The sequence below is a fragment of the Sphingobacterium micropteri genome (assembly GCF_014692515.1).
Lineage (GTDB): Bacteria > Bacteroidota > Bacteroidia > Sphingobacteriales > Sphingobacteriaceae > Sphingobacterium > Sphingobacterium micropteri.
Map to the genome: position 1 here is coordinate 1 of NZ_JACOIK010000007.1, position 115,343 is coordinate 115,343.

Consider the following 115,343-nt stretch of genomic DNA (forward strand, 5'->3'; position numbering starts at 1 on the left):
AAAAATTACATCGAAATGCTGTATGAAAGAATCATTGTGTAACTTTGCTTTAGCAAAAAATAGAATAACAGTAAATATTATCAAGAACTAACCGATAAAGCTGTCAAGTTTTTTTAGGAAGGTACAGCGGAAATGTGTAGAGTCAGCTATACCTATCACTGACCCTAACGGAAATGTAACGTCGGCGGACGGAAGTATCGTGACGTTGGGCGGAAGTGTTACGTCGTCGTCCGCCGACACCACTTCGTTGCCCTTCTTGATGAAACTTCCGGCCATCTTGTTCGCATCGGTGTACGGGATGATCATTCCGGTGCCCAACATGTATATGTTGCCGTATGTCCTGAACATTTCGGTGCACAGAAGTTGCTTCCCCGCGTACGGCGACATTCGCAAGAAGCACAAAAGTATTCTATCGATGCATGGAAGAATAGCTTCCCTGCACACGGGAACAAGCGGGAAGACCATCTTTATCACTTCCCCGGACGGATTGGTCACATTTCGGTGCGACAACATTGTGCCGTTGTCCGACGAACCGTTCGAGTAGTCCGACGACATGACATCGGCGTATGGAGAAACGGCAAAAAGGTGATTCACCGTGTCTTTGTACATGTACATGTGAATGCCTGCACGGTACATTTCTGTTTTGTACAAGAACAAAGCCAGCATGTCACGTGAGTTATGGACCGTGTTCCGTGACTTTGCGGTCAACTACAAGGACATCGTCGTTCACGCACGTGACATCTTTGACAAGTACCGTGCAGTCATCGACCATTCAAAGGACATCGTCGCTATGTCAGGCAACAAGTACGTTTTGACACGGAACAAAGCCGACAACTACAGTGACTTAATGATTAGGTCACTGTACATAGCCGATAAGTAAACGCACAACGACACGATGTACATGCACAACGGTACGATGTACATGTACAAAATGCGGATTTTATCGTTTACCATTGACGCTAACATATAAAAATAACGGCACATTGTCACGGTAATATTACTGAAAATGAGGCTATTTCGTCAATTATCCGTAGCTGTAAGGAAAAAATAAATTGATCAAATTCGTAACTTTACTGTATATAAACCTAGCTATATACTTATGATTAGAAACTACTTTTGTATACTGGTTACGTTATTGGCATCGGCAATCGTCACGGGCCAAGACCGGCACAATCCTACCACTCAAAATTACCTCAGAATGAGATGGACAACGGTTGCGACCGGAATGCCGTCAGCCTGGTATAACACCGATGAAGCTAAGCGGGTCGCAGAAAACGTATTGGTCAGTCAAAAGGATATCGGTGGCTGGGTAAAAAACCAACCCTATCACCATGTCTTTTCCGACTCCCTTAGAACTTATTATAAAAGTACTAAAAACGATGTCGGAGGTACGTTTGATAACGGTTCTACCATCAGTGAGTTAAGATTTTTGGCCAAAGTATATACGCATTTTAAAGACGAAAGGTACAAAGAAGCCTTTAATAAAGGGTTGAATTACATTTTTTCGGCCCAATACGATAATGGCGGTTGGCCTCAGTTCTATCCCATCAGAGATGCTGGAGAGGAGATACGTACGGACAGAACCGTACCTTATTCCATGCATATCACCTATAACGATAACGCCATGGTGAACATCATGAACTTTCTCAAAGATATCTATGCTGATGTTCCGGAATTTGTCCCCCTAAAAATTGCCCCGAATACAAAAGACAAAGCACGCAAAGCGTTCGATAAGGGTGTAGAGTGCATGCTTAAAACACAGATCAGCGTCAATTCTAAACCGACGGTATGGTGTGCACAGCATCATTACAAAACACTTGCTCCGGTGAAAGCCCGGTCTTACGAGCTGGAGTCTTTTAGCGGATCAGAGTCCGTGGGTATTGTCGCGTTGCTTATGGATATAGATCATCCTTCTCCAGCCGTTATCGCCGCAATCGACGGTGCGTGCACTTGGTTCGAGCAGAATAAGATTGAAGGAATACGCGTGGAACGGCAGATGGATTCGCATGGCAACCGTAATACCGTTGTAGTCGCCGACAGGGAGGCACCGCCGATATGGGCCCGATTCTACGATTTGGAAACCGCTAAGCCCTATTTTTGTGATCGCGACGGTATAAAGAAGTATGCGCTGGACGAAATTGGAGCGGAGCGCCGCAATGGCTACAGTTGGTATACGAATGCGCCGCAACGCGTGCTCGACGCGCAGTCTGAATGGCAGAAAAAATTGCCAGAATGATATGGATGATACCTGTTCCTAGAGCCATCACCCTACTGGCTTTTTAACGTTAATTTTTTATCGTGGTTTGTTTTTGAGGATTTTCATTGTTTTGTTTCTGTGTAATCTCTTCTACTAAACTGTTCAGATACACTTCTAGGTTTGTATATCCAGTTTTGCTCCATGTTACGGTATTGCCGTCGGAGGCATCATTCGGATTCAATTGGTTTGAATTTTCCCACCAATCGGGCATACCATCGCCGTCGGAATCTTTCAGAAACTCGGGGTCAACACGACTGTCGCTCAAATCGGGCCACGCGCTTGCTGCACCTGAAGGCTTGATATCATCGGGAACGTCTATGAGTCCGGGATAATTTTTAGCATCTGAAGAAATGCTACCGAAGTAAGTCGCTGTTCCGTTTTTCGTTTCTTCAACGATTCGTGTATCAATGATGTCGCGCTGTTTTGAACATCCTGCATGTTGCAAAACTAAATGATACGCTTCCTGAGCCGTATGGGTGGTAACAACCTCCGTTTCCAACGGTTTGGAAAGGCGCATCTCTTTTTTCACCTGTTCCGTAAACGTGTTATCATTTTTATTGTCAATCTGTTCGTAGATCCCTTTTGGCCAATTATTTCTTGTTGTTTCCTTATCCCCTTCCACCACATTTCCGTCTACATAAAAACGCCCCCAAACATGTTCCATAGGTTTCCATCCGTTGGGTTGACCGTTTTTTCCGGTCACATATTCGGAAGTACGGACGCCGATAGCAGCAATACGGTAGCGGACACGACTGTTCTTCGGCGTTGCAGGACCGGGCTTGTAATAATTGTTTACAATGTTCACGTGCATTCCTTCCCCACCGTAACATCCGGCTCCCGCCCAGTTATAAAACACGTTGTTGCGCATATCCACATATTCGCGTTCCTGCGTCGAAACATGAGGGCCCAAACGCGGCATGCGGCTTTCGTGATGCGCCATTAGATTATGATGAAAGGAAGACCGGTGTCCGCCGACAATGGCTCCATAACCATGTTTTCCCTTAGCATGTCCGGCTGTACGAAGGCTTTCCGAAATCAGGCACCATTGTACCGTTACGTTTTCGCCGCCGTAGAAAGTACAGGTTTCATCAACCGACCAGCTGATGGAACAATGGTCGATGATGATATTTCGGTTTTTTGAACCTCCTAATCCGTCCGGCTCGCCATCCCCTTCATTACCCACGCGAAAACGCATGTAACGAATAATTACATTATCTGCGTTAACGGATACCGGATAGCGCGCAATGCAGATCCCCTGCCCGGGCGCAGTTTGTCCGGCAATGGTCAAGTTGCCGTCAACGATAGGCAACCGGCTGTTCAGGAAAATAGTTCCGGCCACATCAAATACCACCGTACGCGTGCCCTTCTGAGAGACCGCATGGCGGAATGTACCCGGCTCGTCGCCATCTTCCAGTGTGGTTACATGATATACTTTCCCCCCACGTCCACCGGTAGCGTAGCGTCCAAAACCCTCGGCTCCCGGAAAAGCCAGAATCTTATACTGTGCAGATCCGGAAAGAGCAAAAAAAACAGACAGTAGGAAAATAAAAGACACCTTTATCATAAATAGATTTTTTAACAAAGATAGGATTGCAAAGAAAAGGCAAGTACCAAAAATTGATAAAAGAATACTAAAAATTGATAAAGTAGGGTGACCTCAACATGATTTTACGTCTTATTCAAAGATCCCATCCAAAAAAGTGATCGTATAATCCATCATCGGTTGAAACCAAGGCTCAAAAAACCAATAAGGATGAGGCGTGTCGGGAAATTCTCGTACCTCCCAATAGATACCATACTGATCGAGCTTTTTGATCATATCGTCTCGTCCCGCATGAAATCTTGGAATGGAGCTATTCAAAAATATAATCGGTGTCGAATTTCTGGAAACGTGGTTTAAAGGGGCCGCCGATTCCCAGTTTGTTGGATTCTGCTCGTAGGTGCCATCCAACCAATTGGATGCGGCCTTGCCTTCCGACGACTCCGGGTGCCGGAACGCCAACGTTCCGTCAATATTCACAACAGCTTGGACATCGGATAGCTGCTCGGCATTTCCTCTCCCCTGTCCCTCAAAGTCAGGATTTTTATTCGTGACACCCAATAGGCTAGCCAATTGTCCACCGGCCGACGTTCCCAAACTGGCTATGCGTTCCGTATCCAACTGGATTTTATCCGCATTGGCGCGCATCCATCGGATAGCCGATTTGAGATCGTATACCGCCTCCGGATATTTGGCTTCTAAAGACAAGCGATATTCTACCGCAACGGCAACATATCCTTTAGCAGCTAACGCGTTGCCAATAGTATGCATTTGGGATTTATCGCCCGACTGCCACCCTCCTCCATGGATCAGCAGTACACCCGGATAGCGCTTCGAGGTATCTCCTTCGGGATAAAATACATCTAAAAACAACGGTCTATCCCCGACCCTATCATATTCTTGATCTAAATACGATGCAACCTGATTTTTAACCTCCGCAATACGGATATAAGGTCTGTATTTCCGTTCCTTCAGGTATGTGCCATGCAAAGTGAAGGAAGTGTCTCTGGGAATTGGCGTTTGAGCGTATCCCGACACTACCGTGCCGATTAAAAGCAATAGGATGAATATTTTCATATTCTCTACCTATCTAATAAAACACTTGTCATGATGAAGGGTCCTATGGCCTTCGGGTCATTATCTCGGATCGGCTCGGAAATATAATATTCAAAACTTCCGTCTCTATAATTCTTTTCGCCTCCCAATCCTGCTACGGAACAACAATCGGTGATAGATAGGGAACCATCTGCTTCCGTCTTCACAAACCGTTTTAGATACTGGTCATAAGCTTGTTCCCCTTTCTTCAAATAACGTTTGTCCAAATAGCCTTTTTGGGCGCCTTTGATCCACGTATAAATAAACATAATCGATCCCGTCGATTCCAGATAATTCCCTTCCCTATCTCCTAAGTTGGTGACTTGGTACCACATGCCTGTTTCGGGATCCCTATATTTTTCAATCGAAGCTGACAGTTCTTGTAGGATATCTATGATTGCTGGCCGATCTTTATGATCTTCGGGTAAAAAATCTAAAACATCAACAATGGCCATCATATACCAGCCTATGCTGCGTGACCAAAAGTTTGGGGAAAGCCCGGTTTTGGGGTCTGCCCAACGCTGCTGTTTGCTTTCATCCCATCCATGGAAATACAAGCCGGTTTGCGGGTCGTACAAATACTTCCGGACGTCTATAATCTGCAAAGCAACATCATCAAATAGCGCTGTTTCGTTATTTTCTTGTGCATATTGCGCGAGAAATGGTCCCGCCATATATAGTCCATCCAACCATACTTGATGTGGATAAACTTTCTTGTGCCAAAAGCTTCCATCCTTTGTGCGGGGATGGGTGCGCATCTGTTCGCGTTGCAGATCCAGAGCTATTTTAAACCGTTCCTCTTTGGTTTTTGTCAAAATCGGGAAGAGAATTTTGCCGGTATTGACGCGGTCTATGTTATATTCCAACGGTTTATATGTCTTGATCGTTCCGTCAGCATTCACCATCGTGTCTGCGTAATCATACACATAATCATAATATTTTGCATTGCCCGTCTTATCATAAACTTGTAATATAGACTGCATCACCAGGCCGTGGCAATAGTTCCATTTCAACGTTTTTGAAAAATCAAGCATCCACGCCTCTGGATTACGTTTCATGTCAGAATCGGCCATCTGAACATAGTTTTTTTGCCCAAAAGTTTGTATGGTGAGAAAAACAGAAAATAGCAATATGGTTAACTTCTTCATCTAAACGAGGTTTATATTTATATTCGGTTTATTAACGCTTTTACAACAATAAGTATTTGATAAGTAAATACATAGAAAATGGCATAAAAAAACAGTGCAAACGTTGCCGGCAACGTTTGCACTGTTTTTCATCATTTATTCTTAATAAGAACTAGCTAGCGCTATCGCGTAAAGCTTTAATCTTATCGTGAGAGACGCGAATCTGTGCTGCTTGGTCGAGGATAGTTTCTAACGCCTGCCCGCTGACCTCCCCGCTATCCATTACCTTCTTATAGGCAGCTTTAATAGCATCCTCGCCGCGTTCTGCTTCTTCCAGAATACTCTTCCGATCTTTACCACCGAATAGGGCTTTCACATCGATCCAAGCGCGATGGATAGCTCCTGCTACGCTTTCGTCATCCTCATCTACTTCTGCCCCGTGTTGTTCCGCTAGTGCCGTAAGTTCCTGAGAAAAACGCTCACTTTCTGCTGCCGCTGCTGTAAAAATGACCTGAAGATCTGCATTTATAGGCTCCAAATCTTCTAGTGCTTTTCTAAATCCTAACGTACGGTCGTTATTGATCTCTATTAAATTTTTTAAGTGCTTTATCTCTTTCATAACATTTTTGTTTTGTGACTATATGATATGAACGCTTTAACAGGATAATAGTTTCTGAAAATACGTGTTGCATTTTTTTGACAAGAAATTGATGCTAATACAACCCTTCTACCAGACTATTGAAATACATCTCGATATTATCGTACACCTGGCTTAAATCTCTCCCGTTCGCATTGGGTGTATTCGGATCCAGTTTATTGGCAGTTTCCCACACATCGGGCATACCATCTCCATCGGTATCCACTAAAGGTGTCGTTTGTACCAAAGTTGGCCAGCCGCCGACATCCGTTTGAGAGTCAATAATACCCGGAAAACCCGTTTTTGACCCGTTATACGTCACGGTTCCGTTTCTCACCTCACTCACAACACGTAAATCTACTGCATCACGTTTATAGGACGCGCCTGCTTTTTCCAACACCTGTTCAAAAGCTTGTTCTGCTGTATGCTGTACGTTCAGCTGCTCAAAAGGAAACGGTGTCGTTCTCTGTGCTTGTGCAGCGGAGATACCAGCATCAAAATCGACTCCACCAGCCCAATTATTCAGGGTAACACCGCCATTACCGAATACATAATTGCCCTCAATAAAGAATACACCATGTCCCGGGCTGTAGCTCGCGTCCTTTTCTTTGGATACCTGCATAATGCGTTTGTTCTTGCTCGACGGCGTCGCCGGCCCTGCTTTGTAATAATTATTCACCAGGTTATACTCTCCGTTCTCCCCTCCGTAGGCCGAGTTATCACGCCAATTGTAGATTACATTATTTCGGTAATCAACTTTGTCGGCCCCTACCGGGCTTAATCCTCCTGTACCCGGGCGGTTCCCGCCGTCAAAGCGCGGGTTTCGGCTATTATGGTGGGCGAGCAGATTATGATGGAAAGAAGCTTGATGACCACCCCATATTCCACCGTAACCATGATCGTCTTTCTCGTGAAACGATTTGTTTAAGCTTTCTGCCAAGATACACCACTGCATTGTAAAATCCTTATTGGCATAGAAAGAGGAGCATTCGTCAATAGACCAGCTCATGGAACAGTGATCGATGACAATATTTTTCTGATAGCGTCCCCACAGCGCATCCTGTTCATTCTGGGTCAAATCTCCCATCCGGAAACGTAAAAATCGGAGGATAACATTGTCTGCGGTAATGGCCATCTCATGGTCTTGGATACAAATCCCGTCGCCGGGAGCGGTCTGTCCGGCAATAGTGATATCACCGTTTTTGATTTGCAAACGGCTTTTCAATTTGATATTGCCCGATACCTCGAACACAATAATCCGTTTACCTGATTGATTTATCGCATCACGTAAACTGCCAACACCGGCATCGTTGAGATTGGTCACTTTGATAACTTTGCCGCCGCGCCCACCGGTTGTCATCTTGCCATACCCCTCCGCACCAGGAAAAGCCACAACTGGCTCTATCTGTTCCGGCGGCGGGGTTTCTTCCTCTTCTTTTGTTATTACTGGTTCTTCCACTTCGAGTGTATCTTTTCCACAACTTGAAGTTGCCCACAGTAGACATATTCCAATCCAAGGAAATACGATGTCTTTTATTCGAAGGGCTATATTGTTTCTCATCTGTATACTATTATAGTTTATCCCAACCGTCTATTTCTGTTGGTGAGATGATCAGATTGATGTATATTTTAAAAGAGCCGCATCAATCGGTGATGCGGCTCTCTCAATCTTCTATCGGTTAACGCCATCTAGCAGCGCCGATTCCGTTTAGTTTCAAATCTAGGTTATTGACTGTGAAGTCGCCTTGTTCTGGATTTGTAAACTCAGGGTTTAGTGACGTATAATTTCCAGTATCGTTTTTAGCGTTTGACACTGAACTTGCTGTGAAATTCGGTGCATTATGGTAATTATTGCCCGAAAGTTCCGTAATATTGGTCGCACTTTGATTTGCATAGTAACCTTCACTCGCAACGATCAAATTCTTTGTGAATGATATACTGTTATTCGCCAGCCGGATATACAGGTATCTTTTCCCATTATTATTAATCGTGTTGTAGAAGGTGTTTTGGGTAATCGTAATTTTACTTTCCACGGAACCAAAGTTGTCGGAACCACCAGCGTCCATCCGGAACAAATCGCGTGCAGCTGCACTATTATAAACGGTATTATCCACAAAGATAAATTCGTCGGCAATACCTTTTCGGAAATCTATAAAATCCCCCTCATTGCACTCAATATCATGAATGAGGTTATTTGTAAACGTAACAGATGGTATCCTCGCCTTTTTATTTACATAAAATATGCCTTTCACATACTTTTTCACTTCACAATTCTGCATCAAGAAAGCACCATATGGGCTGTCAAGATCTTCATTGTAAACGACAGTCTGATCCGATCCTCCTCCTGTGCCATCGAGAGATAAGTCTCGAAGCGTTAACGCCGCATTTTTCGTAACACGGAAGATAGCGCCTTGAATAACCGGCTTTTTGTGCGGCTTATATCCCCGAACGGATATGTTTTTATTGATCTCTATCTTGTCATTGATTACATACGTACCTGGCTCTATGGCGAATACCGATCCATCGGCTGCAGCAGCGATCATTGCCGCAAGATTGTCACCTGCAGCGACTTTAGTTACGCCCTCTCCGCCGAGTAGCGTCGTAAAATTAAGTTCGCCTCGTCGTTTGTTGCCGTTCATCAGTGTGGCCGTGTAGGTCACATCACTTGATAATCCGGTAATCGTGGTCGCTCCGGCAGCAACATCTGCAGATGTTACCACATGTTCGATGTCTCCTGGCATCAGTACCACACTAGTGGCTACCTCGCCAGCTGGCCAGTTAAGGGTAGCCGACTCTTCGGTTAGTGTTTCTGGATCAAATTCCGTAAAAATTTGCTCTATCCCCGTTTCGAAGGTTGTGGTAATCCACTTGGAGTTTTTCAGATCCTCTCCCACTGCCCCGACGCGTACACTGAAAATTGTTTCTCCGAAAAGCCCCTCAATCGTATAGGGAAGCTCGTCAAATGTCACTCCTTCAATCGATTTGGTCGCTGTACCAGAAAACTCAGGATTATCAAATATTTCAATAACGTAGGAGTCAGCATTACTTACGCGTCTCCAATTCAACCGAACATTTGTACGATTTACTACCTGAGCAGTCAACTCCGTTGGCGACAATGCCTGATCGAGGTTCAACTCTGTTATTTCCTCCAAAAGGTTTTCGCTACAAGATGAAAAGCTCAGCCCCACAATCATTGCGGAAAACCATATTATATATTTACATTTCATGATTTCAACGTCTTAAAGGTTAATTTAAATGATCGTTATTCAATAAGCCGTTGGAGTTTTCAATAAAAAACTGCCATATCGGCCAATATTGCTGCTTGTTCGGATCTTTACCGGGATAAACCAATGCGTCCCATAAGGTATTTGCATCACTGCTACCCACCATCGTCCATGTTTTGCTCTCTGCATAATTCAATGCAGCGCCCGCGGCATCTGTATCACCAAAATTCAACCCATAAATGGTAATGGTTTCGTCATCTTCATTGGTTTGGTAATAAATTTTCTCAGGAAGGTTCGCATATTTTCCTGTCCGGTTTTCCAGTTGCTCCAGTTTTTCTTTAGCTTCCGCCAGTTTGGTACCGAGTAAGTTCCAACGGATGAGATCTCCTTTACGCAACATCTCTCCTGTAAACTCTAGAGCTCGTTGGTCTACAATAGCATTAAAGAATGCTGTTTTCGACGCTGTTGCTTCTGCCAATAGGCTTTCTGCTTTTGCGGCATTTGTTGGAAACGCCCGATTCAGTATCATTTCCAAATAAGGCGCTGCAGCTTGTGGTCCATCTAGTTCGTTAATAGCCTCTGCTGCCATCAGCACTACATCCGCATAACGCATATACATCCAGTTTAAACCGTCGTCATTGGTAGAGGTAACACGTCGCCCCATCCATTCGTATCGATACTTACCAAAATATAAACGTCCTAATGAAGAAGGTACCTGAAATGCCCCGGCATCGGCCACATCACCTGCACGATCCCACTCATAAGGAACAATGGATACGAAACGTCGCGCATCGTCCTCATCAAATTCGTACAGCATAATTGGATTTGGTCCTACGGTACCTCCACGGTTTTGTCCAGTATATTGACTCGTCTTTAAATGTCTGACACCTAAATCAAAAATGACACGGCCCCTTCCTTCACTAAAAGGAATTTCCCACATCGACTCGCCACCCGCGGCTAGATTTTCTTGATTAAAACGACGGAAGACTTCCTCAAATCCCAATAATCGCTGTGTGTTACTATTAATAATATCTAAACATTCCTGTTTGACAATCGCATACATTTTTTCTTTGGAAAGGTCTGGATCTTGACTCAACCGAACGGTGCCATCCAACCGCTGTGCATATCCCCCTGCGGCTAATGCGAGACGAGCACGTAACCCCTTGGCAAATGCCTTACTTGCATGTTCCACAGAAGATGTTTTAGAAGATTCGTTAGGCCAAGGCAATAAGTTCGCCGCTTCATCTAAGTCCGCCAACAGCTGTTTATAGATTGTATCCCGATCTGCCCGCGGCAAATACGTTGTCTCGGTGTTAATAGGTTCAAAACGTGCCGGCACATCGCCCCAGCCCTTAATCAAATCGCTATATAGCACAGCCCGGAGCACCAGCACCTCACCTAATACCTGTGCCATTTGTGCATCTGTCTCCACATTTCCGTAGGTCCGCAAGCCACGTATTGCCATATTTGCCCGCTCGATACCTTCATAGAACTTGGCATAGGCATTATTGTCCGTGTTCATCTGTCCATTATCAAAAGTGGTATTATAATTTCCCAACCTGGACTTATCGTCGTCTATGGCTTTCAGGGAATTATGAATTTCCACATCGGTATTTGTACCATAATAAACCAAATAACGCCCACGATAGGAGTTCGTCTCACCAAAGGATTGGAGTATTCCCGGAATAACACCTTCCGCCAAGCTCGGTGACGAAAAAATAACCGATTCATCTAGGGAAGATTTTGTCGGTGCTTCCAATATATCTTTACAAGCTGACACCGATAAAACCGTTGCTGCTAGTACTGCTATGTTTATAATTCGCTTCATCTCTTTCAAATTAAAAATTCACATTCAAACCAAACACAAAGGATCTGCTTTTCGGATATGCCGAATAATCCACACCGGGTGTAAGCTGTGTTCTCCGCCGTGTTGAAACTTCAGGGTCAAAGCCACTATAATTGGTAAACAATAAAAGGTTGTAGCCTGATGCATATATCCGCAGATTCTGCATTTTTAGTTTCGAAGAAATAGCTTGGGGTAGCGTGTAGCCTATGGTTGCAGTCGAAAGCCGTAAAAACGAACCATCTTCCACCGCCCAGTCGGTAAAGGTGAATGAGCGTGTATAAGGCGACCACATGGTGGTATTCGCATTCATCGCTTCCAGTTCTGCGGGATCGTTACTGATCGTACCATCCGGACGGAGGTTCGTCCAACGCGATCCGCTTGCTACTTCACCAATCATATTACGAGAGTTGTATTGACTGGTTGATGTATACTCAATCTTATTGGCATTATAGATGTCATTACCATAACTCCAAGTAAAATACGTCGCCAGATCAAAGTTGTAGATACGGGACGTGATTGAAAAACCACCAGTATGGAGTGCGTTTGCATTTCCAATGATAGTCCTATCCGCGACGCTGATTTTTCCATCGCCATCTACATCTTTTATTTTCATAGAACCCGGACGAATCAAACCAATTAGCTCTCTTCCATCGGTTACGCCTTCTTTTAAAACCCATTGATTGGAAGTTGCATCATAGCCTTCAAAATCAGACACCTCATAGCGTCCCCCGCTTTGATAACCGTACATCTGCCCAATCGGCGCGCCAACTTCTACCATATAATCCGTCCCAATAGCCGTGGACGCCCATCCAGATGTACCTGGAATATTTTCAATCGAACCCAAGCTTAATACCTTATTGCGGTTAAAGGCAATATTTGCATTCACCGATAGATCGAAATTAGTTTTCCGAACGATCCCACCATTCAACGTAAACTCAAGCCCCTTGTTTTGGGTATCGCCCAAATTACGGTATTGTATATCGTAACCTGTTCCCGCTACCGGAAAGGCGATTAACAAGTCCTTCGTTTTGTTAAGATACGCATCGATCGTTCCGCTCAAACGACCATTCCATAAGGTAAAGTCTAAACCGATATTTCGGGTCACGGTTGTTTCCCATTTCAGATCGGGGTTTGCCATCGTTTTCGAAGCCGCCCAGTAGTTATCGTAATCATTTACCCAGTTCGTTGTCGAGTTATTAAACGTTTGCACGAGTAAACCAGATGGAATACGGTTATTTCCTGCGGTTCCGTAACTGGCGCGAAGTTTCATGTCCGTCAACCAGGTTTTAGCTTCGGACAGGAATTCCTCGTCGGATAGACGCCAAGCACCAGATACAGAAGGGAAATAGCCCCAACGATTTTGCGAGGAGAATTTCGACGAACCGTCTGCACGGAAAGTTGCACTCAACAAGTATTTCCCTCTGAAATCATAGTTCGCACGACCAAAGAAAGATAACAGCTTATCATCGGGAGCAAAGTTGTTATCTACCGAATTCGGAACGCCTTGCGTTGTCAATTTCCGCGCATCGTCAAAAGAGAAAGATTCGGGAAAATTATGGATCGCGTTCGTCAACACCTGATTTTCGGTAAATAAATACTCTTGCCCGACCATTACATTTAACTTATGGTCTTCGCCTATCATATCGTCCAAGGTATAGGTTGCCGTATTCGTATTCCGCCATCCATTGCGGTTTGTGTTGGCCAATATCAACGCAGGCTTATCCTGATAGTCTGCCGCCGGAACGTTGCGCACATAATAGGTCGTTCCGCCATAAAACCGATCTTGATCGTTCCGATAATTATCATAACCAAACTCGGAGCGTAAACGGAGGTTTGGCAATACCTGATAGGAGAGAGCTGCATTTAAGTTAACCGTTTTCCGGCGGTAATATTGATCGTTGTCGGAAATGGATACAATCGGACTGTATAGATTAAAGTCGTCGTCTGTTTCGGTCGTTGTTGTTAGACCTGCTACCGGAAACGGTGGATATAACATCGCGTACTTCAATCGGGAATCGGCCGAAGAGACTTCGTTCTGCTCGTTCATCCCGCCACCGTTAACCTGTGTATCTGAATAACGTGCGCCAATATCCAAGGTTAAACCATCATACAACTTATGATTCAGTTTAAAATTGGCATTGTGCCGCTGGAAGTCCGACATCTGCATAATCGCCCGGTCTTTTACAAAGCTATGGCTCACGCTAAACCGAGTCTTTTCTCCGCCACCACTAAGGTTTAGATTCTGATTATAGGTCGTTCCCGTTCTTCCAAATATAATCTCCTGCCAATCATTCGGCTCGACATCCGCATAAAGGTCGATATCCTGATAGTTTCCAAAATATTGGGTGTAGCTTTCAGGTTTATTAGCCAAAAGTGAATGTTCATATTGCCAGGTAACATAATCTAGCGGAGACAACACATCAAGTTTGTTGGCCAAATTCCGCGAACCGGTAAACGCATTGAAGCTGATCGCAGTTTTGCCCGTTTTGCCACCTTTGGTAGTAACGAGAATAACGCCGTTTGCCCCCCGAGCACCATATATTGCTGTGGAGGAAGCGTCTTTTAGAATGTCGATCGACTCGATATCCTGCGGTGCAATATCTGCAATAGAGCTAACGGGGAAACCATCGACAATATACAACGGCGAGTTGTCTTGTGTGATCGAGCCTCCGCCACGCACCCGGACGGTCAGTTCTGCATCCGGAGATCCCTCTGTTGTATTGATGTTCAAGCCAGCGACGCGCCCTTGGATAGCTTCTAAAGCCGAGGAAACAGGAGCTGCTGTAATCGTTTTCGCATCTACGGAGGCGACCGCTCCAGTCAAATCCTTTCGCCTTACGGCACCATAACCGATAACGACTACTTCATCTAAGCCCGCGGCATCGGCTTGCATCGTAACGGAAATCTTGGTATTTCCTTGAATAGCCTGTTCCTGCTCCAAATACCCTATAGAGGTAAATACGAGTACATTAGTTGCAGACGGAACGGCGATCGTATAATAGCCGTTTGCGTCTGTACTTGTTTGTTGATTCATGCCTTTCACTTTTACCGTTACTCCTGGCATCGGTTTTCTGTCTTCGTCATACACCGTACCGGTAATATTACGCTCCTGTGCAAAAGCAGCGTTAACGAAGAAAAGCATCAGCATTAAAGCTTTAAATATCCTCATGATAATGAATTAATAAATGATTAAATTGGTTGCATAAATTATAAGAACGATAATCTCTCTTAGATTATAATACTTTGCGTTTTTATGGATTTTAAACAGATTCAATTGGTCTAAACATGAGTCTAACTTATGTTTATATCTTGTTAGCGTTAATATCCTATTACAATTATAATGTAATACAGTTAGTAAAAGGCAATAAATAGAAAGAAAAACCACGCAAACGTTGCCGGCAACGTTTGCAGGACAGTGCAGGACAGCTGTTCGTCACAATTTTTTGTTAAAACAACTAATTTAAAGTAGCCGGTAGATGTAACGCTACCGGCTTAAATAACTCCTTAAAACATATTGAAGAATACCCCCATGCTTAAAGTATTCTACATCGATATCCGAATCGAGGCGTGCCCTGGCATCAAACTCGATGGCCTCACCCGATGCTTTTAACGCACGAACTTTTACCATCTTAAATGGTTTCAAATCACTAGCCATTCCAGTTATACTGATCTCTTCTTCTCCTGTCAAGCCCAACGAGTGTGCGCTTTGTCCGTCGGGAAATTCTATGGGAAGTATACCCATTCCCACCAAGTTGCTCCGATGGATTCGCTCGAAACTTTCGGCAATGACAGCACGGATGCCCAATAAGCTCGAGCCCTTTGCTGCCCAATCTCGTGAGGAACCACTTCCATAATCCTTCCCGGCCAAAACCACCAATGGCGTCCCGTCGGCTTTATATTTCATGGCGGTATCGTATACTGTTAACGTCTCTTTGGTCGGAAAATATACCGAATAACCGCCTTCTCGCTCGGTAATCTTATTTCGGATGCGGACGTTGGCAAACGTTCCCCGCATCATGACTTCATGGTTTCCGCGACGCGAACCATATGAATTAAAATCTTTCCGATCGATTCCCCGACTTAAAAGATATTTTCCGGCCGCACTTTCTTCATTAAACGAACCCGCGGGCGAGATGTGGTCTGTAGTTACGGAATCACCTAAATATAGGAGAACCCGTGCACCTTGAATTTCTGTAAGAGCCAAAGGTTCTGCCGGTAGGTTTTTAAAGAAAGGAACTTCCCGGATATACGTGGATTCCTTATCCCAAACGAATTCTTTGCCTTCGGGTGCTTCCAGTTTTTTCCATTCTTCATCCCCATCAAAAATAACATCGTACACCTCTTTAAAATCCTCTTTCTGCATGGCTTTTTTGATCGTCTCGTTGATTTCTGCCTGCGTAGGCCATATATCCTTTAAATAAATCGGATTTCCATTAGGGTCGTAGGATAGGGGATCTTCCATCAGGTTGACATCCACACGACCGATAAGCGCGTAGGCCACGACCAACATCGGCGACATTAAAAAGTTCATTTTTACTTGAGGGTGTACCCGGGCTTCGAAATTCCTGTTTCCAGAAAGCACCGAGGCAACAACCATTTCACTGTTGTCGATCGCCTCGGCAATATGCGGCGGCAGTGGCCCGCTGTTGCCGATGCAGGATGTACAACCATAGCCGACCGTATGGAACCGCAACGCTTCTAGATCGGTGGATAAACCAGAGCGTTCCAGATATTTCGTAACGACCTTAGAACCTGGAGCTAGGCTTGTTTTCACCCATGACCGTGTGCGAAGCCCTTTTTCTACGGCTTTCTTAGCCACCAAACCGGCACCTATCATGACGCTGGGGTTAGACGTATTTGTACAGCTGGTGATGGCAGCGATTACGATGCTACCATCACTTAACCGGTATTCACCATTTTTCAATTTAATTTTTACACTTCGTAAATCGGCGGTGTTTGCCGCCAAAGTTTCTTTATGCTCTTCGGTTGCCTCTTGAACAAACTGGGTACCAGACCCACCTTCGTTTAACCAAGCATGTTCTCGGCGATCATCAAATGCGACGTAGTTCCGTTTGAAATCTTGATCGAGAACGGTTCGAAAAGTGGAATCTAGTTCTTTGACGAGTATTTTGTCTTGCGGTCTCTTGGGGCCTGCCACGGTTGGTTCTAAGGTGCCGAGATCCAGTTCGACGATTCTTGAATATTCGATCTCTTCCTTGCCCGTCCGCCATAACATATTCTCCTGGCAATATTTCTTTACCAAATCGATTTGCTCTGCCGACCGGTTCGTACGCGCCATGTAATCGAGTGTCTGGTCGTCGATAGGAAAGTACGTCACCGTACAGCCGAATTCGGGAGACATATTTGATATCGTTGCCCGATCGGTTACGGTCAGTTTATCCAAGCCATCGCCGAATACCTCGACAAATTTACCGACCACGCCGGTATCTCTTAATATCTTGGTTATGGACAATACCATATCGGTAGCGGTACAGCCTGCCGGAATTTCGCCAGTGAGTTTAAGTCCAATAACTTGTGGGCACGTAAAATATACGGGCTGTCCCAGCATCGCTGCTTCCGCTTCTATACCGCCTACACCCCAGCCGAGCACACCGATACCATTGACCATGGGGGTGTGTGAGTCGGTTCCGACCAACGTATCTGGGAACGCCCAACCCTCTCGCTCTACAACGCCTTTAGCCAAATACTCGAGATTGACCTGATGGCAGATACCCATTCCGGGCGGAACGACCGTCAGGTTGGCCAACCCCTGTTGTGCCCATTTTAGTAACTGATATCTTTCGGCATTCCGCTCATATTCTAATTTTACGTTTTCCTGATAAGAATAGTCTGTTCCGAAATAATCTACTTGCACCGAATGATCAATGACTAGGTCGACCGGGATAGCCGGATTAATCTTCGCGCCATCTCCTCCTTTTCTTACAAATTCGGCTCGGATGGACGTGATATCAACAACCGCCGGTACTCCTGTAAAGTCTTGCATCAACACCCGCGCCGGCTTAAAAGGAATATCTTTATCTGTGCCGGCGGCATCCCAGTTCATAAGCGTGTTCAGATGATCATCCGTAACTGCAAAACCGTCGTGATTCCGCAAAACATTTTCCAGCAAAATCCGAATAGAGAATGGAAGTCTATGGATATTTTTGCCACTTTCTTGAAGCTTTTTAAGTGAGGCTATTTTCTGTGTCATGATTTATGGGTTATTTCTCTCTTATGGGATAAAACCCAATATAACAAATATTGTTTAGATCTTACTCCTTTCTTTTGTAGCGCAATGGCGTCTGCCCATAATACTTTTTAAATACCCTGCTAAAATAATTGGGGTCGCTATACCCACAATGGTAAGCAACCTCGTTAATGGGCATATCATTTTCGAGCATAATAATAGCTTTTTTAAGACGGTACTCATTTAAAAGCTCGGTTGCATTTTTATCCAGAACCCGTTTAAGGTTTAAATGTAGGGATGTTCTGCTTGTATTCAATTCATTTGCAATATCTTCAATAGTTAGTGTTGGATTAGCAAATTCCTTTTCGAGGATCTCACTTAGTCTTGACAAAAACTCCTGATCTTTGTTGTTACTCGGGAGTGTGTCGTCTTTAAAAGCGCCTAAACTAATAACATGTTCCCGCAACTTAACCCTTGATTTAACCATGTTATTGACCAACAATTCCAGTTCTTTCAGATTAAATGGTTTACTTACATAAGCATCAGCACCCACATCTAATCCATCAATTTTAATATTTTCTATACTGCTATCTGAAAGCAGAATTATGGGAATATAGTTGAATCTTTCGTCGCTTTTCAACCAATTACAAAGTTCAATCCCATCCATTTTAGGCATTTTCACATCACTTATAATAATATCAGGAGGTATTTTATTAATTTTCTTTATCGCGAGCAATCCGTTTGATGCGTTTACTACTTCGTAATGACGAGAAAAATGCTTCGATAAAAATGTCATTAACTCTCTGTTATCCTCTACGATAAGTAATGTATATTTCGTTTTTGCATCTTTGCTTATTGATGCCTCATCCAATAGCTTTTCTTGTTTAATAAGCACAGTCTTTTCCGGGAGTTCGGCGATCTGGTCGATTTTTGGAACATGATCCAGGCGTATGAGAACAGGCATCGTTATTTTTATGGAGGTTCCCTTATCTTGTACACTTTTAACATGAATTTCTCCGTTAAGATACTTTACAAGGCTGTCAACAAGGGCAAGCCCAATACCGCTGCTTTCCGCATCTGTTTTATTAGTTCCCGATTTATAAAAAGGGTTAAAAATATTTTTAAGTTCTGTTGTGGACATACCTCGTCCGGTATCATTTACACGTATGGTAACTAATTGCTGAGCATCGTTTCGCTCACCAAAATCAAGGGCGACGTCAATACTGCCTGTTAATGTATTTTTCATCGCGTTAGAAAGAATATTGAACAATATCTTCTCCATTTTATCTTGATCAAAGTAGCATTCCAACGATGGTTTAGTGGAAACGAAGGTTAAATCAATGTTCTTTTTAACAGCTATTGGTTCGAAATGATAAGTGGCTTTTCTAATAAAGTCAACCACATCTGATTTTGAAAGATTAATAGACGCATGGTCGGATTCTATTTTTCTAAACTCCATCAACTGCTGGATAAGTTTAAATAGGATAGAAGCATTGCTTTTGACCGTAGATAATTCGGTACTTTTTTTAAAATCTGAACTTGTATTCTCCAGAAATTTATCAATGGACGCCAGGATGAGGGTTAGCGGTGTTTTAAATTCATGCGAAATAAAGGTGAAAAAGTTAAGTCGATGCTGGGTCAGCTCCTTCATTTTTTCCTTTTCAACGCGTTCCAGTTGGATCTCTAATTTTTTATGGTCAAGAAATTTAACAAACTTCGTATACATCCATATTACAGCCACAACCAATAAGAAGTATACAAAATAGGCGAAATGGCTCCGATAGAATGGAGGGGCTACATAAATTTCCATCGTCCTTTCTGCACTACGGGCAAGACCAGCGGCGTTTAAAGCTTTAATGTGAAATACATAGTTTCCCGGCGACAAATTCGTATAGGTAACACTATTTTTGTTTCCCACATGGTTCCATTTATCTTCAAACCCTTCTAGGTAATACGCATAGTCAGTGCTACCCGGATTAGCATAATTTATGGCTGCGTAACTTATGGTAAATACATTTTGATCATAGGCCAGTTTTATTCTTTTGGTATCGTTTATCTGATTTTTTAGGATGGCGGATTCCTGCGGAACGATACTTTTATTAAACAACTGAAAGTCGGTAAACATGAGCGGCAGTGATGCATGATTATTCTCTACTGTCGAGGGATCGAAAAAGCACAAGCCATTTATACTTCCAAAATACAACATGTCGTCACTACTTTTTAAATAGGATTTAAAATTAAACTGATTGGATGGCAATCCATGTTTACTATCGTAATTTGTGAATGTGTTGGTCTTCGGATCTAGCCTGGAAATTCCACGATTTGTCGTAAGCCAAATAATACCCTCCTTGTCCTCCAATATTCCATATACGTTGTTGTTCGGCAAACCGTCTTCAATTGTATAACTTCTAAATTCATTTTGTTCCGGATTATAAAGACATACACCTCCATCTAGCGTGCCGAACCATAACTGTTGTTTACGGTCTTGGTAAACACTGATAATTTGGTTGCTTAACAAGCTAGGGTTATCACCAGTGGCCGTATAATTTCTTAAGCTATCGGTAACTGGATCATATTTATAAATTCCATTATATCGGGTGCAAAACCACACATAGCCGTTTTTATCTTCGATAATATCATAAATAAATAAATCTCCCATAATTTGGGGTTTAAATAGTTTGAATAATTTAGACTGGTAATCAAAAATATTCAAACCGTATTGCGTACCTACCCACAATATACCTCTAGAGTCTCTGTAAATAGCATATACACCATTGTTAGACAATGACTGGATATTTTCTTTCTTTGAAGTATAAACTGTTGTCGTGTTTTTCTTTGTATCAAATTGATGTAAACCGCCTAAAAATGTACCTACCCAGATATTTCCATAACCATCATCATGAATAGCGTGAACATTATTTGTTGTCAAATAAAATGGAGAACTATTCTTATTTATATACTGAAAAGATTCATTCAGGATATCATAGATTGTAATACCACCATCTTCTGTGCCTATCCACATTCGTTTTTCATCGTCTTCCATCAATTGGCTGATAGCTTTTCCAGATAGTCCTTTCTTTTTGTCATTAGCTCTTATACTTTTAAAACCATAAGAACTGGAAGGCATATAATTTACTCCCCCAAAATAAGTTCCTATCCATAAAGAACCATCTTTAGCGAGATAGGTAGAATAAATAGCATTATCGTTCAGCTTTTCGGAATCGTTAGCGAAAGATTGATGAAAGCTTTCAGAATATCCAGTCTTTATATTGTAGATATATAAGCCTTCCTCTGTACCAATATATAGAATATCCTGATCTCCAGATACCGATCTGACTGTATTGTTTTCAGGAGTTTCTATTACAGTGAATTTTAGTTTAGAAAAGCGTTGATCTATCCTATCGTACATCAAAAGCCCTTTGTTTGTGGCAACCCAGATATTCCCCTCTTTATCTTTATAGAGATCGAAAATATCATTCACATTAGCAAATTCAGACAAGGAAGCCGTGTCAAATATTTTCTTTACGTTCCCTTCTCCATCAATTATTCTTAACGAATTTCCTATTGCTAATAAAAGGCTATCATCAGAAATAGCACACATTGTCTTTAGATAGCTTTTCCTGTCGCTTATACGCTTGGATTCGTTACCTGATAATTTATAAACTCCGTCCGATGTACCAATATATAGATGATCATTTTGCAGAAGAAGAAACAACACATTAAGTTGATAAGGAAAGGCACTACTCCTTTCAAGGTTATCTGTTTTGGAATTATAAATATAAAGCCCATTATCTGTTCCGACATATAATAAAGATTTATAACTACAAAGCGAACTTATTTTATTGGTAGAACCTCCGATTTTAGAACTTGATATATAATAATTTTTAACTTGGTAACTATCATACCGGTTGAGGCCTTCCCGGGTACCAAACCACATAAACCCATTTTCATCCTGCGTAATGGCATAAACGGTATTATGAGACAATCCATGGTTAGAGGTAATTTTTCTAAATTGGATATCCTGACCAAATACACGGTCAGCAATACAAAGCAGCAAAAAAACAATAAGGCTAGCGTACTTCATCGTTTTATCAATTAGTTTAGGCTAATTTCTAAATTAAAATCCGTAATCCTAGATATCGTATATGTGAACAGCATATTTATAAACAACAATCCTCAATATTTTAACCTGTGTGCTATTCGCAAAAATATTTTTCTGCTAACATTGCTTCTGTAAACTATTATAAATCACATGAAAACAATAATTCTTAAGGTATCAAGTATACTGCTTTTCGTATGCACCATAATAGGATCTGCTTTTGCTCAATCTAAGGCTACAGCAAAAAGACCTAATATTATTATCATCTTAGCGGACGATTTAGGTTATTCTGATTTAGGTTGTTATGGTGGGGAAATTAACACCCCCAATCTGGATTGGCTGGCTAGCCGAGGTGTTCGGTCCACAAGCTTCTACAATGCGAGCAGATGTTGCCCCACAAGGGCTTCTTTGCTTACCGGTCTATACCCGCACACTGCCGGAATAGGGAACATGACTACTGATCAAAAGGCTCCTGGTTATAGAGGGCAACTCACCCCCAATACGGTCACTATCGCACAAGTTTTAAAGGATGTAGGATATCAAACCGGCATGGTGGGAAAATGGCATGTATCGGAAACCAAACCTTTTCCAGACAACGAACAACAATTACAATGGTTAGATCATCAAATTCAAGATAAAGCATTTGCGGATACCTTGTCTTACCCCACGCACAGAGGTTTTCAGAAATATTACGGAAATATATGGGGTGTAGTTGACTTTTTTGACCCTTTTGCCTTAGTCAACGGTACTACCCCGGTAAAAAATGTTCCGGCCGACTTTTATTATACGAATGCCCTTGGCGATTCTGCTGTAGCCTATATCGATTATTTCACAAAAAATAAAGATCCTTTTTTTATGTATGTAGCCTTTACCGCTCCACATTGGCCGCTCCAAGCATTGGAAAAAGATATTCAAAAGTACGAAGATGCCTATAAAAAAGGGTGGGAACATATTAGAACACAGCGGTATCAGAAAATGATTAAACTGGGAATGATAAATCCCAAACAGGTACCGTTATCTGATTTTATGCATGATGGAAAAACCTGGGAAAACAATCCGGATTCCATTTGGGATGCCCGAGCCATGGCTGTACATGCTGCCATGGTGGATTGCTTGGATCAAAACGTCGGAAAACTTATCGACCAATTAAAAAAAACTGGTGAGCTGGAAAACACCTTCATTATGTTTCTTTCAGACAACGGAGCCAGCCCCGAACGGCCGGAAGAATTTGGTCCCGGATACGATCGGTCAGGGACAACCAGAAATGGAGAAAAAGTTAGCTTCTCTGTAAATAAAGATGTATTGCCTGGGTCGCAAACAACACATATGGGTATTGGCCAACAATGGGCAAATGCTATCAATACACCTTTCCGGTATTGGAAAGCGAAGGAGTACGAGGGCGGAATAAATACACCATTTATTGCGTATTGGCCACAAGGAATCAACGGCACAAATAAATTTAATCGAGTTCCTGCCCATATCATCGATTTGATGGCGACCTGTATTGAGGTTTCCGGTGCATCCTATCCACAAACTTCTGACGGCAATACGATTACACCTTCACCTGGAAAGAGTTTAATACCCGTTTTAAACGGAAAGATAACCAAACAGCTTCATGATGAACTTTTTTGGGAACATAATGGTGCTGCAGCGCTTCGACAGGGTGACTGGAAAATTGTTAGGCTAGGGGGGAAGACTGATTGGGAGTTATACAACTTGGCTGTAGACCGCACAGAGACAAATAATCTGGCTAAGAAATTCCCCGACCGGGTAAGTCAAATGAAAGAAAAGTGGCATCAATTAGCAAACCAGTATCAGGTGTTTCCAAAGCCTGTGGCCAGGTAACGCGAATCGGCTGTGTAGCTCTTTTGTTGCCGAAAACCCTTTTAAGCTAGGTGATATCCTTAAAAGGTTTTTACTATACCTTTAAAAAAACCGGAACTTGAACTTAAATCATTTTTATATGAAACTTCTTTTAATATTATTAAACGTATGCATTGCGATGTCCAGCTGTAATAAACCGGACTATGGTTCTCCTCAAACTACACCTCCAGATGATGAAAATAACGAATCCATTACACCTTTAACCGGACTTGTTGGTCTAAATGACGCTTCCCGGGTTATAAAATCGGGAACTAATTATTTCTGGTATTCTACAGACGGTGGTATTAAGATGAGATGGACGAATAACCCTATATCAGGTAAGTGGTATACCGGATCAGATGTGTTTCCTACCCGCCCAGACTTCTGGTCTAATTATAGCCCGATAAATGCCGCTTGGGCTCCAGATATTATTTATGACCCCGCTTCTGCAGAGTTCCGTATGTATTATTGTGTATCTAGCATGGGTAGTCGAAAATCTGCTATTGCTTTGGCGACCAATAAGACGCTAGACCCCAATGCTCCAAATTATAAATGGGAAGATAAGGGAATTGTAATCTCTACCACCGAGAGCTCTACTTACAATGCGTTGGATCCTTGCCCTATATTAGCGCCAAATGGCGAATGGTATTTATGTTTTGGATCGCATTGGACAGGAATTAAACTCATGCGATTGGGTGCGGATGGTAAAGCACATCCAACGGAAACGACAATTTCTAATTTGGCCAGAAAAGAGCCTGTAGCCAATAGTGCAATTGAGGCAGGCGCAATATATCCGGGTGTGAAAAACGGAGAGCAAGGTTATTGGTTATATGTAAATTGGGGAACAGGTCTTGGTCATGAACAAAATGCAACCTACGAAGTACGTGTAGGATGGTCTACCAATATTAGAGGCCCTTACTTGGATAAAGACGGAAAAGATATGTATAATGGTGGTGGTTCCGCTTTTACGACAAGCAAACAAACATTCAGCGCAGATAATAGCACGCGTATAGGAAGAGGCCATATTGGCATTATTAAAGGACATGCATTGGATGGCGTTCATACGGATTGGATCTCCTATTCATACTGGTTGGAAAACCCTCCTTCAGGTGAGAGCGGCAAGCGATTCGGGTTACAAAGATTATTGACAGGAGCAGATGGTTGGCCTGAAGCAGGAGAGATCTTTAAGTAATCAGCTTAGCGCTTTAATATTACCATATATAAACCAAATTCAGATTTTTTTTCTACGATAACTTATTTGCCTGGGTCGCTAATCTTTGCCCCAGGCGAATGAGAATAACAGATTAAATTCTGCAGCACAATAAGATTTATTATAAACTAAATTAAAACGAATATGAATCAATTAATTACCCAACATCCTGGTATGAAGTTAAAGTACCTGATAATGGCTCTGCTTATTCTTTTAGGAGGAGCTTTACAGGCACAACAAGAGAATATTACAGGAAAAATTTCCGACAGTGCCGGCAAACCTCTTGCGAACGTGAGCGTATTGGTTAAAAATGCTACAAATGGCACCAGGACTGACGCTAACGGAAACTATAGTTTAAATGTCAATTCTTCTCTTGATGTTTTAGTTTTCCAACATGTAGGTTTTAGCACTAAAGAAATTGCTTTAGATGGAAGAACAATTATTAACGTAGTATTAGAGGCAGAAAACGAGTCACTAGAAGAAGTTGTTGTCGTTGGCTATGGGGCTGTGCGAAAAAGTGATTTAACAGGCTCTGTATCTTCCATTAAAGCGGAAGATTTAACTGCAGGAACAAACATTAACGTGCAACAGGCATTGCAAGGAAGGGTTCCGGGAGTACAGATTTACCAGAAAAGCGGCGAACCTGGAGCTGCAATGAGTGTGCAAATAAGGGGGATTACATCCATTACGGGAAATAACGCACCCTTATATGTTATAGATGGTATGCCGGTTAATGACGCTTCTGCGATTGGTTCAGCCAGCCCAACTGGTGCTGCCAACAACCCAAATAACAGATCCCCTTTAAGTTCCATAAACCCTGCAGATATAGCTTCTATAGAAATCTTAAAAGATGCTTCAGCTACGGCAATATATGGTTCAAGAGGGGCTAATGGTGTTGTTTTAATTACGACAAAACAGGGCTCAGCTGGTAAAATCAACGTTAATTATAATGCTACATATGGTAAGCAGACCGTTGCCAATACACAGCGTTTTATGACCGGAGATGAATATACTACCGTAATAAATCAAATTATTATGGATGGAAATTTAAGCGGAGACCCTGGGTCTTATCCCCCTGTTACGGGGGCAAATTATAATACAGACTGGCAATCATTATTGTTAAAAGATGCCCCTATACAATCTCATGACCTGTCTTTTAATGGTGGGGAAGGTAATACAAAATACTATATTTCTGCGGGTTATTTTGATCAGGAAGGGATCATGTTAAACTCGGGAACTACCCGATATAATGCACGAGTTAATCTGGAGACCAGTGTAACATCTAAATACAGTGTGGGTATAAACCTTACCACAGCTTATAGTAGGGATAAATACAATGCAAATGGTTTGGGGCTTAATGATAATGCGAGTGCATTATATATGGCCCAAAATTATGATCCCACTTCACCTGCATTAAGTGCCGACGGTTCTGTTTACCGATCTCCTTTAATGAGCCCTATGGATAATCCCTTAGCCGTTATCGATGGCCAGTACTCAGTTGGTGACACCTACCGTACATTCGGTAACATATATGCTGAATATTTCTTTATCCCGTCGTTGTCTGCGAAGGTAAAAGTGGGTGCCGATTTAAATGACTCAAAAAGATCTTTTTGGATAGATCCTTCTACCTTGATAGGGGCGGGTTATGGTGGCTATGCCGATGTAAGAAATGGTAAAAGAGGTTACTATCTGATGGAAGGTACCGTAAATTATAACAAAGACTTAGGGATACACCGAATAAACGCTGTTGCGGGGGCAACCTATGAGCGCTATACATCCAGTACTTTAGTTGCAAATGGAAGAGGTTATAGTTTACCAGATTTAACTTATTATGCGATAGGTTCTGGGAACCCTACATTGAATGGAATTTCTAGTGGCGTACAGGAAAATATTTTATTATCGTATTTAGGACGAGTAAACTATTCTCTTTTAGATAAATATTTGTTTACATTTTCCTTCAGAGCAGATGGATCCGCAAGATTTGGCCCCGAAAACAGGTTTGGTTATTTCCCTTCTGCAGCACTAGGTTGGAAACTAAAGCAAGAGGATTTCTTGAAAGACGTAAACTTTATTAGTGATTTAAAATTAAGAGCAAGTTACGGGGCAATTGGAAATCAACCAAATACCAATTACCTTTATTTTTCAACATACTCGGGTGGAAGAAATGTTATTTTTGATGGACAAAGAATAAGTACCATCGCTCCAACCCGCAGCCCCAACCCTTTCCTGCAATGGGAGTCTGCACAACAAGTTGACATAGGTTTGGATTTTGGATTTTTAAATTCCAGAATTACAGGTAGTATAGATTATTATAATAGAAGAACTTCTAATCTTTTATACAACAATCCTCAGCCACTGAGTACCGGTTTCGGGACAAGAACAGAAAATATTGGAAGTATGCGAAATTCCGGCGTTGAATTTTCAATAAACGGGGTTATTGTTGACGGCAGCGATTTTAAATTTGATGCTAATTTCAACATTACAACTTTGAAGAACAGAATTTTAAGTCTAATATCTGACAGTGAAGTTATTGGCGGAGGTCCGGGTAATATCGGAGAATATAACATATTAAAACCAGGCATATCCATGGGGTCGTTTTATGGATATGTGATAGATGGTGTATGGCAAGCTGGGGATGATTTCTCTACCGCCCAACCGGGGGTAAGACCAGGGGACTTAAAATATCGTGATTTCGATAATAATAACATTATAAATACGGAGGACAGAATTGTTCTGGGTAATTCTCTTCCAGACTTTTTTTATGGTTTCAACACTAATTTTAGTTACAAAAATTTATCGCTGGCGATATTTGTAGAAGGTTCTCAGGGCGCTATGATGTTAAATAGTAGCTTAGCGGACTCCTATTATCCCGTAGACTTTAGAAGGAATAAATTAGCCGAATTATATTTAAACAGATGGACGCCAGATAACCCAAGCAACGAATATCCTTCGTTTATCCCTGGAGATGTTCAAGGATCGAGACAAATCAACAATAAAACAGTAGAGGATGCATCTTATTTGAGGCTTCAATCCGTTAGATTAGGGTATAAAATACCACTGCCAAAAAATAAGTTTATCAGCAATGCAACGGTTTTTGTCACTGGTCAAAACTTGTATACTTTAACGAATTACTCTGGTGTTGATCCCGCTGCAAATGCGATAGGCAGTGATATTTTAAGGGTTGATTATAACTCCTATCCATTAACCAGAACGTTTACCGGAGGAATTAATGTCCAATTTTAATTTAAATATTAAACAACATGAAAAATACGTATAAATATATATGTTTGGTAGCTATGCTAATAGGTTTTACGTCTTGCGAAAAACTGCTTGAAGTAACTCCTAATTCAGAATTTTCACCAGGTAACATCCTTACTACAGAAGAGGGAATTAAATCTTTATTGTTTTCGGCCTATGCCCATCAGCAAACGCAAACGGGGTCAAAACTTACTATTAACACTTCGGAAGTCTGTACTGATATGGCCTTTAATTCTGGTGGTGCAGAAAACGCAACACTTCTGCCTATCATTAATTTTACCTGGAATTCGGATTTAATAACTTTCCGAGAAGATGTATGGGCGCCTAACTACAGATCGATAAGGGATGCTAACGACGTCGTTGAAAATATAGATGATGTAAACACATCTGATGAAAAAAAGAAACTATATAAGGCAGAAGCACGTGTACTAAGGGCCTATGCCTACACGGTACTGTATAGCTGGTTTGGCCGTGTACCATTAAGAATATCTAATTCCCAACCAGGAGATCTGGCCAGAGCTACAGATGAGGAAATGAGGACATTTATAGAGACAGAAATTACAGAATCTATTGCCGACTTACCTGATCCTGGGCAGGAAGAAGCTTATGGAAGAATTAATAAAGGAAATGCGTCTGGTATACTGGCAAAATTTTATCTCAATACAAAACAGTGGCAAAAAGCTGCGGATGCAGCGCTAGCTGTTATAAACTTTAACTATTATACAACCACCCAATATGAATTCAAAGATCTCTTTAAAATAGAGAATGAGCTAAATAACAGGGAGATGTTGTTTGTGCTGCCATGCATAAATGAAACAGGAGGGTTTGGTAATTGGTATATGGCGGGGGCTCTGCCGTCGGGTTTCAAAAGTACACCGCAAATTCCGGAGTTTGTTTATGTTGGTTCCATGGCCAATTTTGCTACACAATACCGCTTAAGGACAGCTTTTGTAAACAGTATGGCTCCAAACGATAAAAGGCGTTCATTAATATGTACGAGCTATATCAACAATAACAATGTGACAGTAAATATATTGAATGATGACAACGCCAGAAGTTTTAAATATTGGGATAACACTACTGTAGGAAACAACGGCGGAAGTGATGTTCCTCTTCTTCGATATGCTGATATCTTATTGACCAGAGCAGAAGCTTTGAATGAATTATCCACAACTCCTCCAACAGAATGTTTTACACTTATTAACCAAGTTAGAACACGAGCAGGATTAGAAGGTCTAACCATAGCAAATACGCCCTCTAAAGAAGATTTCAGAGATGCCATTTTTAGAGAGAGAGGCTGGGAGTTTATTTCTGAAGGTAAACGTCGTGAAGATTTAATTCGTCAAGGTACATTTTTATCTTCCGCTATAGCCAGAGGTGTATCTCCGGATCTGGCAACACCAGATAAATTGCTTTTTCCAATCCCGCAAATAGAAGTTGAGGCTAATAAACTGTTAGACCCAAGCAATTAATGATGTAGCGAAGACAATTACAAGTGTATAAACTTTAAATGAAGTAATAAATATGGAAAAAATACTCAATTTTAGGTCTTTTGTATGGATTATCCTTGCTCTTTTTACGCTTAACCAGATATCCTGTAAGGACGACACTTCACCACCGCAAGAGCAAAAACAGGCGATACAATTGAACAAAACGACAAGCGCACTTGCTATAGGGGAAGAGTTGGTCTTAATTCCAACATTTACACCCTCCGTAACAAACCCTGAATCCTATAAATGGAATGTTGACAACGCAGAGGTTGTAGCAATCACCATAAACAGTGATCACTCCGCTACGGTTGTTGGAAAGTCGCAAGGTGAAAGCAGAGTTTCCATCACGTCTCTACAAGGTGTTATACTTGCTAGCTGTATCATCAATGTAACTGGTGAAACTATAGAAAATCCAGACGATGGGGTAGTAAAGATATTAACTATAGGCAATAGTTTTTCAGAAGACGCCGTAGAATATTACCTGTACGGCCTTGCGAAAGCGGCAGGTAAAAATATTGTCATTGGCAATCTATTCATCGGTGGTGCTACCCTCGATCAACACGTACAGAACGCCGCGAACAACTCTGCTGCTTATGCCTATAGAAAGATAGAAGAGAATGGTAATAAGGAAGATACACCGAATACAACTATTGCAACGGCTTTGGCTGATGAAGATTGGGACTATATCAGTTTTCAACAAGCAAGCCCAAACTCCGGCCAATATAACACCTTTGTAACTCCGCTACCCGCCTTATATAACTATGTAAAAGGAAAAGCGACAAATCCACATGTAAAGTATATCCTACATCAAACCTGGGCCTACGCACAAAATTCTACACACGCGGGCTTTGCCAACTATAATAAGGATCAGGAAATCATGCATACGGCTATAGTAGATGCTTACAATCGTGCAACAGATCTGATTGACACGGAGCTAATCGTTCCGGCTGGAACAGCCATTCAAAATGGACGGACAAGTATTATTGGCGACAACTTCTGCAGGGATGGCTATCATCTTGACTTGAATATAGGAAGATATACGGCTTCCTGTACGTGGTTTGAAGCTATCTTTGGGGAAACTGTCATCGGAAATAGCTATAAGCCTACTGCTCTCACTGATTATGAAACCGAAATTGCACAACATGCGGCACATAGGGCAGTGGTAAAACCCAATGCTGTGACAGCTATGCAAGATTATCAGGGCGGTGGTTCCGGCATCCTTACTAATCCGGTATTCGTTAATTTTGGTAAGGATACATCCTCACCTCAGTGGAATAGTGTAACAGGACACATGGAGGGCACATCCATTCCAAATCTTAAAGACGATGAAGGAAATTATACAGGAATTTCCTTGACCATTACAGAACGCTTCAATGATATAAATCGGAACGGCCCTGCTACAACGTCAACAGATTTTGACATGCCCGCGGGAGTATCGTCCGATTCTTACTATGGCAATCCTAAAAAGGTCTTTAACAATGCGACTATATTACAAAGTGCCGTGAAGTTAGTTGGCCTGGACAAGACGAAGAAATACAATTTCTGCTTCTTCGCTTCCCGGATTGATACAAAAGTTAATGAAAATAGACAAACTAAATATATCGTCAAAGGACAAAATGAAGATATGGTCTTGCTTAATGCAATGAATAACACATCAAACTCAGTTTGTGCAAATAATATTCAGCCGAACGCGAATGGAGAAATAATGATCACTGTCACTGCTGGGGAGCAGAATAATAATGTGAACGGTTTTTATTATATCACCGCATTACGATTGTCACCATCAATAAATTAGGCTATACTGTTGGAGCTGTCTCCTAGGTTTATAAAAATGTAGTGGACTCTCTCTTTATGTAATTGACACGCAAATAATAAATATCCTTCACAGAAAACATTTATGTACAAGAACACTTTATTTGAAATTCAAAAATTCATCAGTTTATTATTGATTTTTATTGCTGTTTCATGTGGTTTAACGCAAGACAAATCCCCGTCAACGCAAATTTTTAGTGATCCAGTCGCTCCAATAGGAGATTCCTCTCTTACCATTCCTGCGGCTGTTAGACCTATTTTAGATGTATGGATGAGAGACACCTATGTAACTTACGGACCCGATGGGTACTATTATCTTACAGGAACTACTGCAACTCCCAATAGAGTCTTCCCAGGTCAAATACACTGTTGGGATTATAACGATGGTTTATACTTATGGAGGTCCAAAGATCTTAAAAACTGGGAATCAAGAGGTCTAATCTGGTCTTTTGATAAAGATGCAGCTCCTTGGCAAAAAAAAGGAACGCCCATTGAACCTGGTGAAAAATCTCCTAATGGAGATCCATTAGACTCCCTGTATAGAGCTGTTTGGGCACCAGAATTACATTATATAAAAAGTCAAAAAAAATGGTTGTTAATCGCGTGTCTAAATGGGAACAATGGTTCGTTCGTTTTGGAAAGCTTATCCGGTAAACCTGAAGGACCGTATAAAAACATAAAGGGAAACGAAACCAAGGCCATATTTGATAATATAGACCTTAGCGTTTTTGAAGATACAGATGGTGAAGTTTATCTAATCGGGCACAATCATTACATAGCCAAGATGAAAAAGGATTTGAGTGATATTGCAGAACCCTTTAGAGCTTTTAAGGAAAAGCCATATGAATCTGAACCATATATAGAAGGCGTCTGGTTAGATAAACATAAAGATAAATATCTGCTATTACAGACTGTATGGTCGGTTTCTCATGCAGATAGTACATATTCTTATATAAGGAACAACAAAAAGAGTGATAAGCTGTATAGTTACGATGTGGTGATCGCTGAATCGGATCATATTTATGGGCCTTATGGCCCTCGTTATCCGGCTATTTTACAGGGTGGGCATAATAATTTATTTAAAGACGAAAACGATAACTGGTGGTCCACCACATTTTTTAATCCCAGAGGTGTAATGGGAACAAAATTTACGGTAACCTGCCGCCCCGCTATTGTGCCTTTAAAATGGGAAAACGACAAGTTAATGCCAGATACAAAAGTGGCAAATGATTTTTATTCGACTTTAAATATTAAATAAAAACTTTATGAAACGAGCGTATTTCATTTGCTTATTCTTTGTTCTGGCTTTATTCTTTTCTTGTTCAACGACTAGACCTGTGAAAAAACCGAATATCTTGATTATTTATGTGGACGATTTAGGTTACGGAGATTTAAGCTGTTACGGCGCAAAAGCTGTGAGAACACCGCACATTGATGAACTGGCGAATAATGGGCTACTTTTTACGGATGCGCATTCATCTGCATCAACCTGTACACCTTCTAGATACTCCTTGCTAACCGGTAGTTACGCCTTCAGAAATAACGCGGCTATATTACCCGGGGATGCGCCTTTAATTATTGATCCAGAAACGGTTACTATTGCCGATATGTTAAAAAAAGCTGGCTATGCAACAGGCGTAATTGGCAAATGGCATTTAGGTTTAGGGAACGGAGAGCCTAATTGGAACATAGAAATCAAACCGGGACCAAAAGAAATTGGCTTTGATTATAGCTTTCTTATTCCAGCCACGGCAGACAGGGTACCTACCGTATTTGTAGAAAACCAACGTGTCGTAAACTTAGAAAAAGAAAATCCTATAGAAGTTAGTTATGACCACAAAATCGGTACACTCCCAACGGGTTTGGAACATCCTGAACAGCTAAAAATGAAAGCTGATACACAGCACAGCGGTACGATAATTAACGGAATTAGTAGAATAGGATTTATGAGTGGGGGTAGTAGCGCCCATTGGAAAGACGAAGAATTTGCCACGGTTTTGTCCCAAAAAGCTAAGGCGTTTATTACAAAACATAAAGATAAGCCATTTTTTATGTATTACTCGTTACCTAGCATTCATGTTCCAAGATCTCCAAATGCAAAGTTTGTAGGAGCCACGGAAATGGGACCTAGAGGTGATGATATCGTACAAATGGATTGGATGGTAGGTGAGATAATGAAAAATCTTCGTGAATTAGGCATCGATAAAAATACATTGGTCATATTTAGTAGTGATAACGGTCCTGTACTTGATGATGGTTACGCCGATAATGCGGTGGAATTAATAGGAGAGCATCAACCTTCAGGTATATATAGAGGGGGCAAGTATAGCGCCTACGAAGGAGGTACGCGTATGCCCACCATTACTTATTGGCCAGATGTAATCAAACCTGGACGAAGTGATGCGTTATTTAACCAAGTAGATTTATTTGCTTCCTTAGCGACATTAACGGGTCAGCAAGTGGACAATAAAAATGCTCCCGACAGTAAGGACATGTCTCAAGTATTAATTGGGAATTCTAGTGATGGAAGAAAAAGTATGCTTCAGGAATCTTTTACGATGTCTATAAGATCTGGAACGTGGAAATATATAGAGCCTTTATCAAAAGAAGTACCTGACTGGCTAGCAAATAAAACCATCGAAACAGGTCTAAGTAGCGCTCCGCAACTTTACAATCTTAAAGAAGACCGGGAAGAAATGAATGATCTTTCTGCAAAGTACCCCGAAAAGGTTAAAGAGCTGGCAAAGGAGCTAAATAGAATAAAAGGCATGTAAACACCATTACATAATTATAAATCAATAATAAAAAACAAGTTATGAAAAGAATTATAACATTAGTATTATTTGTGAACGCGATAGTACTCGGATACGCACAAACGACGTTTAAGACCGTGTGGAACACCAGCAAGTTATCAGGAACTTATACCGGATCAAGTAATAGGACGATAAAGCTTCCTGTAGCGGGAGGAACTTACGAAGGTAACTGGATTAAAGTAGAAGAACCAACAACAAATGGAACCTTTACCAGTTCTAGTCTAACAAATAATATAATCACCGTTCCTTCCGAAGGAACTTACGAAGTAACTATATCTAATGTAGGTGCAGGGTTTTATTGGCAAATAGGGTCGGCACCGGCGGAAACAGATCGTAGGAAGCTAATGGAAATAAAGCAGTGGGGCGACCTCTGGACTTGGGATAAAACACATATGTTTTATGATTGCTTAAATCTTGAGGTGACTGCCATGGATGTTCCAACATTAGCGGGAAATATAAGCTATATGTTTCGAGATTGTATACACTTAACAGGAAATACAAGTTTTAATACCTGGGATGTATCAAACGTTACGAATATGGCCGCGATGTTTTATGGTGCTAAGGTGTTTAATCAACCATTAAATAACTGGAATACAGGAGCTGTACAAAACATGTCAGACATGTTTCGGGGTACAGAAACATTTAATCAGCCCATAGGAAATTGGAATACAGAAAACGTGACAACCATGACAAATATGTTTGAAACTTCAAAAGCATTTAACCAACCGTTAAATGCTTGGAATGTGTCAAACGTAACGAATTTAAATGGTATGCTTTTTAACAGCGTATTCAACAATGCTAGTTTGGGCGGCTGGACATTAAAAGAAGGGGTTACACTCAGTGCTTTTTTGGGGTCAAACAATGATATAGGAATGGATTGTGTGAATTTTAGCAATACCTTGAAAGGTTGGGCAGAAAATAATAACACACCACAGGGGTTAGTGCTAGGAGCTGCACAAAGAACTTACGGAGATCAAGCGTCTTACAATAAATTAAGGACAGAAAAAAATTGGACGATTAATAACGCTAATTATGATATAACTTGTGACCAAACCCCTGTTGTAGCTTTTGCAGATATAAGCGCAAGTATTGTTAATGGCGATTTATTGATAAAGTGGAAAACGGAAAGTGAAAGAAATAGTGACCATTTTTTAGTTCAACTCTCTAATGATGGTGAAACCTGGCATGAAGTGGCTTCTGTAGCAAGCAAAGCAAAAAATGGTGATTCTAATGAAGTTTTGGAATATCAGCATATTCTTAAACTCAATTCATTACAATTAGCTGGTATATCAGTATTTATTGTTTTATTGTTAGCAATATTATTGTTTAATCGCAGAAATCGTATTTTTATAGCGATGCTATGTGTAGGCATCTTTTTATCAACAAGTTGCACTAAAAAAGCTTTGATGACTCAAGAGATTGAAAGTGAAGTTTTATACATTAAAATAACGCAGATAGATAAAGAAGGTAAAGCAAATAGTGACAGCGACGTCATATCGGTAAAAAGATAATGTTTATTATAACAGAAGCTAATACCACGTAATATGTTAAATATGAATTTGCTTCAGAAAAGTTTATTTTTATTGTTAATGATAGGGTCGCTTTGTAATATGTCATTAAAGGCACAGCAAGGAAAGGAGGATAAACGACCAAACATTGTATTGATTATGGCCGATGATTTAGGATATTCTGATCTTGGTTGTTATGGTGGAGAAATAGAAACTCCAAATCTAGACAGGCTTGCCCAAGAAGGCCTCCGATATAAGCAATTTTACAATGCGGCGAGATGTTGCCCTACAAGGGCGTCTTTGTTAACAGGGCTTTACCCTCATCAAGCAGGAATGGGGTGGATGGCTGCTGCGGATTTAGGTACCCCCGCGTACCAAGGAAATCTCAACGACAATTCGGTAACCATTGCCGAAGTATTGAAAGCTGCTGGGTACGGTACTTACATGACAGGTAAATGGCATGTGACAAATGAACGCAAAATAGACGGGATGGTAATTGATAACTGGCCAAAGCAAAGAGGATTTGACCATTATTTTGGAATTATCCCGGGAGGTGCTAATTATTTCACACCCGTAATTTATACCGACAATCACCGATATAAAGCCCCTGATAATTTTTTCCTGACAGATGCTATTAGTGATTCCACAGTGAAATATATTCATCAACATTTCAATAAAAATGCGGATAGCCCCATGTTTATGTATGTTGCTTATACCGCTCCCCATTGGCCGTTGCATGCTTTGCAAAACGACATAGATAAATACAAAGAGTTTTATAAAGTAGGATGGGATACCGTTCGCAAAAACCGTTTCGAAAAACAACAGCAGATAGGCTTATTTTCCAGTTATACGACCCTCTCTCCGAGAGATACGGTGATAAAAGACTGGAATAGTTTATCAAATGAAAAGAAAAACGAAATGGCAATGCGCATGGCTATTTATGCGGCACAAATTGATAATATGGATCAAGGAGTTGGACGCATTCTAGAGGCGTTAAAAGCAGAAAACCAATTAGACAACACGTTAATATTTTTCTTAAGTGATAATGGCGCCTGTGCCGAATTCATAAGTAGCGGAAAGCGAAAAGAGGTGGATGGGAAAGAGGATACGTTTGAAAGTTATCGCGTAAATTGGGCAAATGTCAGTAGTACACCTTTCAGAGAATATAAACATTATACAAATGAAGGAGGCATCGCTACTCCATTAATAATTCATTGGCCAAAAGGTATTGATGAAAATCTTTATAATTCTTTTGTAACAAATTATGGTCACATCAGTGATATTATGGCAACTTGTGTGGACGTTTCGCAAACAAGCTATCCTGTCACATATAAAGGAAAAAATATCCATTCTCTAGTCGGGAAAAGTTTAAAACCTCATTTTAATGGAAATAACAACAATCGGGGAAAGATATTTTGGGAACATGAAGCCAACATTGCCGTACGCGACGAAAAATGGAAATTAGTGACGAAAACGCGACAAGACGCTCAATTGGATGAAAAAAACCTGTCTCTGTATGATATGGATATGGACCCTACAGAAATGAACAATTTATCTGCCAGATATCCGGATAAAGTAAAAGAAATGTACCATGAATGGATAAATTGGGGAAATGAGATTGGAGTTTTTCCATTAGATACACGAAATTACAATGTTAGGGCACAGCTTTATAGAAGAAAGATAAATGGCAATTTTGATGATAATTTAGGTGGATGGGAGATTAGAAAAACAGAGGGCGTACAGGCTACAGTTTCTATAGATACTACATACAAACTCACAGGCAAGAAGTCGGCATTTATTCAGATGGAAGAGTCCGTCGATAAATCTTCTGCATTTACTATGTTCTGGAGTTTCCAGGCGAAAAAAGGCGAACAGTTTGATATAAAGATTAATTCTGTAGCTAGCCGTGAAACCGTTGTTTTTATTCGATTAGAAAATTCTGATCCCAAAAAAGAGCTTAAAAAAATGATGGATAGTGAACTAGTCGCTTCCACTAGATCCGGAAAAAATTCTTTTCGTTCTATAAAATTACCTCGGGATGGTAGCTACCGCTTGTCGATAGATATGGGGATGCTTAAAGGGGGAGACAAACTCTGGATTGATGATGTAGAAATTTTAGCTGTAAAATAATAGTATAATATATCGTTTATTATACGTAACCCGCAGCATATAAAAAATAGGCACTAAACCAAAAGATTTAGTGCCTATTTTCCATCTTTAGTAGCCCCGAGCAGAATCGAACTGCTATCAAATGTTTAGGAAACATCTATTCTATCCGTTGAACTACGGGGCCAATACTAATGGGTACAAAAATAACTTTTTTTTCCAACTTAAACCATAACCATTAGTTATATAAACAATATTTGCTTTATAGATTTTGACGATGTCATATAAAGATTTTTGATGTTTTATTGACAATAAAAACCCCTACTTTTGTACTGCAAAAAGAAAGAACAAAATAAATATAATTATTATGAGTTTTACAGGTAAAAATTTTCCAAACATTTCAGTTGACGCAATTGATTATTTAGGTGACAACTTTACTATCAACGTATTTGAAAAAGCAAAAGCAGAAAACAAAAAAGTATTGTTGTTTTGGTATCCAAAAGATTTCACTTTTGTATGTCCTACAGAACTACATGCTTTTCAAGAGGCTGCTGAAGAGTTTGCAAAAAGAAATACCATCTTAATCGGCGCTTCTTGTGACTCTGCAGAAGTTCACTTTGCTTGGTTAAATACAGCAAAAGACAACGGCGGTATCGAAGGTGTGGAATATCCACTTATTGCGGATACTAACCGCAACTTATCAAGTGTATTGGGTATTTTAGAGATGAAAGAAGTAGAACACCCTGAATACGGGACGCTGGTAGAAGGTTCTGCTGTTTCATACCGTGCGACTTATCTTATCGACGAGACCGGTAAAGTATTCCATGAATCTGTAAACGATATGCCATTAGGCCGTAACGTGAAAGAATACATCCGTTTGATCGATGCATATACACATGTCCAGAAACACGGAGAAGTTTGTCCTGCCAACTGGGAAGAGGGTAAAGATGCTATGAACGCTACACGTGAAGGCGTTGCTACTTACCTATCTGCAAACTAGTTATACAGTATTCGAAAAAAGACTGAAAGGAGAGGTTCTCTCTCCTTTCATAAAATCAAATTTTATGTTACAGGAATTAGAAAAAGACGCTCTACAAGAAATTGTAGACAACAACGATACCGTAGTGGTACAATTTTCGGCATCTTGGTGTGGAAACTGCCGCATCATGAAACCTAAGTTCAAAAAACTAGCGTCGGAAAACGATAATGTTTCCTTCGTAATTGTTGATGCGGAGAAGTTTCCGGAGTCCAGAAAACTTGCCAATGTAAATAATTTACCAACTTTTGCATCTTACAAAAACGGAAAACTGGTAAATCAAGTACAAACAAATAAAATTGACGGTTTAATAGATTTATTAAATGAAATTACCAGTAATTAAGCATCTTATCGAGTTTATAGAACAGAACGACGCAGATTTCGTGTTGGAAACTATCGAAACATTGGAGGCGTTAACGGAAGTTCCCTCTCTCAAAGATGAGGAACTTGATGTGATCGGTGAATTGATTTCCAATATGTATGGAGCGGTAGAAGTTGACAAGCTAATAAAAGAAGGAACCCCTAAAAAAGAAGCATTGAACGGCTTTATGCAAAGAGTGCTTGGTTCTATCGACAAATAAACAAAAGACACCGCTGTTTATAACTTTGCTTATGTGGAAAAGTTTTTCGCCATTAAGGGGGCTATTTTTATTTATTAATCCTATTTTTACTTGTACCATATAAGGTTACTATTTTAAAACTATCGACTGTTCCGTTTGTTTTTTAAAATCCGTTGGACGAATTGGAAGTTTTAGACAAAAAGATTTTTAATTGTTGGTAAAAGGAATCAGAAAATATCTGGTTCCTTTTATTTTTTCCTATTTTTAGGCATTATGAGACGACTTATTATCTGCATTTTTCTGGCACATCTTTTCACGGCTCACTTTTCTTTTGCACAATCTACCTATTCCAGTAGTTCCGCGGATATACAGTTGCAAATGGAACGACTAAATGTCTTAGGTTCTGTACTTTATTTTGCTGCACACCCCGACGATGAGAATACGAAATTAATATCCTACCTCGCTTCTGAACGCAACGTGCGAACCACTTATCTCTCGTTGACGCGCGGTGATGGCGGACAAAACTTAATCGGGACCGAACAAGGAATTGAACTGGGGTTAATACGGACTCAGGAACTCCTTCAGGCGCGTAAAGTGGATGGGGGAGAGCAGTATTTTTCTTCCGCGTTCGATTTCGGTTTTTCTAAAACTTATGACGAAACCTTTAAATTTTGGCAAAAACAAGAAGTATTACGAGAAGCGGTATGGCTTATCCGAAAGTTACAACCGGATGTGATTATTACACGTTTTCCGCCGGATGAACGTGGTGGGCATGGCCACCACCAAGCTTCTGCCATACTTGCACACGAAGCCTTTGTAGCAGCCGGCGATCCTAAAATGTTTCCCGAACAGCTAAACGAATTACAACCTTGGCAGGCTAAACGCTTACTCTGGAATACCGCCAGTTTTATGCGTCTTCAAGGAGATGATTCAAATCGACTTCGCATTGATATTGGTCAATACAACCCTTTATTAGGCAAGTCCTATGGTGAATTGTCCGCCATCAGCCGTTCACAACACAAAAGCCAAGGCTTTGGTTCAGCAAGTACCAATGGTGTATCACTCGAAACATTTGAAAATGTAGCGGGCACGAAGGCAACGGAAGATCTGTTCGACGACATTGATCTATCTTGGAACCGTATCCCTCATAGCGAATCTATTCAATTGTCCATCCAAAAACTCCTATCATCTTTTAACGCCAATAAGCCGCAGCTTTCTATTCCTCAACTCGCCACCATATGGCATGAAATCCAAAAATTGGAAGATAGTTACTGGAAGGAAAGAAAGAGCAAAGAGGTAGAAAATATTATGCTTGCTTGTGCAGGGATAAAAGTCGAAAGCCTTACACCTCGATTACGTTTAGTAGAGGGGCAGCCGATAGCTTTTCAAACAGAAATCGTCGTTCGCAATCCCGATGTCCACGTGGAACTTTTACATATAAACGAAAATAAAATTGGACAAACGCTCCCTACAAACGAAGTAATAGCCTTCGAGCATATTCTTCCACCAACAACCATCACCCAGCCGTATTGGTTGCGCAAACCCCACACACAAGGTAAATTTGATGTTGATCCAAAGCATTTTGGTTATCCTATGAGCCCCGATTTACCTGCCGCTCATATTTATTTCAACGTAGCGGGAGTTCCTATTCATATACAAACACCGTTACAATATCGCTATGTTGATCCGGTAAGGGGAGAGGTACACGAATATGTGGAAGTTGCACCGGTCGTTACGGCCTCCATAGAAGTCAATAACCTGCTTATTCCAAAAGGTGAACAGAAAACCTTAACGGTTACATTTCAAAGGCACGGTGAAATAGACAAAGATATACCTATCGATATAAACCTTTCATCTTCAGGATGGAAAATATATCCCGAAAAATTGATTTTATCTTTCCCTGAAGGACAAGACATCCTTTCCAAGACCATTGCCATAAGCAATCTCCAGAAGACCCATAACGAAACAACATTAAGCTTCTCAGCCAGTGGAAAAAAGTTGAAAGATATCCGGGAGATTACATACGACCACATACCCCGGCAGACATGGTTTCCCGATGCGGAAGTGAAACTAAACCCCATTACATTGATCAATCCCGTAAAAAGGGTCGGTTACATTATGGGAGCAGGCGATCTCGTTCCGGTAGCATTACGAAACATCGGTACCACAGTTGATATACTGGATATAGCCAAACTCCGATCAGACGTGCTGCAGCAGTACGATGCCATTGTATTTGGGGTACGAGCATTAAATATCCATACCCATATTACACAAAAACTACCGTTAATTTATAACTATATACAGGAAGGCGGTGTCGTTTTAATGCAATACAATGTTAACTCTAGATTACAGGAAGAACATTTTTCACCTAAACCAGCACCGTTCACTATTACCCGTACTAGAGTAACAGAGGAAGACGCAAAAGTCACCTTTACCGATCCTAAGGATCCTGTATTAAATTATCCAAACAAGATTACACCCGAAGACTTTACTGGCTGGGTACAGGAACGAGGGCTTTACTTTGCAGAAAACATCGATCCTAGTTATCGCACACCTCTTGCCATGAGCGACCAAAATGAACCGCAACACAACGGCGCTTTACTCATACATCGAATGGGGAAAGGTAAATTTATTTATACGTCTTTATCTTTTTTCAGACAATTACCTGCGGGAGTTCCCGGAGCTAATAGATTATTTGTAAATTTGTTAGCAAAAGAAAAATAGAAACTATATAGTATAATGGAAAATCAAGTAGAAAGCAACGAAAACCTAAATGTAAAAGGTATTATCCTATTACTCGGCACCATATTCGGTGCATTGATTTCGATCATCGTTAAGGGCACTTTTTTAGGTTTTATCGGCGGTTTAGTGATAGGGTTCGCATTGGCGGTCTTCTTCATCAGCGTAATCCTTCCCCATAAACCAAGTGACAGATAAGGGCCTTCCTCCGTTTGTAAAAAGCTGGCGACAGTTCTATATACTCGTTTGTATATGGCTAGCCGCGTGCATTTTACTCATGTATTGGTTCACTAAATATTATTCATGAGTACTATTGATTGGATAGTACTCTTTTTTACGCTGCTGCTTATTGTCGTTTATGGCATCTACAAAAGCAGAGGTATCAAAAATATCGATGGGTATATCGTTGGTGATCGCGAACTGCCCTGGTATAATGTAGGACTGTCTGTGATGGCGACGCAGGCTAGTGCCATCACATTTTTATCGGCTCCTGGACTTGCCTACTCCTCGGGAATGAGTTTTGCCCAATTCTATTTTGGACTACCATTGGCGATGATTGTCCTCTGTATCACCTTTGTGCCCATCTTCCATCGATTAAGGGTATATACGGCCTATGAGTTCCTCGAAAAGCGATTTGATGTGAATACACGGGTACTCACAGCATTACTTTTTTTGATCCAACGAGGAGTATCAACTGGCATCACTATCTTTGCTCCATCCATCATTCTTTCGAGTATCCTCCATCTTGATGTGACATATACCACACTTATTATCGGAACAATGGTTATCTTCTATACCGTTTGGGGTGGAACAAAAGCCGTCTCCTATTCGCAATTACTGCAGATGGGTATTATTTTTACGGCGCTATTGGCTGCGGGGGTTATGGTTGTCCGTTTTTTACCCGCCGATATTGGTTTCACAGAAGCACTGCATATTGCCGGGAAATCTGGTAAGACCAATGCCATAGACTGGAGTTTCGATCTTAGCAATCAATACACCGTATGGACGGGTCTCATCGGTGGATTTTTCCTGCAGCTTTCATATTTCGGCACCGACCAAAGCCAAGTAGGTCGATACCTAACGGGCTCGTCTATTCGGGACTCCAGATTAGGGCTTCTCCTGAATGGCTTGCTAAAGGTACCCATGCAATTTTGTATTTTATTAATTGGTATCTTAGTCTTTGCTTACTATCAGTTCCATACACCTCCATTATTTTTCAATAATGTAGAGGTGGCAAAAATCGAAAACAGCCAATACAGCGATGAATATACCGCTATAATACAACGTCACGAAGCCCTTGGTGCAGAAAAAAAAGAATGGGTAGAAAAACTGGTCTTGGCGATTAAGGCCGATGATTCCGAAGCAATTAACGCTTCCCGTCATGTCCTTCAGGAGAAGAATCAACAAGATCAGGTGTTACGAAAAGAAGTAGAAACCCTATTGCAAAAAAATAACCCCGGTGCGGAGCTCAATGATAACAATTATATTTTCCTTTCGTTCGTAACAAGTACTTTTCCAAAGGGGTTAATCGGATTATTGATTGCGATTATTTTTCTAGCCTCCATGGGGGCAACAGCTAGTGCGATAAACTCACTGTCATCAACCACTGTAGTGGATATCTACAAACGCTTTATTAACAAAAAGGGATCCGATAGAGGCTACCTTAATGCATCAAGATTCTTTACGCTGGTGTGGGGCATTATTACGCTTGCCGTAGCACTATACGCCAGCCAGCTCGGAAACCTCTTAGAAGCCGTCAATATTTTAGGCTCCCTTTTCTACGGTACCATTCTGGGTATTTTCCTTGTCGCTTTTTATGTGAAACGTATCGGTGGAAAAGCGGTGTTTTGGGCTGCAGTATTTTCAGAAATAGTTGTTTTCGGTATATGGAAAGCAGATATCATGGCTTACCTTTGGCTCAACTTGGTGGGTTGTGTCTGTGTAATTGTGTTTGGGCTGATTTTACAAACGATGTTCAAATCAAAAATACCGTCGGTATAGATTATACAAAACCCGCTTATCATAATCTGTGAGTGTCTCCTCAACATCCGTAACAATAAATTTCCGCTTAAAAGCGCCGATTGTTTTGTTCAGATTGCTAACGTCATAGCCAATGATACGGAGGGCGTCAACAAAGTTGAAGTTGTCCGGAGGAGGAACAAGGTTACTTTCGTCATACCACACACCAAAGCCACGGTCTGCCAATCGTTTCCAAGGGAAAAACACACTTGGATCGTTCTTACGTGCGGGTGCAACATCCGCATGCCCTAGAAAATTGGCGAATGGTATCTGGTATTTGGTTTTTAGCGTATCCAACAATATAAGAAGTGCGTTTATCTGAGCTTCGGAAAAAGGCTCTCTTCCATTATTGTCCAACTCAATGCCCAAGGAGACCGAGTTCATATCCGTGACATTTCCCCATTTTGATCTTCCCGCATGCCAGGAACGTAGATAATCATTCAACATCTGTACGACACGACCGTCCTTACCGATCACATAATGCGCAGATACTTTGGTATGTTCCAACTGAAAGGTTCGTATGGTTTGCGCTAGGCTATGTTGTGCCGTATGGTGGATAATCACAAAATTTGGCTTTCTGATATCATAATGTATTGCTTCTGCCCAATCCACGTTTCTATTGATCCCCTCCCGCATCATCATTTTGATCGTATCATCCGCCGTGAGGACTAATGGCATTGTAGTTGTCTGTTTTTCAGCTAAAAGCTCTGCTGTACCTGGTAGTTTTACCGAATCCGTATTGATTTTAATATTATCTACACGCAGTACGGATGTATTCGCATGCTGCAATACGCGCTGCTTAGGCGTGCCACAAGAGGACAGCACCCATAAAACGAAAATGGAATAACAAAGACTTCTCAAACGCACCAACACTTTCTCAACTAACCCTTATACTATAAATACTATCTCGGTAATGTATAAGTCAAACCTAATGCCAAAGCTTGGCTAAGCTGGATCTCGGGTTTGGTTTTCCCTCGTTTCGCATCAATAAAATCAGCATCATAAACTAATGTTCCTCTCAGCGACACCTGTACCAATCTAGTAACTTTTGCCGCCAATATAAGGTCTAAGCGGTGAGACGGATCATCTATTTTTTTATAATCCGCCGTCATGACATATTCTGACTTCACATTAAAGTTTTCAGAAAGATTCCGATCCAATTTGGCGCGTAATTGAAAAGCCAATACATTTTTCATTTTTCTCCCCTCCTCGAGATCATATGCTGTCTCGTCTACGTTTTCGTCTAAAACAAAAGTTTGACGGGCAGTACCTGTACCAAACATGAGGGAAAAGGTTTTGTCAGGCGCATATTCCAAACCGAAAGATTCCGTTAACCTCGCCGGAGCCATAAAATTGGATTTTGTGCCGCTGACAAATTCGTTACCGTCCTCGTCTTTTGCGTAAGTATATCCCTTATCGAACTGGCTTTCAAAAGTAATCGACGTAAATAAAGACCAACGGGGAGTAATTTTATAGGAGATCTTATTATCCCAAAAAATCCTATCTACGTTCTTTTTGGACAAGGTGACGACCTCATCATTTAAAAAGTCATTCTGTATCCGACCGTATTGCAGGTCTATCTCGGTCAAGTAAGAAAATTTATTCTTAGTATATTCAGATTTGTGGTTTGCTAATGCGGTTAAGGCGATAGAGCTGACCCCCCCCTGCGCCCAGCTATCACTAAACATGGATTGATTCACATTTAATCCAAATTTTGTCCAGTGTTTCCAATAATTAACCTCTAAGTCTAATTGTGGAATAGGGACCATTACTTCTTGTAAATTAGTCGCAGGTGCTTGCGGCTTTTCCACAATATTTGTATCAGGTTTTGCCCTTAATTCTTTAAGATCGACTTGTGCCATACCTTGTTGGCCCACTACGAGTAATAAAATAACAAACAGAAAGTTTATGCTCTTAAACATGGTGTTTTATTTTTCTACTTCTAATTCAATTTCCGGTAACTTCGGTAAAAAGCGCAAGTTAGGATTTAATTTAAATATTTCATACTTGCTTCTAATATATGTTGCCAATTCATAAGGTGTGGCGATGGAAACAAAATAATAGGCAGGTCTATAATTACTCATAAAAATAGTGAGATGTTCCCCCGTTAAACCTGTAATGTGGCTAACAAGATCCCGTGTAAATTTAGAATCAATCACATCTTCCTCATATTCTACTTGAATAAAACGAGTCAAGCGACGGGCATTTTTTCCCTCTCGGCTCAGCATATTATATATAGACCCGATACTAAGTCCGGCTCCCGTCGGACCTACACTAAATACAGAACCAGGATCAGCAAGCTTATACGCCTTATTAAATTCTTCTCGCCGTTGCTGTAAAACTTCTTCCGGTGAGCGTCGTGCCACAACCCTCACCTCTGGAATATAAATAGAAGTACGATCTAAATAGACCATCAAAACCTGCTGTCCGGTATACTTAATGGTATCCGTCAAATATCCCTCTTTTGACGTAATTATTAAATCGCCCAAAGAAACCCCAACTTCAAATTCACCACGGGCATTATTGAATGTATTTTCTTTGGTGTGATCGTTTTTAATGAAAGCCTTTCCCACCCGTTGATTGGTGCCTTTGTCAAATACAATCCCCTGTACCGTTTTGGTTTGTGCGGCCACAAAAAAAGGCGCAAATAAAAATAAACAAAATAAGATTATATACTTTAGGGTCTCCACGCTATAAAACTAAGGGAAAAGAGGCTTATAATGCGAATTTTTAACATTTTTTAGTCCTAGCAGTTCGGGGCTAATCCGCGATTACGTCATTTCGAGATAACCAATAATTGACCGACAGATAGCTCCTCAGAAACCAAACCATTTAACTGTTTGATTTGATCTATACTCACACCATGGCGCTGACTAATATTGTAAAGCGTATCTGTTGTTTTTACTTCATAAATGACCATGGCTACGGCGCTTTTCATTTCGTCCGTATTTGTTGCCGTCGCGGGTTCCTCAATTTCTTTCTCTTGAATAATTTCCTCTATCTTTTCTTCCCGCTGCTCCTTATTTACATAGGACACCTCTGGGCGATCATATTGATAAAGCTGGTAACGCTCTATCAAATTAATAAGCAATTCGGGATAACGTGGGTTCGTGGCATAGCCGGCTTCTTTCAGCCCTTTTGCCCACCCTCTATAGTCGTTCTTATCTAATGTAAACAGTTTTTCATAGCGTTTTCTCAATAGAAACTGGCTATGATCACGAAACGAATGTTCAGGGTCATTGTATACCCGAAAACAATCCCGCACATGGTCGTCTGGATGTGTAACTGATTTGCCTTGCCACACGCCGCCACATTTTATCCCAAAATGGTTATTGGCTTCCCGGGCCAGATAGCTATTCCCGTTTCCAGATTCCAACAATGCTTGTGCTAACTTTATACTGGCAGGAATACCATATTGATTCATTTCAGCGATAGCAATATCCTTATATCGCTCGATATACGATAACCCAGTCGTTGATGTACCTCCAGGGGTGGGAGTTTGAATATGACCGGTCTTATTTTTTCCATAATTTGGATGTTGCAATGTTGTTCTACGTGAAGCGCAGGAACCGAATACCAGTATGGTAGTAACCAGCAGTAGAAATAAGGTCCTGTTCTTCATTTCCGATTATAATAACAAACGCTGACCAATAGATAATTTTGAGGATTGCAAATTATTCCGTCTTTTTAAGGCTTCTATTGATGTATTGTAACGTGTTGCTAATTCGGAGAGTGTATCTCCTTTTGTTACGACGTGGGACTCTCCCGATGTAAAATCTGTCGATGTATCATTGGCTTCCATCGAACGCAGTAATATATCCTGTTGAATTTTTGCTGCTCCACTTTTTGCTAACATTCCCTTTGCAATGGGCTGCGGTTGTATTTGGTCATATTTATCCAGATTATAGCGTCTGATGGTCGCCAAGACTTTGGACTGCCAGTCACGCGTGGTAGAATAACCCGCCCCGGCGATGCCGCTTACCCAACTTTCATAATCCTCAGCATCATGTTCTTTAAACATTACATTTGTCGCTTTACGACGTTGAAGCAACGCGACAAAATCGCGATAAGATTCCTTTATCGAGCTGTATCCTTTATATGCAGATCGGATCTTTTTACTGTTATTTTTTCCCTTTATTCCGAAATGGTTGTTAAGATGTTTTGCTACGCGGCTATTACCATAAGCGCTCTCGTGAAAAGCTACTGCCAAAATAACAGAAGCCGGCACCCCGGTTTCGATCATCAATTGTTGCGCAATCTCTTTATGCTTCACAATATAACTACTTGGTGAAAACTCTTGTGCAATGGTCTTGTTAACCGTAAACACAAACATTAGTAGTATCATTACATACTTACCAATACTTGTTTTTTGCATATCATTTATTTTTGTCCAACCATTACTTTCTGCGTAATACAAAAAGTCCATCTCTAATGGGCAAAATCAGCTTTTCTACACGGCTGTCTTTTGCCAAGGTTTCATTTAATTCAATTACTTTTCTTGTTTGGCTATCCGGATTATCCATTAAAACCCTTCCTTTCCAAAGTACATTATCTATCAAGAGCAATCCTCCACTAGAAACGCGGTCGATAAGCATCTCAAAATAATACAGGTTCCTCTTTTTGTCCGCATCAATAAATACCAAATCAAAATCACCTGCTATTGTCGGAATGATTTCGGCGGCATCTCCAATGTGATACTTTATTTGCTCCCCAAAACGAGAAGCATCAAAATAACCTTGTACACGTTCTTCTAACTCCTCATTGATATCGATAGTGTGCAATACTCCCTTACTATCAAGACCTTCCGCCAAACACAATGTGGCATAACCAGTAAACGTACCGATCTCCAACACGCTTTTTGGCTTCACTAGTTTAGCCAGCATTGCAAGAACTCTACCTTGAAAATGACCGGATAACATGTGCGGCATCGTCTCTCGTAAATAAGTCTCCCTATTTATACGCTTTAGAAGCTCATTTTCCGTATCACATGTCTTCTCTAAATACGTTGTTAATGCATCTTCATTTTCAAGCATAGTCGCAAAATTAACAAGTAGCTCCCTATTACAAAAAAATTTAACATAAATTAAAGCACATGTTACTTAGATTATATCATAAAAAAAGCCCTTTTTGATCTCAAAAAGGGCTTTTTTTACACCATATTCCACTAATCCAACGATGCTGTAATCAGTCTTAGAAATTCCGATCGTGTAACATCATTTTGAAAAGCCCCAGTAAAAGCAGAGGTGGTTGTCACCGAATTTTGCTTTTGGACACCGCGCATCGCCATACACATGTGTTTACATTCCATCACCACTGCAACACCCGCGGGCTTTAATGTTTGCTGTATGCAATCCCGTATCTCATTCGTTAATCGTTCCTGTACCTGTAAACGTCTTGCAAATGCATCCACGACGCGCGGAATTTTACTCAATCCTACAATATGTCCGTTAGGAATATAAGCAATGTGCGCTTTCCCAAAAAAAGGAAGCATATGGTGTTCACACATCGAATAAATCTCAATATCTTTCACGACCACCATTTGGCTATACTCTTCTTCAAACATAGCGCTCCGCAATACTTCTGCCGCATCAACATCGTATCCATGTGTCAAAAACTGCAGGGCTTTTGCAACCCGTTCGGGCGTCTTAACTAATCCCTCCCTTTCCGGATTTTCGCCAATCGCGCGTAATATAGCGGGATAATAGGAAGCAATTTCTTCTACTTGTTTTTGATTATACTGATCGATTTTAATATAACCATCTTGTTCTTCGTTTTCGAAGGATGTTAGATTACTCATTTGTTTAAATTAAAAATGGCACTTTATTTATTCGCCAAAATATTCGACAAAATTATTCTCTGTTTCGTACAGCTTGACAACATGTAATTGTACATTTTCCTGATCAAAATACGGTTTTAACACATGAAATATTTCCACGGCAATGACTTCCGTAGAGGCTTTCTTACCTTTCATAAAATCTACATCAAGGTTCACGTTTTTGTGGTCCAACTTACTGATCACGTGCTCCAAGATAATGCTTTTCATCTTCTTTAGGTCGATTAAAAACCCTGTCTCGGGGTCTATCTCACCTTTTACAGTCACGAAAAGTTCATAATTGTGCCCATGCCAATTGGGGTTTGAACAATTGCCAAATACAGCCTCATTTTGCTCCTGAGACCAATCCTCGCGATAAAGCTTATGCGCCGCGCTGAACCGTTCTCGTCTTGTGATATAAATCATAATAACAAAGATAGGGGATAAAAACTATATTCTTAGTATCTTCACCATGTAAAGCGCTTTGTTTAATATGAAGGTATTAGTTGTTGCCGCCACACTCGAAGAAATAAAACCGTCTCTTCCTTTTTTAGAAGAAAAGCATATTATGTATCTCATTACAGGGGTAGGCATGGTGGCCACGACGTATGCTTTGACCAAGTTTTTGCAGCAGCACAAGGTAGATTTATTGCTCCATGCCGGCATCGGTGGAATACTAGATCCATCTGCTCATTTAGGAGAGATCTACCAGATATATACAGATGAAATATTTGGGCTAGGAGCTGACGACAACGGATCATTCATACCCATTGAAGAACTGGGTTTCGGAAAAAGGATATATACAGAAAAACCTCCTGCCCATATTCGGCTCCCCAAAATCAATAAAGCCCAAGGTATTACTGTTAATAATGTGCACGGTTCGGCCGACAACATCATGCGACTACAACAGCAATATCAAAAGCCGTTGATTGAATCTATGGAAGGAGCTTCGGCTTTCTTCGTTGCGGAGCAAGAAGAAATAAACTGTTTGCAATTTCGGGCTGTTTCTAATTATATTGAGCCCAGAAGCCGAGATACTTGGGAGATTGGGCTAGCGGTCGAGAACTTGAATATCTTTTTGCAACAGTTTTTGCACTTTTTTAATCCCGTAAGATAAACCGTTTTCCTATTGTCAAATCAAATCTATATTTCCATCGCTTTCCTGCTTTTTTACGTATAAACCTCTACGAAATATCAATTAATTATAGTAGTTTTGCGGTATTCAAATAAGATACAATTTTACAACTGATGAGAGAAATACAATTCAGAGAAGCGCTTCGCGAAGCCTTGAGCGAAGAAATGCGTAAAGATGATAAAATATTCTTGATGGGCGAGGAAGTCGCTGAATACAACGGAGCATACAAAGTCAGCCAAGGTATGCTAGAGGAATTTGGGGCAAAACGCGTTATCGATACGCCTATTGCAGAACTTGGTTTTGCGGGGATAGGAGTTGGTGCAGCGATGAACGGCCTGAAACCCATTATCGAATTTATGACGTTCAACTTCTCCTTGGTCGCTATCGATCAAGTCATCAATTCAGCAGCAAAATTGCATCAAATGAGTGGTGGACAATTCTCTTGTCCGATCGTTTTTCGTGGACCAACAGGTAATGCTGGTCAACTAGGCGCACAACATTCCCAAAACTTCGAGAATTGGTATGCGAATACGCCCGGGTTGAAAGTTGTTATCCCTTCCAATCCTTATGATGCCAAAGGCTTATTGAAAACATCCATTATTGACCCAGATCCTGTTATTTTTATGGAATCCGAAGTTATGTATGGCGACAAAGGTCAGGTTCCAGAAGAAGAGTACTATTTACCTATTGGTAAAGCACACACCATACAAGAAGGTACGGATGTAACCGTGGTGTCTTTTGGTAAAATGGTTCCTCGTGTTGTTATCCCAGCGGTAGAGGAATTGACAAAAGAGGGTATTAGTGTAGAATTGATCGACTTGCGCTCCGTTCGTCCTATAGATTACGAAGCCATCATCGAATCCGTTAAGAAAACAAACCGTTTAGTCATTGTCGAAGAAGCATGGCCTTTGGCTTCTATTTCTGGCGAAATAGCATTCAAAGTTCAGAAAGATGCTTTCGATTATCTTGACGCACCGGTTATACGAGTAACATCTGCAGATGTGCCTCTTGGCTATGCGCCCACATTAGTAGAAGCAAGTTTGCCAAACATTGCTAAAGTGATAAAAGCGGTTAAAGAAGTATCTTATATTACGAAGTAATTTAAGCCCTCTTTTTGAGGGATAAAATAATAAAAAAGGGTCTTCCATATTATACGGAAGACCCTTTTTATTTCTTTCCTTTAACCAATTTTCCTATATTCACGCAACATTACTATATATTGATGAAACCGCTTCCGATAAAATCAGGAAAACCCTCATCAACCTTTTGAAAAAAACTAAATGAAAACACTCTTTATTACATGCTTGGCGCTATGCGTTAGCCATATTACACTGGCCCAAGAAGCTGTCAATTTTAAATTAAATCCCGAAATCGGAAAACCTCTTCATTTCAATATGTTCATGAAAACAGATATAGATGGCCCAAAAAGTGTCATAATGGACATGAATATGAAGATGGAAATGCTTCCCGCAAAGAAAGAAAATGAAAACTTTACCATTGAAAATATTATCAAAACCATTAAAGCCGATATCAATGCGGAGATGATGACCGTATCCTATAACTCAGAAGAAGAGGCTACAGATGAGACAACAAAAATGATAGGCGAACAATTATCCAGAATCATTGATAAAAAGATATCTTCTATCATTACCGAAAAAGGAAAAACAATAGACGTGAATTTACCTACCAGTTTCGCTGCACAAGGATTTGATGCAAGCTCTTTTTCGAAAATGTCACCTTCTTTCCCTGATAACGAGGTAACGCCCGGCGAATCCTGGGATAGTATCACCGAGGTGAATGAAAACCCTTTGTTTTCAACAATAGAAATGACTTCTACTTTTCTGGAAGAGAATGATGAGGGTTACGTTATTGATATCCAAGGAAAAATGTTCCATAGTTCGGGCGAAGAAATTGGAACAATGACAGGTAGTTATACCTTAGATAAACAAACGCACTTCACTATAGCAAGTGCTATAAAAACAACTATCGAAGTACAGGGATCTACTATCATCAGTGATGTGGAAATGACAGTGGATTAGTTCTACGTACAATAAAAAGAAGAAGCCGATACTGTGAGACAGTATCGGCTTCTTCTTTTATAGGCTCTATAAATTATTAAGCATTTATTTCCGCTTGATATCCATCTGCTGATAATAAGGTGTCTACATCGGCAGGGTTACTCAGTTTCACACGGATAATCCAACCTTCCCCATATGGATCTGTATTAACCAATTCCGGCGAAGCATCAATACCTTCGTTTACTTCCAATACCGTAGCTGTTACAGGCATAAATAAGTCCGATACCGTTTTAACAGCCTCTACTGTACCAAATACTTCATTTGCAGCAACTTCTTCACCGATAGTGTTGATATCAACAAAAACAATATCACCTAGTTCACGTTGTGCGAAATCTGTAATCCCGATAATGGCCTCGTCACCTTCTACACGAACCCATTCGTGATCTTTCGTGTACTTTAATTCTGCTGGAAAATTCATACGTATAATATTTGTTCAAAAATATAATTATCTGCCAATATAACCAAAAATTCCTTCCTATCTTCACCTTATGAACCCACAAATTGAAAAACTGTACCGTATCGCACAACAAAAAGAACGGCGTATCATCGGGCTGATGTCTGGAACGTCATTAGACGGCTTAGATATCGCATTGTGCCGTATAGGCAACAGCGGTCAAGAGACCACATTATTTCTCGAAAACTTCATCAGTATTCCGTATGAGGATACTTTTCGTCAATATATTCGGGAAATATTCGCCAAACGCCAAATAGATCAACAGATGTTGTGTGGACTACATACTTATATCGGAAAAACACATGGTACATTCATCAATCGGGCGTTAAAGCAATGGAATATCTCTCCACCAGATGTGGATCTAATCGCCAGTCATGGACAAACGGTTTTTCATGCACCTCAACGTTTGACGGAACAAACAAATTTTCCCAACAGTACCCTACAAATCGGAGATGGCGATCATATTGCCCAAACAACGGGTATCATTACCTTGTCAGATTTTCGACAAAAACATGTGGCAGCGGGCGGAGAGGGAGCACCATTGGCCGCTTATGGTGATTACCTTCTTTTTACTTCGGAAACGGAAAATAGGTTCCTCCTCAATATAGGCGGGATATCCAATTTCACTTTCCTTCCTCGACAAGGAAGTAGCCTAAAAGCTTACGCCACCGATCTCGGGCCTGGAAATACCATGATGAACCAGTTTGTTTTCGAGCAATTCGGGTTAGAAATGGACGAAAATGCGCTCTTTGCCAAAAATGGTACGATAGATGTCGCTCTTTTGGAAGCTTTGCTACGAAACCCTTTTTTAGATGCGGATTTTCCCAAGACAACTGGACCGGAACTGTTTAATTTGGCGTATTTGAAAAACGCGCAATCTGTTTCGAACACGTCTTCGCTTGCTCCTGAAGATATCTTAGCAACCTTAAACAAGTTTACGGCACAAGTTATAGCGGACGGTATCAGACGTGTATCAAAAGACCTTCAGCATGTTCATATATATGTGAGTGGGGGAGGTGTGCATAACCCGTTACTGATGAAAAACATCCGCAAAGCCCTTCCTTCGTTACTTGTATCTTCTTTCACCTCATTAGGGCTAAACCCCGACGCCAAGGAGGCCTGTCTTTTTGCACTTCTAGCAAACGAAACGATAGCCGGTTCAGCATCTACATTGTGGCAGATTAGAGATTCTCCAGCTGTGTCCATGGGCAAAATTAGTCTTCCTTATTAATCTAATGCTTGGTGGATAAAGCGTTTAAAGGGTAAAATTCGCTTTGCGGTATCGACAACCTCTTCTAAGGATTTAGCACCGGTTATTTCTGCATCCGTAAACGATTGGTATAAAATAAAGCTCTTTAGTTTTAGAATCTCGATATGTGGATCATCTTCACTATAACCCGCCGGAGCTCTTTTTAACTTATCTTCCGTGGATAGGTCATCTACTGTCCAGTTTCCTTGTGTAAGCGCATCAACCATCTCTTGGTAACTGTAATCTATCTCTTGCCGAATAGCCTGCAAATGATGTTTTTCGGGCCGCCAATACCCTGCTGCCAAAAAATGCTTACCGGGCTCAATATGCAGATAGTATTCGGGGCCATCCAATTTCCGTCCGTCTACGGAAATTCCTGCCGCAAACCATGTCTTATATGGGGTCTTGTCTTTTGAAAACCGGGTGTCACGATATATTCTAAATAAGCAGCGCGAAGCTTGTATATCTGTATTGATATGGGGGTCAAACTCCGATAATTCAGCAATGAATTGGGTAATGTAATCTTTTACATTCGTTAATGCTGTTTCATATAGTACCTTATGCTCTTGAAACCATTCCCGGTTATTGTTCTCACGAAGTTGGTTCAAAAAATCTATGGTATGCTTTTCTATCTTCATCTTTATCATTTATCGATTAGTGTCAAAAACAAATATACCAATGGAGCCGCTATCAAAAGACCATCAAACCGATCCAATAAACCACCATGCCCCGGTAATATATTGCCAGAATCTTTAACACCGACATTCCTTTTGAGCATAGATTCCACCAAATCACCGAAAGTTCCGAATATCCCAATAATTACCGCCATACACATCCAGCTCCACACGGGAAAGATGCCGAAATACTGCGAAAGAATAAATCCGGCAACGACAGCCATTACGACACCTCCAACGAATCCTTCCCAAGTTTTATTTGGCGAGATGCGTTCGAATAATTTGTGGCGTCCCATGCTTCTTCCTGCAAGATAGGCTCCCGTATCATTTGTCCACAAAAGAATCAAAAAACCAAGGGGAATATAAGCGTTATAGGTATCTCCTACGAACCCTAAACCCATAAAAAATATAAAGGGTATAGCCGCATATAACAAACCAAAAAGCGAATATGCGACATCTTGAATAGGGTGTTGCGTTGTGCGAAAAAGTGCAGCGATATAAAGGAACAAGACAGCCACGATACTAACAGGTAAAACGGAGTAGGGTAATATCGCTAGTAGGGCAAAACTGACCAGAACCAATCCTAAAGCGGCAACTCCTACACCCAATAAAAGTAATGGTTGTATGCTCTCCGTACGTACCATGCGATAAAACTCATATACACAGCACGTCGCGATCAACGAAAAAAAAGAAACAAAGGTATAAGGGCCAAGCAATACCGCACTTATCAAAATTACAATAAAAAAGAATCCGGTTATTGCCCTAGTTTTCATTTTCTTCTGCGCCGTTTTCTTGTAATAATCTTTGAGCTAATCCGCAATCATTTTCGTTGACGAAAAGGTCTATTTTCCCAAACATAAAAGACGAATCCTGCTTATTCAGCAGCACTGCGGGAATTCCATTTTCCGCTAACATCTGTTTATCCATCTCGCCCCGAATGGCGTCAGTATAAGTCTGTATTTTAATCCATCCTTTTTCCATATACGTGTAATCTTGTTGTGTATTGATAAAATATGAAAGCAATAATGATACTGGAAACCAAGCTACCAAGATACACAATTATTGAATAAGAATCACTTTCCATCAGCTCCGCATAACTTTTACCCTGTGTCGCATAATAAAAACCCAATATAACCACCATGCTGTTGTTAACAAAATGAGCCACAACAGCCGTCCATATATTTCTTGTCCAAACGACCAGATAGCCAAAAAAAACACCCAAGAGGAAACGAGGGAAGAAACCGTAAAATTGAACGTGTATCGTACTGAAAATAACGGCAACAATCCAAATAGCGACATATTCATTTTTAAAAATCCGTGTACCGATCTGTTGTAAAGCACCTCGAAAGAACAGTTCCTCTCCAATGCCGGGCAAAATAGCTAATACAATAATGTTAAGGACTAGCCTATCCCAATCATTCGTCATTAGTAATCCTCCCATTAATACCGCGGCCTCATCTTCCGTTTCCCGCATCCACTGTTCTATGCGCTGCCACGCCTCGGGAAGTTTCATCTGCATATTCCAATCCGAAATAAGAGACATACAAGGGGAAAACGCAAACAGGAACAATATACCCAATAAATACGGCTTCCAATCGCTTATATTTTCCTTTGGAAGTATAACGGCGTGTTCGTTTCTACACTGATAAATATAAGCGGGCAAAAGAAACGTTCCCGCAGAACTTAGCCCTAGGAAAATATAAAAATAATAGCTTTTTAATGGGTTATCACTCGAAATACTTGTTAGAAAATCAATATCTCCAAAAATGGCTGTTCCTACTATACCGAACAGCAAGGAAATAAAGAAAACGCAAATGAAAGTAATCAGCATTAGCGACAAGAAGTCGGTCCAGGGGCTCTTTTGTGGTATCTCCGTTTTATGCATAGGTTTCCATCTATTTAAGCAAGATTTTTAACAAAATAGCCCCGCGTTTATCGTGGGGCTATTTATTTATATTCGTAAGAATAAGACTAAGCGTGCTCTTCCTCGAAAACGATACCTTCGTCTACAATAATTCTTCCGCAGTGTTCACAAATAATGATTTTCTTGCGTTGACGGATTTCTGATTGTAATTGAGGTGGAATTTTATTGTAACATCCTGAACAGCTATCCCGCTCAATGGAAACAACGGCCAAACCATTTCTAAACGTCCCGCGCAGTTTGTTATAAACTTTTAGCAAACGGTCTTCAATGTTTTTTTCTGCCTTTGCCGCCTTATCCAATAAAGCGTCTTCTTCCTTTTGCGTTTCCCCAGTGATGGTTTCCAGCTCTTGCTTTTTTACATCCGATTCACCTTTACTATATTCAAGACTTTTTTGTGTGCTTTCGTAAAGTTCAGTTTTGTTCTTTATTTCGAATTCTGCTTCACGAATACGTTTTTCACATACCTGAATTTCTAATCCTTGAATTTCAATCTCCTTTGAGATAGCATCATATTCACGATTATTTTTTACTTCATTCAGTTGTCCTTCGTATTTTTTAATCGCAGCTTGTGCGTCTTTAATCATGTTTCTGCGATTCACGATAGAATCTTCCAAATCATCCAGATCTGTTCTGATTTTCTCGATTCGGGTATCAAGTCCTGCTATCTCATCTTCCAGATCGGCAACCTCGATAGGCAACTCACCACGCACCTGGCGAATCTTATCTACCTTCGTATGGATGGACTGTAGCGTCCATAATGCTTTCAGCTTTTGTTCTACGGATTGTTCCATTATCAAACGTAATATTTAATAGGATTTGTCTCTATTCCTGTCAATAGGACAGCAAAGTTAACAAATTTTTTCTGAATAATTTCTAATAATAATTCCTGTGTAAATTGTTCACTTTCAAAATGTCCTATGTCTGCAATAACAATATCATCCTCCGCGTCAAAGAACTCATGGTATTTATAATCGGCCGAAATAAAGATATCAGCGCCCGAACGTTTTGCATCATCCAGTAGAAATCCTCCTGCTCCTCCACAAACGGCAACTCTGGAAATGGATTTTTTTAGCAGCTTGGTATGCCGGATAACCTGTACATTCAATCGATCTTTTACATATCCTAGGAATTCGGCTTCGCGCATTGGATTCGGTAAGTTGCCGATAGCACCTGAACCTACCGTTTGCAGCGTATTTTCCAACTTAAAAATATCGTGTGCTACTTCTTCATAAGGATGTGCAGCATACATCGCAACCAAGATAGAACGTTCCAATCTTTCGGGATAAATAACCTCTATCTTCGTTTCTTCAACACGTTCCTGTTCATCGACTTTACCAATTGTTGGGTTAGCGCCATCCAATGGTCGAAATGTTCCATACCCTAATGTATTATAACTACATTCGTCATAATCGCCAATCGCACCTGCTCCGGCTTCGAACAATGCTTCTCGAACCGCCTCCACGTGTGTGCGCGGTACGAAGACAGCTAATTTCTTAAGCAAATTTCGTTTAGGGCGTAAAACCGCGTGTGATTCCAAACCTAGCTTTTCGGCTATTTTGCTACTCACTCCCCCCAACACGTTATCTAGATTAGTGTGAATGGCATAAAGTGCGATCTGATGGCGTATAGCTTTAATAACCACACGCTCCACATAATTTTTACCATTCAGTTTTTTCAATCCGCTAAATACAATAGGATGGTGTGCGATAATAATATCACAACCTTTTTGTATAGCCTCATCAACGATTTCCTCCGTACAATCCAATGCGATCAATGCCTGCTGTATCTCATCATCCGGATTGCCGACAATTAATCCCGAATTGTCATACGATTCCTGATAAGCTAAAGGCGCAATATGTTCTAAGTACTGTATAAGTTCTCTGATCTTCATCCTATTTTATATCTCTGTTTCCTCTTTATGCTCTGCTGTAAAATCTTTTCCATAATGTTCAATATGCATGCGCAGCAGCGTTTTATATTCATGGACTTTAACCCAATAGGTGATAAAATACACCAAATGTAATATACTGATAATCGTCAGCACAAACAATGGTAAGGGAATATTACTTAATAAAAAAGTCCAAGCAAATATAAGTCCCCATTTTTGCGTGGGTCTTTCTTCCACCTCTACTTTTCGATCATAAAATTCGTTATTTAGCGAATCCGCTAACCGTTTAGCGACTTCAAAGTTCCAATAGATATTAAATATAGGTACGGCCACAAACCATGCTTGACTAGGTAATATACATTGGTTTTCTTTTTTAATCAATTTCAGCGTACGATAAATTGTTAAGGCAAAAAATATCCAGATTATAATTCGGATTATTCCTCCAATAAGCATATACAATGCCATATCATCCGTTATATTTTCAGGTATTATATCTAGCATGGTATACAAATAAGTTTAATTTTGGACATACATCAAAAATATAGTGGGTTTCTTATGAAGTTCCGGTTTTCGGCTTTTCCATTCGAAAACGGACAAAGTCAATATTTGTTCGTCAAGCGCGGTTATACTACAACCTACACATAGCTTTGTTTTCGGTTTACAATTTTTAAGCAAATCATCAAACAAGGCATTATTACGAAAAGGTGTTTCAATAAAAATCTGTGTTTGTTGCTCTTTTTGTGATTGGAATTCCAACTCTTTAATTTTTTTAGCCCGTTCGCCTTTGTCTATCGGAAGATAACCGTGGAAGGCAAACTTTTGTCCGCTAAATCCGGATGCCATCAACGCCAACAAAATAGAACTGGGTCCAACCAATGGAACGACCTTTATACCTCGTTTATGTGCTTCCGCAACAACGTGTGCTCCCGGATCCGCAACGCCAGGACAGCCCGCTTCCGACATCAATCCCAAATCTTTCCCCTCCATAACCGATTTAAAAATACGATTATAATCGATTATTTCACGAGCATGTTTGCCATAATCGTGTATTTTCAGTTCGTTTTGGGATATTTTTAAACCCGCCTGCTTTAGAAACCGACGCGCAGTTTTTTCATTCTCAACCACATACTCGTCAATATGATTTATAAGCTCCTGATGGAACAACGTGTACGACTGTTTCTCTGCGTTTTCAGCCAACGGCACTGGGATAAGATATAGTGTTCCTAAAGACATCATTCAAACCTAAATAAAATGCTTTGCATTCACGAACCGAATTTAAATGAGTTCATGCATGTCTTTAAAAATAAGCAAAAATGCTTAATAAAAAAGATAAACTCTATTGTTTCCTTTTTAGATAAAAGCACTTCCGACATTAAAATAAATTTGATGGTTAAAAAGATAATTGATAATTTGCTCACGATTAAGGTGTTCATTATCAAACGAAGTATCCTGATATATATTTCCTCTATACAATAGCCCTTGATGGCAGAGGAGAGCAAAATAGAATTCATTTTATATGTAGACACAATTATATTGCATATAAAATAAATTTATTTAGGTTTGATATGCAGTTAAAGACGAGCAATTAAAAGATGAATACACAAATAACATCCGGCGTAAAAGTATCTGTAGACGTTGTCTATCAACCCGAATATTCTAACCCGGCGAAGATGCATTTTATGTTTTCCTATCAAATCACCATCGAGAATCTAAGTGATGTTACCATACAACTTCTCAACAGGCACTGGGATATTTTTGATTCTTTTGGAGACTTTAAACAAGTTAAAGGGGAGGGTGTCGTTGGTGAGCAACCTATATTAATCCCAGGATCCACTTACCAGTATGTTTCGGGATGCAATCTAAAAAGTGAAATAGGATATATGGAAGGACATTATGAAATGATTAAAGAAGTGGATGGTGATATATTTCATGTAGAAATTCCCCGGTTCAATTTAATAGCCTCCTTTAAATTGAACTAAGCAAATAATTTGTCAAATAAAGTAAAAATGTAAGGCGGTATAAAACAATCGCTTAGGTCACTAAAAAACGCATATATTACGGGAAAAATACATATTATTTTTTGGAAAATAACTTGTTGAATTTTGAAAAAGGACTGACCAGTTTGCCCAAATCTTACAGAAGAAAAGAAAATTATTTGCGTACTTTTGTACTTGGAAATTTATATCCGTTTACATACTGTTATAAATTTTTTCTATAACTTATACGTTAATTATAGAAAAGTGTAAATATAAGTATTTAATTATCAATACATTAGACGTGAGTATTCTAGCAACAGAGCAAGTTAGCCATTCTTTTCATGACAAATGGCTGTTTACCAATCTGCATTTTGCTTTACAGAAAGGAGACAGAGTAGCTTTAGTAGGCATAAATGGAACGGGTAAATCTACACTGCTCAAAATTCTGGCTGAACAGATTGTACCAACTGAAGGAAAAGTTGTCAAAGAACGTGGTATTAAAATCGGTTTCTTATCTCAAGAACCAAGTTTTAATGGAATGGAGACCGTAAACGATTTTATTTATAGTGCAGATAATGAACAACAGCAATTAATAAAAGCGTATGAAAATTTATTGATTAGCGATAAAATAGATGAGCGCATACTAGCAGAGCTTACCGATAAATTATCCGCTTTGGAGGCTTGGGAATACGAATATAATATTAAAACGATCTTAAATAGGTTGCAGATCTCCGACTTTAACCAAACAATAGATAGTCTATCGGGAGGCCAACGGAAACGTTTATCTTTGGCAAAATTGCTGATAGACGAGCCTGATGTTTATGTCTTAGATGAACCAACCAACCATTTGGATATAGAAACTATAGAATGGTTAGAAAAATTATTGACAACAGGAAATAAAACTGTTCTTCTCGTTACACATGATAGGTATTTTCTGGATAATGTATGTACAGAAATACGAGAATTGGACAAGGGAAGTCTATTCATATATAAAGGAAATTATACCTACTTCTTGGAAAAGAAAGCCGAACGCGAAGCAATAGACGCAGCCACAGCAGAAAAGGCACAAAACCTACTTAGGCGCGAATTGGAATGGATGCGTCGCCAACCCCAAGCCAGGGGGACAAAATCAAAGGCACGCATTGACGCTTTTTATGAGCTAGAGGAAAAATCAAAGGGAGCACAGAAAAAAGAAAATGTTCAGCTTTCCGTAAAGATAAGCAGGCAAGGTTCCAAAATATTAGAATTGGAAAAAATTTCAAAATCTTTTTCTGAAAAAAAAATTATAGATAACTTTTCATATATTTTCAAGAAAGGTGATCGAATTGGTCTTGCAGGGAAAAATGGTAGTGGTAAATCCACTTTTTTAAACTTAATAACCCAAGTCATACCTCCAGATCACGGAAATATTATCATAGGCGAGACAACTAAATTCGGATATTATAAACAAGAAGGACTGACTTTTAAACAAGATGATCGCGTATTAGATATTGTCAAAAATGTAGCAGACTATATTGAAATGGCCAACGGCGATGTCATTACGGCTTCACAACTATTAACTTTATTTTTATTTCCACCGGAAAAACAATATAATTTGGTAAACCGGCTGAGTGGGGGAGAAAAGAAGCGTTTACACCTGATGCGTGTGTTAATGGCCAATCCGAACTTTTTGATACTCGATGAGCCTTCTAATGATTTAGACATCGATACATTAAATGTATTAGAAGAATTTCTGGATAATTACAACGGTGTTCTAGTATTGGTTTCTCACGATCGTTATTTAATAGATAAATTAACGGAACAGCTCTTTATTTTTGAAAATAGCGGAAATCTAAAAATATACAATGGGAATTACGCGGATTATAAACTGGAACAAGAGCAAATTATCCGGAACGAAAAAGAAAGAGTAAAGAGTACACCAGTCGAAAAAAAAGCACCCTCATCAAAAACAGAAAAGAAAAGACTATCTTATAAAGACCAACTCGAATATGAGTCTTTGGAAAAAGAGATAGCAGAAATAGAAAATACAATAAAACAAAATGCAGAATTATTAAATACCATTACCAGTCATCAAGAGATAGCAGCAATTGCGTTAGATATCGAAAAATTACAAAACGAACTTGACAATAAATCGGAACGCTGGTTAGAACTAGCAGAATATATGTAATCCGTTCCACGTGAAACGAAAAAATAAAATATATAAATTCCACGTGGAACATCAGTGAATAAAAAATGTTTAATAAATATAATGTTATAGTAGTGGGTGCAGGACACGCTGGATGTGAAGCAGCAGCAGCGGCCGCCAACCTAGGTTCCTCCGTCTTACTAATTACCATGAACATGGGCGTTATTGCACAAATGAGCTGTAATCCCGCCATTGGTGGTGTCGCAAAAGGACAAATTGTAAGAGAAATCGACGCTATGGGTGGATACACCGGAATCATTGCAGATAAGTCTACCTTACAATTTAGAATGCTTAACCTTTCAAAAGGTCCTGCAATGTGGAGTCCGCGTTCACAAAATGATCGGATGCGTTTCGCGGAGGAATGGAGACTTACGCTTGAGTCACTACCAAATGTTGATATGTGGCAAGATACTGTCAAAGAAGTGATCGTTAAAAACGGACGGGCAGCCGGTGTAGTAACATCACTTGGTATTCGTATAGAATCAGACGCCGTTATTCTGACGAACGGTACTTTTTTAAATGGTATCATACATATTGGTGAAAAGAAAATAGGAGGGGGACGCACTGGAGAAAAAGCAGCTACTGGACTTACAGAACAACTTATTACCTTAGGGTTTGAGTCAGGTAGAATGAAAACGGGAACTCCTCCTAGAGTAGATGGAAGGTCGCTCAATTATAAATTAATGGAAGAACAATGGGGTGATGACAAAAGGGGACGATTTTCTTATACCGATGTTGAATTACCAACGATACAACGCTGCTGTTGGATTACCTATACCAACGATAAGGTACATGAGGTACTTAAAACCGGTTTTGAAAAATCTCCTATGTTTACGGGACGAATCAAAGGTTTAGGTCCGCGATATTGTCCATCTATCGAAGATAAAATTAATCGTTTTTCGGAACGGGATAGACATCAAATATTTGTAGAACCAGAAGGCTTTAATACTGTCGAAATATATGTAAATGGCTTTTCCACGTCGCTTCCGGAAGATGTACAACAAAAAGCGTTACGCTTAATACCTGGATTTGAAAATGCGAAAATGTATAGACCCGGATATGCGATAGAATATGATTACTTTCCTCCTATGCAATTGGACTTGACGCTAGAAACGTTGAAAGTTAAACATCTCTTCTTCGCTGGTCAGATTAATGGAACAACTGGATATGAAGAAGCGGGAGCACAAGGCTTTATTGCTGGTGTAAACGCACATCAACGAATTAATGATTTACAAGAGCTTATATTGAAACGTTCCGAATCCTATATTGGTGTTCTCATCGACGATTTAGTTACTAAAGGAACAGAAGAACCTTACCGTATGTTTACTTCTAGAGCAGAACACCGACTTCTCCTACGTCAAGATAATGCAGATATTCGCCTTACACCCATCGCATACAAATTAGGTTTAGTTGATGAAGAACGTCTAAGAAAAGTAAATAAGAAAATAGAAGATTCGGATTACCTGGTAGATTATATGAAACAACATAGTCTTTCACCTGACGAAATGAATCCAGTTTTGGAAGAAGTCGGCTCTAGTCCACTTCAACAAAAATCAAGGATGTTTAACATATTGAGCAGACCGCAAATCAATATCTCCCATATTGCTAAAGCGAATACGGTATTTAGTAACTTACTAGATGATTACGAAGACGAAACAATTGAACAAACCGAAATAAAAATAAAGTATGATAGCTACTTCGCCAAGGAAATGGAAATTGTAAACAGAATGAAAAAAATGGAAGACAAAGAAATAAATCCAAATTTTGATTATGGTAAACTTACCTCTCTTTCTATTGAAGCGCGCGAAAAATTATTAAAAGTAAAACCGCGTACACTTGGTCAAGCTTCCCGTATATCAGGAGTTTCGCCATCTGATATCAGCGTATTAATGGTACATATGAGTTAATAAACTGATAATCAATATATTATAAATTAAAATAAAAAAATAAAAATAAAGCGATATAAGAGACTATTTTTAATTTTATGAGTCAGACTTCCAAAATAAATAAAAGTTCATCCAATAGCCTTAAAATAACGAAAATGCAAAATATAGCCATTTTTGGCTTTTTTTTGTTGCTATTGTTTAGTTTAAGCCGATGTGCAAATATGCAGCGTCCGACGGGCGGACCGAAAGACTCTATAGCTCCAAAACTACTAGATGTATCGATTCCGAACTTCTCCACGAATTTTACAGAAAAAAGAATTATACTGCGTTTTGATGAATTCATAAAATTAAACAACCAATACAAAGAATTTAGCATAAGTCCCGATCTAGAAGACATCGTGGACTACCGGGTACGAAAAAAAGACCTGGTTATTACCTTACCCGATTCGTTGGAAGGTAATACCACTTATACAATCAACTTTGGTAAGGGATTGGTAGATTACAATGAAAGTAACCCTTTTATAGATTACAATTATGTATTCGCTACCGGAGATGAATTAGATTCTCTCTCTATCAGCGGTTCTGTTCTCAATGGTTTTACGAAACAATTCGACCAAAAGAAAGACGAAAACATCAAAGTGCTTCTTATTCCGACATCACAAGATTCTATATTTGGAAAAAGAAAAGCAAATATATTCGCAAATGTGGATACTTCCGGCAACTTTAAATTCAACAACTTAAGAGAAGATACCTATCGAATTTATGCATTAAAGGAGCAAAACAATGACCGTATATTTAATGGAAATGATGAATGGATCGGCTTTATAGAAGATAGTATATATCTAGATCGGGATATAACAGATATAAAACTTGAAATAACAAAAGCATATCCGAAAGATTTTCGCACACTGGAGAAAAAATTTGAACCAACAGGCCATATACTACTAACCTTCACAAAACCACTCGAACGCCCAGCGGCAAAAATTCTATTCCCTGCAGAACTAGATGACAATAAAATAGAACAATACAGTCTTAATAATGACTCTGCAAAAATCTATATACCGAAAGCAGAACTCGATTCCATAAAAATAGAATTAAGTGACAACGATGAAATATTGGATACTATTTTTATCAGAACAAATAAAAACGCAAAATTCGATAGAGAGGTAAAACCTATATTAAGCATTACAAATAAGGTTGATCGTGTCCGCCATATCACGCTAACTAGCGCTAGTCCGCTAGCGAGTGTTGATAAATCAAAAATCCTTATTCATGAAGATTCCATCTCGAGAAGAAACTTCCAATTACAGCAGGATACCCTAAAAACAAACTTATATCATATACGTTATAATTGGCGTCCTAAACGAGACTATGAGTTGGTTATTCAAGAAGGAGCCATGCACACGTCATTTGGTGATACCAACGTGGAGTCCAAGATAAGATTTACCTTAGATGAGTCCGATAACTATGGTAACATCAATTTCACCGTAAATGGATTAGATTCTACAATGAACTACATTGTAGAACTTATTGACGAAGCGAAAGAAAAGGTATTTGATAGACAGCCTCTTCATGCGTCTAATCCAAGAATAAATTATAACAATTATCCTGGAGGTAAATACTCGATACGGATTATTTATGACGCGAACAATAACGGAAGATGGGATCCCGCAGACGTTTATGCAAAAAAACAAGCAGAAAATATCTGGTATTTAGGCAAAACATTTACTATACGGGCAAATTGGGATCAAAATGAAACGATTAATTTAAAATAGAATGAGCAGATAAAATAATATATATCGACTATTTTGAAGAACGTAATATATCGTTAAAACCAGGAACTATATAACACATAATTATGTGGCAGCTGCTGCAACATGGCCAATTGCTCTTCTGTTAGCGGCTTTATTTTCTTAGCAGGGACACCCGCATATAAATATCCTGCTTCACATATAGTATCTTCTAAAACAACCGCTCCAGCTGCGATAATTACATTAGATTCTATAATGGCCCTATCCATCACAATCGCACCCATACCAATAAGTACGTAATCTCGTACCATACATCCGTGCACAATAGCATGGTGTCCTATATTCACAAAATTGCCAATATCAGTTCCATTTTTCTGATATGTACAATGAATAACAACGCCATCTTGAATATTGGTATAATTTCCAATACGGATATAATTCACATCACCTCTAACAACCGCATTAAACCAAATAGAACAATGCTTCCCAACAATGACATCCCCAACTATCGTAGCATTATCAGCAATAAAAACAGAATTATCAATTTGGGGATGTATATCTTTTACAGGTAAAATAATAGGCATTTCAATAAATTATAAAACAGTATCAGTTAATGTGGTTGATTTTTCCGGAGAATCGGTAGTATAATGTAACCCTCTACTTTCTTTGCGTTGCATAGCAGACTTAACAATCAAATAAGAAACTTGTATCACGTTACGCAACTCACAAAGTTTTACAGATAACTTGGTGTTTTTATAAAATTCCTCGGTCTCTTCATGAAGAAATCCCAGTCTTCTGATTGCTCTGTCTAAACGAAAATCCGAACGTACTATCCCTACATAGTCGCTCATCAATTTCTGTGTCTCACGTAAATTATGTGTCACTAATATCTCTTCATTCATCAATTTTACTTTAGATTCATCCCAAAACGGAATATTCTTCGGATAATCTAATGTAGCCAGTATCGACGACGCATCCTCAAAAATTCGGTGCGCATATACCACCGCTTCCAGTAAAGAATTCGAAGCCAAACGATTGGCGCCATGGAGCCCTGTCGAGGAACATTCTCCACAAGCATACAAATTCTGAATAGAAGTTCTTCCCATCTCATCAACCATTATACCTCCGCATAAATAATGTGCAGCTGGTGTTACCGGTATATAATCTTTCGTCATATCCAGACCTATTGAAAGACATTTCTCATATATATTTGGAAAGTGCGCTATAATATCAGCTCTTTTGCGATGTGTAATGTCCAGGTAAACAAAATCAATCCCGGATTTCTTCATTTCATTATCGATCGCTCTCGCAACAATGTCTCGTGGAGCTAATGACGCACGCTCGTCATATTCCTCCATAAAGGATTCCCCAGTCACTCTTCTCAAAACACCGCCAAAACCACGCACCGCTTCTGAAATAAGAAATGATGGTGATTCCTTCGGATTATATAAAGATGTTGGGTGAAATTGTATAAATTCCATGTTTCTAACCTTCCCCTTAGCCCGATATACCATAGCAATTCCATCACCAGTCGCAATAGTCGGGTTAGTTGTACTGGCATATACATGTCCCGCTCCTCCAGATGCCATCAATGTCACTTTACTAAGAAAAGTCTCAATCGTATTGCTTCGCGTATTCAATGCATAGATACCAAAACAGCTAATATCTGCTGTACTTCTATCTACATGAATTCCCTGATGATGTTGCGTAATCAAATCAATCGCAAAATAATGCGTTAATATCTCAATATTTTGATGTTGATGTACTTTCTCTAATAATGCTCGCTCTATTTCATAACCTGTAATATCTTTATAATGAAGAATACGATGATTTGAATGCCCTCCTTCACGAGCTAAATCATAATGTTCCTCATCGACCTTATCGAAATTAGTACCATATTCAATAAGTTCCTTAATTCTTTCAGGCGCTTCCTTAACTACGTTTTCCACAATGTTAACTTGGCACAGACCATCGCCAGCTATCTGTGTATCAGCTATATGCTTTTCGAAGCTGTCAGACTTATCCACAACGGCAGCGACACCTCCTTGCGCATATTTGGTATTCGATTCATCCTCATTAGACTTCGTGACTATCAATACTTTACCCAATTCGGCTGCTTTAAGTGCAAAGCTCAACCCAGCAATGCCAGAACCAATTATCAAAAAATCTACTTGTCTGTGTATCATAAAGTGTATAAAGCGGAATGTTGTTTAATTATTATAAAGAACAAATTAACAAAATATGTGGAAAACCTGTATAAAAACGGTGAACTAAAAATTAAAACTTTCAAACTTTCCACAGTCACCTATCTATTCCCACAAAAAGGTCATAAAAGTTAAGATAAAATCAACCTAATATTAACAAATTGTAAACAATAAACATTCAACAAAAAAATATGGAAAAAGAAAAGATAAAAGAATCATTCAACTGAAAATCAAACAATAACCTTTTCATCGATGTTAATAAGATGTGGAAAATGAAAGAATAAACATTTTTCCAAATAAAAATGAATGCACTTATCCCCACTTTCCACAGGCTAATAAACAATAAGATTCTTTCTTTAAAAAAATATTATCATTTATTGAAAAAAGGGAATGTGGATTTCGTTTGATTTTCTTTCTTTACTTTTGTATCGTTGTTTAGTCAAACTAAAGAAGCTAAATAGAGAGAGAACTAATGAATACGATTTTTGAAAGGGATTTAGAAGCAAAGGGTTATATTGACGAGCCTATTGATCCTACTGTAGATATTGTAGCTGAAATTCAGCAACTTAAAAAAGAAAAGAATGCAGTTATCTTAGCACATTATTACCAAGAAGCTGAGATTCAAGATATTGCCGATTATATTGGAGATAGTCTGGGACTATCGCAACAAGCAGCTAAGACGGATGCAGATGTAATTGTTTTTGCTGGAGTGCATTTTATGGCTGAAACAGCTAAGATTTTATCGCCTTCAAAAAAAGTGTTGTTACCTGATTTAAAAGCAGGGTGTTCATTATCAGATAGTTGTCCTCCACATTTGTTCGCTAAATTTAAAGAGCAATATCCAGATCATATGGTTATAACTTATGTAAACTGTACCGCAGAGTTAAAAGCCCTGTCGGATATTGTGTGCACATCCAGTAATGCGGTGCAGATTGTGGAAAGTTTACCAAAAGAGCAAAAGATTATTTTTGGTCCTGACCGTAATCTAGGGGAGTATGTCAAAAAGAAAACAGGTCGTGATTTGGTGTTATGGAATGGTGCATGTATGGTACATGAAATTTTCTCACAGGATAAAATAGCAGATTTAAAGAAGCAATTTCCGGATGCTAAATTTATAGCGCACCCCGAGTGTGAAGATCATATTCTAGCACAAGCAGATTATATCGGTTCTACCTCAGGTATGTTGAAGTTTACGATTGAGGATAGTGCACAACAATATATTGTTGCAACGGAATCTGGTATTTTACATCAGATGCAGAAAGCAAGCCCTACGAAGACTTTTATTCCAGCACCACCAAATAATATATGTGCATGTAATGATTGCCCACATATGAAGCTAAACACGTTAGAAAAGCTTTATAACTGTTTATATTATGAATTACCCGAAGTAGACTTGTCTATAGATGTTGTAGAACGTGCTAGAAAACCTATCGAACGTATGCTGGAAATATCCGAGAGATTAGGGTTGTAAAAAAAATTATGAAAAATGTTTGATAACAAGGATAAAACGGAAATAAACGAATTAGGTGAGTTCGGTTTGATTGCGTATCTAACCAAGGCGGTAGAACTCACGGAACCATCTACTATAAAAGGAATTGGAGATGACGCGGCTGTATTGGATTTTTCTAATAAAAAAACGTTGATATCCACGGATTTACTGCTTGAAGGCATTCATTTTGATTTACGTTATGTTCCGCTAAAACATCTGGGATATAAAGCCGTACAAGTCAATTTGAGTGATATTTATGCCATGAACGGCAAAGCTTCACAGATTACTTTTTCCATCGGTTTATCCTCTAAATTTCCATTGGAAGCGGTAGAAGAAATTTACGAGGGTGCGCTGATAGCTTGTAAAAAATATAATATAGATCTTATAGGAGGTGATACGTCTGCGTCGACACAAGGTTTAGTTATTTCTGTTACGAGTATTGGACATGCGGAAGCAGATAAAATAGCTTATCGTTCGGGTGCGAAAGAAGGTGATTTGCTTTGTGTAAGTGGTGACCTGGGCGGTGCTTATGTAGGGTTACAGCTTTTGGAGCGTGAAAAGCATATTTTTTTAGATAATCCACAGATTCAGCCGGATCTGGAAGGTAAAGATTATATTGTGGAGCGGCAACTAAAACCAGAAGCACGTAAGGATGTGGTGGAATTATTTGAAATTTACGGCATACAACCTCATGCGATGATCGATGTATCCGATGGTTTAGCTTCGGAGATACTACACATCTGCAATGCATCTAAGGTGGGGTGTAAACTATATGAAGATAAAATTCCGATTGATCCGATGACTTACGATACTGCTCGTGAATTTGGTTTAGATCCAACGGTATGTGCCTTGAATGGTGGCGAAGATTATGAGTTGCTGTTCACTGTTCCACAGGAGCAATACGATAAAGTAAAGAACCAGTTGGATATTACGATTATCGGTTATATAACAGAAGAAGCGGCTGGCTGTGAAATGATTTCCAAATCCGGAAATGTGTATCCGATTAAAGCACAAGGCTGGAATGCTTTTAAAGGAAACAAATAAATATCTTAAATGTAAAGAGACAGATTTAGGGATTTCTCTAAATCTGTCTCTTTTTCTATGACAGAGCTTGCTTAAAATTGCAATACTTTGATTTCGGTCCTTCTGTTTTCTTGATGCTGCTGTTCGGAACAGCTCGCACCGTTACCGCAGTGGTTTAGCAATTTTGTCTCCCCATAACCACGGGCTACTAGACGATTTCTGGCGATACCATTTGCTACCAGATAATCTACAGCCGAATCTGCTCTACGCTGAGACAATTTTAGGTTGTAATTATCATTGCCTCTACTATCAGTATGTGAAGAAAGTTCGATGCGCAATGTTGGATTTTGTTTCATCACTGCAACAACGTTATCCAGTATAATCGCCGCATCTGGCCGGATATCACTTTTGTCAAAATCATAATGAATATTCTTCAATATCCATTCACCGTTTTCAACCAGTTCACAAACACCTAATTTCAAAGTTACATATAGCGTTTGGCTACGATCTAATCCTTTGGTCGAAACAATCTCTGTTTGCGAATATCTACCCTGCTGATTGGCTACTACCGTGAAGTCACTTTGCGCATCGAGTTGATAGATAAATTTTCCTTCCGCATCTGAAGTCTGGTTAACATTCACTTTCGACCCCGTATGTGTCAGTACTGTATTAATGCCGGATAAATTTTGTGCTGTTGCGCAGTCAAAAGTTTCACCGATAAGTGTAAATCTCGGATCATCGTGATAGATCTCTTTAAATATAACTGCACTTGAAGTCTGGAAATCTGCTTCGGTCAAGGTTAGTACCGGTGTTTTGATACCGTTTTTCTCTCCAACAATCTGATATCTTCCGGGTTTAATGGACAATATTTTAGAGGCCTGTCCGTTTGCATCGGTAATGGACTTATCATTGATGTCCACGCCGTCTATAGATACCTTGACGCCACTGAGTGCCAAGTTGGTCTGCTTATCTTTGACAACGATTTGAAGATCTTTTAACGTTATTTTTTTCACTTCTTCATCGTATTTAGGGCTATTATCTTCGACAGAAACAGGTGATTTTTTCTTACCAAAAATATATTTTACACCAATACCCGCTTGAATGGTTTTATGCGGAGTCTGTGTTATTTCCCGAACATCGCCATAGTGATCCCAAACACTTTTCACACTGGTTGTTTCTAATATTGGATTTGTTTCTTCTACATGTTCTATTGCAAATTGACTAGGTTTTCCACCAAATTTTTCACCAAATGTCTGTACGTAATCCATATGACCGAAGAGTACAAAATGTTTATTCAACATGTAGTTAAAGCGGAGTCCACCTATCCCCGCCCAACTGTTTGCACGATTGGAAGCATCATTGACGGTGCCCATGATATCTTGGGTATGGGTTATAGAACCACCTGTTGGATCACGTTCCTCGTAGGTGACAGAACGCACGTATTGCGGAAAATATTGCATCATCAATCCACCTCGAATATAGGCTTCTATATGAAAGCGATCGACGGAATACTTATAACTGGGACCAAAAGTGAATAAGTAATCTTGAAACCTATTTTTATTTATATAGTCCGTTGATATATATCCGTTTTCAAAATGAAACGTGTCCTGACTATTGATACCGTTATAGATATAACGTGCATCTATCCCTAATCCAAATTTATTTCCTGAAAAATATTTATCGATAAAGAATCCGGAATAATACCCGACTTTCGTTTCTCCAATGGATTTGTAGGTACTGATAGGTAAACTCGCTCCACCCTGAATGCCTATCTGTAAATCGCCTTTTTCTTTCTGTTGGGCAATGGCTAAAATGGTAACACTTAGTAACATGAGTGTAAGTAAAAATCTTTTCATAATAACTTTATTTTTATGGATAAAAATTGTCCGACCTGCTCTTGATCTGGACTTCTTATTCTTTTATCAAGCATGATTTGGAATTGTTACCCCTTGTTGAGAAAATTTCAAGGTTTTTTTTATCTTTAAGGTTGTTAATCAGTCGTAAACATAATGAAACAGCCTATCTGGACACCGCCTGAACAATATATTAAAACGTCTGTTATTTATAGTTTTCAACAATTTGTGGAACAGCATTATAACCGGTGTTTTCTGGACTATGCGTCTTTTCATCAGTGGTCGATTGAAAAGCAGGATAATTTCTGGGAAGCTATTTTATTGTACTTTAAAATAAATTACGCAGGAGAATACGGACAAGTATTAAAATGGCAAAATACAAATGGCGATTTTATTGATGCCAGATGGTTTGAGGGGATTTACTTGAGCTATGCAGAACATATCTTTCGAAAAAAAAAAGGCGCTGATCGAGCTATAAAATATACAGATGAGATTGGAAATTACCGGGATATTACGTGGGACGAGCTACGTAAAAAAGTATCCTGCATACAACAGTTTTTAGAAGAAAAAGGTATTCAAAAAGGAGATAGGGTAGTCGGTATATTAAACAATACCATAGAGACGGTCGCTATTTTTCTAGCCGCAAATTCTTTGGGAGCCACTTGGTCTTGTTGCTCACCGGATTTTGGAGATAAAAGCATTACCGAGCGCTTTATACAAATAGAACCTAAAGTATTATTTATAGAACTGGATTATCAATATAACGGCAAAACATTCTCTAAAAGAGAGACATTGGCTTATATACACGACCATATCCCGTCTATTGAAACAATAGTTGCTGTTTATGAAGACGATTGGCAAGCTATATTTACCAACTATCCTCCACAGGAATTACATTTTTTGCGCGTGCCTTTTTCCCATCCGATATGGATTCTGTATTCTTCTGGTACGACAGGCAAACCGAAAGCTATTACACACGGTACGGGGGGAAATTTGTTGGAACACTATAAAGCGCTAGCTATCCATCAAAATGTACAAAAAGGAGAGAATTTCCTCTGGTATTCTACCACGGGATGGATGATGTGGAATTATGCTTTATCCTCTTTGCTTTGTGACGCTACCCTTTGTTTGTTTAATGGGGCTATCCATTATAATGGTCACCGGGCATTTTGGAAATTTGTAAAACAGGCGAATGTGCATCATCTCGGGGGAGGGGCCGCTTATTTTTCAACTATCTATGATATGAAAATAGAAAATTATGAACCAAAGGTGATTGGTTCAACCGGTTCCCCTTTGTCCGCGGCTACTTTCGAAAACCTCCAGGAAAAATTTCCTGATGCACATATCATATCGTTAAGTGGTGGAACAGATGTATGCAGTGCCTTTCTATCCGGATGTGCGTATTTACCTGTGTATGCCGGAGAGATTCAATGCCGAACATTAGGTTCAGCTATCGTAGCAGTGAGTGATCAAGGTGAGGAGGTATATAATGAAGTCGGCGAACTGGTTATTACGAAACCCATGCCTTCGATGCCACTTTACTTTTGGAATGATAAAAACCATGAGAAATACAGGGAAAGCTATTTTTCGGATCGGATCGGAGTATGGAGCCACGGCGATTGGATTTCCATTATGGATCATGGTGGTATTGTGATGTATGGACGTTCAGATGCTACGCTGAATAGAGGTGGTATACGTATCGGAACCGCAGAAATATATAATGTGGTAAATGAAATAGAGGGCGTAAAGGATAGTTTGGTTGTCGCAACGGACAATGAACAGGGTAAATCGAAAATGTTATTATTTATCCAATTGGAATTACGAATGGAATCGGAAACCATTGTTCCTATTATCAAAAGTGAACTCCGTAAGCAGTACAGCGCACGACATATTCCGGATTTGTTTTATGCTGTAGACGATATTCCTTATACTTTGAGTGGTAAGAAATTAGAAATACCGGTTAAGAAAATTTTTTCTGGTTATCCTTTGGAAAAAGCAGTGTCTAAAGATATTATGCGGAATCCTGAATCGTTAGAGGAGTACATTCAAATATACTTGTATACTAAAGGAAAAGCATAGCATCTTCCTATACCTACGTTAAACCTTCAATGTAATTTTATAGAGATATTACAGGGTATTAATAGGGGTAAGACCCCTACTAACCCCCTATTATACCCCTATAAACCCTCTATTAATACACCATTAATGTATAATCGATATAATACATAATCAGAAGAAAACAGGAGGCATACGTATTCTAATTGTGGAATTTAAACCTGTATCACACCAACGTTATATCGATCGATAGTAGGATTTTGGTTAGCAGCTTCTATTCCCATTGAAATAATCTTGCGTGTGTCTTTTGGGTCGATAACGCCATCCACCCAAAGACGTGCAGCAGCATAGTAGGGGCTGAGCTGTTGGTTATATTGCTGTTCGATTTTGGAAAGCAGGTTTTTCTTTTCTTCATCAGTTAAGGATACGCCTTTCGCTTTAAGTGCTGCCTCTTGTATTTGCAACAGCGTTTTTCCAGCAGAAGCGCCACTCATAACGGCTATTTGCGCGGTTGGCCAGGCGTATATCAATCGGGGGTCGTATGCCTTTCCGCACATGGCATAATTTCCTGCGCCGTAACTGTTACCCACAATAAAAGTAAATTTCGGTACGACTGAATTGGCCATCGCGTTGACCATTTTTGCTCCATCTTTGATTATACCTCCATGCTCTGACCGGGAGCCTACCATAAACCCGGTGACATCCTGGAAAAATACCAGCGGTATTTTTTGTTGATTGCAGTTCATGATAAATCGGGCAGCTTTATCTGCCGAATCCGAATAGATAACTCCGCCCATCTGCATTTCGGTGGCATTACCAGGTTTTTTTGCTTTTACCATTTCCCGCTGGTTGGCAACAATCCCTACTGCCCAGCCATCGATACGCGCTAAGGCACAAATCAGTGTTTTGCCATAATCTTTTTTATATTCTTCCAATGAACCCTTGTCCACAATGGCCTTCAAGATTTCCAGCATGTTATAGGATTTTAGACGATTTTCTGGTAGATTTTTGTAAATATGGCTGGCTGGAAATTCAGATTGTTCGCTGGCAATACGTGAGAATTGATTTTTATCATTTTTACCAAACTTGTCCACAATATTTTTGATGGCGTCGAGACAGCTTTTATCGTCGGGATATTTATTATCCGTTACACCGGATATTTCGCAATGTGTGGCAGCACCTCCCAGGATTTCATTGTCAATAACTTCACCAATGGAAGATTTTACCAAATAGGGGCCGGCCAAAAAAACAGAACCTGTACCCTCTACTATCAATGCGTAATCAGACATAATAGGTAAATATGCACCCCCAGCGACACAGGAACCCATAATAGCCGAAATTTGCGGAATACCCATGGAAGATATTTTAGCATTGTTTCTGAAGATACGGCCGAAATGTTCCTTATCCGGAAAGATTTCATCCTGCATAGGAAGATAAACCCCAGCAGAATCCACCAAATAAATAATCGGAAGATGGTTTTCCATGGCGATTTCCTGCGCCCTTAAGTTCTTTTTGCCGGTAATAGGAAACCAAGCCCCTGCTTTCACGGTAGCATCGTTGGATACGATAATACACAACCTATTTCTCACATAAGCCAGCACGACAACTACGCCTCCATTGGGGCATCCTCCGTGTTCTTCATACATGCTGTCCCCTGCAAAAGAACCTATTTCTACATAAGGACAATCGTCATCTAAAAGATAAATGATCCTTTCCCATGAGGTCATTTTTCCTTTTTCTTTATGTTTTTCTATTTTGTTTAATCCACCCCCAAGAAGAAGGTTTTCATATTTGCTTTTGAGTGTCTTTAAAAGGTTTTCCATATTGCCATTGGATTATCGTCTAAATATGCTTGTCGTAGGATGAGTTTTTCTGTTATCTTTTCTCAAAGATAACAAAAATGATGAGCCGTTATTAACGCCTTATATTTAAAACCTTTTAATATGCTGTTTGTTTTTATAGGTGAAAATATCAATATTTTAAAATATTGCTTGTTTTTTATATATTTAACAAATACGGATATAAACTTCTAAAATATGATATCGCAAATACAACAAAATGAACAATTAGCTTTGGTGCAAGATAGTGCCCAGCAGTTTGCTAAGGAATTCATTAAACCCTATGTGATGGAGTGGGATGAAAAGCAATATTTTCCGGTGGAATTATTTAAGAAAATGGGCGAATATGGTTTTATGGGCGTATTAGTTCCGGAAGAATATCAGGGCGCAGGGTTGGGCTATCAAGAATATATCACCATACTTGATGAAATATCAAAAGTATGTGGATCTATTGGATTATCTTTAGCAGCGCATAATTCCTTGTGCACAAATCATATTTTGTCATTTGCAAACGAAGAACAGAAAGAAAAATATCTTCCCAGATTAGCTACCGCGGAGTGGATTGGTGCCTGGGGGCTTACCGAAACGGGATCTGGTTCTGATGCCGGAGGTTTGGCAACAACCGCAGTACAGGATGGGGATTATTTTGTTATCAATGGTTCTAAAACCTTTATTACACATGCCATTAGTGGTGATGTAGCCGTGGTGATGGTGAGGACAGGAGAAAAAGGAGATAAACATGGCGTTACCGCATTTATCATTGAAAAAGGTACGCCGGGCTTTACAGCCGGTAAAAAAATAGATAAATTAGGCATGCGCGCTTCGGAAACGGCAAGTTTGTTTTTTGACAATTGTCGCGTACATAAAAGTCAGGTCATCGGTGCGGTAGGTGATGGATTTGTTCAAGCATTAAAACTGTTAGATGGCGGTCGTATTTCCATTGCAGCCCTTTCACTGGGGATTGCTCGTGGAGCTTACAAATGCGCATTGCAGTATGCAAATGAGCGAGAGCAGTTTAATCAGAAGATATTTGATTTTCAAGATGTAGGTTTTACCATAGCAGATATGGCTACAAAAATCGATGCAGCCGAATTATTGATACGCAGAGCAGGACATTTGAAAGATACCGGACAAAAAGTTACCAAGGAAAGTGCGATGGCAAAATATTATGCTTCGGAGGTGGCGGTAGAGGTATCTAATCAGAGTGTGCAGGTGCATGGGGGGTATGGCTTTACAAAAGATTATCCGGCAGAGAAATACTTTAGGGATGCTAAATTATGTACAATCGGAGAGGGAACCAGCGCTATACAGAAGATGGTTATTGCAAGAGAAATTAAAAAAGATGTCCGATAAGGAAATAATACAATTAGTCGAGTGTCCTCGAGATGCTATTCAAGGGATTAACCATTTTATTCCTACAGAAAAAAAAATAAACTATATCAACCAATTGATTGATAGTAACCTTTTCTATTGTATTGATTTTGGGAGTTTTGTGTCGCCTAAGGCTGTTCCGCAAATGCAGGATACGGCGCAGGTGCTAGAGAACATAGAAAAGAAAAATGAGACAAAATTATTAGCAATAATTGCCAATGAAAAAGGGGCTGAAATAGCGGAATCCTATGATAAAATAGACTTTTTGGGGTATCCGTTTTCTATATCTGAGACGTTCCAGCAACGAAATGCCAATTCGACGATAGCGCAATCCTATCAGCGGGTAGAACATATTAAGAATATAATGACATCCGGTAAAAAAGAGCTGATAGTCTACATTTCCATGGCTTTCGGCAACCCCTATGGTGACCTCTGGAACACCGATTTGGTACTGGAATGGATAGAAAAGCTTTCAGAATTAGGTATTTCCCGTTTTTCCATTGCCGATACGACATCAGAAGCGTCGCCCGAGAGGGTAAAGATTCTAATTACATTACTAAAACACACGTTTCCGGAATTGGAATACCGTATTCACTTACATAGTAGGGCAGAAAATGCAATGTTGAAGATAGAAGCCGCTCACGAGGCTGGCTGTCGTATTTTTGAGGGCGCTATCATGGGGTATGGTGGTTGTCCTTTTGCACAAGATGATTTGGTGGGCAATATTCCTATGGAAATGTTATTACATCGATTTAAAAATCCAAATAGAAACAAAATACAGGGTTTATTGACGGAATTTCAGAATTTGATTGGATGAAAAATAAAGAATGGAAAAATGGTATCTTTGATATATGCAGGCCATAAAATACCAATATATTAAGGTGAACAAAATGGATTTCCGTATGGAGGTTATACTTGCACGTCCCGAGAAACGGAATGCGTTTACACCGACGACGGTGAACGAAATAGCACATGCTTTTCAAAACGCAAATAATGATGATAGTGTAAAAGTTGTGGTATTGAAAGCCGAAGGACCGGTGTTTTGTGCAGGAATGGATTTAAAAACCTTTGAAAATAAGGATCTTGATATATCGAACCCGCTGATAGAGAATAAGCATATATCGCTAGGCGAAGTATTTGCAGGATTGTACAAACCGTCAGTGGCTCTGGTGGAGGGAAATGTTATTGCCGGCGCTTTTTTGATGATTGCCGAATGTACATATGTGTTCTGTTCAAAAAATGTACAGTTTCGTTTGCCGGAGTTAAACTTAGGAATCTTCCCTTTCCAGGTTATGGCAAGTTTGATGAGGGTAATGCCGGAAAAGAAGATGTTACAGCTGTGTTTGTATACTGACTATTTTTCTGCTCGAGAAGGGATAGCATATGGTCTGGTGGACGGATTTTTGGAAGAGATAGATATAGACGGGTTTTTAGATAAATTTAAAGATATTAGCTCGTCCGCTGTTATCGCAGGTTTTAAAGCAGCGAGAGAAATCCCTTCCGTCGCCAGTGAAAAGCGATACGACTTTTTGTTAAAAAGTTTGCATGAATTGAAGTCTTCCGAAGACGTGAAAAATCGAATTTTTAGAAAAGATTAATTTTCATAGATACTTGTGGTATGAGATCTGTTAACTGTTGGTTTAATTTAGGTGTCATATTTCGTTTTCTAAACGCCTAAGATGCTACATCTTCTTATTGCACCAAATGCATTTAAACATAGTCTGGACGCACGACAGGTTGCGGAGGCACTACATGAAGGTTTTTCTCAGAGTAGTTTGGACTGTCGTATAACGATTTTTCCTATTGGCGATGGAGGTGACGGTACATGTAAACTTTTGCATGAAAAATTAGCGGGTAAGCTAGTCAAAATTACGGTTACGGGACCGTTGGGAACACGTGTTGAAGCTTCATATAGTTTGGTTGACGGAGGAAAAACAGCTATAATCGAAATGGCCGACGCATCGGGTATCCGTTTGGTAAAAACAGACGAACGGAATCCACTTTACGCGAATAGTAAAGGCACGGGCGAATTAATCCTGCATGCTTTGGATCATCATAAGGTAGATCAAATTATTTTAGGGATGGGAGGTTCTGCAACCGTGGATGGTGGATGCGGGATGCTTCATGCCCTTGGTGTACGTTTTTTGGATAAGAAAGGACAGGAACTTGACCCGATTCCCGAACAATTGCGGTATCTAAAACGTATTGACACAAGCGGGTTGAACAAAAGGATATTAGATAGCGATATCAAGATTCTTTGTGATGTAGAAAATTGTCTTCTCGGAGAGGAAGGGGCGGCGCATGTTTTCGGACCTCAAAAGGGAGCTTCTCTAGAACAAGTTAAGATTCTAGATAACTTTCTGCATCGGTTAAGTGATATTGTCTTACAAACGACAGGAAAAAATATGGCAAATATCGTTTCGGGAGGTACAGCAGGAGGTGCAGCTGCCGGCATGTATGCTTTAGCTAATGCGCAATTGGTAAGTGGAATAGCTTATTTTTTGCAAAAGACGGGTTTTGAAGAAGTGATAAAAATGGCTGATTGGCTCATCACGGGAGAGGGGAGTCTTGATGAGCAGACGCTCTTAGGTAAGGCTCCGGCGGGTGTGGCTTTGTTTGCAAAGCAATATGGAATTCCGAGTGTGGGGATAGCAGGAAGCGTACCCCTAGAACCTTCATCTGCGTTATTGGATATGTTTGATGTACTGTTGCCGATTAGCCACCAAGCCATGCCATTGGCAGAAGCACTTGCAAACACGGAACAGAATCTTCGTCGTACGGCGGAAGCTTTCGGAAATATACTGGCTTGTAGTAATAAAAAGAACTAAGCTACATGTTCGGACTCATAACAAAACTCTTCTTTTTTCCCGATGGAGAAATTATTGAAACCTAGTCCGATTTCTATTTCTAGTAAACGTTGTTGAAGCATCTCCAGAATGGCCAAGAAATTGAATACAAGTTGTACTTTGTTCTCTGAGCTTTTAATGATTTGCTGGAAATCCAGTTTTTTATTCAATTCTACCAATTGCGCAATAGCTTTTTTCTGTTGTTCGATCGTATATGGGAATTTTACAACGGTATGAGTAGCTTCTTGAACGCGATGGGTAAAATTGAACATCAACTTTTCGTATATCATCAAGAGTTTGTATAAATCAAAAGAGGATAATTCTTCTTCTGTGGTATCGGTACACCTCGCAGTTTTATTATCCTTGGCTATATTTCCCCGGGCATGTAATCTCGCCCGATTCTCTTCTAATACCCGCAACTTCTCACATACTTCCTTAAACTGCTTATATAAAATAAGCTTTTGGGTCAGTTCCTTCTTCAGATCGATCTCATTTTCCGCGTCATCCAACTCTGGGCGAGGCAAAAGCATTTTGGCCTTGATACGCATCAACGTAGAAGCAACAAATATAAATTCGCTGGCGAGCTCTATATTCAAGGACTGCATTTTCTGAATATAGTCTAAAAAATCATCCGTTATAGTAGAAATAGGAATGTCATGGATGTTTAATTCATCCCTTTCAATAAAGAAAAGCAATAGGTCAAAAGGACCTTCAAATTGCGCTAGTTTGATTTCGTAACCTGCTGTTTGCATAGCTTGTCCAAAAATAAAAAATTGTACGCTAAAGCTACCTCATATTTTATCCACAATTGATGTTCTATTAACAATATATCATCTATTGTTTACACACACGTGTAGGCTATTTTTAACAGCAATAAACTTTTATTTGCGTTTATTGTTCTGTAGTTTAGGGAATAAGTTGTTAAGTTTGTAACTTATTTTATATAAACGAAACTATGCAAGTAGAGGCAGGTCCACTATTACAACAAATAAATTATCCGTCCGACCTTAGGAAGCTGAAACCGAGTGATTTGGAAGAAGTATGTCGTGAATTGAGACAATTCATTGTTGATATTGTATCCGTGAACGGTGGGCATTTTGCAGCTAGTTTGGGTGTCGTGGAATTAACCGTTGCGTTACATTACGTATTGAATACACCTTATGATCAAGTTATTTTTGATGTAGGGCATCAAGCGTATGGGCATAAAATATTAACAGGAAGAAAAGAGACCTTTCATACAAATAGGATTCTGGGAGGAGTATCTGGTTTTCCAAAAAGAAGCGAGAGCGAATACGATGCTTTTGGCGTGGGACATTCTTCTACCTCTATTTCCGCCGCGTTGGGAATGGCCGTCGCCTCGGAATATAAAGGAGAGAAAGATAGACAACATGTAGCGGTAATCGGTGACGGTGCATTAACTGGAGGGATGGCCTTTGAGGCTTTAAATCATGCGGGGATTGAGAAATCGAACTTGCTGGTTATACTCAATGATAACTGTATGTCTATTGATCCCAATGTGGGGGCGATGAAAGAGTACTTGACTAGTATTACAACATCTAGAAGCTATAATAAATTTCGAGATGACCTGATTGCTGTATTAGCTAAAATTTCGAAGAATGGCCCCGACGCCTATGGATGGGCAAAGAAATTGGAGCAAAGCATTAAAGGGACATTACTGAAGAATGCCAATCTATTCGAGTCACTGAATTTCCGTTATTTTGGTCCAGTAGATGGCCATGATGTGGCGAAACTGGCGAAAACCATCGAAGATCTAAAACATATTCCTGGACCAAAGTTATTGCATGCCGTGACTGTGAAGGGTAAAGGATATGCATTGGCAGAGAAAGATCAAACAACATGGCATGCTCCAGGTTTATTTGATAAAATTACAGGAGAGATTAAGAAAGCCGTTTTAGATAAACCTCAACCACCGAAATATCAAGATGTTTTTGGACATACTTTAGTAGAGTTAGCAGAAGCTAACGATAAAATTATGGGGATCACGCCGGCAATGCCTTCTGGTTCGTCATTGAATATTATGATGAAAGCGATGCCTGATCGCGCTTTTGATGTGGGCATAGCCGAGCAGCATGCCGTAACCTTTAGTGCCGGTTTAGCTACGCAGGGGTTAATACCTTTTTGTAATATCTATTCTTCGTTTATGCAACGGGCTTATGATCAGGTCATCCATGATGTAGCATTGCAGAAATTGAATGTTGTTTTTTGTTTGGATCGCGCAGGGGTTGTCGGTGCTGACGGACCTACACATCATGGAGCATATGATATCGTATATATGCGTTGTATTCCTAATTTGATTGTTTCTGCTCCGATGAATGAAGAGGAACTACGAAACTTAATGTATACCGCACAAATGCCAGATACTGGACCATTTGTAATTCGCTATCCACGTGGTAATGGCGTAATGGTAGATTGGAAACGCCCGTTCGTCAAGCTTGAGATTGGCAAAGGACGCAAACTTCATGATGGAGAAGAAGTTGCTATTCTAAGTTTCGGTGCCATTGGAAATGAAGTTGTAAAAGCTGTTCAGACATTACATGAAGAGGGTATTTATCCTGCTCATTATGATTTACGGTTTGCGAAACCGTTGGACGAAGGTTTGTTACATAAGGTATTTAAAAAATTCAATAAAGTTATTACGGTAGAAGACGGGAGTATTATGGGAGGTGTGGGATCTGCCGTTTTAGAATTTATGGCAGACCACGGTTATGGGGCAAAGTTGGTCCGATTAGGGATTCCCGATGAAATCGTTGAACATGGCGAACAAGCAGAGCTCTGGAGGATATGCGGATATGATGCATTGTCTATTGCAACACAAGTTAAAAAATTGGCTGCCGGAATAAAAACCGATACGATGGTGTCGTAGTATAACCACATAAAGAAAATAACGGCAGAATTGTTAAATTCTGCCTTTTTTTGTGTTTGAATATTGCCTATATTTATACACGAAAAAACCTAATAGTTATCCACATTAAAGGAGGTTTTGCGTTTTTCTGATACAGAAACAGCTTTATTTAAAACGGATAAATCGAGATGTTGAAAAAATATTTTTAAGCACATTTTATGCGATGAAAAAACATTATTTTTTAGTTTAAAATTCTGATAATTAGTTTGTTGTGTTTTTTTTGATTTTTTAGTTTTTTAGGTCGTTTTTTTTTGTCATCTTCGTCTTAAGCGAAAGTTTTAAACAATTTTTTTGTCAAATATTGGTTTTCAAGTTATTAACAATTTAAGAATGGAAAAAACGTGTACAAGTGTTTGGAATAGCTGTCTTCAGATCATTAAAGACAATATACCTGCGCAAAGTTTTAAGACCTGGTTTGAACCTGTTAAAGCAGTAGGTTTGAATGGTAACGTTTTAACTATTCAAGTGCCTTCAGTATTTTTTTACGAATGGTTGGAGGAACATTATGTAGGTATTCTGCGTAAGACAATTAAGAAATTCTTGGGGGAGCAAGGGCGTTTGGAATACAATATTATCGTGGATAAATCTTCTGCTAATACACCTTATACCACCAATATCCCTTCCAATGGAAATGGTGCAGAAGGAAAAAAGCAATCTATTCCTGTTCCCGTAGCATTAAATAAAAACATCAAGAATCCTTTTGTTATTCCCGGATTAAAAAAATTGCAAGTAGACCCACAGCTAAATACACATTATACATTTGATAATTTTATTGAAGGAGAATGTAATCGATTGGCACGTTCGGCTGGTTTTGCAGTTTCAAACAAGCCGGGAGGGACTTCTTTTAACCCTTTAATGCTTTATGGAGATGTAGGTCTGGGGAAAACGCATTTGGCTCAAGCGATTGGTAATGAAATCAAGAAAAATTTACCCGACAAGTTAGTTATATATGTTTCCTGTGAAAAATTCTGTCAGCAATTTGTAGACTCATTAAAAAATAATACGATTAATGATTTTGTGAATTTTTACCAGGCAATGGATGTAATTATTATGGATGATGTGCACAATTTTGCGGGTAAAGAAAAAACGCAAGATATCTTCTTCCATATTTTCAATCATCTACATCAATCTGGTAAACAGATTATCTTAACATCGGACAAAGCACCAAAAGATTTATCTGGTTTGGAAGAGCGTTTATTAAGTCGTTTCAAATGGGGATTATCTGCAGATATTCAGGTTCCGGATTTAGAGACTCGAATGGCTATCTTGAAGAAAAAAATGTATTCTGATGGTATTGAGTTACCCGAAAATGTAGTTGAATTTGTTGCAACACAGATTGACAACAGTGTCCGTGAATTGGAGGGCGCTATGGTGTCCTTATTGGCTCAATCGACCTTAAATAAAAAGGAAATTGACCTCAATTTAGCAAAATCCATGTTGAAGAACTTTGTGAAAAATACACACAAAGAAATCTCCATGGAGTATATCCAAAAACTAGTTTGTGAGTATTTTGAGGTACCCGTAGAAATGGTAAAATCGAAAGTTCGTAAACGGGAGATTGTACAAGCTCGCCAAATCTCGATGTATTTAGCGAAAAACCATACAAAATCTTCTTTGAAGTCAATTGGAAACTTTTTTGGTGGACGTGACCATTCCACAGTGATCTACGCTTGCCAAACGGTAGAAGATTTAATTGAAACAGATAAGAAGTTTAAAACGTATGTTCAGGATATTCAAAAGAAGCTGAAATCTTCTTAGTAAAGAAAAACGTTATTATTTAAGTTTATTTTTGAATGTAAAAAGCGAAACCGGTTAGGGTTTCGCTTTTTTTATGAAAGTCAACGATCTATTATTCACCTATTGGTTGTTGTGGCTCCATAGGCTGTGCTGGTTCTGCTGGTTCCACTGGTGGTGTTAGCGGCGCAGCAGGTGCTGGGGTTTCTTCTTTCGGACGTTCCGCCACTATCCTGTCGTATTGTGTTTTTTGTTCATCAGACAGTTTTTCTTTGATTTGAGCATCTGTTGTTTCCTGCAACCTACCTTTTGCTTCAGCCAGTGCTTCTGGCGATTGAGAAGCATCTGCTTTTAATGCCTGTTTTGCTTTTGCATGCTCTAAAACGATATCATAGATAGAGGTTTGCTGTTCATCTGTTAATGTTAGTTTCTCTGTTAATTTCGTTACTTTTTCCCTTGCTTTGTCTTCCGGATTTGCATCTTGGGCAAATGTTAACGTCAGCGCAAATAATAAGCTGATCCCAGTTAAAAATAATTTTTTCATGACATTATATTTTAATTGTTAAACCACTATTGTGTTATTTCTAGTTATATAACTCATTATAGCCCAGGTTTGTTGCGTGATGTGTATCAAATGTGTTACATTTTAACATTTCTTAACGACATTCCCGTATAAATACAGATACTAATCCCGTGCTAATCCGTATCAGCTTACGTATAATCTATAGTGTATATATTAAAAGTCTGGGTGCAGCAGTGGGTAATCTCGAATATTGGCAGGTTGTCTGTTAAGACGAGAATGCACGCTTTACTATCGCATCGAACATGTACGCATTGCCAAATAAAAACACTTGGTCTATAGGAAGAAAATATAGCGGATGTTGGTCTACGAACGACGATGGTAATCGTTGTAAATCCTTTTCTGTCGTGATAATAACCTTCTGAAGGGAGTCTATATGTTGAAAGGTCTGGCTTATTTTATCCAGGTCGTCCGGTGAAAACTGGTGATGATCACGGAAAGATAAATGAATGATGTCCTTAAATTGTGGTTTTAAATAGGATAGTAACGGTTGTGATTTTGCGATACCCGTTACGACTAAAGCAACAGTATCACCCAGTTGTGTATCGTCTAATAGTAGGCCATTTTTCATCTGTAACTTTTGGTAACCAATTTTTGTATAAAATAGGGGTACAGAAGTGTATTTACGAAGCCTTGACTCTATAGAGAATTTCATTTGGGCGGGAACAGTATCCGGACATTTGGTAATCACAATGGTATCGGCACGTTTACAAGCCGGCAGCATTTCTCTAAAATTTCCGGTAGGTAATGGAAGGATAGGGTGTTGTAATGATTCATAATCAAGCAACAATATAGAAAAACTGGGCCTTAGCTTACGGTGTTGATAAGCATCATCGAGCAGTACGGCATCAACTTGACCCTGAATCTGCTCAATTCCTCGCACGCGGTTTTCACAGACAATCACCGTAGCATCTGGAAATTTACGTTTTATTTGGAGAGGTTCATCTCCCGTCAGTTCAGCAGAATCGTGTATATCTACATATCGAAATCCTTTGGTTTTCCGTCCGTATCCCCGACTGAGAACAGCTACATTTAGGTAAGGCTTAATCAGCCGAAGCACATATTCCGTCATCGGACTTTTTCCTGTACCGCCTACGGACAGGTTCCCAATAGTGATGACGGGAAAATGAAAAGAAGTACTGTTATAAAGTTGATTGTCATAAGCCCAGTTCCGGAGCAGTACCACCGCTGCATATAAAATGGAAAAAGGGAAAAGCAGCCAACGAATGATCCTAATCATTACTTTCTAACAATTTTTAAACCGACATCGGTAATATCCAAGATCGGATTTTCCTGCATATTTTGTTCGATTTCGAAAGTATACATACCCGTATCCGGGAAGGTATAGTTTTCTTTCAGAAGACGCCTGTTCTCATATAGATTACCTGCACTTTTTCCGGTCCAGCGTCCGTCTGATGTGGCTAGTTTAAGCTCATGCCTGTAAGAAGTGTCTTTTAGTCTTGGTCCGGTTTCATGTGAAAGAAAAAAAAAGTTAGCAAAATCGTACTCACCCGTATGCCTTATATAGACCCATACGTCGTATGGGCCATTATTTCGATCTATATGCACCTGGAACGTTTGTCGCTCATGATGATGCCACTGTCTGTTTGCCGTCGATTTATAGACGTCATAAAAAGGTTCGTTGACACAAGCGAGCACAAAAAATAGCAGACAAAATCCAAAAACACATCTAGCTATCGCCTTTATTGTTATTTGGTGTTTTGTTCCTGTTTCTATTTTTATTCCGATTAAACCGCTTTTTGGGTTTGTTCCCATTGGTATTTTCTTCTTCAGATGTGACGACTTTTTTTTCGTTTGTCTCTAATTTCTTTAACGATACAATTTTGTTTCCGCCGGTATTGGTATCTTTTTTAGTCTTAGACTTCTTCTTTCTTCGTTTCTTATTTTTGTCGTCTAAGCGCGTTAAGGAGTCTTGTCCCACCACATTTTCATAGTCGTAGGAGATCGGTTTCTCTATTTCTTCTACAGGTTGCTGATGAACCGTTAAATCTTGTGATTTGCGACCCTCCTTATTCATTTCTGCGTATTCACGCACTTTATATACTTCTAACGGAATCCAACTTTCCGCACCCGGATAGGAATACCACATGACCTTTTTGAAGATATCGGTCTTCTGCAAGAACGCTGTTCCCGCTTCGGTATCCAATCGATCGACGTTGGATGGGATATCCTTTAGCGCATCCATATAACTGTCAAGCTCGTAGTTAAGGCAGCATTTTAATTTGCCGCATTGCCCGGCTAGCTTAAGGGTATTCAAGGAAAGGTTTTGATATCGTGCTGCTGCGGTAGAAACAGTTTTAAAATCTGTTAACCAAGTAGAGCAGCATAACTCGCGGCCGCAAGAACCAAGGCCACCTAAGCGGCTGGCTTCCTGACGCATCCCAATCTGCCGCATTTCGATACGGATGCGGAATGCCTCTGCCATACGTTTGATCAGTTCCCGAAAATCAACCCGCCCCTCTGCCGTATAATAGAAAGTCGCTTTCGTTTTGTCGCCTTGATAGTCGACATCCGAAATTTTCATAGACAAACCCAGGTCTAGCGCCAGTTTTCTCGCTCGGTGCATCGTTTCCCACTCCAGTTCCTTGGCCGCGTTATATTTCTGTACGTCAACTTCGGTTGGTTTCCGGTATATTTTTTTAGCGACGGTTTCCGGTTTTACATTATTTTTCTTCAACTGTAAACGCACTAATTCACCGGTTAATGACACATGTCCAACATCGTATCCTCCGGTGGAGGGTTCAACGACAACCATTTCACCCATTTCAAGATAAAGGTTGTCTGTGTTGATATAGAAATCTTTACGCGATCCTTTGAATCGCACTTCTACAATATTGAATGGTTTATAGTTTGCCGGCAAATCCATGTCGGAAAGCCAGTCGTATACATCTAATTTATTACATCCGCTGGTCATGCAGGAGCCGTTATTTTGACAACCTGCAGGTGCATTTCCGGTAGAACCGCTACCGCACCCGCCTCCGGATGAGCAATTGCCACATCCCATATTCTTTCCTTTATATATATTGAGTCCCTTGTGGGAACGTTTGATATTTAAATATTAAAACTAATTGCAAAGATAAATCTAAAAATAGAATTTTAGGATTAGCATTGCGTTCTACTTTATAATGTGTTTTTTCCAGCAAACCAATAGCGGGCTCCAATTGTTCGCTTTTAAAATTTTCACTGAATTTCTGGACGAAATCCAGCTCTTGTCCCTTTAAAAGTACTAATTGTGAAAGCCCCGTTTGTGTTAATAACACTTGGCGCAGCACATTAATGGTGTAAAGTAAAAAATTTTTTTGATTTTCTCGGCCTAACCGAGGAAAATCCTCCTCACAAAAACGGATAATATTCAGCCCCGAATCGGTGACAATGAATCGTAACCAGTTGATGAGCAAATCGAAATAAGGGTGCGTATCTTCATCTAGAAGATCTGTCGCCGTTTGTATGTTACCATCAGCTATAAAAGAAATTTCTTGTGCACGATCTTCGGAGATTGCCTTTTCGGTGATTAGATACTGTTTCACATCATCGGGCGAAAATTTTGGAATTTTTACCAGCTGGGTACGCGATATGATGGTGTTCAATATGCTGTCTTGATTTTCCGATACGAGTATAAAAAGTGTTTTTTCGGGAGGTTCCTCAATCAATTTCAATAAAGCATTTCCCTGTGTTTGGAGGTATTCCGGCAGCCACATCACCAATACCTTGTATTTGCCTTCAAATGCTTTCAAACTAAGCTTTTTAATGATGTCGTGGGCTTCTGCAATATTGATGTTTGCCTGCTTGTTACCCGCTTCTAGCTGATGACGCCAGTAATCCAATCCCATATAAGGATTTTCCAGAAAGGCCGTGCGCCAAGCTTCTAGGTACGTGGTGGCAACATCTTTTTCTCCACTTGCAAAAAATGGATAAGAAAAATGCAGATCGGGATGAATCAGCCGTTGATATTTCCGACAGGCGCTACATGCTCCACAGCTATCATTTTCCGACGGTTTTTCGCAGTTGATGTATTGCGCATACGCAACAGCTAAGGCCAAGCTTCCCGACCCTTCGGGACCAAGAAATAGTTGCGCATGGCTTACCCGATTGTCTTTTACGGTTTGAACCAAATGCGCTTTAATCGTGCGATGACCTATAATATCCTTAAACTGCATGTCTATGTAACCCCACAAAGGTACTAATTAATTAATTTGCGATAAGAATTAACACGTATTCAGGTATAAAATATAGATTCTTTTGTGTAATATTGCATATAAAAATCTATAAAATTCAGGAAATGAGATTTATTGTATCCACGTCAATTTTATTAAAACAACTACAATCAATTAGCGGCGCTTCGAGTAGCAGTACGGTCCTACCTATTCTTGAAAACTTTTTGTTTGAAATCAAAGATAACTTGTTGACCATTTCAGCTACAGATTTACAGACGAGTATGGTTACTTCTTTGCAGATAGAGGCAAAGGAAGAAGGGCGAGTGGCCATGCCCTCCAAAATCTTAATAGAAACATTAAAGACGCTTCCTGATCAGCCGGTTGCATTTTCTGTGGATACCAATACGTTGGCCATTGAGATTAGTGCCGGAGATGGAAAATACAAATTGAGTGGAGAAAATGCCGACGATTTTCCGAAAATTCCGATAGTTGATAATGTATCTACGGTGGCGATAAGTGCATCTATTCTTTCAGAAGCCATTACCAAAACGCTTTTTGCCGTGAGTAACGATGAATTGCGCCCGGCAATGTCTGGGGTGTTGGTTCAATTGGCCGAACAAAATATCACGTTTGTGTCTACAGACGCTCATAAATTAGTTCGCTACCGCCGTACAGATGTGCGCACAGAGAAACCAACATCTTTTATTTTACCTAAAAAGGCATTAACACTATTAAAATCTTCGCTTCCATCCGATGATGCCACTGTTTCCATTGAATACAATAACACCAATGCATTTTTTCAATTCGGAAATATTCATTTGATATGTCGTCTCATTGATGAGCGCTATCCAGACTACGAGGCAGTTATCCCGCAAGTTAATCCAAATAAGCTAACGGTAGATAGATTGTTGTTTTTAAACACCCTTCGCCGTGTCGTTATCTTTGCAAATAAAACGACGCACCAGGTGAGACTAAAGATTTCAGGCAGCGAATTACATATCTCGGCAGAAGATTTGGACTTCTCGAACGAAGCACACGAACGTCTAAATTGTCAATTTGAAGGTGAAGATATGGAAATTGGATTTAATGCTAAATTTTTGGTAGAAATGTTAAGCAATTTAAATTCAAGCGAAGTCGTTATTGAAATGAGTACACCAAACAGGGCCGGATTATTGATCCCTGCTGTAAAAGAAGACAACGAAGATATTTTGATGTTGGTGATGCCGGTTATGTTGAATAATATCTAAACTTGTCATTTTGGAAGTAATATATTCGCTAATAGACTTTATTCTCCATATCGATAAACATCTTGTGGAGATTGTGAATGATTATCAGACGTGGACATACCTTATCCTGTTTTTGATTATTTTTATTGAGACAGGGATTGTCGTCATGCCTTTTTTACCGGGAGACTCCCTTTTGTTTGCTGCCGGGATGTTAGCCGCACAGCCCAATGAATTGAATGTCTGGATTCTGATAGCCCTTCTCTTGATTGCCGCTATTGCAGGAGATTCAATGAATTATTCTATCGGGAGGCGTTTTGGCATGCAGATAACCAAATTCAAATTATTTGGAAAACGTGTTGTAAAAGACGAACAGATCGAAAAGACGCATTCTTTTTATGAAAAATATGGTAGCAAAACGATTGTTATTGCGCGTTTTGTGCCTATTGTGCGGACGTTAGCTCCGTTTGTGGGCGGGATCGGCAGAATGCACTATGGTACATTTTTAACCTATAATGTGGTTGGAGGCTTTTTATGGGTCGTAGGTATCACATTGGCTGGGTATTTTTTAGGTAATATTCCTATTATTCGGGATAACTTTTCGAAAGTAGTGTTACTCATTATTTTCCTTTCTGTTCTACCGATTATTTTCGAGGTAGTCAAAGAGAAGATAAGCAGCAGAAAAATAAAAAAGGAAGCGTAAACTTCCTTTTTTGCTTTTTATAGGATTTCCCCAAAATATTAAAACCTAATTCCTTATAGATAAAAGTCTTTTTCTACCTTTGCGTATGATAAAATCTATGACAGGGTACGGTATAGGCAGCCATGAAAATGGAAAAGTCAAATATACCGTGGAATTGAAATCCCTCAATTCCAAATTTCTTGAGCTTAGTTTGCGTTTGCCGAAAATTGTTTCAGATCGGGAATTGACACTTCGCACCGAAGCCAGTAAATTGATCGAACGGGGTAAGGTAAATATCTCGGTCTCCATCGAATATGTTGATCAAACGGCAAAAGCTTCGACGATTAATGCAGCACTCTTTAAACAATATTATAAGCAATTACAAGAAATAGCACAAGATGTGGGGGAAACTAATGCCTCCCTATTTGAAATGGCACTCGGCATGCCGGAGGTTGTAAGTGCGAATGAAGATACGGTAGATGAAGAGGAGGGAAAAGTACTGATGGGCGCCTTTTATACGGCAATAGCACATTTTACCAAGTTTCGGGAGGATGAGGGCGACGTGTTGAAGAGGGATCTGGAAAGTCGCGTGCATCTAATTCTTTCCTACCTATCGCAAGTGGAAGAAGTAGAAGGGAACCGTATTCCCTTAATACGGGAGCGTTTGAGCCATTACCTCGATGAAGCTGTAGGAAAGGAAAACGTAGATATGAATCGCTTCGAACAGGAGATTATCTATTACATAGACAAGCTGGATGTCACCGAAGAAAAAGTTCGCTTAAGAAGTCATTGTAATTACTTTATCCAAGGATTGAATGCCAGTGATTCCAATGGGAAAAAATTAGGCTTTATTTCGCAGGAGATGGGTCGGGAAATTAATACCTTAGGATCTAAAGCGAACGATGCTAATATACAGCAGATTGTTGTCCGGATGAAAGAAGAATTGGAAAAGATAAAGGAACAGCTACTTAACGTGTTATAAAAATGAGTGGAAAATTGATTATATTCTCAGCTCCTTCCGGCGCAGGAAAAACGACTATCGTTAGGCGGTTGTTGTCTAATCATGGAGATAAAATAGCGTTCTCTATATCTGCTAGTACACGGGAACCTCGGATAGGAGAGATCGACGGGAAAGACTATTATTTTATTTCCAAGGAGGATTTTCTGCATAAAATCGCTAAACACGAATTTATCGAATTTGAAGAAGTATATGCTGGGACCTTCTACGGAACATTGAGAAAAGAGGTAGAACGTATTTGGTCGTTGGGAAAATCCGTTATCTTCGATATTGATGTGGTAGGTGGTCTCCGTCTGAAATCTAAATATCCTGAAGAAGCTCTCGCCATCTTCGTAAACCCGCCATCGTTGGACGTGCTGAAAGAACGTTTGAGAGGTCGGGGAACAGACTCCGAAGAGAAATTGCAGGAACGTTTTGCGAAAGCCGAGCTGGAACTGAGCTATGCCGATAAATTTGATGTGGTGTTAAACAATTTTGATTTGGAAACCGCCTGTACAGAAGCGCAAGCACTTGTGCTGGATTTTTTAAATGAAAATAAATAAGTTAGCGAGTTAGAATGGCAAATAAAAAAGTTGGCTTATTCTTTGGCTCATTCAATCCTATACATATCGGGCACCTGATTATTGCCAACTATATGGCCAATTATACGGAACTTGATGAGGTATGGTTTGTGGTATCCCCCCAAAACCCATTTAAGGACAAGAAGAATCTCGGAAATATGTACGACCGCTTGGAGATGGTCAATTTGGCCATTGAAGGTGCCGAAAGGCTACGGGTGTCTGATATAGAGTTTTCGTTACCCCAACCCTCTTACACCATCGATACCTTGATCCATTTGGTAGAAAAGTATCCCACAAGGGAATTCGCTTTAATTATGGGGGAGGATAACCTCGCCAATTTTCATAAATGGAAAAATGCCGATATTATTCTTCGTGATTATCCGATTATCGTCTACCCTAGGCCGGATTATGATGGGGGAGAACTTAAACAGCATCCATCCGTTACCATCACGGAAACCCCTGTGATGGAGTTATCTTCTACCTTTGTTCGTCAAGCCGTAAAAGCCGGAAAAAGCATCCAGTTTTATGTACCGGATAAGGTTATTGAGTTTATCGATAAAAAAGGACTTTATCTGCGTTGATAAAACCCCTTGGGTTACTTTATATTACATACTCAATGTAGTTTGGTTTCCCGAACAAGGCTAAGCTTCGTTCGCCGTAAAGCAGAACAAAATGCTACAGCTATTTCGCTTATTGTACGAGATAGGCGTTTAATTGCGGCGAGAGAGCAAGCTATTGGTGTCGAACAAAATCCACCCGGAACAACGTACCTTTGCCAACTTCGCTTTCTACGGCAATAGTCGCATTTAATCTATTGACAATCCTTTTGACAATAGATAAACCAACACCAGAACCTTCATAACCCGTCGAATTTGGCATACGACGAAAGATCTCAAAAATATCACTATTATCTTTCAAATCCATGCCGATACCATTGTCTTCAATAAAGTAGGATATATGGCTATCGTCTATTTGGCTATATACATTCACACGAGGTTGTTGTTCCTTTCCGCTATATTTTATAGCATTACCTATTAGATTTAAGAATAACTGAAATAGTAATGTTCTTTCGGCTAATACGGGATAAACTTCCCCAAGTTCAAAATGTAGATGATGTACGTTATGTTCCTGCTTGGCTGTTTCTACAATAGATAGAATATGTGCTGTTGGATCAATTAAATAAGGTTTCAATAAGACAGCGCTTGAGCTCGCAAATTCTTCATGCATCTTATCCATCATCTCGGCCATCAACTGCGCGGCATCCAAAATATTGGTACTACACCGCTTTAAAGATGCCTCGCTTAAATCGGATTTCATTTGAATCATCTGTGCGGAAAGACGAATAGCAGACAGCGGGTTTTTAAGATCATGCGTCAACGTATAGCTATAGGTATCCAACGTATTATTTGCATTCACCAGTTCTTCGTTTAGTCGTTGTATCTCTCCAGCTTTTTTAGCCAAAACCTGTTGTACTAAAAGGACGATACGTTCGATAAACTGGATTTCCCGTTGTTCCCACTTGATGGCTGTGCTTTGGTTGATTTGTTTCCAAGCCTCGAAAGAAGTACGTGGAGAAGGAAACTTCTGATTGCTAACGGGGTCATACTGTATGATTTTTTCGGGTTTACCCGCCCATACTTCTTCTATTCTATGCTCTTTCCGAAAAAATAACAAGGTCCAAGAGGAATCGGGAACAAGGTTTGCTTTAATAATCCCGGGGAATAGTGGTTCGCTGGTTTGCAGTCCCTCTGTATAGGTAAATTCATGCGTAGCGAATACGTTTTCCTGCTGTTCGTCCAATAGTTTGTGAATGGCAGCGATATGTTGTTCTGCTGGTACATGACCAAACGAAAGTTGTTCTTTATGATTGCCAATCCACATGCCGTCTGCGGCCAGCTTGTGCGTTAATCGATGTGCGAACTTGTTAAAAGTGGCCAGTAAGTCATTAGTTAACCACAGCTTCTCTTTCAGCTCTGCTTCCAGCTGACTCGTTAGCTCGATATATTGTGTTTCCTGTTTCCGACACATAGCCAGATAGTAATTGACTGCATACTGTGTCAAAAACGTGCAAGCGTGTCTTTGCGCGAGATCAACATGCTTGGGTAAGACGTTTTGGCAAGCTACCAAGCCCCAAAGTTCGCCATCCACGATAATAGAAAAGCTAGCACTTGCCCGAACTTTAGCATTTCGTAAATACTGGAGATGTATAGGAGATAGCGCCCGTACGCTGCACCGGGTAAGATCTATATCTTCTTCTGTTGATTGTACCAAAGGACTAACCATGCTTTCGGTATCGGCAGTATGGCGGGCTAAGAACTCTTTATACAGCGCCCGTGCCTGTTTTGGAATATCAAATTCCGGATAGCGATATCCCAAAAGTGAATCCAGACTGTGGCCAATCGATTCGGCAATTACCTGACCACTTTTATCCTCCTTAAAACGATAAATCATGACGCGGTCAAACTGGATAATTTCCCTGATCAGCTGTGTAAGCGATTTCCAGACATCACTGTCCTCGCGTTCGAGATGTTTAGCGTAGTAATAGAGTTTTGTTTGTTTTAGATCAAATCCATTGCTCTGTTCTATTTCGAGATACAACTTTTCTGCATGTCGGTAAATACTAACATAGTAATCAGAACCATCCAGATCTACCTTCTCTACAAAGCGGTAAAATACGGGATCTGCGATTTCTTCTCTAAAATGCTGAAAAAGTGTATTGTATTTTGGCAAAAGAAAATCCAGAAGTTCGTCTATATTCTTTCCGATCAGACTAGATGCCGTGCAGAGCCAACGTTGCTCTATATTTTCGCTAGCCGCGACACATTGTTCATGTCCGTCAAATATAAACAGGTAGCCGAAAGATTGAATCTTTCCGCAGGTATGTATTCTTTCCTCATGACAGTCGATATGCCGCATACGTTCTCTCCTTTCTAAATAGTAGCCGACAAACCACCGTGCAGTAAGCACGCGTATTAATATTTTGGTCGCAATAAGTTTTATGGAAAAACAAAAACGGATTGAAACGTTTTCAAAACTACGAAAAATTTTTAAGTTAATATTTAAATTGCTATTCTATAGACTTTGGAAAATTTAGGAATTTATTGTCTGCAATAAATTGATAGGAAACAGACCAAAAACTATTCGCTCTTTCGAGCGTTCATAAATAAACTGTTTTTGTTCTTGAAACCAAGATAGTGAAAACAAAATAGTGAAAAAAACAGGTATGTTACAAAGTGATAAACGAGATAACGAGACACGAAACAACACAGGGCTAGATCCCCTGATATACGCCGCGTTGGATGCAAGTTCGGCCGGTATTATCATTACAGATAATAGGCTTCCCGATAACCCCATCATTTATAGTAATAAGGCATTTGAACGGATTACCGGATATACATCTGATGAGGTTATTGGGCATAATTGTCGATTTTTGCAAGGGGGAGAACGCAGACAGGAGATACGCGAAGCTCTACGTGAAGCGATTGACAAGGGCATAGGTATTACCGTAGAGATCAGAAACTATAAGAAAGATGGCGATCTTTTTTGGAATGAACTTTCTATTTCTCCCTTAAAAAATGATGATGGGGAAATAACCCATTTTATTGGTGTTCAGAATGATGTAAGTCTTCGTAAAAATGCAGAGGAAAAATTGCTATTTGAGCGACAGCAGGTGGAAAAGAAAATTAATGAAAGAACAGAAAATCTGAGGTTAAACGAAGAATACCTTAAAAGTATTATCCAAACAATCCGGGAAAGCCTTGTCGTGCTCGACCCCGATTTAAACGTGCTTACGGTTAATGAATCTTTTCTTCGGACATTTAAAGTCACGCCTTCTGACACAGTTGGAAAACAACTTTTCGACTTAGGAAATAGACAGTGGGATATTGATGGTTTACGGATATTGCTAGAAACAATATTGCCGACAAATAATCCTGTTTTGGATTTTGAGGTAGAGCATGATTTTCCACACATTGGGAAGAAAACGATGTTATTGAATGCGCACCGAATTGAACTCGAAGGAGATTATAAAGACCGCATATTGCTGGCTATAGAAGATGTCACCGACCGACGTTCAATCGAAAAACGAAAAGATGATTTTCTCTCCATAGCGAGTCATGAGTTGAAAACACCGCTCACGGCGGTAAAAGGATATATACAATTAATCAGAAGATTAATGCCAAATGACAATAAGAAACTCAATGAAGTTGTGCAGAAATCAGTCAGTCAGATTGAACGATTGGACAAGCTCATTGTCGAGCTTTTGGATGTATCGAAAATCCAATCAGGAAATCTAGATATCCATCATAAAAAGTTTGATTTCGATCAGATGGTCCGTGATACCATAGAGCATATTCAATTTAATAGTGACAACCATACGATAATTTTGAAAGGAAGCACCGGGGTTGTTTATGATGGAGATGAAACGCATCTAAGTCAGGTGGTCGGAAATCTTGTATCGAATGCCATTAAATATTCTCCTTCTCAGAAGCAGGTTCATGTTTACTTATCCCGATTGAGAGGGCATATTAAGTTTTCGATTACAGATTCTGGCGTGGGAATTGATCAAAAGGATCAAAAGAAGGTATTTGATAGGTTTTATAGGGTTGGTGCAGTAAAAGAAAAATTTGCGGGGATGGGAATGGGGTTATATATCTGTGAACAGATTATTAAACAGCATGAAGGGGTGATATGGGTAGAAAGTGAATTGGGAGAAGGGTCAACGTTTAGTTTTACACTTCCTATAAAAGAAAAGCAGTAATGGCACGGAAAAAAATATTCATTTGTGACGATGATAAAGGCATTTCCGAAATGTTGGAAATGATATTTGAATTTATTGATGCAGATACGATTGTAGAGACGAATAGTTTAAATGCTTATGAAAGGTTGCGCCATTATAAACCGGATGTTCTAATTGTAGATTTATGGATGCCAGTCATTTCAGGTGATTTGTTGATTCAGAAAATAAGAAAGGACCGGGATTTGAGCAATATATTTATTTTATGTATATCCGCAAGTCGCGATGGTAGAACCATCGCGCTTGATGCGGGGGCGGATATGTTTTTGCCCAAACCCTTCGATATGGACGACATCCTTAGTATTGTGGAGGATGCGTTGAAAATCGAATCGGCTAATTAATTATCTGCCCATCCAGCCGCCATCGACGGTTAGGATTGTACCGTGTACATAATCCGAAGCCTTGGAGGCCAAGAATACGGCAGGACCTTTAAAGTCTTCCGGTTCACCCCAGCGCGCCGCAGGGATACGTCCGAGAATAGAGGCCGAACGTTCTGGATCATCGCGCAGAGCCTCTGTATTATCTGTAGCGATATAACCTGGAGCGATTGCATTCACGTTCACACCTTTAGATGCCCATTCGTTGGCAAAAGCTTTGGTCAATGAACCAATCGCACCTTTAGATGCGGCATAACCCGGTACATTGATACCGCCCTGGAATGTTAATAAAGAAGCGGTGAAAACAATTTTTCCGGAACCGCGAGCAATCATATCCTTCCCGATTTCACGGGTCAGCACAAATTGTGCATTTTGATTGATTTCGATAATTTGATCCCAATATTCATCAGGGTGTTCCGCAGCGGGTTTACGTAAGATGTTGCCGGCATTATTGAACAAGATATCAATGACTGGATGGTCTTTTTTAACTTGCTCAATGAATTGATAAAGCGATTCGCGATTGGCGAAGTCACATTGATAAGCATAAAATTTGCGTCCGATGGCTTCTACGGACTGGGCAACTTTGGAATTTTCCAATTCTAATGTTGCCGATACGCCGATAACATCAGCACCTGCTTCCGCAAGAGCCTCTGCTAAGGCTTTTCCGATTCCGCGCTTGCAGCCTGTAACTAAGGCCACTTTTCCGGATAGATCAAATGTATTTAGAATAGACATTTTTTATGTTTTTATTTTAGTTTAACAACCAAAGGATTTTTTAATTTTTCGACTTGTTTTTCGACAAGGCTCTTCCATTCGTCGGCAGAAGTCACCTGACCCGCTTTGTTCCAGGCGGCGCCATTGTAATATACAAAGGGCTTATCCTGCTGAACTTCAGTGCCCAGTAAAAACTGGGTATTATCGTTATCGATAAATGTGGGTTTGTTTTCATTTAATATTAATGCCGTTCCGGTTTGGCCATGCCCCTGGATATCTGGCTCCCAATAAGCCAAGCTACCGTTTGATTCGTTAAAGTCGTATTGCGGTTCGCTTTCTCCTCGTCTTGCTAAACCAATAACGACAGGCGTGCTTTCCGACTGCTGGTTTTCAAGATCTATAATCACTTTGTTGAAGTGTTGGCCGGCATCGAGGGATATCGTTTTGGTCAGGGAAATGGTCTGGCCGTTTAGTTCCTCTGGTTCAAAGCTAAGCTTGAATGTCGTCCGAAGTGGTCCATTGTCTAGTATTTGGTATTCCCGATAGTGTTTGGTGAAATGCACTTTACCATCAAAATAAGGCATCATATCGCCCGCACCCACGGTTTGCCCTACCGAATAATAGTCGAGTCCTTCGCCATGGTCGGTATGATAGTCATTCTCCTTATACCATTTGTCTATCACCAATTCTTCTGTTCGCTTTGCCCATACATCCATGCCTTGTGCATCATCTGGTCGTCCCTCTAGCGCTTTGCCATACATACGAAAAGCAAGTACATTGTTTTCCCAGGCGAAATCGTCAAAACGCTCCGGCACAAAGCGAGCAAAGGTTTGTGCTTTGAACGCCGGTTTGGCCTCCTGTTTTGTTACAGATAGTGTAACTTCACCTTTCGCATCTACAGGTATCCAAATCAATACATTTTCAGGGGTGGTGTTTCCTCTTTTTTCCAGTTGATAGGGAAGCTCGGTCTCGGCATCCATCAGCTTGACTGAAAAGATGGAGTCTACATCAAAATGTGCTGTAAACTCATCATATGGAATACTAATAAGCTCCTGGCGCGCAATATCCGTTGGATTATTTACAACAATGCCTTTCTGCTGCTCAGCGCAGCCGGCACTTAACAAAGCACAAGCAAGGATTGACCAAATCGTTTTCTGCATCGCTGTTGCTATTTTAAATCCGTTATGGCACATTTATCCATATCATCGTAGTCCAGGTTTTCACCGGCCATTCCCCAGATAAACGTATAATTACTGGTTCCCGCGCCCGAATGTATAGACCATGGAGGAGATATCACAGCTTGCTCGTTTTTCATCCAGATATGACGCGTTTCGTCAGTTGGCCCCATAAAATGAGAAACGGCTTGATCTTTTGGTAGATCGAAATAAAAATATACTTCCATACGGCGGTCGTGCGTATGGGACGGCATCGTGTTCCAAACGGAACCTGGTTGTAGTTCTGTCATACCCATTTGCAGTTGGCAGGTATCCAAAACTTTGTGTAGTAACATCTGGTTGATAACGCGGTGGTTTGCTGTTTCCATCGCGCCAAGTTCTATTTTATTTGCTTCGGCTTTGGTCACGCGCTTTGTTGGAAAACTGTGGTGTGCCGGTGTAGAATTCAGATAAAACTTCGCTGGATTAGCGGTATCATTGCTGCTGAAAAAGACTTCTTTTGCACCTTTTCCGACATATAAAGCTTCCTTGTGCCCGATCTCATAGACCGTACCGTCGACTTCGATCTTTCCGTCGCCACCCACGTTGATAACACCTAGCTCCCTTCTGGAAAGAAAATAGGGTTCCTTTAAAAGCTCGTCTATCGTCTCTAGTTGCAAGCGTCCGTCAACCGGCATTGCGCCACCGGCCATATAACGGTCGTAGTGGCTATATACAAAATGGATTTTATTTGGTGCGAAAACGGTTTCGATCAGAAAGTTTTCACGAAGTCCTTTGGTATCCAACGATTTTGTTTCGTTGGGCCCAATCGCATATCGACTCTCGAAAATGGTGTGGTTTGCCATAATATGATAATGATTAAACTGATAAATGGTCTAAGTTAACATTTAAAGTGCATGTAAAAGCAGGTATCTTCGGAAACGTTTACATAATGATGGTGTCCCTAACCTGCACTTCTGTCCAATATTTGCTGTATTGTTCCGCGGCAGCGGTATGCGTAGGATGCGTTTCGTAGGTGTTGATGTCATCCATGTTCTGGAAGGTAACGAGCAAATTGTAGTGGAAGGAATTGTCTACCACGGAACGCGGATTGGTAGGAGCCGGTTTTCCGTATTGCAAGGTTTGCACACCAGGCACTTTGCGCAGCTCCGCAAAAAAGTTCAGGAAATCCTGCTCTTCTTCCTCGGTAATATCGTCTTTTAACCAAAAATATACACTATGTAAAATGGTACCATTGGCGATCGTGTTGGTCGACTCTGCACCTTCTTCAACCGAGGAGGCACAGGATGTAAACAATGTGCCGGTTAAACCTGCGGCAGTAACTGATTTTAAAAAATTTCTTCTTTCCATGGTCATGATTTTTAACGAAAGATACGGGTTTATATTTAAAAAAATGCGCTGAGGAAGCCCCAGCGCATGAAATGAAAAATCTAAATAAAATTTTAGACTTATACGTCGTAGGTTGTGGAGGAAGTCTCCCCACCGCGACCTGTCCAGTTGGTATGGAAAAACTCACCACGTGGCTTGTCAAGGCGCTCGTAAGTATGCGCTCCGAAATAGTCACGCTGTGCTTGCAACAGGTTTGCCGGCAGGCGCTCGCAACGATAGCCATCGTAGTAGATCAATCCGGCACTGAGGCAAGGAACAGGAATACCGTTGGTAACCGCCGTAGCGACCACCCGGCGCCAGCCGTGCTGTGCTGTTTGAATTTTATCTTTGAAGAAATCATCCAGAATCAGGTTTTGCAATGCCGGATTTTTATCAAAGGCTTCTTTGATCTTGCTTAAGAATGCAGAACGGATGATACATCCCTCGCGCCACATGAGCGCAATACTGCCGTAGTTCAGTTCCCAGCCAAATTCCTTGGCAGCCGCGGCCATCATTTGATATCCCTGTGCGTAGGAAATAACTTTAGCCGCATATAACGCGTCGCGTAGATCATTGATGAACGCTTGGCGGTCCCCATCGAAAGATGGCTTTGGCCCTTCTAACACCTTAGAAGCTGCTACACGCTCATCTTTCAGTGCCGATAAACAACGTGCAAATACCGACTCGGCAATAAGCGTAAGCGGTATGCCCAGATCAAGCGCTACCGTTCCTGTCCATTTACCGGTACCTTTTTGTCCGGCGGTATCAAGAATTTTGTCCACTAGCGGCTCACCGTCTTCATCCTTAAATGCTAAGATGTCACGGGTAATCTCAATCAGGTAGCTATCCAGCTCACCTTCATTCCATTCCTTGAACACTTCATGCATCTGATCGGGTGTCATACCCAGCACATCTTTCATGATGTGATAAGTTTCGTTGATCAGCTGCATATCGCCATATTCAATACCGTTGTGCACCATTTTCACAAAATGTCCTGCGCCGCCGGAACCTACCCAGTCGCAGCACGGCGAACCATCGGCAACTTTTGCAGCAATCGACTGAAAAATTGGCTTTACGGCAGGCCATGCTGCCGAAGAACCGCCTGGCATGATCGATGGCCCCAATAATGCACCTTCTTCACCGCCCGACACGCCGGTTCCGATATAATACAAACCTTTGCTTTCTACATATTTAGTTCGCCGCTCGGTATCCGGAAAATGGGAGTTTCCGCCGTCGATGATGATATCGCCTTCATCCAGATGTGGAATCAGCAGCTCGATGAAGTCATCAACAGGTTTACCGGCTTTTACCATTAACATCACTTTCCGCGGACTTTTTAACGACTGGATCAAATCTTCGATGGAAGTAGCTCCATAGATGTTTTTACCCTTTGCACGACCGTTGACAAAATGTTCTACCTTGTCTACTGTACGGTTGTAAGCAGACACATGGAAGCCTTTGCTTTCCATATTTAAGATAAGGTTTTCCCCCATAACGGCGATACCAATGACGCCTATATCTGATTTTTGTTGCATATCTGTTTTAATTGACTTCCAAAGTTATACTTTACGTATACAAGAACAAATAGAAAAATGATGAATTTTGTATAAATTAAGCAAAAAAAAGAACATAAACCTTATTTTAGCCCTATGGCAAAAAAGAAACCGACGATTTTGGTCGTCAACGATGATGGCATTACTGCTCCCGGAATCAAGGTGTTGCTGGAAGAAATGCAAAAAATAGGTCATGTCGTTGTAGTGGCTCCTGACAGTCCGCAATCCGGGATGGGGCACGCCATTACCATTGGCAAGCCGCTCCGCTTGGATAAAATCGATTTGTATGAAGGTGTGGAGATGTATAAATGCTCTGGCACGCCGGTAGACTGTGTTAAGCTTGCCGTAAATAAAATTTTTAAAGGTAAGAAGCCGGATCTGTGCGTATCGGGCATCAACCACGGATTAAATTATTCGATCAACGTTTTATATTCGGGGACAATGTCTGCTGCCGTAGAAGGGGCCATAGAGGATATCCCCTCGATTGGATTCTCTTTGGATGATTTTTCCCATCATGCCGATTTTTCCCATTGCCGACCTTATGTAAGAGCTATAGCACAGCAGGTGCTGGATCACGGATTGCAAAAAGCCACCTTATTGAATGTTAATTTCCCCCATATTAGTAAGGATTTAAAAGGGATAAAAATATGTAGACAGGCCACCGCTAAATGGTTTGAGGAGTTTGACGAGCGTCAGGATCCCTACGGCAGAGAATATTTTTGGATGACGGGTAAATTTCAATTGTTGGACAGAGGAGAGGATACCGATGCCTCTGCATTGAGCAATGGCTACGTTTCTATTGTGCCGACGCAATTTGATATGACCGCGCATCATACCATCACAGAACTAAATTCCTGGAGTTTTGATGTGAAAAAATGAAGAATAACTTTTGGGTAGGAGTGGCATTAGGTGTTATTTTTCCGTTGCTAGCTCATTTAGCGACAATCTTTACGACCATTCAAACGTCTTTATTTATACAAAAGCCTATCGCTTTATATGTAATTGCTGCTACCATAAACCTTATTTCGGTTCGTTTTTTATACCGTAACGAAAAAGAAGCTACAGCTAATGGCGTTGTGTTGGCTACATTTTTAGCGATGATTGTCTTGGTCGTGTTTATGCGGGAGATGGTGTTTTCCTATGCTTGATGTTTTTTCTCTTGGTGTTGTTTTTTATATTCCGAAGGCGTAACCTTATATAATTCTTTAAAACTCTCCCGGAAATACTTGAGGTCGTTGAAACCGACTTCGTAAGCTACCTGTGACACATTCATTGGTGTATGGGTAATCAGTGTGCTTGCTTTCTTAAGCCGGATGAGCCGAATAAAAGTAGAAAGATTTTGACCAGTAAGCGCTTTGAGTTTCGTATAGATAACCGTGCGGCTCATATTCATCTGGTCGATGAATGCACTAACGTTGAAATCCGGGTTGCTGATATGCTGCTCCACAACAGAAATTGCTTTATCCAAAAAAAGCTCATCGGGCGAAGATATAGTCAGCTTCTTGGGCTCCAATATAGTATCCTGTTTAAATTTGCGGACCAGATTGGCTCTTGTTTTTAATAAATTGTCTACCCTAAGCGCTAAAATTTCTGCATTAAAGGGTTTGGTAATATAGGCATCTGCTCCCGTACGATAGCCTTTCTCTTGGTGGACCGAGGATGTTTTTGCCGTTAACAATATCACCGGAATATGACTGCAGATCAGCGTTGTTTTGATGTATCGACAGAGTTCAAAACCGTCCATAATCGGCATTTGCACATCGCTGACAATCAGGTCAATAGTTTCTTGATTAGCGATCGCAATAGCATCTTCTCCGTTTTCGGCGGTGAAAACACGGTATTTGTCCTTGAATATTTCTTGAATGAACTTTTGAAGATCGATGTTGTCCTCTACGATCAAGAGTTGTTGCTGGGCATCTTCCAATGGCTCTTCCGGTAAGTCTTCCACTTCTTGTGCTTCTGCTATAGCGTGCAGATCGCTGCCCGTATCTACGTAGTGGAAGTTATCTTCATCAATTGCTGCACGGTCGGTTTCGGTTATACGTTCATTTTTTTCCAGATGCTCGTTCCCGAGCCTTAACAGAATACTGAAGCGGGTGCCCTTATTTTCGGAACTGTTTACGACAATCTTGCCGTGATGCAAGTCGACGAGCCTTTTGCTCAGGGAAAGCCCAATGCCGGATCCCAGGTTCTGTTGCTTATAGGGCAGTTGATAAAACTGTTCAAAGATAAGGTTGAGGTTTTCCTTGGAAATTACCGGACCAAAGTTGAGGATACTGACTTTGACATAATTTACCAATTTGCTTTTTACCCTTTTTGACGTTGTTGATACATATATCGTAATATCGTTGTTATCCTCACTAAACTTAAAAGCATTGGATAATAGGTTAAACAGGATATTTTTCAGCTTGGGCCGATCAAACCATACGAGAATATGGTCATTGCGGGTGATGAGCCGATACTGTATGTTTTTTTTCTCCGCAAGTGCGTCGAAGGAGCTTTTAACCTCTTGTATAAACGGAATAATATCGTTTTTTGTGGCTTGCAAGGTTAACTTCCCGGATTCGCTCTTTCTGAAGTCCAATATCTGATTGACCAACTGCAACAACATTTTCGCATTTTTCAGCATAATATTGTGTTGCTTTTTGATGTAACTGTCACCGAGTTGTCGCAAGACCATCTTTTCAAGCGGGCCGATGATCAGCGTCAGCGGCGTGCGGAAATCGTGGGAGATATCGGTGAACAGCTGTAGCTTGAGCTGGTTGATCTCTTCGGCCCGTTCTTTTTCTTTGCGCTCCTTTACACGAAGGAGGATCAGTTTCCGGATATATAAAAACAGGCCGGTGCATAGCACGGCATAAATTAAATATGCCCACCAGGTTTGCCATGGTGCGGGTAGCACACGTATGTGCAGCGTATCCCCATGTTCGTTCCATATACCGTCATTGTTTGCGCCGATTACCTTAAAGGTATAATTACCTGGTTTGATATTGGTGTACACGGCCCTGCGCTGGTTGCCGATGTAATTCCAGTTTTCGTCATTTCCTTCCAGTTTGTAAGCGAACTCATTTTTCTCGGGTCTCATATAGCTCAGCGATGTGAAGTCTATACTGACGTTGTTTTCGTTATAGGCCAGGTCGATGCTGGTCACCGAGTCAGAAACTGTCGTAAAAAATGCATTGTTTACATCAATATGGGTGATATCGATCGGCGGGACGAAGGTATTTTGTCGCAGGTCGTTCGGGTTGAAGAAAGTTAGCCCGTTAGTACCACCGAAAAACAGTTCTTTTTTTCTGCTTTTGAAAAAAGAACCGTAATTGAACTCGTTTCCCTGAAGACCATCGGATTGGCTATAGTTCTTAATCGTGTTGGAGGTTGTTTCTATCTGGCTGAGACCGTTGTTGGTACTTATCCAGATTCTGCCACTACCATCTGAAAGAATGCCATAGATAATATCATTAGGAAGTCCGTCTTTTGTGCTGTAAGACTTCGTCGTTTTATCTTTCGGATTATAGATATGGAGCCCCTGACCTTCTGTTCCTATCCAATAACGATCGGACCGATCGACGAATATACAGTTGATATAGAGTGGAGCTGTGTTCTCATCCAGTTCTTTGATCGGTACGGAACGCAGTTGTTTGGTTTGGATATGGACCGTTTCCAGGCCGTTATTTCCGCCAACTAACAACAGGTTCGGATCATCTGTCTGGGTGATGCTCATCACGGTCTTGATCTCCTTGTCGACTTTTGAAAGCATCTTTCGCTGTGTATCGTAGAAGATCAGTCCACCGGTTAATGTGCCGATCCAGATATTACCGTTACGGTCCTCAAATAGGGTAAGCACCTTATAGGCTTTCAGCGAAATATTCTGATCGGGGGCGAAATCAATGTGCTGAAATTTAAGCGGACTTTGCCGGAGATTTAAAAAATCAAGCCCACCATCGTGCATACCGACCCAGATGTTACCGTTGCGGTCGGTGATAACCGATTTTATATTATTGGCACTAAGGCTGCTAAGGTTTTGAGGGTTGTGCTTATGGTAAGTGAACTTTTTGGTATGCCGGTTATAGACGTTCAGCCCGCCCCCTTCGGTGCCGATCCAGAGGTTTCCGTCCGCATCTTCTGTTATACCGCTGACGACCTTGTAGTTCAGCTTGTTGTCAGTATTGCCGGAGTAGATGTTCTTAAAGGTATTGTTGCCTTGGTTGTAGTAATTAACGCCGTCTGCCCAAGTGCCTATCCACATGTCGCCACGGGAGTCCCGTATGATTCTATAAATAGAGTTCTGACTTAAACTGCTGGTGTTTTCAGGATCGTGTACGATATGTTTGAGTTCTTGACGATCCGCACTCAGGATGTAAAGACCAGCATAGCTGCCTATCCACAGGTTGCCGACACGGTCTTCGCAAAGGGTACGCGTGGACGTGGTGATTGCCTTTTTTTGTTCGAACTCGAAATCTACAAAACGTCCGGTGGCACGGTCGTAACGTGCCAGCCCTAATTCGTAGCCCAGCCACAACGTATGCTTTTGGTCCATAAAGAGTGTCGGCAATCCATTGAGATGTATATGGCTATTACCCGCTTTTTGTGGGTAATCAAGACGTCTGAACGTTCCGCTTTTTAGGTTATAAACATCGATGTATCTGGCGTTGCAGATCCAGATATTACCCGCTTTGTCCTTAAAGAACGATCGCAGGTTATTATCGCTCAACGTATTCGGCTGTCTGGGTCGATGTTGGATTTTCTTAATTTTATCGGTACGAAGATCGATCTGGATAATCCCGTTTTCGGTGGCAACCCATAGCAGCCGGTCGCTTATCTGGATGATACCCCGCACCAGATTGTCCGCAACAGCATGGGGGGAATCGGAAAATAAGTAACGGGTAAAGCGATCTGTTACCGGATCATATTTATTCAAACCTCTCTCGGTGCCGACCCAAAGTCCGCCATCGCGGTCTTCGTATATGGCGTGTATATTGCTGTTACTTAAGCTGTGGAGGTCGGTCGTGGTATGCCGATAGACCACAAACTTTTGCCCGTCGAATTTATTTAAACCGTCCCTCGTTCCGAACCAAATATACCCCTTCCTGTCTTGGATGATGTCTGCCACGGACCGCTGCGACAGCCCGTTGACAGAATTGAAATGTTGGAAGACAAGGTCTTTAGGCAAGCCTCCTGGGCGCTGGCTAAAAGCAATAGCGTGGAACCCGACGAGAAAACAGACGATGGCAAAGTAGTAAATTCTCATTGGCGAGGAGGTTTACTGCGAATGTAATAAAAACTTCTTAATTCCAGTTGTCTGTTCTAAAGGAAGGAGCCGGTAGACCAAAAACGTTGAAAAGACAGCCTTCGGCATAGTTCTTCCAAGCGTATCTGACCGCCACAGGCTTGGAGACGACATTACTATAAACGGTCAAACTTCCTTTTTGTATGTTTGCTACAGCGGGGTGAAAAACCTGATCCTCGCCCGCAATTTCGAAATGTTTGAGTTCTTTGTTGAAGCTGCAGACTCCGCCCGGAGCATAATCAAAATGAATCTGCGCTTTATTCCCAACGACGTCCATTGATTTGAAGATGGGACCGCTATGCTGAATGCCCTTATAACCATAGGTATCAGCAAGCGCCCAATAGGCCAGACGTTGGCTTACTTCCTGTTTATGGGCCGGATGGATGCAGTTTTCTTCTCCGATATCCATGGTTACGACCATGCCGGTGTTAGGTGTGTTTTGCCATGTTTTTAGCTGTGCTTCCCGTAAGAAAGCCGCGTTGACACCGTTACCGTAGTTGAAAGGCGCAATTTGGACGAAGTAAAATGGGAAATCCCCTTGTCTCCACTCCTTACGCCAGCTGCTGATCATCGCTTGAAAATAGGTTTGGTATAGTTCAGCTTTGTTTCTATTGGATTCTCCCTGGTACCAGATCGCCCCTTTCATCCCATAAGGGATCAACGGATGAATCATCGCATTGAATAAAGCCGAAGGTGAATTTACGGTGATGTTAGCAGGTTCCTTAATAGAAGTATAGTCAAATCCGTTGGAAGTTAAGGTTTCCTTGTTTGTCCAGGCTTCTACACGCGTGCCGCCAACACTGCTGCAGATAATACCGACGGGAATTTTAAGCTTCTCCTGTAATATTTTGCCGTACATATACGCTACGGCGCTGAATTTGGCCACATTGCCCGGATCGGCGCTCTTCCATATACCTGTACAGGTATCCAAAGGGATGGCGCTGCTATTTCGTTTTACATGAAATAAGCGTAGATTTTCGTTTTCGCTGTTTAGGATGAGTTCATTGGCGCCGATAACGGGTTGCCCGGCGAAGCCTGCCAAGGGCATTTCCATATTCGATTGCCCCGAACAAAGCCAAACCTCACCTAATAAGACATCTTTTAAGCTTATGGAACGGCTCCCTTGAACCTGTAGGGTATAAGGACCGCCACCGGCAATCGTTTTGATCGTCGTTTTCCAGGTGCCGTCTGCATTTGTGGTCACGCTGGCCCATTCCCCCCAACTCGCCTCAATCTTTATTGCGGTATGGGGTTTGTCGGTGCCCCATATCGCAACATCGGCGTGCTGCTGAAGTACCATGTGGTCGCCGAATAACGAATTAAGTTTGGTCTGTGCACGAAGGTTATGGAAACCGTTCAAGGACAATACCAAAAGAAACAAGAGTATACTTTTTGGGCTTTTCATCGCTGCATGTTTTATAACGTTCTACAACCCTCTTTCTTTTAATCGGGATAGCGCCTCAATATAGTAATAATCCGCATAATTCAGCGGTACATCGATTTCATTGCCATGCGGAATACTTCCCACGCTATGCTTTAAAATAAAATTACCGTTCTCTCCGGTCTTTGCGGTATAGGTGTCGCTTGCCAGAGAGTCGAGAATATGCTGCGCGGAAGCTAGGTATTTATCATCGGTATAGGAACTTAATTCCAATAGGGCAGACGCAAGAATTGCACCCGAGGAGGCATCCCGGATTTCGTTCGGAATATTGGGTGCGTCGAAATCCCAATAAGGGACGCCGTCTTCCGGATAGTTCGGATGGTTGAGTATAAAAGCTGCTATTTTCTCTGCGAAGTCGAGGTACTTTTTGTCCTTGGTATAGCGGTAGCACATGGTGTAGCCGTATAGGGCCCAAGCCTGCCCGCGTGCCCACGCGCTTTCATCGGAATAACCTTGCGCGGTTATCTGATGGGCCACTTTTCCCGTCTCGAGGTCATAGTCCACTACGTGAAAAGAGCTGCCATCGGGCCTGAAATGGTTTGCCATGGTGGTATTGGCATGTGCAACAGCGATTTTTCGATAGCTGCTGTCCCCGGTGATATTGCTGGCTTCAAAGAGCATCTCCAGATTCATCATGTTATCGATAATGACCGGGAACTTCCAACCCCGCTCAGCTTGCCATCCGTGATCAACATCCCAGCTCTGGATGCAGCCCACCGTATCGTTAAATCGTGTAGACAAGGCTCGTGCTGCGTCAAGCAAAACCTGTTTGTATCGTTCTTCTTTTGTTATTCGGTATGCTTTGCCGTAAGAGTTGTTAAAAATGAAGCCCAGATCATGATCGGTTGTCAGATCCTTATGGGATTCGAACAATTGCTGCGAAGCTTCGGCGGCCTCTTTCCATTTTTTATCGTTGGTGTGCTCATACAACATCCAACAGGTCCCTGGCCAAAATCCTTCCGTCCAATCATAAGAAGATTGTATCCAATGGATATGGCCATCTTTGGTTAAAGTCCGGGGATTTTTATGCTCGTTCAGCGCGGCTGTACGCAGCATAGAAAGCTGCTTTTCGCTTTTTTCCAGTAATGCTTTGCTGCTATCGTCAGTATGGCAGCTAGAAAACGCTAAGGAACATAAAAGCAAGGTTGACGTGATTATCTTCATTCTGATGTCTAGTTATTTTAAAGTGATGTGTTTGTTGTCAATCAATTAGTGATGCTTGGTTATTGCCGCTCTTCGAGTAAGCCGTTTAAAAGTGATTCCAGACGGCGCACCTCGGCCTCGTATTTCTTGGATTTAGCTAAATTCTTCGTATCGAGCCTACTTTCGGTGTGGTCATACAATTCCTTTGCGATAATATGGTTGGGGTTTTTATAATATTGCCAACGGGTAAAGCGGTAGCGGCCATCGGTAATGGAATAGCCCATAATTTCCCGGCTTGGCGGTGTTCCAGGATATGTTTTTCCTTTCGGCCACTGACTCATGGCGACTTCCTTCACCCGGACCCCCGGGTTGTTTAGTATCGGAACAAGACTTTTTCCTTGCAGGTGATCTGGCGCCTGAATGCCTGTAAGTTCACAGAGGGTCGGGTAGATATCGAGTAACTCTACTACGGAGAAGCTTCTGTTACCGTTCGTCTGGTCCGGATTACGGATGATCAGTGGCGCGCGGGTATCCAGCTCCGCGTTCGAGTGCTTGCACCACATACCATACTCACCGAGTTTATAGCCATGGTCGCCCCATAATACCACAATCGTATTTTCGCGTAAACCGTTCTTTTCGAGGGCGTCTAAAAGTTTGCCAACCTGGGCATCGACGAAGCTGACGGAAGCGTGATATCCTTGGATGAGATTCCGAGCGATACTGTCCGGAAGTGTGCCTTTTTCTTTAAATGGAGCAATACCATGGTATGTTGCTAATTCTCCAGACCATTTTATAAAAGCTTGGTTATACATGCCGCTCGGCTCTTGCTGGCTCGGAATAGCGATATCCAATGGGTCATATAGGTCCCAATAGCTGGAAGGAGCAACAAAAGGTAAATGGGTCGCGGTGAAACCTACGCCCAAGAAGAAGGGTTGATCCTGATCTTTTAGCGCTTCGATACGTTCCACTGCGATGGCGGCTACCCGGCCATCGGATAAATTTTCTTCGGCAGCATGCGAACGATAATAAGGAAGGACCTTTCCGTTGAGTTTTGGAAGGCTAGACTCCAGGCCCGTCGTATCGCCATGATTTATTTTGGGAAGCGCGTCGAGCTCTCCCCGATAATTCCATACCGTGGTCCACGACTGCTGATCGTTCTTGTTGCCATGTCCGACATGGTATATTTTACCGACGTTTTCGGAAATATAGTCATTTTCTTTAAACAGTTGTGGTAGCGTTACAACATCGGGTACCGTCGTTCTGAAAAAGGTTCCGAGATCGTATATTTGCATCGCATCGGGGCGGAGGCCGGTCAGCACACTATTTCTGGAGGGTGCGCAAACAGCTTGTTGACAATAGGCATTTTCGAAAAGATTTCCTTGCTGGGCTAGTTTATCGATATGTGGTGTTTTCACCTGTGTCATACCGTAGCAAGCTAGTTCTGGCCGTAAGTCATCGATGGCGATAAATAAAATATTTTTCTTTTTATGGGACGTGTTTCTATTTTGTTGGGCGTTTGCGCAAGGTGTAGCATATACACACGCTAAAACAAGCAAAGGTCGGATAAAAAAGTCTATGATATGGTTTCTTTTCATGTACTTAACGTTTGTTAGCAACGAAACAAATTAAAAAAAAAAAAGCTGGACGCATGGGGGGATAAATGTCGGAATGTAAGGTGTTAAATGTCGGCGGCATTTTAACGATCAACGTACGCAGCAAGTAATTTATTGCTAAATCGATGTTCTTTCTGAAGAAGAGCAGGAGGATAAAATACCCCCTCAATTTAGACGCTTTACCCCCGCTGTAGCGCACATTGTTTATTGATATTTGCAACAGACAGTTATTAAAACCATTCATTAAATTAAAAAACAGTTATAAAACTAAAAGAGGTATCTGTAGAGGTGCTAACTTTTATAAACGATTTGATCATGAAAAATAAAACACGGCTTTTATTCCTACTTTGCTGCTGGGTGATAGTCCCCTTCTCTTGTAAGGAAGATTTTAGGACCAACCCACCAGGAGCTCCCTACGATCTACGGTATGTAAGTGTTGGTAACGCCCGGGAGGGCGGCCAGATTGTGACGGCTCCACCCACGGTACAGACCGGCGGGCTGACGCCAAAGTTTGAGTTGGTTGGTATCTCGCGGAGCGACGGCTCCTCTCTGGACGATACCTATCAGCAATATGTACGTATCGGTGAGAGCCATGTGGTAGATATTCCCATTAGCCCAGATGCAGGTTATGTGGATGAATATGGAAACCCACTTACTTTTTTTGCTTCGGAGAACACAGCGAGCAATGGTATTATTACGGTAGCTGCCGGGCACACTTTTACCGCCGGCGACTACTATTTTGATATTAAGGTAACAACACAGGATGGTGCCACCAAGTACGAAACGGTATTTAAGAAAGCATTTCATTTGAACGTCGGTCCGCTATTGCCGACAAATCTTGTTTATACACCGAAAAACCAAAATT

92 protein-coding genes and 1 tRNA gene (1 of these 93 running past the window's edge) are annotated in these 115,343 nt (G+C 40.5%); 44 read left to right on the forward strand and 49 right to left on the reverse strand.

The genetic code is table 11. From position 1 onward, the window contains the following. Positions 1-87: 87 nt before the first annotated feature. The gene (locus H8B06_RS10455; RefSeq protein WP_190994237.1) at positions 88-306 is read right to left on the reverse strand and encodes a hypothetical protein; all 219 of its coding nucleotides are present in this window, start codon (positions 304-306) and stop codon (positions 88-90) included. A 109-nt stretch (positions 307-415) separates the two neighbouring features. Between H8B06_RS10455 and H8B06_RS20820 the strand changes: the two genes are divergently transcribed. Both H8B06_RS20820 and pelA read left to right on the forward strand, forming a co-directional pair. After that, entirely contained in the window at positions 416-544 is a 129-nt protein-coding gene (locus H8B06_RS20820; RefSeq protein WP_262891602.1) for a hypothetical protein, read from the forward strand. A gap of 555 nt (positions 545-1,099) precedes the next feature. Beyond that, positions 1,100-2,236 (forward strand): pectate lyase, encoded by a 1,137-nt coding sequence (pelA, locus tag H8B06_RS10460; protein ID WP_190994238.1) that lies wholly within the window; start codon positions 1,100-1,102, stop codon positions 2,234-2,236. Between the two features lie 49 nt (positions 2,237-2,285). Here the strand turns inward: pelA and H8B06_RS10465 are convergent, their stop codons facing one another. The 10 genes from H8B06_RS10465 to H8B06_RS10510 form a co-directional block, all read right to left on the reverse strand. After that, a complete protein-coding gene (locus H8B06_RS10465) occupies positions 2,286-3,821 on the reverse strand; it encodes a pectate lyase family protein (RefSeq protein ID WP_223857612.1) in 1,536 nt (511 codons plus the stop codon). A 111-nt stretch (positions 3,822-3,932) separates the two neighbouring features. After that, complete coding sequence (locus H8B06_RS10470) at positions 3,933-4,874, reverse strand: alpha/beta hydrolase (protein ID WP_190994239.1); 942 nt, start codon at positions 4,872-4,874, stop codon at positions 3,933-3,935. A 5-nt stretch (positions 4,875-4,879) separates the two neighbouring features. Then, complete coding sequence (locus tag H8B06_RS10475) at positions 4,880-6,040, reverse strand: glycoside hydrolase family 88/105 protein (protein WP_190994240.1); 1,161 nt, start codon at positions 6,038-6,040, stop codon at positions 4,880-4,882. A 151-nt stretch (positions 6,041-6,191) separates the two neighbouring features. Then, complete coding sequence (locus tag H8B06_RS10480) at positions 6,192-6,638, reverse strand: PA2169 family four-helix-bundle protein (RefSeq protein ID WP_190994241.1); 447 nt, start codon at positions 6,636-6,638, stop codon at positions 6,192-6,194. Between the two features lie 94 nt (positions 6,639-6,732). Further along, positions 6,733-8,217, reverse strand: coding sequence for a pectate lyase family protein (locus H8B06_RS10485; protein WP_223857613.1), 1,485 nt, complete (start codon positions 8,215-8,217; stop codon positions 6,733-6,735). A gap of 118 nt (positions 8,218-8,335) precedes the next feature. Continuing rightward, positions 8,336-9,883, reverse strand: a complete 1,548-nt coding sequence (locus H8B06_RS10490; protein WP_190994242.1) for a DUF4957 domain-containing protein — start codon at positions 9,881-9,883, stop codon at positions 8,336-8,338. 19 nt (positions 9,884-9,902) lie between these two features. Further along, positions 9,903-11,708 (reverse strand): RagB/SusD family nutrient uptake outer membrane protein, encoded by a 1,806-nt coding sequence (locus H8B06_RS10495; RefSeq protein ID WP_190994243.1) that lies wholly within the window; start codon positions 11,706-11,708, stop codon positions 9,903-9,905. Between the two features lie 10 nt (positions 11,709-11,718). Further along, positions 11,719-14,895 (reverse strand): SusC/RagA family TonB-linked outer membrane protein, encoded by a 3,177-nt coding sequence (locus H8B06_RS10500; protein WP_190994244.1) that lies wholly within the window; start codon positions 14,893-14,895, stop codon positions 11,719-11,721. Between the two features lie 315 nt (positions 14,896-15,210). After that, positions 15,211-17,937 (reverse strand): aconitate hydratase AcnA, encoded by a 2,727-nt coding sequence (gene acnA, locus H8B06_RS10505; RefSeq protein WP_190994245.1) that lies wholly within the window; start codon positions 17,935-17,937, stop codon positions 15,211-15,213. A 61-nt stretch (positions 17,938-17,998) separates the two neighbouring features. Next, positions 17,999-21,997, reverse strand: coding sequence for a hybrid sensor histidine kinase/response regulator transcription factor (locus H8B06_RS10510; RefSeq protein WP_190994246.1), 3,999 nt, complete (start codon positions 21,995-21,997; stop codon positions 17,999-18,001). Between the two features lie 168 nt (positions 21,998-22,165). On the opposite strand from H8B06_RS10510, the gene H8B06_RS10515 reads away from it, so the two are divergent. The 9 genes from H8B06_RS10515 to H8B06_RS10555 all read left to right on the forward strand — a co-directional run bounded on the left by H8B06_RS10515 (position 22,166) and on the right by H8B06_RS10555 (position 38,096). Then, the gene (locus H8B06_RS10515) at positions 22,166-23,857 is read left to right on the forward strand and encodes an arylsulfatase (RefSeq protein WP_190994247.1); all 1,692 of its coding nucleotides are present in this window, start codon (positions 22,166-22,168) and stop codon (positions 23,855-23,857) included. 118 nt (positions 23,858-23,975) lie between these two features. Next, positions 23,976-25,067, forward strand: a complete 1,092-nt coding sequence (locus H8B06_RS10520) for an arabinan endo-1,5-alpha-L-arabinosidase (RefSeq protein WP_190994248.1) — start codon at positions 23,976-23,978, stop codon at positions 25,065-25,067. Positions 25,068-25,229: 162 nt separating this feature from the next. Next, on the forward strand, positions 25,230-28,328 hold the full coding sequence (locus tag H8B06_RS10525) for a SusC/RagA family TonB-linked outer membrane protein (protein ID WP_190994249.1): 3,099 nt from the start codon (positions 25,230-25,232) through the stop codon (positions 28,326-28,328). A 17-nt stretch (positions 28,329-28,345) separates the two neighbouring features. Next, complete coding sequence (locus H8B06_RS10530) at positions 28,346-29,815, forward strand: RagB/SusD family nutrient uptake outer membrane protein (protein ID WP_190994250.1); 1,470 nt, start codon at positions 28,346-28,348, stop codon at positions 29,813-29,815. A gap of 52 nt (positions 29,816-29,867) precedes the next feature. Next, positions 29,868-31,628 carry a DUF4886 domain-containing protein gene (locus H8B06_RS10535; RefSeq protein ID WP_190994251.1) on the forward strand — a complete coding sequence of 587 codons (1,761 nt, stop codon included), beginning with the start codon at positions 29,868-29,870 and terminating at the stop codon, positions 31,626-31,628. A gap of 102 nt (positions 31,629-31,730) precedes the next feature. Further along, the gene (locus H8B06_RS10540; RefSeq protein WP_190994252.1) at positions 31,731-32,903 is read left to right on the forward strand and encodes a family 43 glycosylhydrolase; all 1,173 of its coding nucleotides are present in this window, start codon (positions 31,731-31,733) and stop codon (positions 32,901-32,903) included. Positions 32,904-32,982: 79 nt separating this feature from the next. Continuing rightward, positions 32,983-34,419 carry a sulfatase family protein gene (locus tag H8B06_RS10545; protein WP_317170885.1) on the forward strand — a complete coding sequence of 479 codons (1,437 nt, stop codon included), beginning with the start codon at positions 32,983-32,985 and terminating at the stop codon, positions 34,417-34,419. 41 nt (positions 34,420-34,460) lie between these two features. After that, a complete protein-coding gene (locus H8B06_RS10550) occupies positions 34,461-35,969 on the forward strand; it encodes a BspA family leucine-rich repeat surface protein (protein WP_190994254.1) in 1,509 nt (502 codons plus the stop codon). 99 nt (positions 35,970-36,068) lie between these two features. Beyond that, a complete protein-coding gene (locus tag H8B06_RS10555; protein ID WP_223857614.1) occupies positions 36,069-38,096 on the forward strand; it encodes an arylsulfatase in 2,028 nt (675 codons plus the stop codon). Between the two features lie 91 nt (positions 38,097-38,187). On the opposite strand, the gene H8B06_RS10560 is transcribed toward H8B06_RS10555, so the two are convergent. Next, positions 38,188-38,259 (reverse strand) — tRNA-Arg (locus H8B06_RS10560). Between the two features lie 180 nt (positions 38,260-38,439). Between H8B06_RS10560 and H8B06_RS10565 the strand changes: the two genes are divergently transcribed. The 6 genes from H8B06_RS10565 to H8B06_RS10590 all read left to right on the forward strand — a co-directional run bounded on the left by H8B06_RS10565 (position 38,440) and on the right by H8B06_RS10590 (position 44,408). Beyond that, the gene (locus tag H8B06_RS10565; protein WP_130142268.1) at positions 38,440-39,072 is read left to right on the forward strand and encodes a peroxiredoxin; all 633 of its coding nucleotides are present in this window, start codon (positions 38,440-38,442) and stop codon (positions 39,070-39,072) included. 64 nt (positions 39,073-39,136) lie between these two features. Further along, positions 39,137-39,451: a thioredoxin family protein gene (locus H8B06_RS10570; RefSeq protein WP_190994255.1), complete on the forward strand. Its 315-nt coding sequence runs from the start codon at positions 39,137-39,139 to the stop codon at positions 39,449-39,451. Then, positions 39,432-39,689 (forward strand): DUF6952 family protein, encoded by a 258-nt coding sequence (locus H8B06_RS10575; protein WP_190312845.1) that lies wholly within the window; start codon positions 39,432-39,434, stop codon positions 39,687-39,689. The genes H8B06_RS10570 and H8B06_RS10575 overlap by 20 nt, the downstream gene beginning before the upstream one ends. A 252-nt stretch (positions 39,690-39,941) precedes the next feature. Beyond that, positions 39,942-42,392 carry a PIG-L family deacetylase gene (locus H8B06_RS10580; protein WP_190994256.1) on the forward strand — a complete coding sequence of 817 codons (2,451 nt, stop codon included), beginning with the start codon at positions 39,942-39,944 and terminating at the stop codon, positions 42,390-42,392. Between the two features lie 15 nt (positions 42,393-42,407). Next, complete coding sequence (locus H8B06_RS10585; protein ID WP_190994257.1) at positions 42,408-42,605, forward strand: hypothetical protein; 198 nt, start codon at positions 42,408-42,410, stop codon at positions 42,603-42,605. Positions 42,606-42,710: 105 nt separating this feature from the next. Further along, entirely contained in the window at positions 42,711-44,408 is a 1,698-nt protein-coding gene (locus H8B06_RS10590) for a sodium:solute symporter (protein ID WP_190994258.1), read from the forward strand. Here H8B06_RS10590 and H8B06_RS10595 read toward each other — a convergent pair. The 8 genes from H8B06_RS10595 to H8B06_RS10630 all read right to left on the reverse strand — a co-directional run bounded on the left by H8B06_RS10595 (position 44,388) and on the right by H8B06_RS10630 (position 50,664). Then, positions 44,388-45,293 (reverse strand): N-acetylmuramoyl-L-alanine amidase, encoded by a 906-nt coding sequence (locus H8B06_RS10595; protein ID WP_394370022.1) that lies wholly within the window; start codon positions 45,291-45,293, stop codon positions 44,388-44,390. The genes H8B06_RS10590 and H8B06_RS10595 overlap by 21 nt on opposite strands. A 35-nt stretch (positions 45,294-45,328) precedes the next feature. Next, positions 45,329-46,348 (reverse strand): DUF3078 domain-containing protein, encoded by a 1,020-nt coding sequence (locus H8B06_RS10600; RefSeq protein WP_190994259.1) that lies wholly within the window; start codon positions 46,346-46,348, stop codon positions 45,329-45,331. 6 nt (positions 46,349-46,354) lie between these two features. Next, positions 46,355-47,059, reverse strand: coding sequence for a hypothetical protein (locus H8B06_RS10605; protein WP_190994260.1), 705 nt, complete (start codon positions 47,057-47,059; stop codon positions 46,355-46,357). 143 nt (positions 47,060-47,202) lie between these two features. Continuing rightward, entirely contained in the window at positions 47,203-48,048 is an 846-nt protein-coding gene (locus H8B06_RS10610; protein WP_190994261.1) for a glucosaminidase domain-containing protein, read from the reverse strand. 6 nt (positions 48,049-48,054) lie between these two features. Then, the gene (locus H8B06_RS10615; RefSeq protein WP_190994262.1) at positions 48,055-48,801 is read right to left on the reverse strand and encodes a glucosaminidase domain and LysM peptidoglycan-binding domain-containing protein; all 747 of its coding nucleotides are present in this window, start codon (positions 48,799-48,801) and stop codon (positions 48,055-48,057) included. Between the two features lie 22 nt (positions 48,802-48,823). Continuing rightward, the gene (locus H8B06_RS10620; RefSeq protein WP_190994263.1) at positions 48,824-49,459 is read right to left on the reverse strand and encodes an O-methyltransferase; all 636 of its coding nucleotides are present in this window, start codon (positions 49,457-49,459) and stop codon (positions 48,824-48,826) included. 131 nt (positions 49,460-49,590) lie between these two features. Next, positions 49,591-50,223, reverse strand: a complete 633-nt coding sequence (folE, locus tag H8B06_RS10625) for a GTP cyclohydrolase I FolE (RefSeq protein ID WP_190994264.1) — start codon at positions 50,221-50,223, stop codon at positions 49,591-49,593. Positions 50,224-50,250: 27 nt separating this feature from the next. Beyond that, on the reverse strand, positions 50,251-50,664 hold the full coding sequence (locus tag H8B06_RS10630) for a 6-pyruvoyl trahydropterin synthase family protein (protein WP_190994265.1): 414 nt from the start codon (positions 50,662-50,664) through the stop codon (positions 50,251-50,253). 67 nt (positions 50,665-50,731) lie between these two features. Between H8B06_RS10630 and H8B06_RS10635 the strand changes: the two genes are divergently transcribed. The 3 genes from H8B06_RS10635 to H8B06_RS10645 all read left to right on the forward strand — a co-directional run bounded on the left by H8B06_RS10635 (position 50,732) and on the right by H8B06_RS10645 (position 53,412). After that, positions 50,732-51,355, forward strand: coding sequence for a phosphorylase family protein (locus tag H8B06_RS10635; protein WP_190994266.1), 624 nt, complete (start codon positions 50,732-50,734; stop codon positions 51,353-51,355). Positions 51,356-51,486: 131 nt separating this feature from the next. Then, the gene (locus H8B06_RS10640) at positions 51,487-52,473 is read left to right on the forward strand and encodes a pyruvate dehydrogenase complex E1 component subunit beta (protein ID WP_190994267.1); all 987 of its coding nucleotides are present in this window, start codon (positions 51,487-51,489) and stop codon (positions 52,471-52,473) included. A 180-nt stretch (positions 52,474-52,653) separates the two neighbouring features. Further along, positions 52,654-53,412 carry a DUF6263 family protein gene (locus tag H8B06_RS10645; RefSeq protein WP_190994268.1) on the forward strand — a complete coding sequence of 253 codons (759 nt, stop codon included), beginning with the start codon at positions 52,654-52,656 and terminating at the stop codon, positions 53,410-53,412. A gap of 76 nt (positions 53,413-53,488) precedes the next feature. Here H8B06_RS10645 and gcvH read toward each other — a convergent pair whose 3' ends face one another. Continuing rightward, positions 53,489-53,869, reverse strand: a complete 381-nt coding sequence (gene gcvH, locus H8B06_RS10650; protein WP_190994269.1) for a glycine cleavage system protein GcvH — start codon at positions 53,867-53,869, stop codon at positions 53,489-53,491. A gap of 70 nt (positions 53,870-53,939) precedes the next feature. Between gcvH and H8B06_RS10655 the strand changes: the two genes are divergently transcribed. Then, complete coding sequence (locus H8B06_RS10655; RefSeq protein WP_190994270.1) at positions 53,940-55,136, forward strand: anhydro-N-acetylmuramic acid kinase; 1,197 nt, start codon at positions 53,940-53,942, stop codon at positions 55,134-55,136. On the opposite strand, the gene H8B06_RS10660 is transcribed toward H8B06_RS10655, so the two are convergent. From H8B06_RS10660 to H8B06_RS10695, 8 genes are all read right to left on the reverse strand, one after another. Continuing rightward, positions 55,133-55,792 (reverse strand): DUF2461 domain-containing protein, encoded by a 660-nt coding sequence (locus H8B06_RS10660; protein ID WP_190994271.1) that lies wholly within the window; start codon positions 55,790-55,792, stop codon positions 55,133-55,135. The genes H8B06_RS10655 and H8B06_RS10660 overlap by 4 nt on opposite strands. A 5-nt stretch (positions 55,793-55,797) precedes the next feature. Next, a complete protein-coding gene (locus tag H8B06_RS10665) occupies positions 55,798-56,601 on the reverse strand; it encodes a phosphatidate cytidylyltransferase (protein WP_190994272.1) in 804 nt (267 codons plus the stop codon). Further along, on the reverse strand, positions 56,591-56,809 hold the full coding sequence (locus tag H8B06_RS10670; RefSeq protein WP_190994273.1) for a putative signal transducing protein: 219 nt from the start codon (positions 56,807-56,809) through the stop codon (positions 56,591-56,593). The genes H8B06_RS10665 and H8B06_RS10670 overlap by 11 nt, the downstream gene beginning before the upstream one ends. Beyond that, positions 56,790-57,713: a CPBP family intramembrane glutamic endopeptidase gene (locus H8B06_RS10675; RefSeq protein WP_190994274.1), complete on the reverse strand. Its 924-nt coding sequence runs from the start codon at positions 57,711-57,713 to the stop codon at positions 56,790-56,792. Before H8B06_RS10675 ends, H8B06_RS10670 begins: the two co-directional genes overlap by 20 nt. Positions 57,714-57,799: 86 nt before the next feature. Beyond that, complete coding sequence (locus H8B06_RS10680) at positions 57,800-58,543, reverse strand: zinc ribbon domain-containing protein (RefSeq protein ID WP_190994275.1); 744 nt, start codon at positions 58,541-58,543, stop codon at positions 57,800-57,802. Between the two features lie 2 nt (positions 58,544-58,545). Next, positions 58,546-59,643 carry a Nif3-like dinuclear metal center hexameric protein gene (locus H8B06_RS10685; protein ID WP_190994276.1) on the reverse strand — a complete coding sequence of 366 codons (1,098 nt, stop codon included), beginning with the start codon at positions 59,641-59,643 and terminating at the stop codon, positions 58,546-58,548. A 6-nt stretch (positions 59,644-59,649) separates the two neighbouring features. After that, entirely contained in the window at positions 59,650-60,141 is a 492-nt protein-coding gene (locus H8B06_RS10690) for a hypothetical protein (RefSeq protein WP_190994277.1), read from the reverse strand. Between the two features lie 15 nt (positions 60,142-60,156). Next, a complete protein-coding gene (locus H8B06_RS10695) occupies positions 60,157-60,873 on the reverse strand; it encodes an SAM-dependent methyltransferase (RefSeq protein WP_190994478.1) in 717 nt (238 codons plus the stop codon). A 359-nt stretch (positions 60,874-61,232) separates the two neighbouring features. On the opposite strand from H8B06_RS10695, the gene apaG reads away from it, so the two are divergent. The 4 genes from apaG (at position 61,233) to H8B06_RS10715 (ending at position 67,462) form a co-directional block, all read left to right on the forward strand. Further along, positions 61,233-61,619 carry a Co2+/Mg2+ efflux protein ApaG gene (apaG, locus tag H8B06_RS10700; RefSeq protein WP_190994278.1) on the forward strand — a complete coding sequence of 129 codons (387 nt, stop codon included), beginning with the start codon at positions 61,233-61,235 and terminating at the stop codon, positions 61,617-61,619. A 298-nt stretch (positions 61,620-61,917) separates the two neighbouring features. Further along, a complete protein-coding gene (locus H8B06_RS10705) occupies positions 61,918-63,783 on the forward strand; it encodes an ABC-F family ATP-binding cassette domain-containing protein (RefSeq protein WP_190994279.1) in 1,866 nt (621 codons plus the stop codon). A gap of 65 nt (positions 63,784-63,848) precedes the next feature. Then, a complete protein-coding gene (gene mnmG, locus H8B06_RS10710) occupies positions 63,849-65,708 on the forward strand; it encodes a tRNA uridine-5-carboxymethylaminomethyl(34) synthesis enzyme MnmG (RefSeq protein ID WP_190994280.1) in 1,860 nt (619 codons plus the stop codon). Positions 65,709-65,842: 134 nt separating this feature from the next. Continuing rightward, entirely contained in the window at positions 65,843-67,462 is a 1,620-nt protein-coding gene (locus H8B06_RS10715; RefSeq protein WP_223857616.1) for an Ig-like domain-containing protein, read from the forward strand. Between the two features lie 53 nt (positions 67,463-67,515). Here H8B06_RS10715 and H8B06_RS10720 read toward each other — a convergent pair whose 3' ends face one another. Then, complete coding sequence (locus tag H8B06_RS10720; RefSeq protein ID WP_190994282.1) at positions 67,516-68,022, reverse strand: gamma carbonic anhydrase family protein; 507 nt, start codon at positions 68,020-68,022, stop codon at positions 67,516-67,518. A 9-nt stretch (positions 68,023-68,031) separates the two neighbouring features. Then, on the reverse strand, positions 68,032-69,624 hold the full coding sequence (gene nadB, locus H8B06_RS10725) for an L-aspartate oxidase (RefSeq protein ID WP_190994283.1): 1,593 nt from the start codon (positions 69,622-69,624) through the stop codon (positions 68,032-68,034). Positions 69,625-70,114: 490 nt separating this feature from the next. Here nadB and nadA point away from each other — a divergent pair, with 490 nt between their 5' ends. Then, positions 70,115-71,113 (forward strand): quinolinate synthase NadA, encoded by a 999-nt coding sequence (gene nadA / locus H8B06_RS10730; RefSeq protein ID WP_190994284.1) that lies wholly within the window; start codon positions 70,115-70,117, stop codon positions 71,111-71,113. A 15-nt stretch (positions 71,114-71,128) separates the two neighbouring features. Further along, positions 71,129-72,175, forward strand: coding sequence for a thiamine-phosphate kinase (thiL, locus tag H8B06_RS10735; RefSeq protein WP_190994285.1), 1,047 nt, complete (start codon positions 71,129-71,131; stop codon positions 72,173-72,175). A 71-nt stretch (positions 72,176-72,246) separates the two neighbouring features. Here the strand turns inward: thiL and H8B06_RS10740 are convergent, their stop codons facing one another. Then, positions 72,247-74,010: an OmpA family protein gene (locus tag H8B06_RS10740; protein ID WP_190994286.1), complete on the reverse strand. Its 1,764-nt coding sequence runs from the start codon at positions 74,008-74,010 to the stop codon at positions 72,247-72,249. A gap of 153 nt (positions 74,011-74,163) precedes the next feature. Here H8B06_RS10740 and H8B06_RS10745 point away from each other — a divergent pair, with 153 nt between their 5' ends. Next, positions 74,164-76,086: an acetoacetate--CoA ligase gene (locus H8B06_RS10745; protein ID WP_190994287.1), complete on the forward strand. Its 1,923-nt coding sequence runs from the start codon at positions 74,164-74,166 to the stop codon at positions 76,084-76,086. Between the two features lie 191 nt (positions 76,087-76,277). On the opposite strand, the gene H8B06_RS10750 is transcribed toward H8B06_RS10745, so the two are convergent. Then, entirely contained in the window at positions 76,278-77,885 is a 1,608-nt protein-coding gene (locus tag H8B06_RS10750) for an acyl-CoA carboxylase subunit beta (protein ID WP_190994288.1), read from the reverse strand. A 213-nt stretch (positions 77,886-78,098) separates the two neighbouring features. Here H8B06_RS10750 and H8B06_RS10755 point away from each other — a divergent pair, with 213 nt between their 5' ends. The 4 genes from H8B06_RS10755 to H8B06_RS10770 all read left to right on the forward strand — a co-directional run bounded on the left by H8B06_RS10755 (position 78,099) and on the right by H8B06_RS10770 (position 82,099). Then, positions 78,099-79,253, forward strand: coding sequence for an acyl-CoA dehydrogenase family protein (locus H8B06_RS10755; RefSeq protein WP_190994289.1), 1,155 nt, complete (start codon positions 78,099-78,101; stop codon positions 79,251-79,253). Continuing rightward, a complete protein-coding gene (locus H8B06_RS10760; RefSeq protein WP_190994290.1) occupies positions 79,243-80,088 on the forward strand; it encodes a beta/alpha barrel domain-containing protein in 846 nt (281 codons plus the stop codon). The genes H8B06_RS10755 and H8B06_RS10760 overlap by 11 nt, the downstream gene beginning before the upstream one ends. A 34-nt stretch (positions 80,089-80,122) precedes the next feature. Next, positions 80,123-80,869 (forward strand): enoyl-CoA hydratase/isomerase family protein, encoded by a 747-nt coding sequence (locus tag H8B06_RS10765; RefSeq protein WP_190994291.1) that lies wholly within the window; start codon positions 80,123-80,125, stop codon positions 80,867-80,869. An 81-nt stretch (positions 80,870-80,950) separates the two neighbouring features. Beyond that, positions 80,951-82,099 (forward strand): glycerate kinase, encoded by a 1,149-nt coding sequence (locus H8B06_RS10770; RefSeq protein WP_190994292.1) that lies wholly within the window; start codon positions 80,951-80,953, stop codon positions 82,097-82,099. Here the strand turns inward: H8B06_RS10770 and H8B06_RS10775 are convergent. Then, positions 82,096-82,869 carry a segregation and condensation protein A gene (locus H8B06_RS10775; protein ID WP_190994293.1) on the reverse strand — a complete coding sequence of 258 codons (774 nt, stop codon included), beginning with the start codon at positions 82,867-82,869 and terminating at the stop codon, positions 82,096-82,098. The two genes, H8B06_RS10770 and H8B06_RS10775, sit on opposite strands and share 4 nt — an antisense overlap. A 203-nt stretch (positions 82,870-83,072) precedes the next feature. Between H8B06_RS10775 and dxs the strand changes: the two genes are divergently transcribed. Continuing rightward, complete coding sequence (gene dxs, locus H8B06_RS10780) at positions 83,073-85,001, forward strand: 1-deoxy-D-xylulose-5-phosphate synthase (protein WP_190994294.1); 1,929 nt, start codon at positions 83,073-83,075, stop codon at positions 84,999-85,001. 369 nt (positions 85,002-85,370) lie between these two features. Then, complete coding sequence (dnaA, locus tag H8B06_RS10785) at positions 85,371-86,798, forward strand: chromosomal replication initiator protein DnaA (protein WP_190994295.1); 1,428 nt, start codon at positions 85,371-85,373, stop codon at positions 86,796-86,798. A 91-nt stretch (positions 86,799-86,889) separates the two neighbouring features. Here dnaA and H8B06_RS10790 read toward each other — a convergent pair whose 3' ends face one another. From H8B06_RS10790 to H8B06_RS10810, 5 genes are all read right to left on the reverse strand, one after another. After that, complete coding sequence (locus tag H8B06_RS10790; RefSeq protein ID WP_190994296.1) at positions 86,890-87,318, reverse strand: hypothetical protein; 429 nt, start codon at positions 87,316-87,318, stop codon at positions 86,890-86,892. A 244-nt stretch (positions 87,319-87,562) separates the two neighbouring features. Then, positions 87,563-88,594, reverse strand: a complete 1,032-nt coding sequence (gene lpxK / locus H8B06_RS10795) for a tetraacyldisaccharide 4'-kinase (RefSeq protein WP_190994297.1) — start codon at positions 88,592-88,594, stop codon at positions 87,563-87,565. Then, positions 88,594-89,130 (reverse strand): gliding motility lipoprotein GldH, encoded by a 537-nt coding sequence (locus H8B06_RS10800; RefSeq protein WP_190994298.1) that lies wholly within the window; start codon positions 89,128-89,130, stop codon positions 88,594-88,596. Before H8B06_RS10800 ends, lpxK begins: the two co-directional genes overlap by 1 nt. Beyond that, positions 89,045-90,379: a PSP1 domain-containing protein gene (locus H8B06_RS10805; protein ID WP_190994299.1), complete on the reverse strand. Its 1,335-nt coding sequence runs from the start codon at positions 90,377-90,379 to the stop codon at positions 89,045-89,047. Before H8B06_RS10805 ends, H8B06_RS10800 begins: the two co-directional genes overlap by 86 nt. Before the next feature lie 10 nt (positions 90,380-90,389). After that, complete coding sequence (locus H8B06_RS10810; protein ID WP_190994300.1) at positions 90,390-91,532, reverse strand: DNA polymerase III subunit; 1,143 nt, start codon at positions 91,530-91,532, stop codon at positions 90,390-90,392. 122 nt (positions 91,533-91,654) lie between these two features. Here H8B06_RS10810 and dnaN point away from each other — a divergent pair, with 122 nt between their 5' ends. From dnaN to nadD, 5 genes are all read left to right on the forward strand, one after another. Next, positions 91,655-92,776 (forward strand): DNA polymerase III subunit beta, encoded by a 1,122-nt coding sequence (dnaN, locus tag H8B06_RS10815; protein ID WP_190994301.1) that lies wholly within the window; start codon positions 91,655-91,657, stop codon positions 92,774-92,776. 10 nt (positions 92,777-92,786) lie between these two features. Beyond that, a complete protein-coding gene (locus H8B06_RS10820) occupies positions 92,787-93,455 on the forward strand; it encodes a DedA family protein (RefSeq protein WP_190994302.1) in 669 nt (222 codons plus the stop codon). Between the two features lie 85 nt (positions 93,456-93,540). After that, entirely contained in the window at positions 93,541-94,416 is an 876-nt protein-coding gene (locus H8B06_RS10825; protein WP_190994303.1) for a YicC/YloC family endoribonuclease, read from the forward strand. Positions 94,417-94,418: 2 nt separating this feature from the next. Further along, entirely contained in the window at positions 94,419-94,994 is a 576-nt protein-coding gene (gene gmk, locus H8B06_RS10830) for a guanylate kinase (RefSeq protein WP_190994304.1), read from the forward strand. 14 nt (positions 94,995-95,008) lie between these two features. Beyond that, complete coding sequence (gene nadD, locus H8B06_RS10835) at positions 95,009-95,593, forward strand: nicotinate (nicotinamide) nucleotide adenylyltransferase (protein WP_190994305.1); 585 nt, start codon at positions 95,009-95,011, stop codon at positions 95,591-95,593. A 151-nt stretch (positions 95,594-95,744) separates the two neighbouring features. Here the strand turns inward: nadD and H8B06_RS10840 are convergent, their stop codons facing one another. Next, on the reverse strand, positions 95,745-97,979 hold the full coding sequence (locus H8B06_RS10840) for an ATP-binding protein (RefSeq protein ID WP_317170888.1): 2,235 nt from the start codon (positions 97,977-97,979) through the stop codon (positions 95,745-95,747). A gap of 256 nt (positions 97,980-98,235) precedes the next feature. On the opposite strand from H8B06_RS10840, the gene H8B06_RS10845 reads away from it, so the two are divergent. Continuing rightward, the gene (locus H8B06_RS10845) at positions 98,236-99,771 is read left to right on the forward strand and encodes a PAS domain-containing sensor histidine kinase (RefSeq protein ID WP_190994306.1); all 1,536 of its coding nucleotides are present in this window, start codon (positions 98,236-98,238) and stop codon (positions 99,769-99,771) included. Next, on the forward strand, positions 99,771-100,148 hold the full coding sequence (locus tag H8B06_RS10850) for a response regulator (RefSeq protein ID WP_190994307.1): 378 nt from the start codon (positions 99,771-99,773) through the stop codon (positions 100,146-100,148). Before H8B06_RS10845 ends, H8B06_RS10850 begins: the two co-directional genes overlap by 1 nt. Here H8B06_RS10850 and H8B06_RS10855 read toward each other — a convergent pair whose 3' ends face one another. The 5 genes from H8B06_RS10855 to gnd form a co-directional block, all read right to left on the reverse strand. Beyond that, on the reverse strand, positions 100,149-100,913 hold the full coding sequence (locus H8B06_RS10855; RefSeq protein ID WP_190994480.1) for an SDR family oxidoreductase: 765 nt from the start codon (positions 100,911-100,913) through the stop codon (positions 100,149-100,151). It abuts the gene before it with no gap. Between the two features lie 17 nt (positions 100,914-100,930). Further along, complete coding sequence (locus H8B06_RS10860) at positions 100,931-102,058, reverse strand: DUF4861 family protein (RefSeq protein WP_190994308.1); 1,128 nt, start codon at positions 102,056-102,058, stop codon at positions 100,931-100,933. A gap of 8 nt (positions 102,059-102,066) precedes the next feature. Continuing rightward, positions 102,067-102,918 carry a 5-dehydro-4-deoxy-D-glucuronate isomerase gene (gene kduI, locus H8B06_RS10865; RefSeq protein WP_190994309.1) on the reverse strand — a complete coding sequence of 284 codons (852 nt, stop codon included), beginning with the start codon at positions 102,916-102,918 and terminating at the stop codon, positions 102,067-102,069. Between the two features lie 79 nt (positions 102,919-102,997). Then, positions 102,998-103,423, reverse strand: coding sequence for a Dabb family protein (locus H8B06_RS10870; RefSeq protein WP_190994310.1), 426 nt, complete (start codon positions 103,421-103,423; stop codon positions 102,998-103,000). 98 nt (positions 103,424-103,521) lie between these two features. Then, positions 103,522-104,976, reverse strand: coding sequence for a decarboxylating NADP(+)-dependent phosphogluconate dehydrogenase (gnd, locus tag H8B06_RS10875; protein WP_190994311.1), 1,455 nt, complete (start codon positions 104,974-104,976; stop codon positions 103,522-103,524). Positions 104,977-105,090: 114 nt separating this feature from the next. Here gnd and surE point away from each other — a divergent pair, with 114 nt between their 5' ends. Together surE and H8B06_RS10885 are read left to right on the forward strand one after the other, a co-directional pair. After that, a complete protein-coding gene (gene surE / locus H8B06_RS10880) occupies positions 105,091-105,873 on the forward strand; it encodes a 5'/3'-nucleotidase SurE (protein WP_190994312.1) in 783 nt (260 codons plus the stop codon). Continuing rightward, complete coding sequence (locus H8B06_RS10885) at positions 105,870-106,142, forward strand: hypothetical protein (RefSeq protein WP_190994313.1); 273 nt, start codon at positions 105,870-105,872, stop codon at positions 106,140-106,142. Before surE ends, H8B06_RS10885 begins: the two co-directional genes overlap by 4 nt. Here the strand turns inward: H8B06_RS10885 and H8B06_RS10890 are convergent. Genes H8B06_RS10890 through H8B06_RS10905 form a run of 4 tightly spaced genes read right to left on the reverse strand, consistent with a single transcriptional unit; the run spans position 106,133 to position 114,460 of the window. Then, on the reverse strand, positions 106,133-110,242 hold the full coding sequence (locus H8B06_RS10890; RefSeq protein WP_190994314.1) for a hybrid sensor histidine kinase/response regulator transcription factor: 4,110 nt from the start codon (positions 110,240-110,242) through the stop codon (positions 106,133-106,135). The genes H8B06_RS10885 and H8B06_RS10890 overlap by 10 nt on opposite strands. Positions 110,243-110,279: 37 nt before the next feature. After that, complete coding sequence (locus H8B06_RS10895) at positions 110,280-111,686, reverse strand: sialate O-acetylesterase (protein ID WP_190994315.1); 1,407 nt, start codon at positions 111,684-111,686, stop codon at positions 110,280-110,282. 21 nt (positions 111,687-111,707) lie between these two features. Further along, positions 111,708-112,886 carry a glycoside hydrolase family 88 protein gene (locus tag H8B06_RS10900; protein ID WP_190994316.1) on the reverse strand — a complete coding sequence of 393 codons (1,179 nt, stop codon included), beginning with the start codon at positions 112,884-112,886 and terminating at the stop codon, positions 111,708-111,710. 59 nt (positions 112,887-112,945) lie between these two features. Beyond that, complete coding sequence (locus H8B06_RS10905; RefSeq protein WP_190994317.1) at positions 112,946-114,460, reverse strand: sulfatase; 1,515 nt, start codon at positions 114,458-114,460, stop codon at positions 112,946-112,948. 333 nt (positions 114,461-114,793) lie between these two features. On the opposite strand from H8B06_RS10905, the gene H8B06_RS10910 reads away from it, so the two are divergent. After that, positions 114,794-115,343 carry the beginning of a hypothetical protein gene (locus H8B06_RS10910; RefSeq protein WP_190994318.1) on the forward strand. The gene runs 1,055 nt beyond the window's last position, so the window shows 550 of its 1,605 coding nt (coding positions 1-550); its start codon is at positions 114,794-114,796; the stop codon falls past the right edge of the window.

What these genes read in the sequence shown, in the direction of transcription:
- H8B06_RS10455 (WP_190994237.1), bottom strand. Translation starts at nt 306, where the DNA reads ATGATCATCCCGTACACCGATGCGAACAAGATGGCCGGAAGTTTCATC.
- H8B06_RS20820 (WP_262891602.1), top strand. Translation starts at nt 416, where the DNA reads ATGCATGGAAGAATAGCTTCCCTGCACACGGGAACAAGCGGGAAGACC.
- pelA (WP_190994238.1), top strand. Translation starts at nt 1,100, where the DNA reads ATGATTAGAAACTACTTTTGTATACTGGTTACGTTATTGGCATCGGCA.
- H8B06_RS10465 (WP_223857612.1), bottom strand. Translation starts at nt 3,821, where the DNA reads ATGATAAAGGTGTCTTTTATTTTCCTACTGTCTGTTTTTTTTGCTCTT.
- H8B06_RS10470 (WP_190994239.1), bottom strand. Translation starts at nt 4,874, where the DNA reads ATGAAAATATTCATCCTATTGCTTTTAATCGGCACGGTAGTGTCGGGA.
- H8B06_RS10475 (WP_190994240.1), bottom strand. Translation starts at nt 6,040, where the DNA reads ATGAAGAAGTTAACCATATTGCTATTTTCTGTTTTTCTCACCATACAA.
- H8B06_RS10480 (WP_190994241.1), bottom strand. Translation starts at nt 6,638, where the DNA reads ATGAAAGAGATAAAGCACTTAAAAAATTTAATAGAGATCAATAACGAC.
- H8B06_RS10485 (WP_223857613.1), bottom strand. Translation starts at nt 8,217, where the DNA reads ATGAGAAACAATATAGCCCTTCGAATAAAAGACATCGTATTTCCTTGG.
- H8B06_RS10490 (WP_190994242.1), bottom strand. Translation starts at nt 9,883, where the DNA reads ATGAAATGTAAATATATAATATGGTTTTCCGCAATGATTGTGGGGCTG.
- H8B06_RS10495 (WP_190994243.1), bottom strand. Translation starts at nt 11,708, where the DNA reads ATGAAGCGAATTATAAACATAGCAGTACTAGCAGCAACGGTTTTATCG.
- H8B06_RS10500 (WP_190994244.1), bottom strand. Translation starts at nt 14,895, where the DNA reads ATGAGGATATTTAAAGCTTTAATGCTGATGCTTTTCTTCGTTAACGCT.
- acnA (WP_190994245.1), bottom strand. Translation starts at nt 17,937, where the DNA reads ATGACACAGAAAATAGCCTCACTTAAAAAGCTTCAAGAAAGTGGCAAA.
- H8B06_RS10510 (WP_190994246.1), bottom strand. Translation starts at nt 21,997, where the DNA reads ATGAAGTACGCTAGCCTTATTGTTTTTTTGCTGCTTTGTATTGCTGAC.
- H8B06_RS10515 (WP_190994247.1), top strand. Translation starts at nt 22,166, where the DNA reads ATGAAAACAATAATTCTTAAGGTATCAAGTATACTGCTTTTCGTATGC.
- H8B06_RS10520 (WP_190994248.1), top strand. Translation starts at nt 23,976, where the DNA reads ATGAAACTTCTTTTAATATTATTAAACGTATGCATTGCGATGTCCAGC.
- H8B06_RS10525 (WP_190994249.1), top strand. Translation starts at nt 25,230, where the DNA reads ATGAATCAATTAATTACCCAACATCCTGGTATGAAGTTAAAGTACCTG.
- H8B06_RS10530 (WP_190994250.1), top strand. Translation starts at nt 28,346, where the DNA reads ATGAAAAATACGTATAAATATATATGTTTGGTAGCTATGCTAATAGGT.
- H8B06_RS10535 (WP_190994251.1), top strand. Translation starts at nt 29,868, where the DNA reads ATGGAAAAAATACTCAATTTTAGGTCTTTTGTATGGATTATCCTTGCT.
- H8B06_RS10540 (WP_190994252.1), top strand. Translation starts at nt 31,731, where the DNA reads ATGTACAAGAACACTTTATTTGAAATTCAAAAATTCATCAGTTTATTA.
- H8B06_RS10550 (WP_190994254.1), top strand. Translation starts at nt 34,461, where the DNA reads ATGAAAAGAATTATAACATTAGTATTATTTGTGAACGCGATAGTACTC.
- H8B06_RS10555 (WP_223857614.1), top strand. Translation starts at nt 36,069, where the DNA reads ATGTCATTAAAGGCACAGCAAGGAAAGGAGGATAAACGACCAAACATT.
- H8B06_RS10565 (WP_130142268.1), top strand. Translation starts at nt 38,440, where the DNA reads ATGAGTTTTACAGGTAAAAATTTTCCAAACATTTCAGTTGACGCAATT.
- H8B06_RS10570 (WP_190994255.1), top strand. Translation starts at nt 39,137, where the DNA reads ATGTTACAGGAATTAGAAAAAGACGCTCTACAAGAAATTGTAGACAAC.
- H8B06_RS10575 (WP_190312845.1), top strand. Translation starts at nt 39,432, where the DNA reads ATGAAATTACCAGTAATTAAGCATCTTATCGAGTTTATAGAACAGAAC.
- H8B06_RS10580 (WP_190994256.1), top strand. Translation starts at nt 39,942, where the DNA reads ATGAGACGACTTATTATCTGCATTTTTCTGGCACATCTTTTCACGGCT.
- H8B06_RS10585 (WP_190994257.1), top strand. Translation starts at nt 42,408, where the DNA reads ATGGAAAATCAAGTAGAAAGCAACGAAAACCTAAATGTAAAAGGTATT.
- H8B06_RS10590 (WP_190994258.1), top strand. Translation starts at nt 42,711, where the DNA reads ATGAGTACTATTGATTGGATAGTACTCTTTTTTACGCTGCTGCTTATT.
- H8B06_RS10600 (WP_190994259.1), bottom strand. Translation starts at nt 46,348, where the DNA reads ATGTTTAAGAGCATAAACTTTCTGTTTGTTATTTTATTACTCGTAGTG.
- H8B06_RS10610 (WP_190994261.1), bottom strand. Translation starts at nt 48,048, where the DNA reads ATGAAGAACAGGACCTTATTTCTACTGCTGGTTACTACCATACTGGTA.
- H8B06_RS10615 (WP_190994262.1), bottom strand. Translation starts at nt 48,801, where the DNA reads ATGCAAAAAACAAGTATTGGTAAGTATGTAATGATACTACTAATGTTT.
- H8B06_RS10620 (WP_190994263.1), bottom strand. Translation starts at nt 49,459, where the DNA reads ATGCTTGAAAATGAAGATGCATTAACAACGTATTTAGAGAAGACATGT.
- folE (WP_190994264.1), bottom strand. Translation starts at nt 50,223, where the DNA reads ATGAGTAATCTAACATCCTTCGAAAACGAAGAACAAGATGGTTATATT.
- H8B06_RS10630 (WP_190994265.1), bottom strand. Translation starts at nt 50,664, where the DNA reads ATGATTTATATCACAAGACGAGAACGGTTCAGCGCGGCGCATAAGCTT.
- H8B06_RS10635 (WP_190994266.1), top strand. Translation starts at nt 50,732, where the DNA reads ATGAAGGTATTAGTTGTTGCCGCCACACTCGAAGAAATAAAACCGTCT.
- H8B06_RS10640 (WP_190994267.1), top strand. Translation starts at nt 51,487, where the DNA reads ATGAGAGAAATACAATTCAGAGAAGCGCTTCGCGAAGCCTTGAGCGAA.
- H8B06_RS10645 (WP_190994268.1), top strand. Translation starts at nt 52,654, where the DNA reads ATGAAAACACTCTTTATTACATGCTTGGCGCTATGCGTTAGCCATATT.
- gcvH (WP_190994269.1), bottom strand. Translation starts at nt 53,869, where the DNA reads ATGAATTTTCCAGCAGAATTAAAGTACACGAAAGATCACGAATGGGTT.
- H8B06_RS10655 (WP_190994270.1), top strand. Translation starts at nt 53,940, where the DNA reads ATGAACCCACAAATTGAAAAACTGTACCGTATCGCACAACAAAAAGAA.
- H8B06_RS10660 (WP_190994271.1), bottom strand. Translation starts at nt 55,792, where the DNA reads ATGAAGATAGAAAAGCATACCATAGATTTTTTGAACCAACTTCGTGAG.
- H8B06_RS10665 (WP_190994272.1), bottom strand. Translation starts at nt 56,601, where the DNA reads ATGAAAACTAGGGCAATAACCGGATTCTTTTTTATTGTAATTTTGATA.
- H8B06_RS10670 (WP_190994273.1), bottom strand. Translation starts at nt 56,809, where the DNA reads ATGGAAAAAGGATGGATTAAAATACAGACTTATACTGACGCCATTCGG.
- H8B06_RS10675 (WP_190994274.1), bottom strand. Translation starts at nt 57,713, where the DNA reads ATGCATAAAACGGAGATACCACAAAAGAGCCCCTGGACCGACTTCTTG.
- H8B06_RS10680 (WP_190994275.1), bottom strand. Translation starts at nt 58,543, where the DNA reads ATGGAACAATCCGTAGAACAAAAGCTGAAAGCATTATGGACGCTACAG.
- H8B06_RS10685 (WP_190994276.1), bottom strand. Translation starts at nt 59,643, where the DNA reads ATGAAGATCAGAGAACTTATACAGTACTTAGAACATATTGCGCCTTTA.
- H8B06_RS10690 (WP_190994277.1), bottom strand. Translation starts at nt 60,141, where the DNA reads ATGCTAGATATAATACCTGAAAATATAACGGATGATATGGCATTGTAT.
- H8B06_RS10695 (WP_190994478.1), bottom strand. Translation starts at nt 60,873, where the DNA reads ATGTCTTTAGGAACACTATATCTTATCCCAGTGCCGTTGGCTGAAAAC.
- apaG (WP_190994278.1), top strand. Translation starts at nt 61,233, where the DNA reads ATGAATACACAAATAACATCCGGCGTAAAAGTATCTGTAGACGTTGTC.
- mnmG (WP_190994280.1), top strand. Translation starts at nt 63,849, where the DNA reads ATGTTTAATAAATATAATGTTATAGTAGTGGGTGCAGGACACGCTGGA.
- H8B06_RS10715 (WP_223857616.1), top strand. Translation starts at nt 65,843, where the DNA reads ATGCAAAATATAGCCATTTTTGGCTTTTTTTTGTTGCTATTGTTTAGT.
- H8B06_RS10720 (WP_190994282.1), bottom strand. Translation starts at nt 68,022, where the DNA reads ATGCCTATTATTTTACCTGTAAAAGATATACATCCCCAAATTGATAAT.
- nadB (WP_190994283.1), bottom strand. Translation starts at nt 69,624, where the DNA reads ATGATACACAGACAAGTAGATTTTTTGATAATTGGTTCTGGCATTGCT.
- nadA (WP_190994284.1), top strand. Translation starts at nt 70,115, where the DNA reads ATGAATACGATTTTTGAAAGGGATTTAGAAGCAAAGGGTTATATTGAC.
- thiL (WP_190994285.1), top strand. Translation starts at nt 71,129, where the DNA reads ATGTTTGATAACAAGGATAAAACGGAAATAAACGAATTAGGTGAGTTC.
- H8B06_RS10740 (WP_190994286.1), bottom strand. Translation starts at nt 74,010, where the DNA reads ATGAAAAGATTTTTACTTACACTCATGTTACTAAGTGTTACCATTTTA.
- H8B06_RS10745 (WP_190994287.1), top strand. Translation starts at nt 74,164, where the DNA reads ATGAAACAGCCTATCTGGACACCGCCTGAACAATATATTAAAACGTCT.
- H8B06_RS10750 (WP_190994288.1), bottom strand. Translation starts at nt 77,885, where the DNA reads ATGGAAAACCTTTTAAAGACACTCAAAAGCAAATATGAAAACCTTCTT.
- H8B06_RS10755 (WP_190994289.1), top strand. Translation starts at nt 78,099, where the DNA reads ATGATATCGCAAATACAACAAAATGAACAATTAGCTTTGGTGCAAGAT.
- H8B06_RS10760 (WP_190994290.1), top strand. Translation starts at nt 79,243, where the DNA reads ATGTCCGATAAGGAAATAATACAATTAGTCGAGTGTCCTCGAGATGCT.
- H8B06_RS10765 (WP_190994291.1), top strand. Translation starts at nt 80,123, where the DNA reads ATGCAGGCCATAAAATACCAATATATTAAGGTGAACAAAATGGATTTC.
- H8B06_RS10770 (WP_190994292.1), top strand. Translation starts at nt 80,951, where the DNA reads ATGCTACATCTTCTTATTGCACCAAATGCATTTAAACATAGTCTGGAC.
- H8B06_RS10775 (WP_190994293.1), bottom strand. Translation starts at nt 82,869, where the DNA reads ATGCAAACAGCAGGTTACGAAATCAAACTAGCGCAATTTGAAGGTCCT.
- dxs (WP_190994294.1), top strand. Translation starts at nt 83,073, where the DNA reads ATGCAAGTAGAGGCAGGTCCACTATTACAACAAATAAATTATCCGTCC.
- dnaA (WP_190994295.1), top strand. Translation starts at nt 85,371, where the DNA reads ATGGAAAAAACGTGTACAAGTGTTTGGAATAGCTGTCTTCAGATCATT.
- H8B06_RS10790 (WP_190994296.1), bottom strand. Translation starts at nt 87,318, where the DNA reads ATGAAAAAATTATTTTTAACTGGGATCAGCTTATTATTTGCGCTGACG.
- lpxK (WP_190994297.1), bottom strand. Translation starts at nt 88,594, where the DNA reads ATGATTAGGATCATTCGTTGGCTGCTTTTCCCTTTTTCCATTTTATAT.
- H8B06_RS10800 (WP_190994298.1), bottom strand. Translation starts at nt 89,130, where the DNA reads ATGGGAACAAACCCAAAAAGCGGTTTAATCGGAATAAAAATAGAAACA.
- H8B06_RS10805 (WP_190994299.1), bottom strand. Translation starts at nt 90,379, where the DNA reads ATGGGATGTGGCAATTGCTCATCCGGAGGCGGGTGCGGTAGCGGTTCT.
- H8B06_RS10810 (WP_190994300.1), bottom strand. Translation starts at nt 91,532, where the DNA reads ATGCAGTTTAAGGATATTATAGGTCATCGCACGATTAAAGCGCATTTG.
- dnaN (WP_190994301.1), top strand. Translation starts at nt 91,655, where the DNA reads ATGAGATTTATTGTATCCACGTCAATTTTATTAAAACAACTACAATCA.
- H8B06_RS10825 (WP_190994303.1), top strand. Translation starts at nt 93,541, where the DNA reads ATGATAAAATCTATGACAGGGTACGGTATAGGCAGCCATGAAAATGGA.
- gmk (WP_190994304.1), top strand. Translation starts at nt 94,419, where the DNA reads ATGAGTGGAAAATTGATTATATTCTCAGCTCCTTCCGGCGCAGGAAAA.
- nadD (WP_190994305.1), top strand. Translation starts at nt 95,009, where the DNA reads ATGGCAAATAAAAAAGTTGGCTTATTCTTTGGCTCATTCAATCCTATA.
- H8B06_RS10845 (WP_190994306.1), top strand. Translation starts at nt 98,236, where the DNA reads ATGTTACAAAGTGATAAACGAGATAACGAGACACGAAACAACACAGGG.
- H8B06_RS10850 (WP_190994307.1), top strand. Translation starts at nt 99,771, where the DNA reads ATGGCACGGAAAAAAATATTCATTTGTGACGATGATAAAGGCATTTCC.
- H8B06_RS10860 (WP_190994308.1), bottom strand. Translation starts at nt 102,058, where the DNA reads ATGCAGAAAACGATTTGGTCAATCCTTGCTTGTGCTTTGTTAAGTGCC.
- kduI (WP_190994309.1), bottom strand. Translation starts at nt 102,918, where the DNA reads ATGGCAAACCACACCATTTTCGAGAGTCGATATGCGATTGGGCCCAAC.
- H8B06_RS10870 (WP_190994310.1), bottom strand. Translation starts at nt 103,423, where the DNA reads ATGGAAAGAAGAAATTTTTTAAAATCAGTTACTGCCGCAGGTTTAACC.
- gnd (WP_190994311.1), bottom strand. Translation starts at nt 104,976, where the DNA reads ATGCAACAAAAATCAGATATAGGCGTCATTGGTATCGCCGTTATGGGG.
- surE (WP_190994312.1), top strand. Translation starts at nt 105,091, where the DNA reads ATGGCAAAAAAGAAACCGACGATTTTGGTCGTCAACGATGATGGCATT.
- H8B06_RS10885 (WP_190994313.1), top strand. Translation starts at nt 105,870, where the DNA reads ATGAAGAATAACTTTTGGGTAGGAGTGGCATTAGGTGTTATTTTTCCG.
- H8B06_RS10890 (WP_190994314.1), bottom strand. Translation starts at nt 110,242, where the DNA reads ATGAGAATTTACTACTTTGCCATCGTCTGTTTTCTCGTCGGGTTCCAC.
- H8B06_RS10895 (WP_190994315.1), bottom strand. Translation starts at nt 111,686, where the DNA reads ATGAAAAGCCCAAAAAGTATACTCTTGTTTCTTTTGGTATTGTCCTTG.
- H8B06_RS10900 (WP_190994316.1), bottom strand. Translation starts at nt 112,886, where the DNA reads ATGAAGATAATCACGTCAACCTTGCTTTTATGTTCCTTAGCGTTTTCT.
- H8B06_RS10905 (WP_190994317.1), bottom strand. Translation starts at nt 114,460, where the DNA reads ATGAAAAGAAACCATATCATAGACTTTTTTATCCGACCTTTGCTTGTT.